The organism is Mesorhizobium sp. WSM3879, from assembly GCF_002294915.1.
Lineage (GTDB): Bacteria > Pseudomonadota > Alphaproteobacteria > Rhizobiales > Rhizobiaceae > Mesorhizobium.
In genome coordinates this window covers 345774-458548 of the sequence record NZ_NSFZ01000002.1, presented here as the reverse complement: position 1 = coordinate 458548, position 112775 = coordinate 345774, and the positions used below count along the sequence as shown (strand labels likewise).

General features: G+C 64.4%; 115 protein-coding genes and 1 riboswitch (2 of these 116 cut by a window edge). Of the genes, 41 read left to right on the top strand and 74 right to left on the bottom strand.

Annotated features, from left to right (window positions below; translation table 11 throughout):
- Positions 1-121 carry the final stretch of a GNAT family protein gene (locus tag CK218_RS05610; protein ID WP_066997979.1) on the top strand. The gene continues 476 nt to the left of window position 1, outside the view, so only the last 121 of its 597 coding nucleotides appear in the window; its start codon lies beyond the left edge, outside the window; the stop codon is at positions 119-121.
- A gap of 3 nt (positions 122-124) precedes the next feature.
- The gene (locus tag CK218_RS05605) at positions 125-3013 is read left to right on the top strand and encodes an EAL domain-containing protein (protein WP_067327864.1); all 2889 of its coding nucleotides are present in this window, start codon (positions 125-127) and stop codon (positions 3011-3013) included.
- Positions 3014-3152: 139 nt separating this feature from the next.
- On the opposite strand, the gene CK218_RS05600 is transcribed toward CK218_RS05605, so the two are convergent.
- Positions 3153-3761, bottom strand: coding sequence for a YqgE/AlgH family protein (locus tag CK218_RS05600; protein ID WP_095781700.1), 609 nt, complete (start codon positions 3759-3761; stop codon positions 3153-3155).
- A gap of 128 nt (positions 3762-3889) precedes the next feature.
- Between CK218_RS05600 and CK218_RS05595 the strand changes: the two genes are divergently transcribed.
- The 3 genes from CK218_RS05595 to CK218_RS05585 all read left to right on the top strand — a co-directional run bounded on the left by CK218_RS05595 (position 3890) and on the right by CK218_RS05585 (position 5794).
- A complete protein-coding gene (locus CK218_RS05595) occupies positions 3890-4696 on the top strand; it encodes a protein-disulfide reductase DsbD domain-containing protein (protein ID WP_066997988.1) in 807 nt (268 codons plus the stop codon).
- Positions 4697-4835: 139 nt separating this feature from the next.
- Positions 4836-5318: a peroxiredoxin gene (locus CK218_RS05590; RefSeq protein WP_066998201.1), complete on the top strand. Its 483-nt coding sequence runs from the start codon at positions 4836-4838 to the stop codon at positions 5316-5318.
- Positions 5318-5794, top strand: coding sequence for a DUF2938 domain-containing protein (locus CK218_RS05585; protein ID WP_095777979.1), 477 nt, complete (start codon positions 5318-5320; stop codon positions 5792-5794). The genes CK218_RS05590 and CK218_RS05585 overlap by 1 nt, the downstream gene beginning before the upstream one ends.
- A gap of 15 nt (positions 5795-5809) precedes the next feature.
- Here CK218_RS05585 and rnhA read toward each other — a convergent pair whose 3' ends face one another.
- The 11 genes from rnhA to coxB form a co-directional block, all read right to left on the bottom strand.
- Entirely contained in the window at positions 5810-6343 is a 534-nt protein-coding gene (rnhA, locus tag CK218_RS05580; RefSeq protein ID WP_095827107.1) for a ribonuclease HI, read from the bottom strand.
- Complete coding sequence (locus CK218_RS05575) at positions 6340-7302, bottom strand: homoserine kinase (RefSeq protein ID WP_095827106.1); 963 nt, start codon at positions 7300-7302, stop codon at positions 6340-6342. Before CK218_RS05575 ends, rnhA begins: the two co-directional genes overlap by 4 nt.
- Before the next feature lie 6 nt (positions 7303-7308).
- Complete coding sequence (gene ispH / locus CK218_RS05570; RefSeq protein WP_095827105.1) at positions 7309-8313, bottom strand: 4-hydroxy-3-methylbut-2-enyl diphosphate reductase; 1005 nt, start codon at positions 8311-8313, stop codon at positions 7309-7311.
- 73 nt (positions 8314-8386) lie between these two features.
- Entirely contained in the window at positions 8387-9142 is a 756-nt protein-coding gene (locus CK218_RS05565) for an SURF1 family protein (RefSeq protein ID WP_164748251.1), read from the bottom strand.
- Positions 9139-9525 carry a DUF983 domain-containing protein gene (locus tag CK218_RS05560; protein WP_066998004.1) on the bottom strand — a complete coding sequence of 129 codons (387 nt, stop codon included), beginning with the start codon at positions 9523-9525 and terminating at the stop codon, positions 9139-9141. Before CK218_RS05560 ends, CK218_RS05565 begins: the two co-directional genes overlap by 4 nt.
- An 81-nt stretch (positions 9526-9606) precedes the next feature.
- The gene (locus CK218_RS05555; RefSeq protein ID WP_095827104.1) at positions 9607-10488 is read right to left on the bottom strand and encodes a cytochrome c oxidase subunit 3; all 882 of its coding nucleotides are present in this window, start codon (positions 10486-10488) and stop codon (positions 9607-9609) included.
- A gap of 1 nt (position 10489) precedes the next feature.
- Positions 10490-11116, bottom strand: coding sequence for a cytochrome c oxidase assembly protein (locus tag CK218_RS05550; RefSeq protein ID WP_066998010.1), 627 nt, complete (start codon positions 11114-11116; stop codon positions 10490-10492).
- Positions 11117-11123: 7 nt separating this feature from the next.
- The gene (locus tag CK218_RS05545) at positions 11124-11306 is read right to left on the bottom strand and encodes a hypothetical protein (RefSeq protein ID WP_066998013.1); all 183 of its coding nucleotides are present in this window, start codon (positions 11304-11306) and stop codon (positions 11124-11126) included.
- Positions 11303-12247: a heme o synthase gene (locus tag CK218_RS05540; protein WP_095781706.1), complete on the bottom strand. Its 945-nt coding sequence runs from the start codon at positions 12245-12247 to the stop codon at positions 11303-11305. Before CK218_RS05540 ends, CK218_RS05545 begins: the two co-directional genes overlap by 4 nt.
- 69 nt (positions 12248-12316) lie before the next feature.
- Positions 12317-13966 carry a cytochrome c oxidase subunit I gene (gene ctaD / locus CK218_RS05535; protein ID WP_066998019.1) on the bottom strand — a complete coding sequence of 550 codons (1650 nt, stop codon included), beginning with the start codon at positions 13964-13966 and terminating at the stop codon, positions 12317-12319.
- Between the two features lie 38 nt (positions 13967-14004).
- A complete protein-coding gene (gene coxB, locus CK218_RS05530; RefSeq protein ID WP_245299655.1) occupies positions 14005-14877 on the bottom strand; it encodes a cytochrome c oxidase subunit II in 873 nt (290 codons plus the stop codon).
- 339 nt (positions 14878-15216) lie between these two features.
- Between coxB and CK218_RS05525 the strand changes: the two genes are divergently transcribed.
- The 4 genes from CK218_RS05525 to CK218_RS05510 all read left to right on the top strand — a co-directional run bounded on the left by CK218_RS05525 (position 15217) and on the right by CK218_RS05510 (position 18447).
- The gene (locus CK218_RS05525; protein ID WP_066998026.1) at positions 15217-15750 is read left to right on the top strand and encodes an invasion associated locus B family protein; all 534 of its coding nucleotides are present in this window, start codon (positions 15217-15219) and stop codon (positions 15748-15750) included.
- A gap of 131 nt (positions 15751-15881) precedes the next feature.
- The gene (gene tldD, locus CK218_RS05520; RefSeq protein WP_095827103.1) at positions 15882-17294 is read left to right on the top strand and encodes a metalloprotease TldD; all 1413 of its coding nucleotides are present in this window, start codon (positions 15882-15884) and stop codon (positions 17292-17294) included.
- Between the two features lie 39 nt (positions 17295-17333).
- On the top strand, positions 17334-17597 hold the full coding sequence (locus tag CK218_RS05515; RefSeq protein ID WP_095827102.1) for an AbrB/MazE/SpoVT family DNA-binding domain-containing protein: 264 nt from the start codon (positions 17334-17336) through the stop codon (positions 17595-17597).
- A 256-nt stretch (positions 17598-17853) separates the two neighbouring features.
- Entirely contained in the window at positions 17854-18447 is a 594-nt protein-coding gene (locus CK218_RS05510) for a transglutaminase-like cysteine peptidase (protein ID WP_245434932.1), read from the top strand.
- A 122-nt stretch (positions 18448-18569) separates the two neighbouring features.
- On the opposite strand, the gene CK218_RS05505 is transcribed toward CK218_RS05510, so the two are convergent.
- The 3 genes from CK218_RS05505 to CK218_RS05495 form a co-directional block, all read right to left on the bottom strand.
- A complete protein-coding gene (locus CK218_RS05505; RefSeq protein WP_245434906.1) occupies positions 18570-21272 on the bottom strand; it encodes a caspase domain-containing protein in 2703 nt (900 codons plus the stop codon).
- A 144-nt stretch (positions 21273-21416) separates the two neighbouring features.
- The gene (locus CK218_RS05500) at positions 21417-22658 is read right to left on the bottom strand and encodes a class I SAM-dependent RNA methyltransferase (RefSeq protein ID WP_095827099.1); all 1242 of its coding nucleotides are present in this window, start codon (positions 22656-22658) and stop codon (positions 21417-21419) included.
- Positions 22655-23428: a TlyA family RNA methyltransferase gene (locus tag CK218_RS05495; RefSeq protein ID WP_095827098.1), complete on the bottom strand. Its 774-nt coding sequence runs from the start codon at positions 23426-23428 to the stop codon at positions 22655-22657. The genes CK218_RS05500 and CK218_RS05495 overlap by 4 nt, the downstream gene beginning before the upstream one ends.
- A gap of 114 nt (positions 23429-23542) precedes the next feature.
- On the opposite strand from CK218_RS05495, the gene CK218_RS05490 reads away from it, so the two are divergent.
- Positions 23543-23944, top strand: a complete 402-nt coding sequence (locus CK218_RS05490; protein ID WP_095827226.1) for a GFA family protein — start codon at positions 23543-23545, stop codon at positions 23942-23944.
- On the opposite strand, the gene CK218_RS05485 is transcribed toward CK218_RS05490, so the two are convergent.
- From CK218_RS05485 to CK218_RS05460, 6 genes are all read right to left on the bottom strand, one after another.
- The gene (locus CK218_RS05485; protein ID WP_095827097.1) at positions 23941-24225 is read right to left on the bottom strand and encodes a hypothetical protein; all 285 of its coding nucleotides are present in this window, start codon (positions 24223-24225) and stop codon (positions 23941-23943) included. The genes CK218_RS05490 and CK218_RS05485 overlap by 4 nt on opposite strands.
- 150 nt (positions 24226-24375) lie before the next feature.
- The gene (dxs, locus tag CK218_RS05480; RefSeq protein ID WP_095827096.1) at positions 24376-26289 is read right to left on the bottom strand and encodes a 1-deoxy-D-xylulose-5-phosphate synthase; all 1914 of its coding nucleotides are present in this window, start codon (positions 26287-26289) and stop codon (positions 24376-24378) included.
- 132 nt (positions 26290-26421) lie between these two features.
- Positions 26422-27342, bottom strand: coding sequence for a pirin family protein (locus tag CK218_RS05475; RefSeq protein ID WP_095777992.1), 921 nt, complete (start codon positions 27340-27342; stop codon positions 26422-26424).
- Positions 27343-27350: 8 nt separating this feature from the next.
- On the bottom strand, positions 27351-27617 hold the full coding sequence (locus CK218_RS05470) for a DUF2277 domain-containing protein (RefSeq protein ID WP_095827095.1): 267 nt from the start codon (positions 27615-27617) through the stop codon (positions 27351-27353).
- 191 nt (positions 27618-27808) lie between these two features.
- On the bottom strand, positions 27809-28060 hold the full coding sequence (locus tag CK218_RS05465) for an exodeoxyribonuclease VII small subunit (protein WP_095778033.1): 252 nt from the start codon (positions 28058-28060) through the stop codon (positions 27809-27811).
- Between the two features lie 3 nt (positions 28061-28063).
- Positions 28064-28990, bottom strand: a complete 927-nt coding sequence (locus CK218_RS05460) for a histone deacetylase family protein (RefSeq protein WP_095827094.1) — start codon at positions 28988-28990, stop codon at positions 28064-28066.
- Between the two features lie 114 nt (positions 28991-29104).
- A riboswitch (cobalamin riboswitch) is annotated at positions 29105-29283 on the top strand.
- Between the two features lie 42 nt (positions 29284-29325).
- On the opposite strand from CK218_RS05460, the gene bluB reads away from it, so the two are divergent.
- Positions 29326-30063, top strand: a complete 738-nt coding sequence (gene bluB, locus CK218_RS05455; protein WP_095777994.1) for a 5,6-dimethylbenzimidazole synthase — start codon at positions 29326-29328, stop codon at positions 30061-30063.
- 30 nt (positions 30064-30093) lie between these two features.
- On the opposite strand, the gene CK218_RS05450 is transcribed toward bluB, so the two are convergent.
- Together CK218_RS05450 and CK218_RS05445 are read right to left on the bottom strand one after the other, a co-directional pair.
- Positions 30094-31074, bottom strand: coding sequence for a hypothetical protein (locus tag CK218_RS05450; RefSeq protein WP_095827093.1), 981 nt, complete (start codon positions 31072-31074; stop codon positions 30094-30096).
- Positions 31075-31218: 144 nt separating this feature from the next.
- Positions 31219-31809 carry a TetR/AcrR family transcriptional regulator gene (locus tag CK218_RS05445; RefSeq protein WP_066998060.1) on the bottom strand — a complete coding sequence of 197 codons (591 nt, stop codon included), beginning with the start codon at positions 31807-31809 and terminating at the stop codon, positions 31219-31221.
- 121 nt (positions 31810-31930) lie between these two features.
- On the opposite strand from CK218_RS05445, the gene CK218_RS05440 reads away from it, so the two are divergent.
- Positions 31931-33154, top strand: a complete 1224-nt coding sequence (locus CK218_RS05440) for an MFS transporter (protein WP_095827092.1) — start codon at positions 31931-31933, stop codon at positions 33152-33154.
- A 25-nt stretch (positions 33155-33179) separates the two neighbouring features.
- Here CK218_RS05440 and CK218_RS05435 read toward each other — a convergent pair whose 3' ends face one another.
- From CK218_RS05435 to aroC, 3 genes are all read right to left on the bottom strand, one after another.
- A complete protein-coding gene (locus tag CK218_RS05435; protein ID WP_095781717.1) occupies positions 33180-33716 on the bottom strand; it encodes a GNAT family N-acetyltransferase in 537 nt (178 codons plus the stop codon).
- A 31-nt stretch (positions 33717-33747) separates the two neighbouring features.
- Complete coding sequence (gene ribB / locus CK218_RS05430) at positions 33748-34848, bottom strand: 3,4-dihydroxy-2-butanone-4-phosphate synthase (protein WP_095777998.1); 1101 nt, start codon at positions 34846-34848, stop codon at positions 33748-33750.
- A gap of 101 nt (positions 34849-34949) precedes the next feature.
- Complete coding sequence (gene aroC, locus CK218_RS05425; RefSeq protein ID WP_066998072.1) at positions 34950-36050, bottom strand: chorismate synthase; 1101 nt, start codon at positions 36048-36050, stop codon at positions 34950-34952.
- Between the two features lie 212 nt (positions 36051-36262).
- Between aroC and CK218_RS05420 the strand changes: the two genes are divergently transcribed.
- A complete protein-coding gene (locus CK218_RS05420; protein ID WP_066998075.1) occupies positions 36263-36520 on the top strand; it encodes a DUF1344 domain-containing protein in 258 nt (85 codons plus the stop codon).
- 207 nt (positions 36521-36727) lie between these two features.
- Here CK218_RS05420 and CK218_RS05415 read toward each other — a convergent pair whose 3' ends face one another.
- The 4 genes from CK218_RS05415 to CK218_RS05400 form a co-directional block, all read right to left on the bottom strand.
- Positions 36728-37315, bottom strand: a complete 588-nt coding sequence (locus CK218_RS05415) for a histidine phosphatase family protein (RefSeq protein ID WP_095800309.1) — start codon at positions 37313-37315, stop codon at positions 36728-36730.
- Between the two features lie 52 nt (positions 37316-37367).
- The gene (gene fabI / locus CK218_RS05410; RefSeq protein ID WP_059186698.1) at positions 37368-38186 is read right to left on the bottom strand and encodes an enoyl-ACP reductase FabI; all 819 of its coding nucleotides are present in this window, start codon (positions 38184-38186) and stop codon (positions 37368-37370) included.
- Between the two features lie 107 nt (positions 38187-38293).
- Positions 38294-39220 (bottom strand): DnaJ C-terminal domain-containing protein, encoded by a 927-nt coding sequence (locus CK218_RS05405; protein ID WP_066998086.1) that lies wholly within the window; start codon positions 39218-39220, stop codon positions 38294-38296.
- A 99-nt stretch (positions 39221-39319) separates the two neighbouring features.
- The gene (locus CK218_RS05400; protein WP_067327836.1) at positions 39320-39784 is read right to left on the bottom strand and encodes an RT0821/Lpp0805 family surface protein; all 465 of its coding nucleotides are present in this window, start codon (positions 39782-39784) and stop codon (positions 39320-39322) included.
- 40 nt (positions 39785-39824) lie between these two features.
- Between CK218_RS05400 and pdxH the strand changes: the two genes are divergently transcribed.
- Entirely contained in the window at positions 39825-40442 is a 618-nt protein-coding gene (gene pdxH / locus CK218_RS05395; protein ID WP_067327835.1) for a pyridoxamine 5'-phosphate oxidase, read from the top strand.
- Between the two features lie 18 nt (positions 40443-40460).
- On the opposite strand, the gene CK218_RS05390 is transcribed toward pdxH, so the two are convergent.
- On the bottom strand, positions 40461-41213 hold the full coding sequence (locus CK218_RS05390) for a crotonase/enoyl-CoA hydratase family protein (protein ID WP_095827091.1): 753 nt from the start codon (positions 41211-41213) through the stop codon (positions 40461-40463).
- Positions 41214-41240: 27 nt separating this feature from the next.
- Positions 41241-43007, bottom strand: a complete 1767-nt coding sequence (locus CK218_RS05385) for an acyl-CoA dehydrogenase family protein (RefSeq protein WP_095827090.1) — start codon at positions 43005-43007, stop codon at positions 41241-41243.
- Between the two features lie 250 nt (positions 43008-43257).
- On the opposite strand from CK218_RS05385, the gene CK218_RS05380 reads away from it, so the two are divergent.
- Positions 43258-44418, top strand: a complete 1161-nt coding sequence (locus CK218_RS05380; protein ID WP_066998101.1) for a glycoside hydrolase family 25 protein — start codon at positions 43258-43260, stop codon at positions 44416-44418.
- 12 nt (positions 44419-44430) lie between these two features.
- Here CK218_RS05380 and CK218_RS05375 read toward each other — a convergent pair whose 3' ends face one another.
- Entirely contained in the window at positions 44431-45273 is an 843-nt protein-coding gene (locus CK218_RS05375; RefSeq protein WP_095827225.1) for an AraC family transcriptional regulator, read from the bottom strand.
- A 251-nt stretch (positions 45274-45524) separates the two neighbouring features.
- Here CK218_RS05375 and CK218_RS05370 point away from each other — a divergent pair, with 251 nt between their 5' ends.
- From CK218_RS05370 to CK218_RS05345, 6 genes are all read left to right on the top strand, one after another.
- Entirely contained in the window at positions 45525-46991 is a 1467-nt protein-coding gene (locus CK218_RS05370) for an alpha-glucosidase/alpha-galactosidase (RefSeq protein WP_095827089.1), read from the top strand.
- A 107-nt stretch (positions 46992-47098) separates the two neighbouring features.
- Positions 47099-49183, top strand: a complete 2085-nt coding sequence (locus tag CK218_RS05365; RefSeq protein WP_095827088.1) for an ABC transporter substrate-binding protein — start codon at positions 47099-47101, stop codon at positions 49181-49183.
- A gap of 112 nt (positions 49184-49295) precedes the next feature.
- Positions 49296-50303, top strand: coding sequence for an ABC transporter permease (locus tag CK218_RS05360; RefSeq protein ID WP_066998120.1), 1008 nt, complete (start codon positions 49296-49298; stop codon positions 50301-50303).
- Complete coding sequence (locus CK218_RS05355; RefSeq protein ID WP_095827087.1) at positions 50304-51437, top strand: ABC transporter permease; 1134 nt, start codon at positions 50304-50306, stop codon at positions 51435-51437.
- A gap of 10 nt (positions 51438-51447) precedes the next feature.
- A complete protein-coding gene (locus tag CK218_RS05350; protein WP_095827086.1) occupies positions 51448-53118 on the top strand; it encodes an ABC transporter ATP-binding protein in 1671 nt (556 codons plus the stop codon).
- A gap of 20 nt (positions 53119-53138) precedes the next feature.
- Entirely contained in the window at positions 53139-54506 is a 1368-nt protein-coding gene (locus tag CK218_RS05345) for an alpha-glucosidase/alpha-galactosidase (RefSeq protein WP_095827085.1), read from the top strand.
- Between the two features lie 101 nt (positions 54507-54607).
- Here CK218_RS05345 and purD read toward each other — a convergent pair whose 3' ends face one another.
- Complete coding sequence (purD, locus tag CK218_RS05340; RefSeq protein WP_095827084.1) at positions 54608-55888, bottom strand: phosphoribosylamine--glycine ligase; 1281 nt, start codon at positions 55886-55888, stop codon at positions 54608-54610.
- Between the two features lie 403 nt (positions 55889-56291).
- On the opposite strand from purD, the gene ubiA reads away from it, so the two are divergent.
- Positions 56292-57275, top strand: coding sequence for a 4-hydroxybenzoate octaprenyltransferase (gene ubiA, locus CK218_RS05330; RefSeq protein WP_095781731.1), 984 nt, complete (start codon positions 56292-56294; stop codon positions 57273-57275).
- A 163-nt stretch (positions 57276-57438) separates the two neighbouring features.
- On the opposite strand, the gene CK218_RS05325 is transcribed toward ubiA, so the two are convergent.
- The 3 genes from CK218_RS05325 to CK218_RS05315 form a co-directional block, all read right to left on the bottom strand.
- Positions 57439-58005, bottom strand: coding sequence for a DUF6101 family protein (locus CK218_RS05325; protein ID WP_095781732.1), 567 nt, complete (start codon positions 58003-58005; stop codon positions 57439-57441).
- Between the two features lie 184 nt (positions 58006-58189).
- Positions 58190-59620: an FAD-binding oxidoreductase gene (locus CK218_RS05320; protein WP_095827083.1), complete on the bottom strand. Its 1431-nt coding sequence runs from the start codon at positions 59618-59620 to the stop codon at positions 58190-58192.
- Positions 59621-59699: 79 nt separating this feature from the next.
- On the bottom strand, positions 59700-60662 hold the full coding sequence (locus CK218_RS05315) for an L-threonylcarbamoyladenylate synthase (RefSeq protein ID WP_179294429.1): 963 nt from the start codon (positions 60660-60662) through the stop codon (positions 59700-59702).
- A 276-nt stretch (positions 60663-60938) separates the two neighbouring features.
- Between CK218_RS05315 and CK218_RS05310 the strand changes: the two genes are divergently transcribed.
- The gene (locus tag CK218_RS05310) at positions 60939-61421 is read left to right on the top strand and encodes a hypothetical protein (protein WP_095776212.1); all 483 of its coding nucleotides are present in this window, start codon (positions 60939-60941) and stop codon (positions 61419-61421) included.
- Positions 61422-61478: 57 nt separating this feature from the next.
- On the opposite strand, the gene glyS is transcribed toward CK218_RS05310, so the two are convergent.
- Complete coding sequence (gene glyS, locus CK218_RS05305) at positions 61479-63791, bottom strand: glycine--tRNA ligase subunit beta (RefSeq protein WP_095827081.1); 2313 nt, start codon at positions 63789-63791, stop codon at positions 61479-61481.
- Positions 63792-64009: 218 nt separating this feature from the next.
- Between glyS and CK218_RS05300 the strand changes: the two genes are divergently transcribed.
- The gene (locus CK218_RS05300; RefSeq protein WP_095827080.1) at positions 64010-64192 is read left to right on the top strand and encodes a hypothetical protein; all 183 of its coding nucleotides are present in this window, start codon (positions 64010-64012) and stop codon (positions 64190-64192) included.
- Here CK218_RS05300 and CK218_RS05295 read toward each other — a convergent pair.
- Positions 64189-65133 carry a glycine--tRNA ligase subunit alpha gene (locus CK218_RS05295; protein ID WP_095827079.1) on the bottom strand — a complete coding sequence of 315 codons (945 nt, stop codon included), beginning with the start codon at positions 65131-65133 and terminating at the stop codon, positions 64189-64191. The two genes, CK218_RS05300 and CK218_RS05295, sit on opposite strands and share 4 nt — an antisense overlap.
- Positions 65134-65305: 172 nt before the next feature.
- Here CK218_RS05295 and CK218_RS05290 point away from each other — a divergent pair, with 172 nt between their 5' ends.
- Positions 65306-65767, top strand: coding sequence for a GNAT family N-acetyltransferase (locus CK218_RS05290; protein ID WP_095827078.1), 462 nt, complete (start codon positions 65306-65308; stop codon positions 65765-65767).
- A 49-nt stretch (positions 65768-65816) separates the two neighbouring features.
- On the opposite strand, the gene CK218_RS05285 is transcribed toward CK218_RS05290, so the two are convergent.
- From CK218_RS05285 to CK218_RS05265, 5 genes are all read right to left on the bottom strand, one after another.
- Positions 65817-67592, bottom strand: a complete 1776-nt coding sequence (locus CK218_RS05285; RefSeq protein ID WP_095781738.1) for a tetratricopeptide repeat protein — start codon at positions 67590-67592, stop codon at positions 65817-65819.
- A 187-nt stretch (positions 67593-67779) separates the two neighbouring features.
- Positions 67780-68196 carry a DUF1284 domain-containing protein gene (locus CK218_RS05280; protein WP_095827077.1) on the bottom strand — a complete coding sequence of 139 codons (417 nt, stop codon included), beginning with the start codon at positions 68194-68196 and terminating at the stop codon, positions 67780-67782.
- Positions 68193-68801: a biotin transporter BioY gene (locus tag CK218_RS05275; RefSeq protein ID WP_095776217.1), complete on the bottom strand. Its 609-nt coding sequence runs from the start codon at positions 68799-68801 to the stop codon at positions 68193-68195. Before CK218_RS05275 ends, CK218_RS05280 begins: the two co-directional genes overlap by 4 nt.
- Before the next feature lie 198 nt (positions 68802-68999).
- Positions 69000-69665 (bottom strand): GntR family transcriptional regulator, encoded by a 666-nt coding sequence (locus CK218_RS05270; protein WP_066999005.1) that lies wholly within the window; start codon positions 69663-69665, stop codon positions 69000-69002.
- A gap of 98 nt (positions 69666-69763) precedes the next feature.
- The gene (locus tag CK218_RS05265) at positions 69764-70777 is read right to left on the bottom strand and encodes a polyprenyl synthetase family protein (protein ID WP_095827224.1); all 1014 of its coding nucleotides are present in this window, start codon (positions 70775-70777) and stop codon (positions 69764-69766) included.
- A 162-nt stretch (positions 70778-70939) separates the two neighbouring features.
- Here CK218_RS05265 and CK218_RS05260 point away from each other — a divergent pair, with 162 nt between their 5' ends.
- From CK218_RS05260 to moaB, 6 genes are all read left to right on the top strand, one after another.
- Positions 70940-71164: a DUF2007 domain-containing protein gene (locus CK218_RS05260; protein ID WP_066999078.1), complete on the top strand. Its 225-nt coding sequence runs from the start codon at positions 70940-70942 to the stop codon at positions 71162-71164.
- A complete protein-coding gene (locus tag CK218_RS05255; protein WP_179294428.1) occupies positions 71164-71958 on the top strand; it encodes a methyltransferase in 795 nt (264 codons plus the stop codon). Before CK218_RS05260 ends, CK218_RS05255 begins: the two co-directional genes overlap by 1 nt.
- Positions 71959-72066: 108 nt before the next feature.
- A complete protein-coding gene (locus CK218_RS05250; protein WP_066999014.1) occupies positions 72067-72924 on the top strand; it encodes a S49 family peptidase in 858 nt (285 codons plus the stop codon).
- An 83-nt stretch (positions 72925-73007) separates the two neighbouring features.
- Positions 73008-73193, top strand: coding sequence for a hypothetical protein (locus CK218_RS05245; protein ID WP_066999017.1), 186 nt, complete (start codon positions 73008-73010; stop codon positions 73191-73193).
- A 26-nt stretch (positions 73194-73219) separates the two neighbouring features.
- Positions 73220-74101, top strand: a complete 882-nt coding sequence (locus tag CK218_RS05240; RefSeq protein ID WP_095827076.1) for a 4-(cytidine 5'-diphospho)-2-C-methyl-D-erythritol kinase — start codon at positions 73220-73222, stop codon at positions 74099-74101.
- Positions 74101-74649: a molybdenum cofactor biosynthesis protein B gene (moaB, locus tag CK218_RS05235; RefSeq protein ID WP_095827075.1), complete on the top strand. Its 549-nt coding sequence runs from the start codon at positions 74101-74103 to the stop codon at positions 74647-74649. Before CK218_RS05240 ends, moaB begins: the two co-directional genes overlap by 1 nt.
- 14 nt (positions 74650-74663) lie before the next feature.
- Here the strand turns inward: moaB and CK218_RS05230 are convergent, their stop codons facing one another.
- Together CK218_RS05230 and CK218_RS05225 are read right to left on the bottom strand one after the other, a co-directional pair.
- Positions 74664-75638, bottom strand: coding sequence for a hypothetical protein (locus tag CK218_RS05230; protein WP_095827223.1), 975 nt, complete (start codon positions 75636-75638; stop codon positions 74664-74666).
- Between the two features lie 195 nt (positions 75639-75833).
- Positions 75834-76337, bottom strand: a complete 504-nt coding sequence (locus CK218_RS05225) for a glycosyltransferase (RefSeq protein ID WP_095827074.1) — start codon at positions 76335-76337, stop codon at positions 75834-75836.
- A 148-nt stretch (positions 76338-76485) separates the two neighbouring features.
- Between CK218_RS05225 and CK218_RS05220 the strand changes: the two genes are divergently transcribed.
- Together CK218_RS05220 and CK218_RS05215 are read left to right on the top strand one after the other, a co-directional pair.
- Positions 76486-77640: a PA0069 family radical SAM protein gene (locus CK218_RS05220; RefSeq protein ID WP_141245458.1), complete on the top strand. Its 1155-nt coding sequence runs from the start codon at positions 76486-76488 to the stop codon at positions 77638-77640.
- A 253-nt stretch (positions 77641-77893) separates the two neighbouring features.
- Positions 77894-78592 carry a ribonuclease HII gene (locus tag CK218_RS05215; protein ID WP_095776222.1) on the top strand — a complete coding sequence of 233 codons (699 nt, stop codon included), beginning with the start codon at positions 77894-77896 and terminating at the stop codon, positions 78590-78592.
- Between the two features lie 211 nt (positions 78593-78803).
- On the opposite strand, the gene CK218_RS05210 is transcribed toward CK218_RS05215, so the two are convergent.
- From CK218_RS05210 to CK218_RS05180, 7 genes are all read right to left on the bottom strand, one after another.
- The gene (locus tag CK218_RS05210; protein ID WP_066999035.1) at positions 78804-79295 is read right to left on the bottom strand and encodes a F0F1 ATP synthase subunit B; all 492 of its coding nucleotides are present in this window, start codon (positions 79293-79295) and stop codon (positions 78804-78806) included.
- 10 nt (positions 79296-79305) lie between these two features.
- Positions 79306-79887: a F0F1 ATP synthase subunit B gene (locus CK218_RS05205; RefSeq protein WP_095827072.1), complete on the bottom strand. Its 582-nt coding sequence runs from the start codon at positions 79885-79887 to the stop codon at positions 79306-79308.
- A 62-nt stretch (positions 79888-79949) separates the two neighbouring features.
- Positions 79950-80174: a F0F1 ATP synthase subunit C gene (locus CK218_RS05200; protein WP_066999040.1), complete on the bottom strand. Its 225-nt coding sequence runs from the start codon at positions 80172-80174 to the stop codon at positions 79950-79952.
- 79 nt (positions 80175-80253) lie between these two features.
- Entirely contained in the window at positions 80254-81015 is a 762-nt protein-coding gene (locus tag CK218_RS05195) for a F0F1 ATP synthase subunit A (protein WP_066999043.1), read from the bottom strand.
- Between the two features lie 65 nt (positions 81016-81080).
- On the bottom strand, positions 81081-81473 hold the full coding sequence (locus CK218_RS05190) for an AtpZ/AtpI family protein (RefSeq protein ID WP_066999046.1): 393 nt from the start codon (positions 81471-81473) through the stop codon (positions 81081-81083).
- A 290-nt stretch (positions 81474-81763) separates the two neighbouring features.
- A complete protein-coding gene (locus tag CK218_RS05185; protein WP_095827071.1) occupies positions 81764-82945 on the bottom strand; it encodes a cell wall hydrolase in 1182 nt (393 codons plus the stop codon).
- 140 nt (positions 82946-83085) lie between these two features.
- Positions 83086-84441, bottom strand: coding sequence for an MFS transporter (locus CK218_RS05180; protein ID WP_245434904.1), 1356 nt, complete (start codon positions 84439-84441; stop codon positions 83086-83088).
- A gap of 37 nt (positions 84442-84478) precedes the next feature.
- On the opposite strand from CK218_RS05180, the gene CK218_RS05175 reads away from it, so the two are divergent.
- Positions 84479-85396 (top strand): LysR substrate-binding domain-containing protein, encoded by a 918-nt coding sequence (locus tag CK218_RS05175; protein WP_095827070.1) that lies wholly within the window; start codon positions 84479-84481, stop codon positions 85394-85396.
- A 109-nt stretch (positions 85397-85505) separates the two neighbouring features.
- On the opposite strand, the gene der is transcribed toward CK218_RS05175, so the two are convergent.
- Together der and CK218_RS05165 are read right to left on the bottom strand one after the other, a co-directional pair.
- The gene (gene der, locus CK218_RS05170) at positions 85506-86936 is read right to left on the bottom strand and encodes a ribosome biogenesis GTPase Der (protein ID WP_067327802.1); all 1431 of its coding nucleotides are present in this window, start codon (positions 86934-86936) and stop codon (positions 85506-85508) included.
- Positions 86937-86942: 6 nt separating this feature from the next.
- Positions 86943-87608, bottom strand: a complete 666-nt coding sequence (locus CK218_RS05165; RefSeq protein WP_066999055.1) for a tetratricopeptide repeat protein — start codon at positions 87606-87608, stop codon at positions 86943-86945.
- A gap of 202 nt (positions 87609-87810) precedes the next feature.
- Here CK218_RS05165 and CK218_RS05160 point away from each other — a divergent pair, with 202 nt between their 5' ends.
- Positions 87811-88815, top strand: coding sequence for a polysaccharide deacetylase family protein (locus CK218_RS05160; RefSeq protein WP_095827069.1), 1005 nt, complete (start codon positions 87811-87813; stop codon positions 88813-88815).
- A gap of 69 nt (positions 88816-88884) precedes the next feature.
- On the opposite strand, the gene sbmA is transcribed toward CK218_RS05160, so the two are convergent.
- The 3 genes from sbmA to CK218_RS05145 all read right to left on the bottom strand — a co-directional run bounded on the left by sbmA (position 88885) and on the right by CK218_RS05145 (position 91696).
- Positions 88885-90144, bottom strand: a complete 1260-nt coding sequence (gene sbmA, locus CK218_RS05155; protein ID WP_066999060.1) for a peptide antibiotic transporter SbmA — start codon at positions 90142-90144, stop codon at positions 88885-88887.
- 122 nt (positions 90145-90266) lie between these two features.
- Positions 90267-91427: a YbfB/YjiJ family MFS transporter gene (locus CK218_RS05150; protein ID WP_095827068.1), complete on the bottom strand. Its 1161-nt coding sequence runs from the start codon at positions 91425-91427 to the stop codon at positions 90267-90269.
- Positions 91428-91498: 71 nt separating this feature from the next.
- Entirely contained in the window at positions 91499-91696 is a 198-nt protein-coding gene (locus CK218_RS05145) for a hypothetical protein (RefSeq protein WP_066999065.1), read from the bottom strand.
- A 95-nt stretch (positions 91697-91791) separates the two neighbouring features.
- Between CK218_RS05145 and CK218_RS05140 the strand changes: the two genes are divergently transcribed.
- From CK218_RS05140 to CK218_RS05130, 3 genes are all read left to right on the top strand, one after another.
- Positions 91792-92706, top strand: coding sequence for a LysR substrate-binding domain-containing protein (locus tag CK218_RS05140; RefSeq protein WP_095827067.1), 915 nt, complete (start codon positions 91792-91794; stop codon positions 92704-92706).
- Positions 92707-92846: 140 nt separating this feature from the next.
- Positions 92847-94103 carry an aminopeptidase gene (locus CK218_RS05135; protein WP_066999089.1) on the top strand — a complete coding sequence of 419 codons (1257 nt, stop codon included), beginning with the start codon at positions 92847-92849 and terminating at the stop codon, positions 94101-94103.
- 22 nt (positions 94104-94125) lie between these two features.
- On the top strand, positions 94126-94473 hold the full coding sequence (locus CK218_RS05130; RefSeq protein ID WP_066999070.1) for a DUF488 domain-containing protein: 348 nt from the start codon (positions 94126-94128) through the stop codon (positions 94471-94473).
- A 196-nt stretch (positions 94474-94669) separates the two neighbouring features.
- Here CK218_RS05130 and CK218_RS05125 read toward each other — a convergent pair whose 3' ends face one another.
- From CK218_RS05125 to CK218_RS05085, 10 genes are all read right to left on the bottom strand, one after another.
- Complete coding sequence (locus CK218_RS05125; protein ID WP_095827066.1) at positions 94670-95017, bottom strand: ArsC family reductase; 348 nt, start codon at positions 95015-95017, stop codon at positions 94670-94672.
- Positions 95018-95201: 184 nt separating this feature from the next.
- A complete protein-coding gene (locus CK218_RS05120; protein ID WP_245434902.1) occupies positions 95202-95435 on the bottom strand; it encodes a nuclear transport factor 2 family protein in 234 nt (77 codons plus the stop codon).
- Positions 95405-95554: a hypothetical protein gene (locus CK218_RS31050; RefSeq protein ID WP_245434900.1), complete on the bottom strand. Its 150-nt coding sequence runs from the start codon at positions 95552-95554 to the stop codon at positions 95405-95407. Before CK218_RS31050 ends, CK218_RS05120 begins: the two co-directional genes overlap by 31 nt.
- A 107-nt stretch (positions 95555-95661) precedes the next feature.
- Positions 95662-96639: a 2-dehydropantoate 2-reductase gene (locus CK218_RS05115; protein ID WP_095827065.1), complete on the bottom strand. Its 978-nt coding sequence runs from the start codon at positions 96637-96639 to the stop codon at positions 95662-95664.
- Positions 96639-98168 carry an acyl--CoA ligase gene (locus CK218_RS05110; RefSeq protein ID WP_095827064.1) on the bottom strand — a complete coding sequence of 510 codons (1530 nt, stop codon included), beginning with the start codon at positions 98166-98168 and terminating at the stop codon, positions 96639-96641. Before CK218_RS05110 ends, CK218_RS05115 begins: the two co-directional genes overlap by 1 nt.
- 50 nt (positions 98169-98218) lie before the next feature.
- Positions 98219-99805 (bottom strand): gamma-glutamyltransferase, encoded by a 1587-nt coding sequence (ggt, locus tag CK218_RS05105; RefSeq protein WP_095827063.1) that lies wholly within the window; start codon positions 99803-99805, stop codon positions 98219-98221.
- Positions 99806-99829: 24 nt separating this feature from the next.
- Positions 99830-100630 carry an ABC transporter permease gene (locus CK218_RS05100; protein ID WP_095827062.1) on the bottom strand — a complete coding sequence of 267 codons (801 nt, stop codon included), beginning with the start codon at positions 100628-100630 and terminating at the stop codon, positions 99830-99832.
- On the bottom strand, positions 100627-101550 hold the full coding sequence (locus CK218_RS05095) for an ABC transporter permease (protein WP_095776231.1): 924 nt from the start codon (positions 101548-101550) through the stop codon (positions 100627-100629). Before CK218_RS05095 ends, CK218_RS05100 begins: the two co-directional genes overlap by 4 nt.
- A complete protein-coding gene (locus tag CK218_RS05090; protein ID WP_095827221.1) occupies positions 101547-102629 on the bottom strand; it encodes an ABC transporter ATP-binding protein in 1083 nt (360 codons plus the stop codon). The genes CK218_RS05095 and CK218_RS05090 overlap by 4 nt, the downstream gene beginning before the upstream one ends.
- A gap of 76 nt (positions 102630-102705) precedes the next feature.
- Positions 102706-103746: an ABC transporter substrate-binding protein gene (locus CK218_RS05085; protein WP_067327790.1), complete on the bottom strand. Its 1041-nt coding sequence runs from the start codon at positions 103744-103746 to the stop codon at positions 102706-102708.
- Positions 103747-103972: 226 nt separating this feature from the next.
- On the opposite strand from CK218_RS05085, the gene CK218_RS05080 reads away from it, so the two are divergent.
- Complete coding sequence (locus CK218_RS05080; RefSeq protein WP_179294427.1) at positions 103973-104674, top strand: GntR family transcriptional regulator; 702 nt, start codon at positions 103973-103975, stop codon at positions 104672-104674.
- Between the two features lie 9 nt (positions 104675-104683).
- Here CK218_RS05080 and CK218_RS05075 read toward each other — a convergent pair whose 3' ends face one another.
- The 6 genes from CK218_RS05075 to CK218_RS05050 form a co-directional block, all read right to left on the bottom strand.
- Positions 104684-105769 (bottom strand): ABC transporter ATP-binding protein, encoded by a 1086-nt coding sequence (locus tag CK218_RS05075; protein ID WP_095827060.1) that lies wholly within the window; start codon positions 105767-105769, stop codon positions 104684-104686.
- Positions 105759-106361, bottom strand: a complete 603-nt coding sequence (locus CK218_RS05070) for a cupin domain-containing protein (protein WP_066988889.1) — start codon at positions 106359-106361, stop codon at positions 105759-105761. The genes CK218_RS05075 and CK218_RS05070 overlap by 11 nt, the downstream gene beginning before the upstream one ends.
- Positions 106362-106566: 205 nt before the next feature.
- Positions 106567-107637, bottom strand: a complete 1071-nt coding sequence (locus tag CK218_RS05065) for an ABC transporter substrate-binding protein (RefSeq protein ID WP_066988891.1) — start codon at positions 107635-107637, stop codon at positions 106567-106569.
- 27 nt (positions 107638-107664) lie between these two features.
- Positions 107665-108486: an ABC transporter permease gene (locus CK218_RS05060; RefSeq protein ID WP_067327787.1), complete on the bottom strand. Its 822-nt coding sequence runs from the start codon at positions 108484-108486 to the stop codon at positions 107665-107667.
- Entirely contained in the window at positions 108483-109370 is an 888-nt protein-coding gene (locus CK218_RS05055) for an ABC transporter permease (RefSeq protein WP_095827059.1), read from the bottom strand. The genes CK218_RS05060 and CK218_RS05055 overlap by 4 nt, the downstream gene beginning before the upstream one ends.
- Before the next feature lie 94 nt (positions 109371-109464).
- Positions 109465-110745 (bottom strand): FAD-dependent oxidoreductase, encoded by a 1281-nt coding sequence (locus CK218_RS05050; protein ID WP_245434898.1) that lies wholly within the window; start codon positions 110743-110745, stop codon positions 109465-109467.
- A gap of 195 nt (positions 110746-110940) precedes the next feature.
- On the opposite strand from CK218_RS05050, the gene CK218_RS05045 reads away from it, so the two are divergent.
- Positions 110941-112098: a fumarylacetoacetate hydrolase family protein gene (locus CK218_RS05045; protein ID WP_095827057.1), complete on the top strand. Its 1158-nt coding sequence runs from the start codon at positions 110941-110943 to the stop codon at positions 112096-112098.
- A gap of 271 nt (positions 112099-112369) precedes the next feature.
- Positions 112370-112775 carry the 5' portion of a substrate-binding domain-containing protein gene (locus CK218_RS05040; RefSeq protein ID WP_066988900.1) on the top strand. The gene runs 527 nt beyond the window's last position, so only the first 406 of its 933 coding nucleotides appear in the window; it begins with the start codon at positions 112370-112372; its stop codon lies off the right edge, out of view.

The following is a 112775-nucleotide window of genomic DNA, read 5'->3' as shown; positions in this document are numbered from 1 at the left end:
AGCCGGATTCCGGCGCGAAGGACTTCTCAGATCCTATCTCCGGATCAACGGCATCTGGCAGGATCACTACCTCTACGCCCGGATCGCGGACGATCCGCCGGGTGATGGAACGAAGGGCTGATATGTGACGACTTTTTCGCGAATCGCGTCGCTGTTCGCCCTCATCCTGGCGCTCTTCGTCACGCTTTCAGCGGTTGCGCCGGCATTGGCCGTCGAGCCGATCAAGATTGCCCGCGACGACAAGGCGCTCGACCTTTCGGGCGCAGTCGAGATCTACCGGAACCAGGGCGAGAATTTCCAGGTCTCGACCGCGCCCGGCCCCGACGGCATCGTGCGGCGCATCGAGGTCGAGGCCAATGACGCGCGCTCGACCGGCGACTGGGCGGTGTTCGCGCTGGCCAACACCACCGACCAGCAGCTCGACAGGCTGATCGTCGCGCCGCATTTCCGCCTGGTGAATTCCGGTATCTTCTGGCCCGATCTCGGCTCGACGCGCATCGCGGCGATCACGCCCAGCGAAGGCTTCGCGCTCGACCGCCAGACCAGCCCCGACGCCGATGTGTTCCGAGTGACGCTCAACCCCGGAACGGTCGTCACCTTCATCGCCGAGCTCGCCTCGCCCAAGCTGCCGCAGGTCTATCTGTGGGACCCGGAATCCTACAAGGACTCGGTCAATTCCTACACGCTGTTCCGCGGCATCGTCATCGGCATCGCCGGCCTCTTGGCGCTGTTCCTGACCATCCTGTTCGTCGTCAAGGGAACCTCGATGTTCCCGGCCACCGCCGCCCTTGCCTGGGCGGTGCTTGCCTATATCTGCGTCGATTTCGGCTTCCTCAACAAGGTCATCGAAATCTCGCCCGGCAACGAGCAGATGTGGCGGGCCGGCACCGAGGTGGCGCTGGCGGGTACCTTCGTGGTGTTCCTGTTCGCCTATCTCAACCTCAACCGATGGCACGGCCATTTCAGCTATGGCGCGCTGGTCTGGATCCTCGGGCTGCTGCTGATTGCCGGCGTGGCCATCGTCGATCCCGCGGTCGCCGCCGGCATCGCCCGCATCTCGTTTGCCGCGACGGCGCTCACCGGCCTCGGCCTCATCATCTTCCTCGGAATTCGCGGCTATGACCGCGCGATCATGCTGGTGCCGAGCTGGGTGATGGTGCTGCTCTGGCTATGCGGCTCGTGGATGGCGATCACCGGCATGCTGGACAACGACATCGCCCAGCCGGCGCTCGGCGGCGGCCTGATCCTGATCATCCTGTTGATCGGCTTCACCGTGATGCAGCACGCTTTTGCCGGCGGCGCGCTGCACCAGGGCCTGTTTTCCGACCTCGAGCGCCAGGCGCTTGCAGTCGCCGGCTCGGGCGACATCGTGTGGGACTGGGACGTACTGCGCGACCGCGTGGTGACCAAGCCCGACATCAGCCTGCAGCTCGGCCTTGCCCCCAACAGCCTTTCGGGCGCGGCCCGCAACTGGCTGCCGGTGCTGCATGCCGACGACCGCGACACCTTCCGCACCACGCTGGACGTGGTGCTGGAGCACCGCCGCGGCCGCGTGGCCCAGAATTTCCGCCTGCGCGGCGCCGACGGGCATTATCATTGGTTCTCGCTGCGCGCCCGTCCCGTGATCGGGTCGGATGGCGAGGTGATCCGCTGCGTCGGCACCATGGTCGACGTGACCGAGCAGAAGAAGTCCGAGGAAAGGCTGCTGCACGACGCCGTGCACGACAACCTGACCGGCCTGCCTAACCGCGAGCTGTTCATGAACCGGCTGGAGGCGATCATCTCGATCGCCCGCACCGAGGACAAGGTGCGCCCGACCGTCTTCGTCATCGACATCGACCGTTTCAAACAGGTCAATGACGGGCTCGGCATTTCGGCCGGCGACACCATCCTGCTGACCATCGCGCGCCGGCTGCACCGGCTTTTGAAGCCCAAGGATTCGCTGTCGCGCTTTGCCGGCGACCAGTTCGCGCTGATGCTGCTGTCGGAACAGGATCCGGCCCGCATCGCCGCCATGGCCGATGCCATCAAGCATGCGATCAACAATCCGATCACCTTTGCCAAGCGCGAGATCGTGCTCACCGCCTCGATCGGCCTGATCACCTGGACGACGGCGCAAACCTCGTCGGAGGACATGGTCAAGGACGCCGAGCTTGCCATGCATCAGGCCAAGCGTTTCGGCGGAGACAGGATCGAGCCGTTCCGGCCGGCCTTCCGCACCGTCGGCACCGACCGGCTGCAGTTCGAATCGGACCTTCGCCGCGCCATCGAGCGGCGCGAATTCACGCTTGCCTACCAGCCGATCGTGCGGCTGGAGGATGGCAGCGTCGCCGGCTTCGAGGCGCTGCTCAGATGGGATCATCCGCGGCGCGGCATGATCCCGCCGGGAGACTTCATCCCGGTGGCTGAGAATTGCGGCCTGATCGTGCAGCTCGGCCTGTTCGCCATGCAGCAGGCGGCCGAGGATCTGGCGGCCTGGCAGAAGCAGATCGGCGACGCGCCGCTGTCGGTTTCGGTCAACCTCTCCAGCCGGCAGCTCATCCGCCGCGACCTGGTCAGCGACGTGCGCTCCGTCATTGCGCGGGCCAACTTGAAGCCGCGCTGCTTCCGGCTCGAACTCACCGAATCGCTGGTGATGGACAATCCCGAGCAGACCGCGCATGTGCTGACCAAGCTTAAGCAACTCGGCATCGGACTGTCGCTCGACGATTTCGGCACCGGCTATTCATCGCTCTCCTACCTGACGCGCTTCCCCTTCGACACGATCAAGATCGACAAGAGCTTCGTCGACGACGCAACGCCGAAACGTGCGGTGCTGCTCAAGTCCATGGTCAACATGGCCCATGAGCTTGGCCTGTCGGTCGTCGCCGAAGGCATCTCCGACGAGAGCGACGCGCTGGAGCTGCGCCAGATGGGCTGCGAATATGTCCAGAGCTTCATGTTCGGCGCGCCGATGCCCGGCGAACTGGTGCTGAAGACGCTGAGGGAGCAATACCCGCTCACGCAGGCTTAGAGGGCTTTGCTTCGGCGCTTACGAACTGCGGTGACCTTCCAACTCGTCATCACCCTAATCGCTCAGAGCGTCGCCATTCCTCAGAGCTGATGATGAAGCCAAGGCGGGTTCGACCAGTCCCGCAGGTCGGCAAAGGTGTTTAGGCGTGCCCCGCGGCGGCGCTCAAATGGGCGAGATCGATGCCGATCGAGGCAAGGATGCGATCGTATTTGCGCTCGATGTCGGCGTCGAACAGCAGCTCAGGCGTCGCCGGGCAGGTCAGCCAGCCATTCTCGGCGATCTCGCTTTCGAGCTGGCCTGCGCCCCAGCCGGAATAGCCGAGCGCCATCAGCGCATGACGCGGCCCGCGACCCGTCGAGATGGCGCGCAGGATGTCGACCGTAGCGGTCAGGCAGATGTCGTCGGAGACGTTGAGCGAGGATTCCACGCGATAGTCGCCGGAATGCAGCACGAAGCCGCGGCTGCGGTCGACAGGCCCGCCATTGCGCACGACGAAATCGCGGGCATGCGCCGGCAAGCGGATGGCTTCCTGCTCGTTCACGATGCCAAGCTGCACCAGAAGGTCCGGGAACAGCATCTGCTGCGTCTGATTGATGATCAGGCCCATGGCGCCCTCGTCGCTGTGGGCGCAGATATAGATGACGGAGCGCGTGAAGCGGTCGTCCTTCATGCCGGGCATGGCAATCAGGAACTGGTCGTCAAGAAAGCCGCGTCCGGCCATCTTCTTTTTGTGACGCAACAAGTCCATGGATCTGAGGGTAACCCGTTTCCGCGGCGCCGAAAAGATGGTCAGGCTGCCCGATGTCACGCAAATATGATACGGGCGGGAACATGAAATCATTGCGCGGCCAAGAACGGGCGATCCAAATCACCGTCATGCGATACCTGAAAATTGTGGCGCTCGGCGCCGTCGTCGGCCTGGCAGCGGGCCAGCCGGCCGAGGCATCATCCTCGGCCTGGTACAACAGCGAAGGCGGCAAGGTGCGGCTGGTGACCAGCGGCAAGCCGGACGAGGCGGGCAAGATCCACGGCGTGCTCGACATCGCGCTTAAGCCAGGCTGGAAAACCTATTGGCGCGATCCCGGCGACGCCGGTGTGCCGCCGCAGATCGACATCTCGGCCAGCACCAACATCGCCGATGCAAAGCTGTCGTTTCCGCCGCCGCAGCGCCACGACGACGGTTACGGCAAATGGGCCGGCTACGACCGTCCCGTATCGCTGCCGGTGACCTTCACGCTGTCGGCGCCCGACCAGCCGGCGACGATCGATGCCAACGTCTTTCTCGGCATTTGCGAGACGATCTGCATTCCGGTGCAGACGAGGCTCAGCCTCGATCCTGCTTCCGATCCGGACAACGCCACCGACGCGGCGCTGGTGAAGACGGCGCTTGCAACGCTCCCTGGCCCGGCGCGACCTGATTTCGGCATCCGCGTGCTGCCCGGCGACCACGAGACCCTCATCGTCGAGGCGCATTCGCCCGGCGATGCCGATTCCGTCGACTTTTTCATCGCGGGGGAGCGCGACTATATGTTCGGCGCGCCGGTGCGCAGCGAGAAGGACGGCAAGCTTGTTTTCACCGTGCCGATCCTCGACCGGCCGTCGGCGACGCCCACGGACGGCGGGCTCTACTACACGCTGACAAGCGCCGAAGGTGCGGTGGACGGGATGCTGCCTTTCCCTTGAGCCAATTCGGCGTGGAGCCGCAATTCCGAATGGAAAACCGCTGGGCACTTTTCCTGGCATTGCTCTGAACGGTTGCGGAATGCGCCCCGGTTCGATATCGCAGGCACAGATCCTTCCCAATCTCCCGAACGAGGAAACCATGACCATTTCGGTTGGCGAAAAACTGCCCGAGGCGACTTTCAAGGTGATGACCGCCGATGGCGCCAAGCCGATGACCAGCGCCGAGATTTTCGCCGGCAAGAAGGTGGTGCTGTTCGGCGTTCCCGGCGCCTTCACGCCGACCTGCAGCAACAACCATCTGCCGGGCTATCTCGAGAACCACGACGCCATCGTGGCGCGCGGCGTCGACACTATCGCGGTCGTCTCGGTCAACGACGTCCATGTCATGGGCGCCTGGGCACGCTTCACCGGTGGCGAAGGCAAGATCCTCTATCTCGCCGACGGCAGCGGAGACTTCGCCAAGTCGGTCGGACTCGACAACGACCTTTCCGCGAACGGCATGGGGCTGCGCTCGAAGCGCTTTTCGATGATCGTCGATGACAGCAAGGTCGTGGCGCTCAATGTCGAAGCCAAGCCGGGTGTCGACGAGAGTGGGGCGGCCAAGATCCTCGAGCAGCTCTGATGCTCGACATCGTCTGGCGCGCCATCGCGATCGGCATCGGCGCCACGGTCTTCATGGACGTCTGGGCGATTATCCTCAACAAGGCGTTCGGGCTGCCGCGGCCGAATTGGGGCATGGTCGGCCGCTGGGTTCGGCATCTGCCCGAGAAGGTCTTCCATGACGATATCAGTCAGGCCGCCCTCTACACGCATGAAAAGGCGCTGGGCTGGGCGTTCCACTATCTCGTCGGAATTCTCTACGGCGTGATCCTGATCGTGCTGGCGGGAACGGGCTGGCTGGCGGCGCCGACCTTCCTGCCGGCCTTCATCCTCGGCATCGTCACCGTCGGCGCCGGCTGGTTCCTGCTGGCGCCCGGCATGGGCGCCGGCTGGGCAGCGTCGAGGACGCCCAACCCGATGCTGGTGCGCGCGCTCAACCTCGTCTCGCACACGGTCTTCGCCCTCGGCCTGTTCTCCACGGCGCTGGCGATCCGGTAGAGAACGTCAGGCGCGTTAATAGCTCTGCGTCGAACGCCTGGCCGCCGGCTTACGGGTCGGAGCACCAGCCTTCTGCGGCGCAGCCGCAACCGGTGCCGGCCGCGCCTGCTTCGGCTTGAACGGCGCCATGCCTTGCCTTGCCAGTTCGTCGGCGCGCTCGTTCTCCGGGTGGCCGGCATGGCCCTTCACCCAGTGCCAGATAACCTTGTGGCGCCTGTTGGCCTCGTCGAGCGCCTGCCAGAGCTCACCGTTCTTGACCGGCTTCCTCTCGCCGGTCTTCCAGCCGTTCTTCTTCCAGCCATGGATCCATTTGGAAATGCCGTCCATGACGTATTTGCTGTCCGTATAGAGATCGACCGTGCAGGGCTCCTTCAGCGCATCGAGCGCGCTGATGGCGGCAAGCAGCTCCATGCGGTTGTTGGTGGTCTCGCCCTCGCCGCCCGACAGCTCCTTGGTGACGCCGTTATAGCGCAGCACCGCGCCCCAACCGCCCGGCCCGGGATTGCCCGAGCAGGCGCCGTCGGTGAAGATCTCGATTTGCTTGTTCATGTCAGTCCGTATTCGGATGGAGACTTGATCGCCCGGTGGAAGCGCATGCGGCGGATATATTCGGTCGGATCGCGCTTCATCACCAGCCCGCCGTTGGGAATGGTCAGCCAATCATAGAGCCTGGTCAGCATGAAGCGAAGCGCCGAGCCGCGCGCCAGCATCGGCAGCGCCGTTTTTTCCTCCCCCTCAAGCGGCCTCACCGACTGGTAGCCGGCAAGCAGCGCGGCCCCTTTGGTGAGGTTGAAGGAAAAGTCCTTCTCGAAGCACCAAGCGTTGAGGCACGTGGCGACATCATAGGCATAGAGGTCGTCGCAGGCGAAATAGAAATCGATCAGCCCCGACAGCTTCTCGCCAAGGAAGAAGACATTGTCCGGGAAGAGATCCGCGTGGATGATGCCTTGTGGCAGGCGGGTCGGCCAGTTGCGCCCAAAATCCAGGAAGTCCGCGTCGACTTCGGCCGCGAGCCCCGGCTCGACCTCGTCGGCGCGATCGCGCGACGCCGCCCAGAGCTTGCGCCAGCCGTCGATGGCAAGCGCGTTCGGCCGCTTCATCGGGAAATCCCGCCCGGCGAGATGGAGCGCGGCCAACGCCTTGCCGACCTCGCCGCAATGCGCTGCCGTCGGGCGCCTCAGCGACAGGCCCTCGAGAAAGGTGATGATGACGGCCGGCCGGCCGGCGAGCGTGCCGATGACGGTTCCGTCATGCGCGGTGACCGGAAGCGGGCAGGAAATGCCTTTTCGCGCGAGATGGCCCATCAGGCCGAGGAAAAAGGGCAGATCGGCCTTGTCGACGCGCTTCTCGTAGAGCGTCAATATGTAGGAACCGGTGGAAGCATGGACGAGAAAATTCGAGTTCTCGGTCCCTTCGGCGATGCCCTTGTAGGACAGGAGCTCGCCCACCGGATAGGCTTTCAGAAACGCGCTGAGCTCGTTTTCGTTGACGTCGGTGTAGACGGCCATCTGGGCTTACGCGGCTCCGTTGACGAAGGCCATGTCGGCCGCCGTCAGTTCGACATCGCGCAATACCCGCATCACCGGAAAATCCTCCGTTTCCGTGGCCGTGATGGCCAGATCGATGGTGACGTCGAAGCGTTGCCGGAACGCGTCGATGATCTCGTCGACGATGATTTCCGGCGCCGACGCGCCGGCTGACAGGCCGAGCGTCGAAATCCTGCCGATCTCATTCCACGGAATTTCGGACGCCCGCTGCACGAGAAGCGACATCGCGGCGCCCGCGCGCTCCGCCACTTCGACAAGACGCCGCGAGTTGGACGAGTTCGGCGCGCCGACGACGAGGAAAAGGTCGGCGCCGGCGGCCGTCTCCTTCACCGCCTCCTGGCGGTTGGTGGTGGCGTAGCAGATCGATTCGGCGGCCGGGGCGTGAAGCTCGGGGAAACGCTCTTGCAGCGCCCGGATGATGCCGGCGGTGTCCTCGACCGACAGCGTCGTCTGGGTGACGAAGCCAAGCGCAGCCGGGTCTGCCGACACGAAGCTTGCCGCATCCGCCTCGGTCTCGATAAGGGTCACGGCTCCTTCCGGCAACTGGCCCATCGTGCCGATCACTTCCGGATGGCCGGCATGGCCGATCAGGAGCACATGGCGGCCGAGCCGCTGGTGCCGCATCGCCTGCTTGTGCACCTTCGACACCAGCGGACAGGTGGCATCGAGGTAGAACAGGTTGCGCGCCTCGGCGTCGGCCGGCACCGATTTCGGCACCCCATGCGCGGAAAAGACGACCGGCGACTGACGATGCTCGGGCGGGATCTCGGACAATTCCTCGATGAACACCGCGCCCAGGCTCTGCAGCCCCTCGACGACATAGCGGTTGTGCACGATCTCATGGCGAACATAGACCGGCGCGCCGTATTTCTTCAGCGCCAGCACGACGATCTGGATGGCGCGGTCGACGCCGGCGCAGAAGCCGCGCGGCTGGCAAAGCCTGATCGTCAGCGGTGGCTTTTTTTCAATCATCAAAACGGGCCGGTTCAGTCGGAAAGCTGAAGGCGAAATGAGGCGTGCACCCCTGCCCTGTCAAGAGCGGCGCTCACTCCTCCTTCGCCGGGCGGCGAAGCCTGAGGATCAGCACCGCGGCAAGGGCGGCGGCAAGGCCATACCAGGTGACGGCATATTGCAGGTGGTTGTTCGGCAGATCGATGATGGTGACGCCGCCGACCGGCAGACCGCCGGGGTTAGGGGTCTTGTCGGCATCGATGAAGAAGGGCACCAGCACGGCTCCCGCTGGCAGACCGGCGCTCGAGGCCATGACGTCGCGGTCCTTCCAGTAGAAGATGTTCTTGGCGACGTCGTTGTCGGGCAGCATCATCGAGGGTTTTTCGGGCAGCGGATTGCGGGCAAGCCCGGTCACCGTCACCGTGCCGGCGACCTCGCCCTGCTTCCGCTTGGCAGGATCCTTGAGATCGTAAGGCACGAAGCCGCGGTTGACGAGTACGAAGCGGCCGTCGTCGAGCCGCAGGGGCGTGTAGACATTGAAGCCCGTGTCGCCTTCCCAAGTGGCAAAGAAATGCCGTTCGCCCTGGTGCAGGAAAGTGCCGGTCACCGTCACCGGCGTGTAGTCGACATCGTGTGTGGCGGCGAATTCTTTCTCGACATCGGTCAGTGGCAAAGGTGCCGCATGGGTGCGCTTGTCGATGGTATCGATCAGCCCTTCCTTCCAGTGCAAGCGCTGGACCTGCCACGTGCCGAGGCCGAGGAGAATGGCGAACAGGACAAGGCCGATCCCAAGCAGCAGCGCCGAGCGCGGCCGCGAAGCGCCGGCAGTCGAGGAGGTCGCATCGCTCATTGGCCGCTGTCCAGCCTGCCTTCCGCGGCCTTCTTGGAATATTGCAGGGTGATCAGCACGCCCTTGATCAGGCGCAGCGCCGCCAGGCTCAGCACCAGCGCCAGCGGTATCCACAAAATGAAATGCAGCCAGAGCGGCGGGCTCAGCGACACTTCCATCCACAGCGCCAGGCCAACGACGATGAAGCCGATGATCAGGATGACGAAGACCGCCGGACCGTCGCCGGCATCGGCAAAGGAATAGTCGAGGCCGCAATTGTAGCAGCGCTTGCCGACGGTGAGGAAGCCGGAGAACAGCTTGCCCTCGCCGCAGCGCGGGCAATGGCCGCGCAGCCCGGCCGAGATCGGGTCGACGGGTGGCCAGATCGCCTTGTCTTCGCTCATGTCCGCACCGTAGACCCGTTCGGTCAAAAAGATAAGGCGGCCACGTCGCCGCAGCCGCCTCGTGAACTCAATCCATCGGTCTCAGTGGGCTTCGATTACCGCGCCGCTCGAGGCCCAGACATAGATCGCGGTGAACAGGAACAGCCAGACCACGTCGACGAAGTGCCAGTACCAGGCGGCCGCCTCGAAGCCGAAATGCTGCTTCGGGGTGAAATCGCCCCGCATCGCCCGGATCAGGCAGACGAGCAGGAAGATGGTGCCGATGATGACGTGGAAGCCGTGGAAGCCGGTCGCCATGAAGAAGGTGGCGCCGTAGATCGAGTCCTTGAAGCCGAACGGAGCGTGCATGTACTCGTAGGCCTGCACCATGGTGAACAGCATGCCGAGGCCGACGGTCAGGATCAGGCCGTTGATCAGGCCCTTGCGGTCGCCGTGCAGCAGCGAGTGGTGCGCCCAGGTCACCGTCGTGCCCGACAAAAGCAGGATGATGGTGTTGTAGAGCGGCAGGTGGAAGGGATCGAGAACCTCCAGACCTTTTGGCGGCCAAACGCCGCCCGTGAAGGTGGTGCGGGCATATTGCGCGGCCTCGCCCGGGAATAGGCTGGCGTCGAAGAAGGCCCAGAACCAGGCGACGAAGAACATCACCTCGGAGGCGATGAACATGATCATGCCGTAGCGCAGGTGCAGCGAAACGACGCGCGTGTGGTGGCCCTCATGCGCTTCCTTGATGGTGTCCGACCACCAGGCGAACATCGTGTAGAGCACGATGATCAGGCCGATGAAAAACAGCCACGGATTGGCGATGTTGTGGCCGAATATTGGGAAGCTGCCGGCCTTCAGATACTGCATAAGGCAAACGCCGCCGACGGCCGTGACCAATGCGCCGACCGAGCCCAGGAAAGGCCAAGGGCTGGGATTGACGAGATGGTAGTCGTGGTTCGGTTTTGCGTGCGCGTCTGCCATATCAACCCCCGAGGCTAGCTTCGGAATCTGGAACTTTGTTGCTGCTGCGAGCGGCCGGCGCGGACGACGCGATTGGCTGCTTCTTTTCGACCGGGAACATGGTGTAGGACAGGGTGATGGTCTTCAAGTCCTTCAGTTCCGGCACGTTGACGATGTCTGGATCGACATAGAACACGACCGGCATGTCCAGCGTCTCACCGGGCTTGAGCGTCGTGTCGGTGAAGCAGAAGCACTCCACCTTGTTGAAATAGGCGCCGGCCATTTCCGGCTGCACATTGAAGGAGGCGCGCCCGGTGATGGGGCGATCGAACTTGTTGGTGGCGCTGTAATGCGCCTGCGTGGTCTCGCCGATCTTGATCGTCACCGAGCGCGCGACGGGCTCGAACTGCCACGGAATGCCATTGGTGTTGGCGTCGAAGCGGATGGTGATGTCGCGGTCGAGCACGCGACCGGCATATTGCTTCTCGGCGCGCTGCGTCGTGCCGCCATAGCCGGTGACCTGGCAGAACATCTTGTAGAGCGGGACCGCCGCATAGGCCATGCCAACCATGCCAGTGAAGAAAGCAAGGCAGACCGCCACGACGATGCGGTTGCTGTTCTTCCCGATGGGTCCGGTCTCGCCGCTCATCGCCGCCTCACATCAAATTCGTCGGTATCAGGCCGGAGGCATGGTGGCCGAAGCGCACGATGGTGGCGATGTAGAAGATGATGACGAGCGCGGCCAGCGCGACGCCGATGGCAACGGAGCGGCTGCGCCGCGCCTTCCGCTGGCGTTCGGTCAAGGTGACCAGTTCGAGGTTCTTGTCGGCCACGATCATGCTCCCCCCATGACGAGGGCACGCCCGACCACGCTGTCGACGAGATAGGCGGCAAAGATTGCGAAGAGATAGAGCAGCGAAAAGCCGAACAGCGCCTTGGCCGGCTTCATCGCGCGGTCGGCATCGCTCATGCCCAGCACCTTCCAGGCATACCAGACGAAGCCCAGGCCGAGCAGAACGGAGACCGCGCCATAGGCGGCGGTGGTGTAGCCGAGCAGCCATGGCAAGACGCCGACCGGCGCCAGGATCAGCGCGTAGGCAAAGATCTGGCGGCGGGTCGAGGCGTGTCCGGCGACGTTCGGCATCATCGGAATGCCGGCGCGGGCGTAGTCGTCCGACTTGAACAGCGCCAGCGCCCAGAAATGCGGCGGAGTCCAAAGGAAAATGATCAGGAAAAGAATCAGGCTTTCGAGGCTGACCGATCCGGTCACCGCCGCCCAGCCGATCACCGGCGGGATGGCGCCGGCGGCGCCGCCGATGACGATGTTCTGCGGCGTCCAGCGCTTCAGCCACATCGTGTAGATGACGGCGTAGAAGAAGATGGTGAAGGCAAGAAGCGCCGCCGACAGCCAGTTGATGAGCACGCCCAGCGTCATCACCGACAGCGCGGAGAGCACGAGGCCGAAGCTCAGCGCCTCACCCGGCGTGACGCGCCCGGCCGGCACCGGACGGCTCGCTGTCCTGGTCATCACCGCGTCGATATCGGCGTCGTACCACATGTTGAGAGCGCCCGAGGCGCCGGCGCCGATGGCAATCGCCAGGATCGCGATCACCGCCAGCAGCGGATTGATGGCGACCGGCGCCGCGACCATGCCGACAAAGGCCGTGAAGACGACCAGCGACATCACGCGCGGCTTGAGGAGGGCGAAGAAATCGCCCGCGGTGGCTTCCGACATGCGAAAGCCAACTTCCTCCATCAATTTGTGGTCGGCAAGGGCCATGCGTACTTAAAGTCCATCATTCCGTTGGCCAGGACCGCCGGGCGAGCCGGCGGTCCTGTATCTGCGGCCTTACTTGATCTTCGGCAGCTGTTCCCACTGGTGGAACGGCGGCGGCGACGGCAGCTGCCATTCGAGCGTGGTGGCACCCTCGCCCCACGGATTGGCGCCCGCGACGCGCTTCTTCTGGAAGGCCTCGAACACGCCATAGAGGAAGATCGCAACGCCGACGGCGGCGATGTAGGAGCCGTAGGACGAGATCATGTTCCAGCCGGCAAACGCATCCGGATAGTCGACAGTGCGGCGCGGCATGCCAGCAAGGCCGAGGAAGTGCTGCGGGAAGAAGATCAGGTTGACGCCGACGAAGGTGACCCAGAAGTGGGTGTTGGCGATCACCGGCGAGTACATGTAGCCGGTCATCTTCGGGAACCAGTAGTACCAGCCGGCGAAGATGGCGAACACGGCGCCCAGCGACAGCACGTAGTGGAAGTGGGCGATCACGAAATAGGTGTCATGCAGCGAGCGGTCGAGGCCGGCATTTGCCAGCTGAACGCCGGTGACGCCACCGATCGTGAACAGGAAGATGAAGCCCAGCGCCCACAGCATCGGCGGCTTGAAGGAGATCGAGCCGCCCCACATCGTGGCGATCCAGGAGAAGATCTTCACGCCCGTCGGAACCGCGATGACCATGGTTGCGAACACGAAATAGCGCTGCGTGTCGAGCGACAGGCCGGTCGTGTACATGTGGTGCGCCCAGACGATGAAGCCGACGGCGCCGATCGCGACCATGGCGTAGGCCATGCCGAGATAGCCGAAGACCGGCTTCTTCGAGAAGGTCGAGACGATGTGGCTAACGATGCCGAAGCCCGGCAGGATCAGGATGTACACCTCGGGATGGCCGAAGAACCAGAACAGGTGCTGGAAGAGCAGCGGGTCGCCGCCCTGGTCCGGCACGAAGAAGGCGGTGCCGAAGTTGCGATCGGTGAGCAGCATGGTGATGGCGCCCGCCAGAACCGGCAGCGACAAGAGCAGCAGGAAGGCCGTGATCAGCACCGCCCAGGCGAACAGCGGCATCTTGTGCATGGTCATGCCAGGCGCGCGCATGTTGAAGATGGTGGTGATGAAATTGATCGCACCGAGAATCGACGAGGCGCCGGCGATGTGGAGCGACAGAATCGCAAGGTCCATTGCGGGGCCCGGCTGGCCGGATGTCGAGAGCGGCGGATAGATCGTCCAGCCGCCGCCGACGCCGAAGGCGCCGGGCGCGCTCGGTACGAACATCGAGCCGAGCAGCAGGAGGAAGGCCGGCGGCAGCAGCCAGAAGGAGATGTTGTTCATGCGCGGGAAGGCCATGTCCGGCGCGCCGATCATGATGGGCACCATCCAGTTGGCGAAGCCGCCGATGAGCGCCGGCATCACCATGAAGAAGATCATGATCAGGCCGTGCGCCGCGCCGAAGGCATTGTACATGCTCTTGCCGCCGTCGATGGCGGCATCACCCTGCATGCCGTAGACCATCTGCGCCAGACCGCTGAAGATCTGGATGCCAGGCTCCTGCAGCTCCATGCGGATGGCGACCGAAAGCGCGCCGCCGATAATCCCGGCCATGATCGCGAAGATCAGGTAGAGCGTGCCGATGTCCTTGTGGTTGGTCGAGTAGACCCAGCGGACCCAGCCATGCGGCCTGTGGTCGTGGTGGTCGTGAGCTGCAGCCTCTGCCATATTCCGCTCCGTTCCCTAATTCTTGCTAACCCGCGGCGTCAGTTGCCGGCGGCCGCTACCTTGTTGGTACCATCGATCTCGGCCATCAGCGCCTTGTTGGCGGCGGGCACGTCGGTCTTGGCCGTCTCCAGCCAGGTCTTGAACTGCGCGTCGGAGACGACGCGAACCGCGATTGGCATAAAGGCGTGATCCTTGCCGCAGAGCTGCGAGCACTGGCCGTAATAGAGGCCTTCCTTCTCCGCCTTGAACCAGGTCTCGTTGGTGCGGCCGGGCACGGCATCCATCTTGATGCCGAAGGACGGCACGGCGAAGGAGTGGATGACGTCGGTGGCGGTGATCAGCACGCGGGTCATGGTGTTGACCGGCACCACCAGCTCATTGTCGACGGCGAGCAGGCGCGGATAGAGATTGCGGTCTTCCTTGCCGGCCTTGGCGCGGTCACCGTCCTGAAGGATCGCCGAGTTGAAGGAGAAGCTCTTGTCGACCTGGTATTCGTAGTCCCAATTCCATTGGTTGCCGGTCGCCTTGACGGTCAGCTTGGCTTCTTCCGGCGGGGTATACTGCGCGGTGAGCAGTTGGAACGAGGGGATGGCGATGAGCAGCAGCACGATGACCGGGCCGACGGTCCAGATCACCTCGATCAGCGTGTTGTGGCTGGTCCGGGAAGGAACCGGGTTGGCGCTCGCGCGGAACCGCAGGATGACATAGGCGAGCAGGACCAGCACCAGCAGGGTGATGACCACGATGAATACGAAGGTGTAGTTTCCGAACCATTCGATTTGCCGCATCATGTCGGTCGCAGGCGCCTGGAAGGCGGTTTCCCATGGCCGCGGCTGATCCGCATAGGCGGATGCGCTGGAGAGGAGCGTGCCCGCGGCCGCAGCACCTGCCAGAAGTCTGGCGCTTGCCATGAATTTTCTCATCGCCCTCTCGTCTCCCACTTCCTGCAATCGGATCGCACCAATAACGAACGACGCCGGGATGGGGAATCCCGGTCTGTCCCTAAGGTGGTTCAAACCATACTCTATTTCCCTCCGCAAGGAAGGAGCGGGCGAAACCGTGCGGCATTTTTGCGCGCAGCCCGAAGGGCATCCCCGACCATCGCCGCCCCCGCGCCGGGTGGTCGCAATTCGGGCGAATTTGCTCTGGAAAAGCGCGTAATTGCCGGTATCTGGGCGGGCTGGCGACGGTCTCGTCCTTTACTTGGCCTTGGCGCAGCTTAAAGTGCCGTGATTCGCAATGGAGCCGTTATGACTTCCTGGCTTTCGAGACCCTTGGCGAAGGTTATCTTCCTTGCCGCCTCGCTTAGCGCCAGCGTGGCGAATGCCGCGCCGCCGCAGACCGCGGCGCCGCCCAGCGGCACGGTCAAGTCGACGCATGGCGCGTGGTCGATCATCTGCGACACGCCGGCCGGCGCAACCTCCGAGCAATGCGTGATGATGCAGAACGTCGTCGCCGAGGACCGTCCGGAGATGGGGCTTTCCGTCGTGGTGCTGCGCACCGCCGACAACAAGGCGGAGATCCTGCGGGTGCTGGCACCGCTCGGCGTGCTCCTGCCCAACGGGCTCGGCCTCAATGTCGACGGCAAGGACATCGGCCGCGCCTATTTCGTGCGCTGCTTCCAGGACGGCTGCTACGCGGAAGTGATCCTCGAGAAGCCACTGCTCGACACGCTGAAGAACGGCACGTCGGCCACCTTCATCGTCTTCCAGACGCCAGAGGAAGGCATCGGCATTCCTGTCGATCTGAAGGGATTCGCCGAAGGCTTCTCGGCCCTGCCCTAAGTCCAGCGGCGGCAACGCGGCCGCCAGTCGGCGCGCGGCGATGACGATCGCGTGTGAAGGCCGGCGATTGTCTTGACCTCACTTCGCCCCTACATCGGGGGAATGCGAAACCGCCAGCGGACAGCCCTGCCATGAACAGCCTGATCGGCCAATTCGACATTTCCGACGACCGCGTCAAAGAGATCGTCGCCGATACCATCAAGGGCGCCGACGACGGCGAGTTGTTCCTCGAATACAGCGAGAACGAAGCGCTGATGTTCGACAACGGCCGGCTGAAGACGGCGAACTTCAACACCGACCAGGGTTTCGGGCTGCGCGCCGTCGCCGGCGAGGCGAGCGGCTATGCCCATTCGAGCGACCTGTCGGAAGCCTCGCTGCTGCGCGCCGCCGATGCCGTCTCCGCGGTCAAGGGCGGCTATTCCGGAATGCTTGCCGCAGCGCCCGCGCGCACCAATCGCCAGCTTTACGGCGACGAGAATCCCATCCCCTCGCCCAGTTTCGAGGCCAAGGCGAAGCTGTTGCAGGAGATCGACGCCTGGCTGCGCGCCGCCGATCCGCGCGTGCGCCAGGTGACGGCTTCGCTCGCCGCCTCGTGGCAGCATGTCGAGATCGTGCGCGGCGACGGCCAGGTGGTGCGCGATATCCGCCCGCTGGTCAGGATGAACGTCTCGGTGGTGGTCGGCGATGGCGACCGCCAGGAGAGCGGCTCCTACGGAATGGGCGGCCGCAAGAGCTTTGGCGAGTTCCTCACCGAGGAGAGTTGGAAGCACGCCGCGCGCGAGGCGCTGCGACAGGCGCTGGTCAATCTCGAGGCCGTTCCGGCGCCGGCAGGCACATTCGACATCGTGCTTTCCAGCGGCTGGCCGGGCGTGATGCTGCACGAGGCTGTCGGCCATGGCCTCGAGGGCGACTTCAACCGCAAGAAAACATCCGCCTTCGCCGGCCTGATGGGCAGCCAAGTAGCGGCAAAGGGCGTCACCGTCGTCGATGACGGCACCATCACCGAGCGGCGCGGCTCGCTTACCGTGGACGACGAAGGCACGCCTTCGGCGCGCAATGTGCTGATCGAGGACGGCAAGCTGGTCGGCTACATGCAGGACCGCCAGAATGCGCGGCTGATGGGCATGAAGGCGACCGGCAACGGCCGGCGCGAAGGCTATGCCCACCAGCCGATGCCGCGCATGACCAACACCTACATGACCTCGGGCGATACCGCGCCGGAAGAGATCATCGCCTCGGTCAAGAACGGCATCTATGCCGTCTCTTTCGGCGGCGGCCAGGTCGACATCACCTCAGGCAAGTTCGTGTTCGGCTGCACCGAGGCCTACATGATCGAGGACGGCAAGGTGACGCAGCCGATCAAGGGCGCAATGCTGATCGGCAACGGGCCCGACGCCATGCACCGCGTCACCATGGTCGGCAACGACATGAAACTCGACAACGGCATCGGCATGTGCGGCAAGGCCGGACAGGGCGTGCCGGTCGGGGTCGGCCAGCCGCATCTGAGGATGAACCAGATGACGGTGGGCGGCACCAGGGTTTGAGCACGCTCAATCCGGCAGGTTTGAATAGCACTCCGCCGCTTGAGTATCTTACCCACCGTCTCGACCAAGGGACAAGTGATCCTCCCCAGCGCCATCCGGAAACGGAGGGACTGGGGTGCCGGCACACGTCTGCAGGTCGAAGACACACCAGACGGTGTTCTTCTGAAGCAAGCGCCGGCCTTCACCCCGACGCGACCGGAAGACGTGGTTGGCCTGCTGCCGCACCGCGGCAAGCAGAAGACGCTTGAAGAGATGAACGCGAGTGTCCTTGCCGAAGCGCGGCGGCGCCATGCTCGCAATTGATCCCAACCTTGTCGTCAGATACCTGACGAACGACCATCCTGAACGGTCACCTCGATCCGGCCGGAAAGCTCACACCTAGCTACCCGCCGGAGCGCGAACACAATCGTGTTAGCAGATTATTAATTGTTCAATTGCTTTGGCCGACGCTTCCGACTTAACTATCAGCAGTCTTCTCGTTGCGGTGGTGTTGGCAGTGCTGCGTTCCCCTGGCGTCCTGACCTCTTCATTCCTCCTTGGCCTTTGCTCATTGATCGGTGTGACGTCGCTTTGCGTCGACACGGCGGCGGCGCAGTCGACATGGTTCAAGCGGCCATCGAGTCCGGTCGACCTGCGCTCCGCCACAGTGGGAGGACGTACCAGCGTCCCTTATGGCTGGATCGATTTCTGCCACCGCCGGCCGAAAGAGTGCAAAGTGCCTGCCCTGCAGCCGGCGAACGTCAAGCTGACCGCGCAGAACATGCGAACCCTCAAGCGCATAAACCAGAAGGCGAACCGCGCCATCAAGCCCGTCAGCAACTATGATCACTGGGGCACGATGATGGACCACTGGGACTATCCGGTGGACGGTAAGGGCGACTGCAAGATCTACGCGCTCTACAAGCGCAAGCTTCTCATGGAAGCGGGATTTCCCCGCCAGGCGCTGCTGATGACGGTGGTGCGCGACCTGAACAACGAAGGCCACACCATCCTGACCGTGAAGACCGACAAGGGCGATCTCGTGCTCGACAATCTGGTCGACGAAGTCCGGCCCTGGAACGCGACCGCCTATTATTTCCTGAAGCGTCAGTCGCAGCAGAACCCGAATATTTGGGTGTCGATCAATCAGCGCGGCGGCACGCCGAAAACCTGACGGATGCCGCCAGGCTCAACCGAGCGGCCTCGACAGCCGATACGCGCAGACCGGCGCCTCTGCCTTGCACGTTCATGGCCGAAAAATCGGCTCGCAAAGGTAAGGCGCAGGCTCGCGCCGGCCTACTGGTTGCAGGCCGGCTCGCCCTGCTGTCCGCAAGAGAGCTTCTTCTTGGGCTGCGGCTTCTCCCGGGGGAGACGCCGCTCTTGCATCTGCGGCCTCGGCTGCGAACGCAATTCCGGGCGTGGCTCCGACCTCTGCCGCCGCAGCACCTGCTCGTTAGGCCTTTCCTGCCTGAACTGGCGCTGCGCGTTCTGGTTCGGCCTGTTGACCTTGAAGTCGCGCTGGACGGTGACCTCCCGGCCGGCGGAACCTTCTTCGTTTTGCAGCCGGCGCAACGTCCTGCGCCTGTCGTTCCCGCTGGCCGAGCCCTGTTTCTCGTCGGAGAACACGGTCGGATTGTTCCTCCTGAACCGCTTCTGCACGGCCGGTCCATTGTCGGGTGGCCCACCACTAACGCTCGGCAGTCTGCGGAACTTCTTGCTCTTCGTATTAGCCGAGCCCTGGTTTTCATCAGAGAACACGTCGGGATTGTTCTTTCTGAGCCGCTCGCGCACGCTCGGCCGGTTCTCAGCCGGCATCCGGTCGACGGTAGGCAGCTTGCGGACCTTCCTGCCCTTGTTGCTCGCGGCGGCCGAACCTTGATCGTTCGGTTCGACCACGGACTGGCCTGCGGACAAATCCTTGCGCGTCAGCTTCCTCGGCTTGCCACTGCTCCGTTCGGATAAAGCCTTGGGACTGTTCTGCCTGAACTTCTCCCGCGCGCTCTGCCCGTTGTCGGCCGGCATGCCGTTGATGGCGGGCAGGTTGCGGAGCTTTTTGCCCCTCTTCCGATCCGTGTCCTGCTTCCCGGTCCTGTCGGGACCGGCAGTTCCCGTCGCCTCTTGGTTGCCGCCCGAGACGCCTTGCCTGCCGGGTTGCCTCTTCAACTTGTTGCCGGGCAAGTTCTGGCCGTCGAGCGCCGGCTTGCCGTTGACCAGCGGCAGCCTCTTGCCATCGGCTCCGGGCAAGGCGTGATCGGTTGAGAGCTTGCCGGTTCTGGACGAGGTCTCCAGCGAGGTGTCAGGCTGCTGGCGCTGGATAACACGCTGACCAGGCTTCGGCGGCGAGGCGCCCTGTTGCTGATTGGCCTGACGGAACTTGGCCGCCCTCTTCTGCAGGAGCGGCGGCAGGGGGACCTTGGCCGCGAGCGCATCGGCGCGGCCACCAACGGCGCCTTCCGTCGTCTTCTGGGCTGTGCGGCGGTCAAGCCGAACACCGGCGCTCGGCTGCGCGGCCCGATTGATGGTCTCATTGTTGATCGTCGTGTTGATGGCGTTGATGACCGTCGTGTTGTGGATGTTGTTGAAGATGATGGCGTTCGGCGGAGGCACGATGTGGCGCGGCGGGTTGATGAATACGGGGATCGGCACGAATACGGGCGTCGGCAGGACGAACACGTCGATCGGCGGTGGAGGTGGCGGAAGCACGATGAAATCCGGCGGCGGCGGCGGCAGGAAGATCACCGTGATCGACGGCGGCGGTTCGAAGTCGAAATCGGGATCGTCGAAATAGAGCACCGGACGGTCGATATAGATGATTTCCTCCTCCGGCGGCGGCGGCAAATCATACTCATAGACGGTGAACTCCTCCGGCGGCTCCAGGGCAGCGTCGAAATGTTCGAGCCGCCGTCGTGCGTCCCAGGCATGCGGACCACGCGGATAGCGCCGCAGATAAGACCAGCAGGCTTCCGGCGTGTCTTGCAGCCAGGTCTCGCGCCAGGTGATCGCCTCGCGCCGCGCAGCGACAATGGCGCGCACGCGCTCAGCCATCGGATCATGTGGATAGGCGACGAGGAAATCCTCGTAGCCGCGCATCGTATCGCGGTCGAGAGCCGCGATATAAGCGTCACGAGCGTTGAAATCCCGGATCGCCCTGGTCCGATTGGAGCGGGATTCGGCCTCCGAAACCGTGGGCGCGGGCGCGTCCGCGGCACGGTCGAAGAAGACGAAAGGCGCGGTGATCTTCGAGGCATGCCACGGCACTTCCGCGCCTTGCGTCATCTCGTTGACGCGCAGCCGCGTGCGGTCGAACACCTCGTCAAGCGACAACCCGCCCTCGCGTATCATTTCGGCGAGCGCCTGAGCATAGGCGCCGTAAGGGCCCTTGCCTTCCGGCGCGACCGTTCCCGGAGCCGCGTTGAACGCAATCAGCATGTTCGGGTCGGGATCGACAAGCGCGAGACCACCGGCCAGGGGCTGGCTCATCTTGGGCAAGGCATCAGGCCGCGCCGCGTCGAGCACGACGATGTTTACCTTCGTCGGCAATCCGGCCAACGACCGGGTGACATCGGAGAGCCGCATTGCCTGAAGCGGCACGTCGGCTGGACTGGCGATCTGGGCATCGACCGGAAGAAAGTAGTTCTCCCCCTCGAACTGCACGCCGTGGCCGGCAAGATAGACAAAGACAACCGCGTCGGGACCGGCGGCGGAAACCTTGCCGAGAAAATCGCGCAGCGCGCCGCGCAGCGAGTCCTGATCGACATCGCGCGCGCCGACGACGTCGAACCCTGCCGCCTGCAGGGTCTGCGCGATCAGGCCGGCGTCATTGGCGGCAGTCGCGAGCTCGCCGGACTGATAGGCGCCGTTGCCGATGACGAAGGCGAGACGTTTTTGCTCTTGCGCGAGCGCACCGGTCGCGGACGCGGCGCCAAAAGCGATGAGAACGATGAGGCTGAGGAATTTTAGAAGCGTCTGCATGGCAATGCGCTGTCCGTTATCCGCCATCCGCCATCCGCTTATTTCAGTAACGCCGAAAGAGCAGGAATGTTTCCCTAACAGCGCAAAACTAAGACCTCCAAGAAGGCGGCTTTAGGGCGCAAATTTCGGAAAAGAGAGGCTTCAAGTTTCTTGCGAACCGGCTCTCGCGGACTACCGGCGCCGCTTCGGCTTCTCCAGCAGCGCGACGGCCTCGACATGCGGCGACCACAGGAACTGGTCGATCGGCGTCACGCTCTTCAGTTGATAGCCGCCGTCGATGAGGATGCGCAGATCCCGCGCCAGCGTCGTCGGATTGCAGGAGACGGCCGCGACCAGCGGCACGTCTGAGCGGGCGATCTGCTTGGACTGATCCTCCGCGCCGGCGCGCGGTGGATCGAAGACGAGGCCGTCGAAGCCGCTCAACTCCTTGAAGGTCAGCGGCCTGCGGAAGAGGTCGCGACGCTCGCTGGTCACGCGCTTCAAGCCGCTGGCGAAGCGGGAGGCACGGTCGAGCGCGGCAAGCGCCGGGGCGTCTCCCTCCACGGCGTGGACCTCCGACTTCGCCGCCAGCCGGAGCGCGAAGCTGCCGCAGCCGGCGAACAGGTCGGCGACCTTCTTGGCACGCGACAGGTGCTGGCAGACGAGACCGGCCATCGTCTGCTCGGCGGCCTCCGTCGCCTGAAGAAAGGCGCCGGGCGGCAGGGCGACGGCGACCGAGCCGAACTGCACCACCGGCTTCTTCGGCTCCACGATCACCTCGCCGTCTATCGAAAGCCTCGCCAAGCCCGCGGCCATCACGAAATTGGAAGCGATGCGGCGCTGGTTTTCGCCGAGCTTGCCCGCGTCATGGACGGCGACATCGAGGCCGGACGCCGTCGCGGTGACGGTCATGTGGAAGGCTTTCGGCGTCGCGCAGACCAGTCCTGCCAGCCTTCGCAGAGGATCGAGCGCATCAACGATTGCCGGCAACGAGATCGGGCATTCCTCGATAGGAATGATCTCGGAGGAGAGCGCGCGCACGAAGCCGAGCAGCATGCCGGCCTCGGTGCGCCGAGCGCTGAAGACGACGCGGCGGCGCGTGTGCGGCGCGCAAGGCACCAGCGCGTCGATCTGACGAGCGATGCCCTTGATCTTGAGCGCCTGCACCACCCGTTCGCGCTTCCACTGCCGGTAGCCGTCGGCCTCGAAATGCTGCAACGCGCAGCCGCCGCATTCGGTGAAGTGTCGGCAGGGCGGATCAACCCGGAGCGGTGAAGTCTCAACAACCGACATCAGCGTCGCGCGGTCCTTCTGGCGCGCGGCGGTGACCGTCTCGCCAGGCAGCGTGAACGGGATGAAGACCTCACCGCGATCGGCACCGGCGATGCCGTCGCCCTGCGAACCGAGCCTTGTGATGGTGAAGCGCGCGCTCATGGCGATACCGCGCCCTTGATCGCGGCGAGAAGGAACTCGCGGTTGCCGTCGCCGCCCTCGATCGGCGATGGATGCAGCCCAAGCACGCGCCAGCTCGGCATGCCGGCAAGCCAGTCACGCAAACCGGCGGCGATGCGCTCGGCATCGCTCGGGTCCTTGAGCAGTCCGCCCTTGCCGATCGCCTCGCGCCCCGCCTCGAATTGCGGCTTGACGAGAAGCAGCGCCCTGGCGCCCTCGCCCGCCATGGCCAGCGCCGGCGGCAGCGCCAGCTTCAGCGAGATGAAGCTGACATCGCAGACCAGGAAATCCGGAACGCGGTCGCCAAGATCGGCGGCGGTCAGGTCCCGCGCATTCAGCCCTTCAATGACCGTGACCCGCCGATCGGTGGCAATTTCCGGATGCATTTGGCCGTGACCGACATCGATCGCCGTGACATGGGTAGCGCCACGCTCGAGCAGCACCTGGGTGAAGCCGCCGGTCGAGGCGCCGATATCGAGCGCCTCATGCCCAGAGGGATCGAGGCCGAAATGGTCTAGGCCGGCAATCAGCTTCAGCGCCGCGCGCGACACATAGGCCTGCGCCGGATCGTCGACGGCAACGACGCAGTGTGGCGCCACGGGCTGGCCCGGCTTGCGGGCGACTGCGCCGTCGACGGTGACGGTGCCGCGTTCGATCGCGTCGCGGGCGCGGGAACGGCTGGCGAACAGGCCACGTGCGACGAGCAGTTCGTCGAGACGCGGACGCGCGCTGGCGGGCAGAGAGGAACTCATCGGCCTTCATTGGCGAAAGCCGGCGGCGAAGGCAATGGCAGCCCTGTTGAATATGGCGCGAGGCACGGCAGAATGCCGGTGCCGAAAGTCCGCTCACCCGGCCGAGGAGGAGCCATGCTGAACGGAACCTGCCATTGCGGCGCCGCGCACTGGACGCTGGAAGGCGATCCGGGATCGATCACCGCCTGCAACTGCACGCTTTGCCGCCGTTACGGCACGCTCTGGGCCTATGACTATGTCGACGAGCGCATCCGCATCGCAGGTCCGATGAGCTCCTACAGGAGGGTCGAGGTGGCCGAGCCCGCGCTTGAAATCCTGTTCTGTCCGAAATGCGCCTGCGTGCTCGCCTGGCGCGGGTTGCGCCCCGGCTCGAGCGGCCGCACGCGCATCGCCGTCAATGTCAGGCTGGCCCCGCCGGAGGCGGTTGCCGACCTGCCGATCGAGCATTTCGACGGCCTCGAAACGTTCGACGACCTGCCGCGCGACGGCCGCTGCGTGCGCGATATGTGGTTTTAGAAAATAATCCGCGAGACCGGGCGCTCGACCGCCGGCATCAGACCGTCATTGTTGGAGGCCTGCTCGCGCGGCTCAGCAGGAGCCGGCGCCGTCGGCGCGGCTTCCGGCAGCACCACCAGTTGGGGAGCCTGCTTGTAGGAGAAGCCGCCGCGGATGTTGCCCACCTTGCCGGCGACGATGTCCATCACCGCCTTTTCGAGGTTGCGGTCGTAACGCGTTTCGGCTGCCACCGGCGCGGCCATGGCACCCAGCAAGGCCATGCCGCAAAGGAACGATTTCATTGTTCTTATCCCCTGCCTACGACCAGGGTCTTAGCAGGGCGCCCGTTGAAAATCGGCCAAAAGACAAGGTAACCGAACGGCCAAATGAAAACCTAAACAAACAGTTGCAGCCGCAGCCGGCAAACTCAATCGGAGAGCTGAGTTTTCGATTCAGGCGCGCTGCGCCTGCATTCCATGGCCGAGTGCGGCGAAGACCGTACGCACGATGCCGGTCGTGTCGAGGCCCGCGTCGGCATACATCTTCTCAGGCTTGGCATGATCGGTGAACTCGTCCGGCAAGACCAGCGGGCGCACCTTGAGGCCGTTTTCCAACAGGCCTTCATGGGCAAGGAAATGCAGCACTTGGCTGGCGAAGCCGCCGACCGCGCCCTCCTCGACCGTGACGAGAACCTCATGCGAGCGCGCCAGGCGGCGGATGAGATCCTCGTCCAGCGGCTTGGCGAAGCGAGCGTCGGCAACGGTGGTCGAAAGGCCCGCGGCGCCGAGTTCCTCGGCGGCCAGCAGGCAATCCTGCAGCCGCGTGCCGAACGAGAGCAGCGCCACCTTGGTGCCTTCCTTGAGAATGCGGCCTTTGCCGATCTCGAGCACTGAGCCGCGCTCCGGCATGTCGACGCCGACGCCGTTGCCGCGCGGATAGCGGAAGGCGATCGGGCCGCCGTCGTAGTCGGCTGCCGTGCGCACCATATGGCGAAGCTCCGCCTCATCGGCGGCGGCCATGACGACGAAGCCGGGCAGCGAGGCAAGGAAGGTCGTGTCGAAGGCGCCGCAGTGCGTGGCGCCGTCGGCGCCGACGAAGCCGGCGCGGTCGATCGGGAAGCGCACCGGCAGTTTCTGGATCGCCACGTCGTGCACCACCTGGTCGTAGGCGCGCTGCAGGAAGGTCGAATAGATGGCGGCGAAAGGCTTGTAGCCTTCGGTGGCGAGGCCAGCGGCGAAAGTCACCGCATGCTGCTCGGCAATGCCGACATCGAAGGTTCGGGCCGGGAACACCTCGCCGAAGAGGTCGAGGCCGGTGCCACTCGGCATGGCGGCGGTGATCGCCACGATTCGTTCGTCCTCGCGCGCCTCCTGGATCAGGCTCTCGGCGAAGACCTTGGTGTAGCTCGGCGCGTTGGCCGGCGCTTTCGCCTGCGCCCCGGTGATGACGTCGAACTTGTTGACGCCGTGATACTTGTCGGCGGCGGCCTCCGCCGGCCCGTAGCCTTTGCCCTTCTGGGTGACGACATGGATCAGAATGGGCCCGTCGCCATTATCGCGGACGTTCTTCAGCACCGGGATCAGGTGCTCCAAATTGTGTCCATCGATCGGGCCGATGTGGAAGAATCCCATCTCCTCGAACAGCGTGCCGCCGGTGACGTAACCGCGCGCGTGCTCGACGGCGCGGGTGATGGCGCTGTCGGCGCGCTTGCCGAGATAGGAGGTCAGCTTCTTGCCGAAATCGCGCAGGCCGAGATAAGTCTTGCCGGAGGCAAGCCTCGCCAGATAGGCGCTCATCGCGCCGGTCGGCGGGGCGATCGACATGTCGTTGTCGTTGAGGATGACGATCAGGCGGGCATTGAGCGCGCCGGCGTTGTTCATCGCCTCATAGGCCATCCCGGCGGACATGGCGCCGTCGCCGATGACGGCGATGACATTGTTGCGGCCGCCCGAAAGGTCGCGGCCCATCGCCATGCCGAGGCCGGCCGAAATCGAAGTCGAGGAATGCGCTGCGCCGAAGGGGTCGTATTCGCTCTCTGCGCGCCGGGTGAAGCCGGAGAGACCGCCTTCCTGGCGAAGCGTGCGGATGCGGTCGCGGCGGCCGGTCAGGATCTTGTGCGGATAGGCCTGGTGGCCAACGTCCCAGATCAGCCGGTCTTCCGGCGTGTTGAAGACATAGTGCAGCGCAACCGTAAGCTCGACGACGCCGAGACCGGCGCCAAGATGGCCGCCGGTGTGCGACACCGCGTCGATCAGCTCCGCGCGCAGTTCGGTCGCCAGCTGCGGCAGCTCGCGTTCATCAAGCGCCCGCAAATCCGCGGGAATGCGGACTTTGTCGAGGAGCGGCGTGTCAGGCTTCGGGTTCACTCGGGGACGGCCTGTCAACTTAACCTTGGGTTAACCTTCAAATATGCGCTTTGCTATGCGCGAGATAGGCTGACGGCGCGCCAATGTAAATGCGTGTCAGTGACGCGCCCGGCGCAGAATGTCCATTCTGCGCTAACCTTCCGGCAGCGGAATGAATTCTTCCTCATCGCCAGGAACGATATCGAAGCGGCCCGTCTTCCATTCTTCCTTGGCCTGCTCGATGCGTTCTTTCGAGGACGAAACGAAATTCCACCAGATATAACGCTTGGAGCCCAGCGACGCTCCGCCGAACAGCATGAAATGCGCGCCGCGCTCGGACGACACGACGATTTCCTCGCCCGGTTTGAACACCAAAAGCCGCTCGGCCGGGAAACGGTCGCCGGCAATCGAAACCTCGCCCTCCAGCGTGTAGATGGCGCGTTCCTCGGCGTCGCCGGGGATTTTGACGCTGGCGCCCGCCGCCAGCCGCAGATCGGCATAGAGCGTTTCCGAGGCGGTCGCGACGGGCGAGCGCAGCCCGGAAAATTCGCCGATGACGACGCGGCCGCTAACGCCCTCGGCATCGATTTCGGGCAGTTGGACGACCGACGTGTTCGCGAACACCGGGGCGATTTCTTCCTTGCTGTCCGGCAGCGCCAGCCAGGTTTGCAGGCCGGAAATCGACATCGGCGCGCCGCGCAATTCCTCGGGCGTGCGCTCGGAATGAACGATGCCGCGGCCGGCGGTCATCAAATTCACGTCGCCCGGCGCGATCACCATTTCGGTGCCGAGCGAGTCGCGATGCCTGATCTTGCCGTCGAACAGATAGGTGACGGTGGACAGCCCGATATGCGGATGCGGGCGCACGTCGATCGCGTGGCCGGCACGCAGGATGGCCGGGCCCATGCGGTCGAAGAAGATGAACGGACCGACCAGCCTGCGTTTCGCCGTCGGCAAGGCGCGGCGAACCTCGAAGCCGCCAATGTCCTTGGCGTTGGGAATGACCATCAACTCGATCTGGTCGCAGGCGAAGGCGTCGCCGGCCTCAGGATCGTTGCCCGGAAAGAAGCTCATGACCGGCGTCAGGCGAAGCGGAGCGCGGATCGGGCCTTCGCCTTGGCAGCCTCTTCCTCGCGGTTGCGCGGATGCTGGGTGGTTTCGAGGCTGTCAAGCAGTTCGCGCGCGGCGGCGGCGATCGCCTCGACGGCGTGGTTGAATGCATGCTCGTTGCGCTTGGACGGCTTGGACGCGCCGCTCAGCTTGCGCACGAACTGCAGCGCCGCGTCATGGACCTCGTCGTCGGTCGCCGGCGGATCGAAGTTGAACAGGGTCTTGATGTTTCGGCACATGCTTGAACTCCTTACCTGCTTTCTGCCCGAACCGATCTGACATTGTGCACCGAGGTGTGTTGAGATTCAGGTCAGACCGAGCCGAAAATGCTGGGTTCCGAGAACCGGACCGGAGCGTACTTGAAGGACGTGAGCACCGGAACCGCAGAAAGCCGCGTTTGCAGGCGGCCTCACCTGAATATCAATACACCTCACTCGGCGTCGAGCGGCTCCGTTCCAACCGGCTTGCCGTCGCGCGAGAGCCTGATCTTCTCGACCTTGTCCTCGGCGGCCTTGAGCAAGCGGTCGCAATGAGCCTTCAGCGCCTCGCCGCGCTCGTAGATCTTGATCGACTGGTCGAGCGGAACGTCGCCGCGCTCCAGATCATCGACGATCTTCTCCAGCGCGTCGAGCGCCTGTTCGAAGCTCATCGCCTTGACGTCTTGGTTAGCTTCATCAGCCATCATTCATCCCTTCATCAGCCGCCCGACATGGGCGGCGACCGAAAATGCCAGTCCTTGCAGATCGTAACCGCCCTCCAGCAGGCTGACGAGCCGGTTGCCGCTGTGGCGCCCGGCGCGCTCCATCAGTTGGCCGGTCGCCCAGTCGAAATCATCCTCGGTCAGGTTGATCGCGGCCAGCGGATCGCGATGGTGCGCATCGAAACCGGCGGAAATGATGATCAGATCCGGCTGGAAGGCGTCGATCGACGGCAGCACGCGCGACAGGAAGGCGTCGCGGAACGTGTCGCTGCCGGTGCTCGGCGCAAGCGGCGCGTTGACGATGTTGCCGGCGCCGGTCTCGCTCTTGGCACCGGTGCCCGGATAGAGCGGCATCTGGTGGGTCGAGCAATAGAGCACCGACGGATCGTCCCAGAAAATGTCCTGCGTGCCGTTGCCGTGATGCACATCCCAATCGACGATGGCGACGCGCTCGGCCTGGTGCTTCTCCTGCGCATAACGGGCGGCGATCGCCGCGGTGTTGAACAGGCAAAAGCCCATCGCGGTCGCTTTTTCGGCGTGATGGCCGGGCGGACGCGCGGCAACGAAGACATTGGCGGCACGGCCCTCAAACACATCGTCGACTGCGGCGTTGGCCGCGCCGATCGCCGTCACCGCCGCCTGCCAGCTTTTCGGGCTGGCGCTGGTGTCGGCATCGATCGAGACGATCCCCGTCTCGGGAATCGCAGCGCGGACACGGCCGACGAAATCCTCCGGATGCGCGTAAAGGATCGTCGCCTCGTCGCCTTCCGGCGCCTCGACGCGGTCGAGGGCCGAAAAAGCCTCGTCGTCGAGCACGCGCTCGATGGCGCGCAAACGGTCGGGCCGCTCGGGGTGGCCGGGCGGCGTGAGGTGTTCCAGGAATACCGGATGAGTGTAAAGACGAGTGGTCATGGCGCCTAATCTAGGCACCTGTCGCACGGATAGCCATGTTTCAGCGCCGAATGATTGGGGAAATCGCGCCCAATCGTGTCGCTGGCGGCATTGGCCCGGCTTCGGCTTCGCGATAAGGTCGCGTCGCTGCCTGGTGCCCGCAACGCGGGAGAATCGGGAACACGGTTGAAATCCGTGGCGTGCCCAACGCTGTGAGGGGGACCGCGCCGGCAAACGCCACTGTCCCAGACGGGAAGGCGCCGGATGCGGGTCGATCCCGAGCCAGAAGACCGGCCCGGCAGACATGGTCATCCGCATGGTCAGGCGGAGGACTGCTTATCGCAAGGGGACAAGCGATGCAGGCACGAACAGCCGCCGCCGGCGGCGATGACTTTGACCAATTGGCGCGCGACGCCGTCTACCGAGCCATGTTCACCCGGCGCGACGTGCGCAGCCATTTCCTTGCCGACGATCTCGACGACAGCGTTTTGGCGCGGCTGCTCACCGCGGCACACCACGCGCCGTCGGTCGGCTACATGCAGCCCTGGAACTTCATCATCATCCGGGACGCCACAAGGCGGCGGCAGGTGCGCGACCTGTTTTTGGCCGCGCGCGAACAGGAACTGCCGGCGATCGAGGTGGAGCGGCGGGCGCTCTACCGCAAGCTGAAGCTCGAGGGCATCTGCGAAAGCGCGCTCAACCTGTGCATCACCTGCGACCGCCAGCGCTCGAAGAACTCGCCGCTCGGGCGCTGGCACAATCCGGAGATGGACCTCTACAGCACCGTCTGCGCGGTGCAGAATTTCTGGCTCGCGGCGCGGGCGGAAGGCGTCGGGGTCGGCTGGGTGAGCATCATCGAGCCCGAAGCGCTGAAGCGACTGCTGTCGATCCCCGAGCACGTCACGCCGATCGCCTATCTCTGCGTCGGCCGCGTCTCGGAATTCGCGCCGAGGCCCGACCTCGAAGCGCATGGCTGGGGCAAGCGCCTGCCGCTGCCCGAGCTGGTGATGAGCGAGACCTTTTGCGGCGCCGGCGAGGCGCCGCTCAAATCGGCGATCGCTCGCCTTGGTTCCCGTGAAGGGGCGAAGCCGTGATCAGGCGGCCTTCGTGGCCGGGGCTGCTGCTCAAGCGGTCCTTGGCGAATCCCAGCGCGAGCCGCCGAAGGGGCTGAGCGCCTTGTCGCGCAATTCCCTGAACTTGGACGAGGCTTCGGCCAGGCGCCGGTCCCATTCCGGATTGGGGACCTGGCCCTCGATGGTGGCGAAGTAGACCTGCATCAGCGAAGCGACGGCGAAGGGCTCGATGAAAGCCGCCTTGAAGGCCCAGGCGAAGACGATGGCCAACACGAAGGCCCAGCCGGCAAGCTGGCCCGGCATGGCCCAGAGAATCGCGGCGGCGGGCGGCAGCATCAAAAGGAAGATGACGAAGGAAACACCCCACATGATCACCGCCAGCCAGACGGCGTTCTTGACCATCAACTTGCCGTTCTGCGCATAGAGCACGACGCCTTGCCTGGCGGTCTCGAAAGGCGAGTTGGAATGGGTGCGGATGTTGTAGCCGAGGATGATCTCGTCGACATAAGTCAGCGACAGGCGGATGACGGTGTTGATGAAGCTCACCAGACCGCTCAAGCCTGGAATTGGTAGGAACGCAGCAATGCCGCCGATCAGCCCTGTGATGGCGCGGATGGCGCCTTTCACCAGCTGGTCGACGACGAAAAGGATGTTGGCCTCGGCGAAGCGCTTCGTCACCACTTCGCGCGCATAGGCGATCTGGCCCTGGCCGTCGGGAACGTCCTGCCCGTCGATCAGATGGACCATGACGGCGATATGGCCTGCCTTGAGCACATAGAGAATGTATTCGCGGATCCAGTAGACGGCGATCGAGACCACGCCGAAGCCGACCACCCCACCCCACAAGGCAAAGGACATCGGCCCGTCCGGATCGGTCGAGATGTGGCCGACGCCGTAACCGACGCTGGCGCCGGTGCCGGTCGCTGTTATGTAGGCCACCGTGATGCCGAAATAGACGATGATGCGAAAGACGATGAACGGCCACGTCCGCATCATGATGGACACCGACCGCCCGATGCTGAAGTCCCACATGGCCCCGACCCTCCGCCTCAGAGAATTGGCGGGAGAGGATGCGCTCGCTCCTGCCAAAGTCAATGTCGGAGGGATTTTGAGCGGGGGACAATTGTCTGAGGCAGCGCGGACCCGAGTGATTGCCCGGAACGCCGCGACCGGATGCTATTTGGTTTTCAGGCCTTCCAGCAGCTGCTTGAACGCCGCCACAACCTTCTTCGACGTCGCTTCCGGATCCTTGGCATTGGCGATGCGCTGCGAGGCCTGGCTACTGGCGCCGTTGATGAGCCGCGCTGCGGTCTCGGGATCGAGATCGGGAACGACGACGCCCTCCTCCTGCAGCTTTGACAGGTGATCGGTCATTGAAGCCGTGCAGGCGCTGGCGTTGGGCCACTGAGCCGGATCGCCGAGCACGGCCGGGCCGTCCCTGAACATGATGCGCTGGATTTCCGGCTCAAGCGCCATCTCGATATAGGTGGTGCATTCGTCGACGAAATGCTGCCAGCGAGTAGGCGCCCGCGAGGCCACCTCGTTCACCCGCGCCGCCATCTCGGCGTCAATCTCGGCGATCACCGCCTGCAGCAGCCCCTTCTTGTCGCCGAAATGATGATAGAGCGCGCCGCGCGTCAGACCCGCCGAAGCGGTGAAATCGTCCATCGAGGCCTCGGCATAGCCGATCGTGCCGAAGGCATGGCGCGCAGCCGCGATCAGCTTGGCGCGCGTCTCGGCGATCATCTCCTTGCGGGGTTTGTGCATGGCTCCTGGCCTTATTCACATACGCGTCGTATGCTAATTGACATACGCGACGTATGAACTATCTGACATTCATACGCTGCGTATGTAACTGCGGCGCCTTCCCTTGTCGAGGAACGGGACCATGCGAAACCCATATTCGGAAATCTTTCGGGCTCCTGGCACGAAGAGCTTCGCCGCGGCAGCCTTCATCGCCCGGCTGCCGATCGCCATGGCGCCGATCGGTATTGTGGCGATGCTGTCGCAAACGCATGGCGAATACTGGCTGGCCGGCGCCGTCTCGGCCACATACGCTTTGGTCAACGCCTTCCTGTCGCCGCAGGTCTCGCGGCTGGTCGACCGCCTCGGCCAGAGCCGGATTGCCGTGCCGACGACACTTGTCTCGGCGCTTGCCTTCGCAACCTTGATCGTCTCGGCCAACCAGCACTGGCCGGTGTGGACCTTGTTCCTATCCGCGCTGCTTGCCGCGTTAATGCCCAGCATCCCGGCGCTGGTCAGGGCGCGCTGGACCGAGATTTTTCGCGACCGCCCCGAGCTCAATACGGCCTTCGCCTTCGAATCGGCCGCGGACGAGCTGGTCTATGTCGCTGGGGCTTCGCTGTCGGTGGGCTTGAGCGCCGCGCTGTTCCCGGAAGCCGGGATGGTGGTGAGCACCTTGCTGCTCGCCTTCGGCTCGGCGGCATTCCTGCTGCAGCGTTCGACGGAACCGCCCATTCGCCCGGCCGAGGATGGCGCGGCCGGCTCGGCGATCCGCCTGCGGCCGGTGCAGATCATCACCTTCGCGCTGATCTTTGTCGGCGCGACCTTCGCAACCACGGAAGTCACCACCGTTGCCATTACCGAAGAGCTCGGCCAGCCCGAAGCAGCCAGCCTCGTCATCGGCGTCTATGCACTGGGATCCTTCGTGCTCGGCATCATCGTCGGCGCGCTCAGCCTGCGCACGCCGCTGCAACGCCAACTCGCGATAGCGGTCGCCGTCATCGCGCTTACCACTCTGCCACTGCTTTTTGCCGACACGGTGCCGACGCTGGCGCTTGCCGTGTTCGTCAGCGGCGTTGCCATCTCGCCGACCTTCATCACCGCCTTTGGACTGATCGAACGCCACGTGCCGCCGGCAATGCTCACGGAAGGCGTGACCTGGGTGACCACCGGGATCGGCATCGGCATGGCGCTGGGCTCCTTCGCCGCCGGCTGGATGGTCGACACTTTTGGACCGCAGAACGGGTTCTGGGTGTCGGTGGCGGCAGGCTCAGTCGCTTTGGTCACCGTGCTCGCCGGCCAGTGTCGGCTGGCGACGCCGGACTGCGCTCCGGATGAATGCGAAGCGGCGATTGTTCCGGCTGGATGATACCGATGCATCCGGCTCTGGCTGGCTATATGTCCTGCTTTGGAACGAACTTCGCCGCCGGGACTGCGTAAAGCCCCGTCGGCGCGCCATGGAGCATGATCTCTCGCTCGAAGACGAAGCCGCATTTCTCCAGCACGCGCCGCGATGCGGGATTGGCGGGACGCGCCAGTGCGATCACCCGATCGGCGCGCAAGGGGCCGAAAGCCGCGTGCAAGCTCCCCCGGACCAGTTCCGTCGCGTAGCCATGCCCCCAGGTCTCGGGGTGAAGATGATAGGACAGGTTCAGCCCATCGAAATCGCTCGATAAGGTGACACCGCCGAAGCCGATCAGCCTCTCGTTGGCTTCGACCGCCCAGCGACCAAATCCGTGCCTGTCCCAATGATCGATGTCGCGAGCGAGCCTTGCGGCACTCTGCTGCGGCGTGTCCGGCGTCGGGTCGGGGCGATGCGCCACCAGTTCGGGGCGCGAGAAAAGATCGGCCAGAAACTCCAGATCCGCCTGTTTGGGCCGGCGTAGCAGCAGTCGTTCGGTCTGCTGGCTGAGAGGCAATGGCGCGGCCATCGTTTTTCTCCGCCGCCTGTCGGCCGAAACGTCAGAGAATTTCCGTCTTGGCGATGTGAATGCCGAATCCTTCGAGCCCGACATAGTGGCGCTCGCGCGAGGCGATCAGGTTGATCGAGGAAATGCCGAGATCCTTGAGGATCTGCGCTCCGAGCCCGATCTCGCGCCACTCGTTCTCGCGCCGGCGCGCCTCTTCGTGATCCTCGCGGTCGCCGCTCTGGGGCCGTTTGCGCTCCTGATGGGCGACGCCGACCGAGCCTTCGCGCAGGTAGACGATGACGCCACGCTTGCGCTCGCCCATCGCCTCCATGATGTGGTCCAAGCGGTGGCTGGTGCCGAAGACGTCGGTGACGACGTCTTCCGAATGCAGCCGCACCGGCACCTCCTCGCCGTCGCGGATGTCGCCAAAGACGACCGCGACATGGTGCATGGAATCCCAGGGCAGCGTGTAGGTGAAGACCTGCGCCTTGCCGCCGGGCGTCTCGATGTCGGAGCAGGCGACGCGCTCGACCAGCGTTTCTTTGCGCTGGCGATAGGCGATGAGATCGGCGACCGAAACCTGCTTCAGCCCGTGCTGCGCGGCGAAAGCCTGCACCTCAGGTCCACGCTTGACGGTGCCGTCGTCGTTGACCAGTTCGGAGATGACGCCGATCGGCGGCAGCCCGGCGAGCTTGCACAGGTCGACAGCGGCTTCCGTATGGCCCGAGCGCATCAAGACACCGCCTTCGCGCGCGATCAGGGGGAAGATGTGGCCGGGCCGCACGAAGTCGGAGGCACCAACATTGCCATTGGCGAGGTTACGCACGGTGAGCGTGCGGTCGTCCGCCGAAATACCCGTCGTGGTGCCGTGCTTGAAGTCGACGCTGACGGTAAAAGCCGTGGTGTGGGCGGAATCATTGTCGGCCACCATGGGCGCAAGGTTCAGCCGCCTTGCGTCCTCGCGCAGCATCGGCGTGCAGACGATGCCGGAGGTGTTGCGGACGATGAAGGCCATCTTTTCCGGCGTGCAGTGCACGGCGGCAACGATCAGGTCGCCCTCGTTCTCGCGCCCGTCATCGTCCATGACGACGACGATCTCGCCGCGCTCGAAAGCGCGGATCGCTTCGACGATCTTCTTCTGGTCGTATGGCATGGACGCTCGCTAGCTCGCTTGGGGAATAGGGCAGTAAGGGAGTAGGGAAAAGGAAAAAGTTTGGCGTCGCCGAATGCGACGTAACATACTCACCTACTGCCTTACTGCCTTCCCGTCTGTCCTCTATGCCGCAGATAATGATCCGCAATCGCGCAGGCAACCATGGCTTCGCCGATCGGCACGGCGCGGATGCCGACGCAAGGATCGTGGCGGCCCTTGGTCATGACCTCGACATCCTTGCCGTCCTTGTCGATCGATTTCCGCGGTGTCAGGATCGAGGAGGTCGGCTTGACGGCGAAGCGGGCCACGATCGCCTGGCCGGTCGAGATGCCGCCGAGGATGCCGCCGGCATTGTTGGACAAAAACACCGGCTTGCCGTCATTGCCGATCCGCATCTCGTCGGCATTCTCTTCGCCGGTGATGCGGGCGGCTTCGAAGCCGTTGCCGATCTCGACGCCCTTGACGGCGTTGATCGACATCAGGCCGGAGGCGATGTCCTGGTCGAGCTTGGCATAGATCGGCGCGCCGAGGCCCGCCGGCACACCTTCGGCGACGATCTCGATCACCGCGCCGACCGACGAGCCGGCCTTGCGAATGCCGTCGAGATAGGCGGCAAAGACCGGAACCGAGGCCGGGTCAGGGGTGAAAAACGGGTTTTCCGCATCGCCGATGAAATTCCAGTTCCAATTGGCGCGATCGATCGACTTTTCACCCATCGAGACCAGGGCGCCGCGCACCACCATGCCCGGCACCACCTTGCGTGCCAGCGCGCCGGCCGCCACTCTGGCTGCCGTCTCGCGCGCCGAGGAGCGGCCGCCGCCGCGATGGTCGCGCAACCCGTATTTGATCTCATAGGTGTAATCGGCATGGCCCGGCCGGTACTGGCGCGCGATCTCGCCGTAGTCCTTGGAGCGCTGATCGACATTCTCGATCAGCATCGAGATCGGCGTGCCGGTGGTGATCATCGTCTCGCCGTCCTCGTCGAGGATGAAGCCGGAGAGGATCTTGACCTCGTCCGGCTCGCGGCGCTGGGTGACGAAGCGCGACTGGCCCGGGCGGCGCCGGTCGAGCTCGGCCTGGATGTCCTCGCGCTTGAAGCGGATCCCGGGCGGGCAGCCGTCGACAACGCAGCCAAGAGCGGCGCCATGGCTTTCACCCCAGGTGGTGACGCGGAAAAGATGGCCGAAGGTGTTGTGAGACATGGAAAAAACGCCCTGCCCGGCGCGGACCCGGTTCGCCGGTTCAAGCGTGCCTTCTATTGGCGTTTTCCACAGCGGTCAAACGGTGATCGGATGCATCAATCTGTGATCTGGAGGATTTAGTTTTGACACATTCGGTTGGTTTCTGCTCTCTTCCATCCGCCGTTGAGGATCCGCCGTTGCTCATGCCGGCGCAATGACCAAAGAGGACGACGATGCGTACCCTGATTGGCGCCGCCTGCGCCATGTTGCTCATTTCCACCGCTGCCGCGTTCGCCGGCCAGACCGAAGGCTTGATCAAGAAGGTCGACAAGGACACGCTGACGCTGACGCTGGACGACGGAAAGTCCTACAAGCTCAACGCCGAAACCGATCTCGACGCGCTGAAGCCCGGCATGGATATCGTCCTCGCCTACGACGTGACCAATGGCGAGAATGTCGTGACCGATATGCAGCTGCCGGACAGCGACTAGGATCATCTGCGCCGCGAGGTCTTGGCGGACGGCGCAGTACGTTGGTAGCAGTACGTTGGTAGAGGACACCTTTGCCAATAGTCCGAGCGCCCAACGCTTCGTCATCCTGGAGCGAAGTAAGGGGCGCAGCGACGCAAACGCAGATTCCGGGATGGCGACGTTCGAGGCCTTCGGCCGACCTCCAACACACGGCCTGAAACGCAGGCCCTACAGCCACTCCAGGGTGCGGCCCTCGAGCCGTAGCAGGCGGTCCTGCGGTACGTCGAGGCTGGCGGCTTCCTGCTTGGAAATGCCGGTGACGAAGCGGAAGAAGCAGCGCATGATCCCGCCATGGGTGACGCAGACGGTCGGCTGGCGAAGCGCGTCGAACCAGGGTTTTATCCGCTCGAGCAGCATCTCGTAGCTTTCGGCGCCCTCGCCGGGCGGCTGGAAATCCCACTTCGCAGCGCGGCGGCTTTTGGTCGAACCCGGGACACGCTTTTCGAGTTCGGCAAAGGTGAAACCCTGCCAGTCGCCGAAGCTTAGCTCCACCAAGCGCGGATCGGTGCGATAGGCGAGCGGGTCGAGACCCATCGCCGCGCGCATCAGCTCCATCGTCTCGCGCGTGCGCCGCATCGGGCTGGCGACAAAGTCGAAATCCGCAGCGTTTCCGATAAGGTCCGCCAACCGTCGGCCGTTTTGCGTCGCCTGCTCGCGGCCAAGTTCGTTGATATCGGTATCCGCCTGGCCTTGCAGCCGACCCTCGGCGTTCCACTGCGTCTGGCCGTGGCGCGCGATGTAGACGAGCGGATACATCAGGTCTCCGGAGGTCGGGCCAGGGCCTGGACGAATAGACAGGCGGAGAGAACTAGTCCTTGACGGTCGAGATGTCGGGCGCGTCGACCGCCTTCATGCCGACGACATGGTAGCCGGAATCGACGTGATGGACCTCGCCGGTCACGCCGCGCGACAGGTCCGACAGGAAGTAGACGCCGGAATCGCCGACCTCTTCTTGCGTCACCGTCTGCTTAAGCGGCGCGTTGTACTCGTTCCATTTGAGGATGTAGCGGAAGTCGCCGATGCCGGAGGCGGCAAGGGTCTTGATCGGGCCGGCCGAGATGGCGTTGACGCGGATCTTCTTGGCGCCGAGGTCGACGGCGAGATAGCGCACGCTGGCCTCGAGCGCCGCCTTGGCGACGCCCATGACGTTGTAGTGAGGCATAACCTTCTCGGCGCCGTAATAGGTCAGCGTCAGCAGCGAGCCGCCTTCGCTCATCAGCGGCTCGGCGCGCTTGGCGATGGTGGTGAAGGAAAACACCGAAATATCCATGGTGCGCAGGAAATTATCGCGCGTCGTCTCGACATAACGGCCGGTCAGCTCGTCCTTGTCCGAGAAGGCGATGGCATGGACGAGGAAGTCGAGCTTGCCCCAGTGCTTGGCGATGTCGGCAAAGACTGCGTCCAGGCTTTCCGGATCGGTCACGTCGCAATGGCCGGCGACATGCGCGTTGAGTTCCGCCGCCAGCGGCTCGACGCGCTTCTTGAACGCCTCGCCCTGATAGGTCAGCGCGATTTCGGCGCCGTGATCGACGCAAGCCTTGGCGATGCCGAAAGCGATCGACCGATTGTTTGCGACGCCAAGGATGAGGCCTCGCTTACCGGCCATCAGGCCCTGTCCACCCGCCATGTGCGCAATTCTCCGCAAGAATGTCTGCTTTGTGGAGCCCTATCGCACAGGCACAGGGCCCCTTCAAGCGTCGAAAACAGACTGGCTTGAGGAGAAAACTGCTTCGATCAGCCTTTCCGCTTACGCATCAGGGCTTCGAGATCGGCGTCTCCACCCTCCGGCAGCATCAGCCGCACATGGGCGTAGAGATCGCCGTGGCCACCTACTTTTTCCGGCAGGCCCCTGCCCTTCAGGCGCAACACCTTGTCCGAGCTCGACCATGCGGGAACGTTGACCGCGAGCTTGCCGGTCGGCGTCTCGACGGCCACCTTGGCGCCGAGCACCGCGTCGGCGAGTTCGATAGGCAGGTCGACATGCAGGTCGCGGCCCTCGATGCGATAGCGCGGATGGCGGCGAATGTGGATCTTGACCAGCGCGTCGCCCGGCTGGCCGGGCCCCTGCTCGCCCTGACCCTTCAGGCGGATGGTCTGGCCCTCCTCGACATAGGTGGGAAGCTTGACCGCCATCTTGCGGCCGTCAGGGAACATCGCCGTCACCTTCTCCGCGGTGGCCGCCTCTTCGACGGTGATGTCCAGCGTGACATTTAGGTCAGGCGCCTGGACCGGCTGGCGACGGTCGCCACGGCCTGGACCGCGCCCACCCGAAAAGGCCTCGCCGAAGATCTGGCTGAAGATGTCGCTGTTGCCGTCGAAAGGATCGCCGCCCGGACGACCGGTGCGGAATTCGAAATGCGCCCCGCCGGGGCCCTGCTGACGGCGGAATCCGGCAAACGGATCGCCACCGGCCGCGCCCTCGAAGCCCTGGAATCTCGGCTTGCCGTCGGCGTCGATCTCGCCGCGATCGTAAGCTGCGCGGCGCTTCTCGTCGCCGACGATCTCATAGGCCTGGTTGGCGGCCGCAAAACGCTCTTTCGCCTTCGGATCATTCGGATTCTGGTCCGGATGATGCTGCTTGGCGAGCTTGCGGTACGCCGATTTTATTTCCTTGGCCGAGGCGTTCTTGGCAACGCCCAGCACCTCATAGGGGTCGCGCATGCTTCCTGCCTGAAAGAGAGATTGGGTCCACAGTTGCCCTCTATATGCGCTCGCATAGGAAGAAATTCCAGTGGTGCAAGATGCCAATGGAGACTGAAATTAGAGCGCCTTGAACTCCTGCATGCGCCAGCCTCCGGCGTCGGCAATGCACAGCTCGCCCTGATACATGGCGACGCCGTCGAAACTTTCCCGCGTCGCGTTGAAGCGGCGGCAGGTCAAGCCGCCATCCTTGAGTTCCACCAGCTCGGTGATCGAGCCGCGGGAGCCGGTGCCGGCATTGGCCCATGGCACCGCCTGGCCGCCGAGCTCCTGGATGTCGGCGGAAGACACCGCATTGCCGATCGTGGTCTGGTCCGAGTCGTTGTCGCTGCTTGCCGGCACGGCGGGCGCGGACGGCGCGCTGGAGGTGATGATCGAGCGGTCAACCTCCGCCTTCTCGAGGCTGAAGCCGCCGGCGCCACAGGCCGCGAGCGGAAGCGCCAATGTCAGCAACGCAGCCTTGGCGCTGGCCGAAGCAATAACGCTCCATTGCCCGCTGTCAAAAGCTTGCGCGATACGCGACAATCGGCGAACTCCTCCCGCAACGTTAAAAATTTGGAAAACTATGAACGAAAGTGAGTTAACAAGCGGTGACTTCGCCGAGGCTTTGGAGCCGTTCCGGCTGTTTGCCGAGTGGCTGGACGACGCCGTCAAGAGCGAGATCAACGACCCCAACGGCGTTGCGTTGGCAACCGTCGACGCCGACGGCATGCCGGATGTGCGGATGGTGCTGCTCAAGGGGTTCGACGAAAGGGGATTTGTCTTCTACACGAATTTCGAGAGCGCCAAGGGCCGCGAGATTCTTGGCAGCATGAAGGCGGCGATGTGCTTCCACTGGAAATCGCTGCGCCGCCAGGTGCGCGTGCGCGGGCCGGTGGAGATCGTCAGCGACGCCGAGGCCGACGCCTATTATGCGACGCGGCCGCGCGGCAGCCGCATCGGCGCCTGGGCCTCGAAACAGTCGCGGCCGCTGGAAAGCCGCTTCGCGCTGGAAAAGGCGGTGGCCGAATACACGGCGCGCTATGCGATCGGCGAAATCCCGCGGCCGAAACACTGGTCGGGCTTCCGCATCCTGCCGCAGACGATCGAGTTCTGGCACGACCGCCCGTTCCGGCTGCATGACCGCATCGTGTTCTCGAGAAACGACGCCGGCGGCTGGGACAAGACGCGGCTTTACCCCTGATCGCCGAGAGCGAAGAGTTCAGCCTTTCTTGCGGGTCATGAAGGCGGTCAACGCCGCGCGCGCCTCGTCGGACTTCAGCCGCTCGCGGAAATGCTCGCTCTCGACCTTGATGCGGGCGACGATTTCCTTGCGCGGCTCACGCATCAGATCGCGGGCAATCTTAAGCGCCTGCGGCGGCTTGGCGGCGATCTCGGCCGCCGCAGCCAGCACCGCGCCTTCCAGCTCGTCTTCCGCGACCACATCGTAGATCAGGCCGGCGGCCTTGGCGCGCTCAGCCGAAAAACCTTCGCCGAGACCGAGCAGCGCGAAGGCGCCCTGGCGGCCGAGGACCTGCGGCGCGAGCAAGCTGGAGCCGGCCTCGGGCACGAGGCCGAGGTCGACGAAGGGCGTGCGGAAGAGCGTTCGCGGCGTGGCGAAGGTCAGGTCGCAATGCAGATTGAGCGTGGTGCCGATGCCTACCGCTATGCCATCGACACCCGAGACCATCGGCTTCTCCGCCTTGGCCAGCGCCATCAGGAAATCCCACACCTCGTTGCCGCCCTCGCCGCCGGTGGCGATCACCAGGAAATCCGCAAGATCGTTGCCGGCGGAAAAGGCACCGGGCACGCCGAGAAAGACATGGACGCGAACCGCCGGGTCGGCATCGCCTTCAGAAAGGGCGGCTGACATTTTCGCGTACATGGCACGGGTCAGCGCGTTCTTCTTCTCAGGCCGGTTCATACGGATGATCTGCACGGCGCCCCGGCGCTCGATGAGGATATGGTCGGTCACGATCGGTTCCTTCGGCTGACTGGCTGTTCAGGCGATCAGGGCCTTGCCGGCGGCGGCGAGGCTTTCGGCGCCGTCGATGACGCGCTCCTTGAGCGCGCGCGTCTCGCCTAGGAGGTTTTCGGCAAAGAAGCGGCAAAGCGCGACTCGGCCGCGGTCGGCGAGGCCGCCCTGCGCCAGATAAGCGCCGCCCGCGGCGAGCGACATCAGGCGCAGATAGGGCGTGGCGCCAGCCATCGCGGCATCGGCCTTGCCGTCGGCCATCAGCCTTTGCAAGAAGCGGGTCGCCTCGTCGAGATCGGCAAGCGCGCGATCGAGATTGTCGGCGGTGCGGCCGAAACCCTCGATGTTGGAGGTGCGCACCGCATCGGCCATCGCTTTCAATTCGCCGATATAGCGATGCACGTGCTCGCCGCCGCCGAGCGGCAATTTTCGCGAGACGAGGTCGATGGCCTGGATGCCGTTGGTGCCTTCATAGATCGGCGCGATGCGGGCGTCGCGATAGAGCGCCGCCGCGCCCGTCTCCTCGATGAAGCCCATGCCGCCATGCACCTGGATCCCCAGCGAAGCGACCTCGACGCCGACATCGGTCGAAAAGGCTTTTGCCAGCGGCGTCAAGAGATTGGCGCGGTCGCGCCAGTTGGCGGCGGCCTCGCCCTCGGCGACACGGGCACGGTCGATGGCGTGCGCACAGGTATAGGCGATAGCACGCGCGATCTGCGTCAGCGCCTGCATAGTGAGAAGATTGCGCTGCACGTCCGGGTGATGGACGATCGGCGCCATGCCGGACCCTGAATAATCAGATGCCTTGCCCTGCCGGCGCTCATTGGCATAGGCGATCGCCTTCTGCGTGGCGGTTTCGGCCACTGCAACGCCCTGCATGCCCACCGCGAGACGAGCGTTGTTCATCATCGTGAACATGCAGGCCAACCCCTTGTTCTCCTCGCCGATCAGCCAGCCGATGGCGCCGGGCGTCATGCCCGCAAAACCGTCGCCATAGATCATGGTGCAGGTCGGCGAAGCGTGGATGCCGAGCTTGTGCTCGAGGCCGGAACAGAAGACGTCGTTGCGGGCGCCGAGCGAGCCATCGTCATCGACCAGGAACTTCGGCACCAGGAAGAGCGAGATGCCGCGCGTGCCGGCGGGCGCGTCGGGCAGCCTAGCCAGCACCAGATGCACGATGTTGTCGGTGAAATCGTGCTCGCCATAGGTGATGAATATCTTCTGGCCGAAGATGCGGTAGGTGCCGTCGCCGGCAGGCTCGGCACGGGTGCGCAAAGCGGCGAGGTCCGAGCCCGCCTGCGGCTCGGTCAGGTTCATCGTGCCCATCCACTCGCCCGAGACGAGCTTCGCCAGGTATTTGGCCTTGAGCGCCTCGGAGGCGTGCTTGTCGAGCGCCTCGACCGCGCCCATGGTGAGCGTCGGGCCGATGCCGAAGGCCATGGCGGCGGAGTTCCACATTTCGAGCGCGGCGACGGCTAGCATGGTCGGCAAGCCCTGGCCGCCATATTCGGCCGGCCCGGACAGCGCGTTCCAGCCGCCTTCGATCCAGCGCCGGTAAAGCTCCTTCCAGCCGGGCGGTGTGGTGACAGAAGCGCCCTTCAACACCGCGCCATGCTCGTCGCCGATCTTGTAGAGCGGCGCAACCTCCTCGCTGGCGAAGCGCCCGGCCTCGGCCAGGATCGCGTCGACAAGGTCCTCGCCCAGATCGCCGAAGGTGCCGGCATCCAGCGCCGGCTTCAGGCCGGCTACCTGCTTCAGCGTGAAGGCGATGTCCTCGACCGGTGCGCGATACATTGTGCCTGCTTCTCCTCCAGTGCGGCCCACCGTAGTCGCGTAGCCGAAGCGAGGCCATCCATACTTGGGGTTGGCCTGCGTCCTTCTTTTTACGTAAACGTCAAACACGCGGATTTTGCAAGCGTAGACTTCGTCGTCCACGGCCGGAGAGGTTCAGTCGCTGTTCCGGCGCTGAACAGCTCGCGGGTTGACAGCACTTCCTTAACCATAGCGGTTCAGGATCGTCCTCTGGTCAGTGGGGACACCCTGATTGAAAAAGCCGGCGCGCCCTCTTCGCCGCCTGGCGCTTCTCGCGGCTGCGGTTGCGCTGGGCACGGCGGCAAAGGCCTCGGATTTCTCCGAGCCGTGGAAGAATCTCGACCGCGCGCTGGTGATCGACGCCTACGAATATAACTCCATCGACTGGGCTGAGCTCGCCACCGACAAACGCATCGTCGGCTTCATCAACAAGGCGTCCGACGGGCTGCCGCCGCCCTATTTCTGCTTCGGCGACGAAACTGAGGTGAAGCTCTGCAAGGCGCTGTGGAAGCGCCATGCGGTGACGCGCGAGCTTTTCCAGACACGCAGGGTGGTGGCGAAGGCGCTCGGCCTGAAATGGGGCGCCTATCACCTCGCCCGCCCCGGCAATCCGGTCGAGCAGGCCAACAATTTCATCGATTTCGCCGAGCCGGCGCCGGACGATCTCATTGCCCTCGACATCGAGGGCATCGATCCCGCGCAATGGATGTCGCTCGAGGACGCGGAAGAATTCGTGCGCCAGGTGCATCGCCGCCTCGGTCGCTTCCCGGTGCTCTACTCGAACGGCAAGACCGCCCAGTACATCGCCGACAACCGTTACACCTACCGGCTGTTGTCGCGGCTGCCGCTCTGGTATGCGCGCTACAAGCCGGACATCGACGTGCATTTCCCGATGGGCAACTGGCAGGGTTACGCGCTCTGGCAGTTCGCGGCAAAGGCGAATTGCGGCCGCTTCAGCTGCCCCTATCGCGTGCCGGGCACGCCCAACGACATCGACGTCAGCGTCGCGCCGATGAAAGCCGATGCGTTGCGCCAGCAATGGGCCTTTGGCGGCTTGATCGACGTGCCGGCGGATTACCTCGCCTCGATCCCGGTGCCGATCCCGCGCGAAGCGGGCCTCGCCGGCAAGGTCACCATCACCTATGCCGATGTGGCGACGCCGCCGACCATCGAGGAAATGGTCGCGGTGCTCGGCGCGCGCTGGGAGAAATTCCGCGACGGATTCCGAATGCCGGTGGTCAAGACCGTGCCGCAGCGCCCGAACTTCGGCATCGTGCAATATGTCGCCTGGAAACGAGCCGGACAGCGCACGCCCGAACAGCTCGACGCCGCCTTCGCGGCCGCCGATCCGGTCAGCACTGCATCGACGACGCTCGACCACCGCAGGCAATAGTCAACGGCAGCGTCAACGATGATTGCCCAGGCTGGCATACATGCCGGTGGTGCGGAACTGTGTGGGCGTGATGCCGTAGCAGCGGCGAAACACCTTGGAAAAATAGTTGGGGTCGTCGAAACCGCACAGAACAGCGACTTCCTTGACCGGCAGGAAATCGGCCTTGGTCAGCAACTTGGCGGCGCGCTGCAGCCGCTGCTGCAGGACGAATTCGGCCGGCGGCAATCCTTCGCTCTCGGCGAAGCAGCGCGAGAAATGGGCGCGGCTGAGGCCGCTGATTTCGACCAGCTCCGCCACCGGCAGCGGCTTGTCGAGATTGGAGTTGATGTGATCGATGACCGGCTGCATGGCGCTCTGCTTCTCGGCGAAGGCGTGCGAGCCGAAGACATCGTCGTAAAGCGCCATCGCCGCCTCATAGGCGATTGCCGAGGCCGCGCCCGGCGAGGCGGCGCCCTTGATGAGGCGCAGGCTGCAATCGGCAAGGTGATCGATGGTCGCTGGCTGCAGCCGGAACACGGGACCTGAGACGCTGAGGATCGACTTGTGGACGCGCAGCGCCTCCTCGCCGTTCATCGATATCCAGAAATATTCCCAGCGGTCGCCCTTGGCCAGCCAGTAGCGATGGTTGTGCGGCACCAGCACCAGCAGCGTATCGTTCGCCTGCAGGCGGTAATTGCGGCTTTCATAGCGCAATTGCCCAGTGCCGCTGATCGTATGCTGGAGCACGGTAAACGGGGTCTGGCCGCGCTTTCGCCCGTCCCAGTCGTAAGTCTCGTCCTCACGCACCTCGTAGCCGGTGCTGGTCGGCATGGCATGCAGGCGCTGGCGCCCGCGCGGCAGCGAAATCGTGCGCATCAGCTTTCCATTGGCAACCAGATCCTGCAGCACAAAATTACCCTCGAAAGCATAATCCTTCTCTGGCCGCGCCAGCGAATAAGCGCATAATCCGGCTCACTCAAGAACGGGAAAGACCCGCGGTCGAGGAGCGGGCGGGAGGAGAAAGAGCCGGATTTCGGGCTCCACATGGCGAGCGCGCCTGCCGGCGCGCGGCCATATCCTCCCTTGCTGCTCCTTGCCTAACATTCGATTGGATCGAGGTGAAGGTGATGAGCTTCAAAATCGCTATTATTGGCGCCGGCAGCGTCGGCTTCACCAAGAAGCTGTTCACCGACATTCTCTGCGTGCCCGAATTCAAGGACATCGAATTCGCGCTGACCGACATCAGCGAGCACAATCTCGGGATGATCCAGGCGATTCTCGATCGGATCGTGGAAGCAAACGGGCTGCCCACCAAAGTGACGGCGACGACCGACCGCCGCAAGGCGCTTGAAGGCGCGCGCTACATCATCAGCTGCGTGCGCGTCGGCGGCCTCGAAGCCTATGCCGACGACATCCGCATCCCGCTGAAATACGGCATCGACCAATGCGTCGGCGACACGATCTGCGCCGGCGGCATCCTCTACGGCCAGCGCAACATCCCGGTGATCCTCGACTTTTGCAAGGACATCCGCGAGGTCGCCGAGACCGACGCCAAGTTCCTGAACTACGCCAACCCGATGGCGATGAACACCTGGGCCGCGATCGAATACGGCAAGGTCGACACGGTCGGGCTCTGCCACGGCGTGCAGCACGGCGCCGAACAGATCGCCGAGGTGCTCGGCGCGAAGTCGCCCAGGGAGCTCGACTATGTCTGCTCCGGCATCAACCACCAGACCTGGTTCATCGAGCTCAGGCTGAACGGCCGCGCGATCGGCAAGGACGAGCTGGTCGCCGCCTTCGAAGCGCATCCGGTCTATTCGAAGCAGGAGAAGCTGCGCATCGACGTGCTGAAGCGCTTCGGCGTCTATTCGACCGAAAGCAACGGGCATCTGTCCGAATACCTGCCCTGGTACCGCAAGCGCCCCGACGAGATCACACGCTGGATCGACATGTCGGACTGGATCCATGGCGAGACCGGCGGTTATCTCCGCTACTCGACCGAGACCCGCAATTGGTTCGAGACCGAGTATCCACAGTTCCTCGAAGCGGCTTCGAAGCCGATCGACCCGGCGAGGCGCTCCAACGAGCATGCCAGCCACATCCTCGAGGCGCTGGAAACCAACCGCGTCTATCGCGGCCATTTCAACGTCAAGAACAACGGCGTGATCACCAACCTGCCGCAGGACGCCATCATCGAGTCGCCCGGCTTCGTCGATCGGTTCGGCATCAACATGGCCGCCGGCATCACGCTGCCCGAGCCATGCGCCGCCACCTGCATGTCATCGATCAACGTCCAGCGCATGTCGGTGCATGCCGCGATCGCCGGCGACATCGATCTCTTGAAGCTCGCCATGCTGCACGATCCGCTGGTCGGCGCGGTGTCGACGCCGGAGGAGGTCTGGCAGATGGTGGACGAGATGGTCGTCGCCCAGGCCGCCTGGCTGCCGCAATATGCCGACGCCGTGCCGGCGGCAAAGGAGCGGCTTGCGAAGTCGAAGGTCAAGACCCGCGAATGGGCGGGCGCGGCGCGGCGCAACGTCCGCTCGATCGATGAACTGCGCGCCGAAAAGGCGGCACTGAAACAGGCCGGCTGAGATTTCGGGCAGGCGGACCTGCAGGAGGCAGACCGCCGAAACGGCCCTCAAAATAAAGATCGAGCGGCGGGCAAGCAGCAGACGTTCAAAACATCTGGGAGGAGACAATGAGGAACTTACACAGAATTGGCATTGCCGCCGGACTGGTGCTCGGCGTTTCTATTCCGGCGCTCACCGCTTTCGCTTCGGAACCGACGATCCCGCCGGAGCCGGCGACATTCCCGGCCGAAGGCAAGATCCATTCTGTGGCGCGCGACTCCATCCTGGAGTTCAAGGCGCTGCCCGAATACCACGAGCCGGACTGGGTGACGGAGAAATACGTCAAGACCGGCAAGCTGCCGCCGCTCAAGGACAGGCTGCCCAAGGAACCGCTGGTCTTCAAGACCGCCAACATGCCGGACGGCATCGGCGTCTATGGTGACACGATGCGCCATGTCATCGGCGGCAGGCCGGAAGGCTGGAACTACGGTGCCGGCCAGACGCAAGGCTGGGGCGGCATCGACATCGCGCTTTCCGAATGTCTGACACGCACCGCGCCGCTGTTCCAGGTCGACGCAAAGGACACCGAGCCGCTGCCGAACCTCGCCAAGAGCTGGGAATGGTCGAAAGACGGCCACAAGCTGACCATGCATCTCGTCGAAGGCGCCAAATGGTCGGACGGCGTGCCCTTCAACGCCGACGACGTCATGTTCTACTGGGACGACGAGGTCGTCGACCCCAACGTGTCGCCGCTCAACGGGGCGACGCCCGAAACCTTCGGCGTCGGCACGACGCTCAAGAAGATCGACGACTACACCGTCGAATGGACGTTCAAGGAAGCGTTTCCGAGGCAATATCTCTATGCGATGGCCTACGGCACCTTCTGCCCCGGCCCGGCGCACATTTTGAAGCCGCAGCATCCGAAATATTCGAAGAACACCTACGACCAGTTCAAGAACGCCTTCCCGCCGGAATACATGAACATGCCGGTGATGGGCGCCTGGGTGCCGGTCGAATACCGCCCGGACGACATCATCGTCATGCGGCGCAATCCTTACTACTGGAAGGTCGACGAGAAGGGGAACCAACTGCCTTATCTCAACGAGCTGCAATACAAGCTCTCGACCTGGGCAGATCGCGACGTCCAGGCCGTCGCAGGCTCGGGCGACTTCTCCAATCTCGAGCAGCCCGAGAACTTCGTCGCCTCGCTGAAGCGCGCGGCTGACAAGAACGCGCCGGCACGGCTTGCCTTCGGTCCGCGGCTCATCGGCTACAATCTGCGTATGAATTTTTCCGCCAATGGCTGGGGCAACCCGGACGAGCGAGGCCAAGCGATCCGCGAATTGAACCGCAACGAGGATTTCCGCAAGGCCGTAACCATGGCGATCGACCGCAAGGCGCTCGGCGACTCGCTGGTCAAGGGACCGTTCACCGCCATCTATCCCGGCGGCTTCTCCTCCGGCACCAGCTTCTATGACCGCAAGTCGACGGTTTATTACCCGTTCGATCTCCAAGGGGCCAAGGCCGAGCTCGCCAAGGCCGGTCTCAAGGATACCGACGGCGACGGCTTCGTGAACTTCCCGGCGGGCACCGCCGGCGGCAAGAACGTCGAGATCGTGATGCTGGTCAACAATGACTACACCACCGACAAGAGCCTTGCCGAGGGCGTCGTGGCGCAGATGGAGAAGCTTGGGCTGAGGGTCGTGCTCAACGGGGTCAACGGCACGCAGCGCGACGCGATCCAGTATTCCGGCCGCTTCGACTGGCTGATCCGGCGCAATGACCAGGAGCTCACCTCCGTTGTGCAGAACACGGAGCAACTCGCTCCGGTCGGTCCCAAGACCAGTTGGAACCATCGCGCGCCTGAAAGCGGCGAAGTCGATCTGATGCCGTTCGAGAAGGACCTCGTCGACATCGTGAACAAGTTCGTCACGACGCAGGACAACGACCAGCGCGCCGACCTGATGAAGAAGTTCCAGAAGATCTCGACCGAGCACGTCTACAATGTCGGGCTGACGGAATATCCCGGCGCGCTGATCGTCAACAAGCGCTTCTCCAACATCCCGCAGGGAACGCCGATCTTCATGTTCAACTGGGCCGAGGATTCGATCATCCGCGAACGCGTCTTCGTCGCAGCCGACAAACAGGCGAAATATGAGCTCTTCCCCGACGAGCTTCCCGGCAAGCCCGGAGACAAGGGGCCGATGAACTAGTTAACCTCCCTGACGAAGAGAACTCCGGTCGCGCCAGCTGGCGCGGCCGGACAAAGCCAAATCTCCGGTAGCGCCCAGGGAGCGACCGGCCAGCAAAGGAAGCCGACCATCCATGTTGCGATTCCTGCTCATGCGCATAGCGTCGGCGCTTCCCGTGCTCGCCATCTTGAGCCTGGTCACCTTCGCCATCATCCAGGCGCCGCCGGGCGACTATGCCGACTATATCAAATCGCAGCTCATCAACCAGGGCGGCGCCTCCTATGCCGAGGCGGATGCACAGGCCCAGGCCTACCGGAAAGAACACGGCCTCGATAAGCCGCTGCCCGTTCAGTATCTCAACTGGATCGGCGGCATCGTCACGCGCGGCGATTTCGGCTACAGCCTCTACTACAACAGGCCGGTGGCGGACGTGGTCGGCGAGCGCCTGCCGCGCACGCTGCTCCTGGCGCTGGTCTGCCACCTGCTCGCCTCGGTGCTGGGCATAAGCTTCGGCATTTGGGCGGCGACCCGCCAGTATTCCTGGATCGACTCGACGCTCTCGGCCATCTCCTTCCTCGGCATGACGGTGCCGCGCTTCCTGATGGCGCTGATCATCGTCTACCTGCTGGTCTTCCAGTTCAACGTGTCGGAGATCGGCAGCTTCTTCTCGCCGCGATATGGCGGCGCGCCATGGTCGTGGGCAAAATTCCTCGACCTGGTCAAGCATGTCTGGCCGGTGGTGGCGATCGCGACCTTCGGCGGGCTCGCCTACAATATGCGCGTCATGCGCGGCAACCTGCTCGACACGCTCAACGCGCAATATGTCGAGACGGCCAAAGCCAAGGGCCTGACTGGCGGCGCCGTCGTGATGCGCCATGCCGTGCCCAATGCGCTGCATCCATTGGTCATGTATCAAGGCGTGGTGCTGCCCTACATGCTGACCGGCGAGATCGAGACGGCGATCATCTTCGCGCTGCCGACCGTCGGGCCGGCGATCGTGGGCTCGATGGCGGTGGGCGATGTCTATGTGACCGCAACCTTCATGATGGTTCTGTCGGCGACGCTGATCGTCGGCAACATCATCGCCGACATGCTGCTGGTCCTGCTCGACCCCCGCGTGCGCCAGTTCGGGGAGCACTAGATGCTGGCCCGCGATCCCTCACCCCCGCCACCCGCCGAAGGAGCCGCGATTCCGGCCGCGCATGGCAACGAGAGCTACATCGCGCTTGTCTGGCGCCGGCTGAAGCGCTCCTGGACCGGCATGGCCGGGCTATGCCTGGTCGTGCTGCTGCTTCTCATGACCCTGTTCGCGGAATTCCTCGCGCCTCTTGACCCGAAAGCGACCGATATCGCCTTCGCGCCGCCGCAGATGGCTAGCTTTCACGACAAGGACGGCAACTTCGTCGCGCGGCCAAGAATTTACGCGCTGGCCGAATCGACCGACCTCGACCCGGTGACCTTCCAGCCGATCGTCGGCCCCGATTACGATCATCCACGACTGCTCGGCTTCTTCGTCGAGGGCGCGCCCTACAAACTCTTCGGCCTCATCCCGGCGAACCGGCATTTCTTCGGCTCGATGGACGGCCAGCCGGTGCATTTCCTCGGCACCGACAAGTTCGGCCGTGATGTGCTGTCGCGCGCCATCCATGGTTCGCGCGTCTCGCTGATGATCGCGCTGACGGTGGTCTTCATAATCACCGTGATCGGAACCAGTGTCGGCATGGTGTCCGGCTATTTCGGCGGCCGGTTCGATGTCTGGATGCAGCGCTTCGTCGAACTGGTGCTCGCCTTCCCGCAACTGCCGCTTTACCTGGCGCTGACGACGCTGATCCCGGTCACCGCGCCGACCAATGTCTTTCTCGCCTTCGTCATCATCGTCATGTCGGCGCTTGGCTGGGCGCAGATGTCGCGCGAAGTACGCGGCAAGACGCTGGCGCTGGCGCGCATCGACTATGTGCGCGCCGCCATGGCGGTGGGCGCCACCGATCGGCGCATCATCATCCAGCACATCTTTCCCAATGTGATGAGCCACGTGATCGTCGCCGTGACGCTGGCGATCCCAACGGTGGTGCTTCTGGAATCCTTCCTCGGCTTCCTCGGCTTCGCGGTGAAGCCACCGCTGATCTCCTGGGGACTGATGCTGCAGGACACCGCGACCTATTCGGTCATCGGCACCTATCCCTGGATCCTGTCGCCGGTCGGCTTCGTGCTGGTCACCGTCTTTGCCTTCAACGCGCTGGGCGACGGCCTGCGCGATGCCGTCGATCCCTATTGAGGTGGCAGGAATGACGACGATCGCGCTTGCCCAACCCTTCGCACCCGCCGTCCGGCTCGACCATGACGGACGCCACGACCAGCCGGTCATCGACGCCCGCAACATCGAAGTCGCCTTCAAGGTCGAGCACGGCATCGTCGAGGCGGTTAAGGACGTCTCGTTCCAACTCTATCGCGGCGAGACGATCGCGATCGTCGGCGAATCCGGTTCCGGCAAATCGGTGACCGCGCGCACCGTCATGGGGCTCTTGTCGCGGCGGGCAACGGTATCGCCGAGGTCAAGCGTCGACTATCTCGGACAGAACATTCTGAAATTCGCCGAGAGCGCCCGGCGCAAGCTGCGCGGCAACCGTATCTCGATGATCTTCCAGGAGCCGATGAGCTCGCTCAACCCGATCTATTCGGTCGGCAGCCAGATCGTCGAAGCGATCAGGGTGCACCGCAAGGTGAGCCGCAAAGAGGCCTGGGCGCGAGCGCTCGAGCTTTTGCGGCATGTCCAGATTCCCGAACCCGAAGCACGCCTCAAGCAGTATCCGCACCAGCTCTCCGGCGGCCAACGGCAGCGCGTCATGATCGCCATGGCTTTGGCCAACGAGCCCGATGTGCTGATCGCCGACGAGCCGACCACCGCGCTCGACGTCACCGTCCAGGCGCAGATCCTCAACCTGATCCGCAATCTGCAGAAAGAAATGCGGATGGCGGTGGTTCTAATCACGCACGATCTTACCGTCGTGCGCAAATTCTCCGACTATGTCTATGTCATGCAGCATGGCGAGATGCGCGAGCATAACGTCACCGAGCGGCTCTTCACCGATCCGCAGCATCCCTACACAAAGCGGCTGCTCGCATCCGAACCACACGGCCGGCCGAAGCCGCTGCCCGAAAAGTCCAGCACGATCCTCGAGGCGAACGGCGTGCGCGTCTGTTTCACGCTGCGGCACGGCACGTTCCTGAAGCCGGACTGGCGCGAGCTGGTCGCGGTCGACGATCTCGACCTCAAACTTTGCCGTCACGAGACGCTGGGCCTGGTCGGCGAATCCGGTTCCGGCAAGACCACTTTCGGCCAGGCGCTGCTTCGGCTGCTCGACGCGAGGCGCGGCGAGATCCGTTTCGATGGCCAGCCGATCCAGTATCTCACGCGCGCCGAGATGCGGCCGCTGCGCTCGCGCATGCAGATCGTCTTCCAGGATCCGTTCTCCTCGCTCAACCCGCGCATGACGATTGGCCAGATCATCGAGGAAGGGCTGGTCGTCAACAGGATCGGGGCCACACGACGCGAGCGGATCGAGCGGGTGCGCGAGGCGCTGGTCAGCGCCGGCATGCCCGGCGATATCCTGTCGCGGTTTCCGCACGAATTTTCGGGCGGCCAGCGGCAGCGCATCGCGATCGCGCGGGCCATCGCACTGGAGCCGGAATTCATCCTGCTCGACGAGCCGACATCGGCGCTCGATCTTTCCGTCCAGGCGCAGATCATCGACCTGCTGCGCAAGCTGCAGGACGAGCGCGGCTTGAGCTATCTCTTCATCTCGCACGACCTCAAGGTGGTGCGGGCGCTCTGCCACCGCGTGATCGTCATGCAGCACGGCAAGATCGTCGAACAGGGGCCCGTAGACGAGGTCCTCACCAACCCCAAGACCGCCTACACCGAACGGCTCGTCCGGGCCGCCTTCGACGTGGCGTGACCATATTCCGGAGGCTCACAGTGGCAAGAAATCCCAGGATCACCTTCCTCGGCGCCGGCTCGACGGTGTTCATGAAGAACATTGTCGGCGACGTGCTGCAGCGCCCGGCGCTGTCGGGCGCGACGATCGCTTTGATGGACATCAACCCGCAGCGGCTGGAAGAGAGCGCCGTCGTCGTCAACAAGCTGATCGCGACCCTCGGCGTGAAGGCGAAGGCCGAGACCTATTCCGACCAACGCCAGGCGCTGTCCGGCGCCGATTTCGTCGTCGTCGCCTTCCAGATCGGCGGTTACGAGCCCTGCACCGTCACCGACTTCGAGGTGCCGAAGAAATATGGCCTGCGCCAGACGATCGCCGACACGCTCGGCGTCGGCGGCATCATGCGGGGCCTGAGGACGGTGCCGCATCTGTGGAGGATCTGCGAGGACATGCTCGCCGTCTGCCCCGACGCGATCATGCTGCAATACGTCAACCCAATGGCGATCAACACCTGGGCGATCGCCGCGAAATTCCCCCAGATCAAACAGGTTGGGCTCTGCCATTCGGTGCAGGGCACGGCGATGGAGCTGGCGCACGACCTCGACCTTCCCTATGAGGAGATCCGCTACCGCGCAGCTGGCATCAACCACATGGCCTTTTACCTCAAGTTCGAGCATCGCCAGCCGGACGGCTCCTACCGCGACCTCTATCCCGACCTTGTCCGCGCCTATCGCGAGGGCCGCGCGCCGAAGCCCGGCTGGAACCCGCGCTGCCCCAACAAGGTGCGCTACGAGATGCTGACCCGGCTCGGCTATTTCGTCACCGAAAGCTCGGAGCATTTCGCCGAATACACGCCCTATTTCATCAAGGAAGGCCGCCCCGATCTGATCGAGAAATACGGCATCCCGCTTGACGAATATCCGAAGCGGTGCATCGAGCAGATCGAGCGCTGGAAGGGCCAGGCGGAGGCCTACCGCTCGGCCGACCGGATCGAGGTGACGCAGTCGAAGGAATACGCCTCCTCGATCATGAACTCGGTGTGGACCGGCGAGCCGTCGGTGATCTACGGCAATGTCCGCAACAATGGCTGCATCACCTCGCTGCCTTTCGATTGCGCGGCGGAAGTGCCGTGCCTGGTCGATGCTTCCGGCATCCAGCCGACCTATATCGGCGAGCTGCCGCCGCAGCTGACGGCGCTGATCCGCACCAACATCAACGTTCAGGAACTGACGGTGCGGGCGCTGATGAGCGAGAGCCGCGAGCACATCTACCACGCGGCGATGATGGACCCGCACACGGCGGCCGAGCTCGATCTCGATCAGATCTGGTCGCTGGTCGACGACCTGCTTGCAGCGCATGGCGACTGGTTGCCGGCCTGGGCGCGACCGGGCAAAAGCAAGGCTGCCTGATTAGAGCAATTTCAGAAAAAGTGTGAAGCGGTTTTCGTCGGAAACTGCGTCAAAACAAATAGACGGGAGATTTCGCCGTTTCCGTGAAACGGTGAGATGTCCTATTTGCCGGTCTGCTCGCGGTCGACGGCGCGCCAGCCGATGTCGTGGCGGCAGAAACCCTGCGGCCAGTCGATACGGTCGATCGCCGCGTAGGCCTTTTTTTGTGCCTCCCCGACGGTGGTGCCGGTTGCCGTGACGTTGAGCACGCGGCCGCCATTGGCGACGAGCGCGCCGCCGTTGATGGCGGTGCCGGCATGGAAGATTTCGGCGCCGTCGCTGGCGGCCTCGTCGAGACCGCGGATCACCGAGCCCTTTTCCGGCGTGCCGGGATAACCCCTCGCCGCCATCACCACGGTCAGTGCCGCGTCGTCGCTCCAGCGGGCAGACATATGCGCGAGCTGGCCGTCGACAGCAGCGTTGAGCAGGACGAGCAGGTCGTCCTTCAGCCGCATCATCAGCACCTGGCATTCGGGATCGCCGAAGCGGGTGTTGTACTCGATCAGCTTGGGGCCTTGGTCGGTGATCATCAAACCGGCGAAGAGGATGCCGGCGAAAGGCGCGCCGAGATTGGCCATGCCGCGCATCGTCGGCTCGACGATCTCGCGCATGGTGCGCTCGGTCATGTCGGGCGTCATCACCGGCGCCGGCGAATAGGCGCCCATGCCGCCGGTGTTCGGACCGGTATCGCCGTCGCCGACGCGCTTATGGTCCTGCGCGGTGCCGAAGGGCAGCGCGGTAGCGCCGTCGCAGAGGCAGAAGAAGCTCGCCTCCTCGCCGGTCAGATATTCCTCGACGACGACCTCGGCGCCGGCGGCGCCAAAAGCGCCGTCGAAACAGGCGTCGAGCGCGGCAAGCGCCTCCTCCAGCGTCATGGCGATGGTGACGCCCTTGCCGGCGGCAAGCCCGTCAGCCTTGATGACGATCGGCGCGCCCGTCTTTTCGACATAGGCTTTGGCCGCCGCGAGATCGGCGAAGCGGCCATAGGCTGCGGTCGGGATGTTGAACTTGGCGCAAAGATCCTTGGTAAAGCCCTTCGAGCCTTCGAGCCGCGCCGCCGCCCTGGAGGGGCCGAAGACGCGGATGCCCCAGGCGCGCAAATCATCGGCAATGCCAGCCACCAGCGGCCCTTCCGGACCGACGACGACGAGGTCGATCTTCTTCTCCTGGCAGAAGGCGGCCACAGTGGAGTGGTCGGCGATGTCCAGCTTGACCAGTTCGGCGAAACGGCCGATGCCGGGATTGCCGGGTGAAGCATAGAGCTTCGTCAGCAGCGGCGACGCGGCGATCTTCCAGGCAAGCGCATGTTCGCGGCCGCCCGAGCCGAGAAGAAGAACGTTCATGGCCACCTCTTGCTGATCGTGTCCCCGAACCCGCTATTGGTCCAAGGGCGACGGGTCAAGGCGTCTTGGCGTTTCGGAGGGCGATTGCACACGGGAAGATTGCCCACATCAAGACGCAATGAGGCAATTTGCCGGTGGGGAACCGACCCCGCCCGGCCCAATCCGAAGTCGACTCAGCTCCGGAAAACGATGGGGAACCAGCCCTCGCGCAACCTCTGGCCGGGCTTGATGTGCTTCCCATGCAGCGCTTGTCCTCGCCCACAACGCGCGCCTGCGCCTATCGAAGGCGGCACTCGCCTTCATCGAGACAGCGAAAGCATGGTTCGCCAGTCACGATGTTTTCACTGGCTGAGCGACAACACGGCTGCTTGACGGCGCCCATCGCTGCTGCCACTCCAGCACGATGAAAACGATCCAGTCGAAAGCAGCCCAGGGCCGCGTCGCGGACGCGCCGAGCGGCCATTGGGTTTACCGAGTGCTGCCGCGCTGGCTGTGGCCCTATGCGCAGCTTGCGCGCTGGGACCGGCCGATCGGCTGGCAGCTGCTCTTGTGGCCCTGCTGGTGGTCGGCGGCTCTTGCGGCCAGCGCCTATCCGCGGCCGACGGATCCGCTGCTGACGCTGTTGCCCGCGCCCTGGTACCTGTTCCTGTTTTTCATCGGCGCCGTCGCCATGCGCGGCGCCGGCTGCACCTACAACGACATCGTCGACGAAGACATCGACAACCAGGTCGAGCGCACCCGCTCGCGGCCGCTGCCGGCCGGCCAGGTGACGCGCCGCCAGGCCTGGGCGTTTCTGATCATCCAGGCGCTGGTCGGGCTCGCGGTGCTTTTGCAGTTCAACAGCTTCGCCATTCCGCTCGGCATCGCCTCGCTGGCCATTGTCGCGATCTACCCGTTCATGAAGCGCATCACCAATTGGCCGCAATTCGTGCTCGGGCTCGCCTTCTCCTGGGGCGCGCTGATGGGCTGGGCGGTCGAGTTCGGCGATCTCGATGGCCCCGCCATCATGCTCTATATCGGCTCGATCCTGTGGGTGATCGGCTACGACACGATCTACGCGCATCAGGACAAAGAAGACGACGCCATCGTCGGCGTGCGCTCGACGGCACGCCTGTTCGGCGACAACACCAAGACCTGGCTCACCGGGCTCTATGGCGGCACGCTTGCCTGCTTCGCCATCGCCTTTGCCTCGGCTCAAGTGCCGATGCCGGCGCTGGCCGGGCTGATTGCCGCCGGCGCGCATATGGCGCGCCAGATCATCCGGCTCGACATCAACGATCCCGATCAGTGCCTGAAGCTGTTCAAGTCGAACAACCAGGTCGGCTGGCTGATTTTTCTGGGGCTGATCGGCGGGGCGTTTTGGGTGGTGCTGAAGCCGCTGGTGTAGCGCCTCTCCTTCTCCCCTTGTCGTGGGAGGGTGGATCGGCGCGCAGTGCCGAGACGGTTGAGGGTGTTTCAGCGGAGTGAGAGCTCGGCGTTTCCTGGAGAACCCCTCATCCGTCGCCTTCGGCGACACCTTCTCCCACAGGGGGAGAAGGGAAGGGTCGCTGCTATTCGCGCGCGATAATCTCCTCACCGCCGACGACGAGACGCAGGCCGAGATTGCCGGTCCTGCGGCGGGCGAGGAAGCGCGGGCGGCGCATGTTGGAGACACGGCCCTGGCGGCGTTCCTGCGGCGGCAGCGCTTTGATTGCGGCGCCCAGCGATTCCTCCAGCGTGCGGGCGACGCCGTCGGCCTCGATCAGAAGCATCGGCAGGCGATAGGCGTCGGCCCAGGCGCGCCAGTCGGCGGCGACGTCGTCGAGATCGTCGGCGACCAAAAGCGGCACCGACAGCATCGGATCATTGTGCAGAAGTTCCAGCGTCACGGTGACATTGCCGTCCGGATCCTCCATGGCGCGGGCGGCGACACCACGGAAGGCATTGGCGGGCAGCGCGATGATCGCCGGCACGCCGCTCATCTCCAGCGTGCGGCGGATGACGGCGCCGCGCTGGTCGATGGTGAAGGTTACATCGCCATAGTCGTCGCGCGTGGCATAGCTTACCATCTGCGGCAGGCGAAACGGGTCGAGACGCATGTTGCGCCCCGCCCAGACTGGCTTCAGTCCAGTGTTCATCGAATGCCTTCCTGTTTCTCCTGAGGGCCGTTTTCCGGTTCTCTCCGGGCCGGTTCTTCCGGCCTCGTTATGCGGGAAACATTAGCGCTCGCTTCTTACCGCCGCGCTTAAGAAAGTCAGTTAAATTTTGCTGATCGGAGCCGATGGTTATCGGAATGCGACCAGCCACAAGATGTTGGAAGAATTAGATAACCTTACCGGGATTCATGATGCCGGCCGGGTCGAAGGCCGCCTTCACCCGGCGCATCAGATCGATCGCCATTGGCGGGGCCGTGGCGATCAGCTCGTCGCGCTTCAATTGGCCGATGCCGTGCTCGGCCGAGATCGAGCCGTGGAAGGAACGCACGACATCGTGCACGGCCTTGTTCATCGGGTGGTAGAGCTCAAGGAACGGCTCGTCCTGCCAATCCAGCGGGCGAGAGATGTTGTAGTGAAGATTGCCGTCGCCCATGTGGCCGAAGCAGACGACGCGGGCGCCGGGACAGACAGTCTGGACCACGCCGGCCGCCTTTTCGATGAACTCCGGGATCGAGGCGATCGGCACCGAGATGTCGTGCTTGATCGAGGCGCCCTCCGGCTTCTGGCATTCGGGCAGCGTCTCGCGGAAATTCCAGAAGGCGTCGCCCTGGGCAAGACTTGCCGACACCACCGCATCGCCGACGATGCCCTGCTCGAGGCCGGCCGAAAGAATCTCCTCGATCAGCGCCTTGCCATCTTCTTCCGAGCGACCTGAAGAGACCTGCATCAGGGCATACCACTGCCAGTCATCCGCCAGCGGTCGGGTGATCCCTTGCCCATGCTTAAGCGTGAAGTCGTAAGGCCTTTTGGCGATCAGCTCGAAAGCCGTGAGCGAAGCACCGGCGCGATCCATCGCCAAGCTGAACAGCGAGAGCGCTGCCTGGGGCGACGACAGGCCGGCGAAGGCAACCTCCCTGCCCTTCGGCTTCGGAAAGAGCTTCAGCACCGCGGCGGTGATGACGCCGAGGGTGCCCTCGGCGCCGACGAAGAGGTTTTTCAGATCGTAGCCGGTGTTGTCCTTCTTCAGCTTGCGCAGATCGTCGAACACTTCGCCGGTCGGCAGCACCACTTCGACGCCGAGGCAAAGCTCGCGCGCATTGCCATAGGCAAGCACGCCGGTGCCCCCGGCATTGGAAGAGAGATTGCCGCCGATCTGGCAGGAGCCTTGGGCTGCAAGCGACAGCGGGAACAGCCGGTCGGCAGCGTCGGCCGCTTCCTGGAGCGTCTGCAGGATGACGCCGGCCTCGGCGGTGATGGTGTTCGACAGGACATCGATTTCGCGGATGCGGTTCAGCCGCGACAGCGAGAGCACGATGTTGCGGCCGGACTTGTCCGGCACTTGGGCGCCGACCAGCCCGGTGTTGCCGCTCTGCGGCACGACCGGCGTGCCGGTCTCGGTCGCGAGCCGCATGATGCGGCTCACTTCCTCGACGCTGCCTGGCCTCAGCACCAGGGGTGTCCGGCCATGCCAGAGGCCGCGCCGTTCGGTGATGTATGGCGCGATGTCAGCCTGATCGCGCAGCGCGTATCTGTCGCCGACGATGGCAGCGAAGCGGTCGATGAGGGCAGGATCGAGGTCGAAGGGCTGGTCGTTCATGCGCCCAAACCTAGAGCAATTCCAGGAAAAGTGTGAAGCGGTTTTCCGTCCGGAATTGCGTCAAAACAAAGAGATAGGCTCAGTCGATCTTGTCACGCGGGGCGGCGGCGCGCGCGAGCCGGTCGTTGATCGCCTCGCCCAAGCCGTCGGCCGGGATCGGCTCGACGGCGATAGTGGGCGCGCCGCTGCGGTCGAGCGCCTGCATATAGGCGAACAGATTGGCGGCGGCCTCCCGCAGATCCCCCGCCTCGGAAAGATTGCGCAGCGCCACGGCATCCTGCCAGCCTTCAGCGCGAGCGCGGCCGAAGGCGAGCAGCGCCTCGCCGCTCGTGAGCTTGCCGACGTTGAGCCGCATCGATGCGCGCGGCGCGTAATGCGAGGCGAGCATGCCGGGCGCCTGGATTCCGGTAGCGCCGCGGATCACCTCAATTCCGACGACCGCTTCAATGTCCCGGGCAGCGATGCCGCCGGGTCGTAGCAGACGCAGCTTGCCGTCCTCGATCTTGACGATCGTCGATTCCAGGCCGACGGGCGTCGCGCCGCCGTCGACCACCAGCTTGATCTTCCCGCCGAGATCGGCCGACACGGCCTCGGCCGTCGTGGCGCTGATCCTGCCGGAGGAATTGGCGCTGGGCGCCGCGAGCGGCCGGCCCAATCTCGCGATCAGCTCGCCGCCGAAGCCTCTCGGCATGCGCAGCGCGATCGTGTCAAGCCCGGCTGTGACGAGCGGATGGATGCCGTTTTCCGCGCGCTGCGGCAACACCAGCGTCAGCGGACCGGGCCAGAAAGCTTCCGCCAGCTTTGTTGACAGTGGATCGAACGCAGCAATGCGGGTCGCCATTGCCAGGTTGGCGACATGGGCGATCAGCGGGTTGAAGCGCGGGCGCCCCTTGGCCTCGAAGATACGCGCCACGGCAGCCCCCTTCGTGGCGTCACCTGCCAGTCCGTAAACGGTCTCGGTCGGGATGGCGACAACATCGCCGCCTTCGAGCAGCGCCAGCGCCCTTTCCATCGCCTCGCCGACGCCAAGTATCTCAGCCAAATTCACCACCGATCCTGAACATGCCGGTCCCGTAATACGGCATGGCAGCAGGGGCAAGGGCGCGCATTGGCGATTTATCAATCCCTAAAATGTTAAGTTTCCGCGCAAGCCGGCATCAATTCGCCGACGCTAGGGTGCGGATTTCCGGTTGGTGGGCGGAGAGTTGTCGTGATGCGTATGTCTTGCTTTGATGCAATTGCGGACGGAAAGCTGTTACGTCCCTTTCCTGGAATTGCTCTAGGAGCGGTCGGTATCGGTCTTCTGGCGACGAGCGGCTTGGCACAGGCTTCGTCCATCGTCGTGCTCGGCGCGGCGACCTCGACGCCATCCATTGTCAGGCTGGCCGCGATCGAGCCCGGCAAGGCTACACCGTCAGTTGTGGCGCTCGGCGAGCCGCTGCCAGCCGTCACCGATGAGAAAGTGGCCGCGATCCCGGAGAAATCCGGACAGAGGCAAGCACAGGCGCCGACGATCATTCGCGGCGGCATCGTCGGCGGCGCTTCGGCGGCGCCCGCGGCGACTGCCCCGGCCAAGGAGGCCGCGACACCGGCAAACGGCACCGCGCCCGCCGGCACGCCTCCCAACGGCACGGCTGCGGCCACGCCCCCCAACGGCACGGCTCAGGCTGCCGCCAACGGCGATACCAAAGCTTCCGAGAACAACCCCGCTACGACGGCAACGGCGTCTGACGGCGAGACCCAACCGGAAGTCCAACCGGAAGCTGCCCCGACGCCGCCGCGCTTCAGCAAGGCGATGTAGGCGCGACGGCCTCCCGCGCCTTACGGAGCATTCAGCTTCCGACCGGCATTCTGGCTGTCAGCCGACGATTTTTGAAAAATCGGCGACCTGGTCGGTGGCGGCGCGGATGCGGGCAAGCAGGGCCAGGCGGTTGGCGCGCACGGCCTGATCCTCATCATTCACGAGAACCCCTTCAAAGAATGAATCAACCGGTTCACGCAAGACGCTAAGCGTCAGCATGGCGGCGGAAAAATCTTCGTTTTGAATCGCTTGGCCGGCTGCCTTCTCGGCCTGATTCACCGCGGCCGACAGCTTCTTTTCCGCATCTTCGCGGAACAGCGCCGGCTCAACTATCTCGGCGACCCGTGTTTTCTTCTTCTCCTCGGCAGCCAGGATGTTGGCGGCGCGCTTGGTACCGGCGAGGAGGTTCTTGCCATCCTCCGTGTCGAGGAACTTGCCCAGCGCCTCGACGCGGCGAACGATCTGCAGAAGGTCGTCGGACTGCGGCGTGATGACGGCGTCGATCAGATCGTATCGTGCACCGCTTTCGCGGAGATATACCTTGAGGCGGTCATGGAAGAAGCCGAGGAGATCCGAAATTTGTGCGACATCGCCGGCGAAGCTCGCAAAGGCCTTGGCGAAGACCGATGTCAGTCCGAGGCGAATGCGGTTCTCGATCAGGATCCGGACCACGCCGAGTGCAGCTCTTCTGAGCGCGAACGGATCCTTGCTGCCTGTCGGCTTTTCATCAATCGCCCAGAAGCCGGTCAGCGTATCGAGCTTGTCGGCCAGCGCGACAGCAACCGACACCGGGTCGGTCGGCACCCGGTCGGACGGGCCTTGCGGCTTGTAGTGCTCCTCGGCGGCCGCGGCCACCGACGGATGCTCACCCTGGAGCAGCGCATATTTGCGGCCCATGGCGCCCTGCAATTCCGGGAACTCGCCTACCACCTCGGTCTGCAGGTCGGCCTTGGCGAGCACCGCGGCGCGGGCGACGAGCGCGGTAATCTCCCCCCTCGAGGGGGAGATGTCGCCAGAGGCGACAGAGGGGGTCGTCTCGCGTGGAGTGCCAACCTCTTCCCTCTTCGAAAGGCCAGAATGCGTCGCACCAGCCGAAGCAACCCCCTCTGCCCTGCCGGCCATCTCCCCCTCAAGGGGGGAGATCGACTTCGCCACCGTCGGCGCCAATTCTTCGGCCAAGCGCTTGATGCGCTCGACCCGGGCGCCCTGCGTGCCAAGCTTGGCATGGAAGGTCACATTGAGATGGTCAAGGCGCGCCATGCGCTGGTCGAGCGGCTTCTTTAGATCCAGCTCGAACTTCGCCGCCGACTCTTGCAGCGTGCCGAGGTCGGGCAGATCGCCCTGGTCGGTCTTCCAGAAATAGAGGGCGTCTGAGAGACGCGCCCGCACCACCTTGCCATTGCCGTAGGCGATCTCTTTGCCGCCGTCCTTCGCCTCGATATTGGCAACCAGGATGAAGCGGTTCGACAGATCTTCGCCCGCGCCCTGCGGCCGGGTGACGAAGCATTTCTGATTGGCGCGAATGGTTAGGCGAATGACCTCGGCCGGGATGGTGAGAAAATCCTGCTCGAACTCGCCCATCAGCACGACCGGCCATTCGACTAGGCCGGAGACCTCTTCCAGCAGGCCCTCGTCCTCGACGAGGTCGAGGCCGTTGGCGAAGGCGACATTGCGGGCATCGGCCAGGATGATCTCCTTGCGCCGGTCGGCATCAAGCACGACCTTGGCCGCTTCGAGCTTCGCCGCATAGTCGTCGAAGCGGCGCACGGTGATCGGGCCCGGTGCGTGGAAGCGGTGGCCGTAGGTGACGTTGCCGGAGCGGATGCCGTCGATCTCGAAGTCGACCACCACCGGCTCCTCGGTCTCCGGGCCGAAGGTGCAGACGATCGATTGCAGCGGCCGCACCCAGCGCAGTGAGCCGGGCTTGGCCGAGGCCGCGCCCCAGCGCATCGATTTCGGCCAGGGAAAGTTCTTGATGATGCCCGGCACCAGCTCGGCGATGATCTCTTCCGCCGCCCTGCCCGGCTTGGAGATGTGGGCGACGTAGAAGTCGCCCTTCTTGGGATCCGAATGGACATGCGCCTCGGCGATCGATGAAAGGCCGGCCTTGCGCAGAAAACCCTGCACCGCCTGCTCGGGCGCCGTGGTCGAGGGGCCCTTGATCTCCTCGAGAATGTCCTTAGAGCGCGCCGTCAGCCCGCGCACGTCCAGCGCCAGGCGTCGCGGCGTCCAGTATTCGCGCGCCGCCTCATAGGTCAGGCCCGCCTCGACCAAGCCGTCGGTCAGCATCTTGCGAAGATCGCCAGCCGCCTTGCGCTGCATGCGCGCGGGGATTTCTTCCGAGCGGAGTTCTAGGAGTAGGTCAGGCATAGGGTCAGCTCATGCTGGCGAAGGGTCCGGCGCGGCATAGCAACTCGGCTCGCGCCTGTCACCCTGCCTGCCGGTCGGCAGTTCGAGCTATTTCAGGAAATTTTCAGTTCTTTGTCGGGACGACACGAGCCCACCCGTCATAAGAACAGACACCCCATGAACCAAACACAGTGCTGAAGCGACCAACGCTCAGACGGAGAACTATTGGCTGAACAACCATGAAGACGGCATCGAGAATCCTGCAGATCCTGGCACTGAGCGCCTGCTTCGCCGCCCAGATGCATGGCACATTCTCGATGCCGGGTGTGCGACAGGCACTGCGCACGATCGATGCCGCGACAGTCCAGATCACGTTGCCGACGGCAGCCGCCGCCGAGATCGCCAGCGTGACTTTGGGCTAAGTCGCCAAGCCGCCCGCGCGCGTTTGCAGGAACGCCTCTCCGCAAGCCTTGGCAAGGTTGCGCACGCGCAGAATGTAGCTCTGGCGCTCGGTCACGGAAATCACGCCGCGGGCGTCAAGCAGATTGAAGACGTGGCTTGCCTTGATGCACTGGTCATAGGCGGGGAAAACCAGACTGTGCATCGACAAATTGTCGTTCGACGCCGGCGCGCCGGCAGCGAGCAGCGCTTTGCACTCGGCTTCGGCGTCCTCGAAATGCCGAAGCAGCATCGCGGTGTTGGCGAATTCGAAATTGTGGCGCGAATATTCCTGCTCGGCCTGCAGGAAGACGTCGCCATAGGTGACCTTCTCAGGCCCTTCGCGGCCGTTGAAGTTCAAGTCGTAGACATTGTCGACGCCCTGCACATACATGGCGAGACGCTCGAGCCCATAGGTGAGCTCGCCGGCCACCGGCGCGCATTCGATGCCGCAGACCTGCTGGAAATAGGTGAACTGCGACACTTCCATGCCGTCGCACCAGCACTCCCAGCCGAGGCCCCAGGCACCCAGCGTCGGGCTTTCCCAATCGTCCTCGACGAAGCGGATGTCATGCAGCAGCGGATCGACGCCGATGGCTTCCAGCGAGCCGAGATAGAGTTCCTGCAGGTTCGGCGGGTTCGGCTTCAGGATCACCTGATATTGATAGTAATGCTGCAGCCGGTTCGGGTTCTCGCCGTAGCGGCCGTCCTTCGGCCGGCGCGACGGCTGCACGTAAGCCGCGTTCCAGCGCAACGGGCCGAGCGCGCGCAAGGTGGTGGCGGGGTGGAAGGTGCCGGCGCCGACTTCCATGTCGTAGGGCTGCAGGATGACGCAGCCGTAAGCTGCCCAGTAGTTGTGCAAGGTCAGGATCAGCCCCTGGAAGGAGCGGCTGGGATGCATGTGGGCAGGGATCTCGACGGTCACGGCGGCCTCGGAAAGCGCTGGGAGTGGGCTTTCCCTAGTTGCCGGGCCGGCAAGCGTCAAGGCACGGCGCCGCATCGAGGAGAGGTTGAACGCTTTGCCGGCGGCTGGCCCATTGAAGGCCGCTCACGCGGGCCGTTTGCTTCGGTGAGCCGCAACGACAAAGGTTCCCGCCATGCCTGGTCAACTCACCGTCCGCCCTGTCACCCAGCAGGACTACGAGCAGTGGCTGCCGCTCTGGGACGGCTACAACGAATTCTACGGCCGCTCGGGCGAGACCGCGCTTGCCGGCGAGATCACCCAGATGACCTGGTCGCGCTTCTTCGACGCCTACGAGCCGGTGCATGCTCTGGTGGCCGAGCGCGACGGCAGGCTTCTCGGCCTCGTCCACTATCTCTACCACCGCTCGACCACGGCGATCGCGCCGAACTGCTATCTGCAGGATCTCTTCACCTCGCAAGCCGCGCGCGGCCAAGGCGTCGGCCGGGCACTGGTCGAAGGCGTTTACGAGCGCGCCAAAGCCGCGGGCTCGGGTCGCGTCTACTGGCTGACGCACGAGACCAACCACACCGCCATGCAGCTCTATGACAGGATCGGCGAGCGCTCGGGGTTCGTCGTCTACCGCAAGATGTTTTGAAACGTTGCGGGGCCCCCAAGGGCCCCGCCAAACTGCAGAAATGTGCGCCTCAGCCCTTCGGCGCCGCGGGCGGGACCGGTTTCACCTTCGGCGTTTCCTGCGCCGTGTTGGACTCGATCGGCGGCAGGCCCTTCAGCAGCTTCTGCTGCAAGGTGGCGAGCACATCCGGGTCCGGCTTCAGGTCGCGTGCCTGGGTCCACTGGAAGGTCGCTTCCAGCTTGCGGCCGACGCGCCAATAGGCGTCGCCCAGATGGTCGTTGAGAACCGGATCCTCGGGCTTCAGCGACACGGCGCGCTCCATTTCGCGCACGGCGTCGTCGAAGCGGCCGAGGCGGTAATAGGCCCAGCCAAGCGAGTCGACGATGTAGCCGTCGCTTGGCCTGAGATCCACGGCCTTCTGGATCATCGCCAGGCCTTCCTTGAGGTTCATGTTCATGTCGACCCAGGAATAGCCGAGATAGTTCAGGACCTGCGGCTGGTCGGGCTGCAGCTCCAGAGCCTTGCGGAAATTGGGCTCGGCCTTCGGCCATTCCTTCAGCCGCTCATAGGCGATGCCGCGCTGGTAGAAGATGTTCCAGTTGGCGGCGGTCGGCGTCTTCAGCTGTTCGACCGCCTTGTCGTAGAGATTGGCAGCCGAACGGTAGTCCTCCTTCGAGGAGTAGACGCCGCCAAGCGCCAGGTAGCCGCGCATGTCGGTCGGGTGCGCATCGACATAACCCTTGAGATGCGCGATGGCTTCGTCGTGACGGTCGATGTCGGCAAGGTTCAGGCCAAGCTGCAGCTCAGAAAGCTCCTTCAATGGCGAGGAGGCCGGAATGCGCCGATAGAGCGCGATCGCGCCTTCGCCGTCCTTCAGCTGCTCGGCGACGGCGGCGAGCTGCACGAGGGCGGCGTCGCTGTCCGGCTTCAGCGCCAGCGCATATTGCAGATAGAGCCTCACGAAAGGCTCGCCGCCGCCACGGTTGAGCGCGGTGGCGAGGTCGAGCAGGATTTCCGAGGCCCCGTCGGCCGGGGTAGCGACCAGGGGCTCGATCTTGTCGCCCTTGCTGATCCTGTCGCGCAGCGTGGTGATTTCGAGCTTGCCAGGCGCGAAGGCTTCGGCCTGGTTCAGCACCGCCATCGCCTTAGTCTTGTCGCCCTTGCGGGCGAGGAACGAGGCATAGGCCTGGGCATTGCGCATCCACGTCTCGGGCGCGGAGCCGCCGGCGGCGGTATCGGCCAGGGTGGCGGCGTAGATCTCATCGGCCTTGGGGGAAAGGCCGGCGGCGTCGGCGATGAGGGCGCGATGGAAGGACTTGAACAGGCCGAACCAGTCCGGCCCCTTCAGCTTATCGATCGAAGCCATCGCCTCGGAGGCATCGCCCGCGCCTTCCTTGGCCCAACCGTCCATGACGCCGGAGAGCAGCCGGTCGAGATCGGATTCGAGCGACAGCTTCAGCCAGTACTGAGCCTTGGCGTAGTCCTTCTTGTGGAAGGAATCGACCGCAAGCGCCAGACGCGAGAAGCGCTCGACATCGGGAACTTCCTTGAGCTTGTCGGCATAGACCAGCGATTCCTCGAAGCGGCCCTGGGCGACCAGCGCCAGCATGAGGCTCTGCTGCAGCTCGGTGTCATTGGGGGCAAAGGCCAGCGCCTGCTTGTAATAGGCGATGGCATTGTCGAGATCGTTGTCGCTTTCGGCAATATGGGCGGCAAGATAGGCGCCCGAAAAGGACGTGATCTGGACCGGTTGGGAGTTTTCCTTGGCATGGGCAGGCAGCACCGACAGCGCCACACCCGTTAAAAATGCCAGCCTCGTCAGCCAGCGCGCACGTCCTTGCCGCATTGTATCCCTTTCAGCCAGACGCGATCCCCCCTTGGCGGACCGCCCACAGAGTCGATGTTTTCCCGACAAAGCATGGCCTTTTTGGGGTCAGGCTTCAATCCGCAGCGAATCACAATGCAATCATCGGGCTTAAAAAATACGGCGTGCGTCCAAAAAGTCCGGCGCGGGAAGCCGCAGACGGCGCCGCCTAAAGACGCGTATCTTGGAATCCGCTGAGGGCAACCGCGCTGCACAGGTCGGACCATTCGCAGCCCGTGCACGCCTGACGCGTCAGGCCGGAGGAAAACGCCTTGCGCATCGGCGCCAGGCTAGAGGCATCCAACACGAGCCGGTCGCCGGCCTGGACGGACCGGCCGAGGAGAGCGCCGACGTCGCGCGCCGCGAGCCCGTCGCGCTCGGCGGCGCCTTCGCCCAGGCAGTGCGGCTCGGGCTCGACCAGCATCGGGGTGCAGATGTCGTCCGGCCCCGACACGATCAGGACCGCCTCGCCGTCGCCCAGCCGCTTCACCACCTTGTCGTAATTGGCGGTGAAAGCGGGCGAGTAGCCTTTGCCGACATAGGTCAGCAGGCAGAGCAGATGATGGGCGCGCAGCCTGACGGTCATTGCGTCTTTGACGAGCGGTCGCGCGGTTCGGCCCGATAGGTGGAAAAGAGCTTCAGCGTTGCGGCGCCCAGCGCCGACTTCAGGAGGCCGCCGACAATGAAGGGCAGGAAGCCGAAGGTGATGGCCTTCTCGGCGCCGATCATGGCGGCAAGCCAGGCCGTGCCGAGAACCAGGCACAGAAGATTGCCGATGAGCATGGCGGCGAAGGCAAGCATCACCCGATTGCCGTTCCAGCCGCGCTCGGCCAGCCAGCCGACGATCGCACCGACGATCGGGAAGGAGAAGAGATAGCCGCCGGTCGGGCCCATAAAATGCTGCACGCCGGCCGCACCGCCGGCCAGAACCGGGAAGCCGGCGGCACCCTCGACAAGCCAGGCCGTGATGGTCAGCGCGCCGAAGCGCCAGCCATAGAGCGCACCGACCAGCGTCACCGCGAAGGTCTGCATGGTCACCGGAACCGGCACCATCGGCACCTCGATGTAGGACGACAGCGCCAGGAACAGCGAGCCGAGGACGACGGCGCCGAACTGCCAGGCAACGGAGCGGCTGTGCAGTTGGAGCGGGCTGAAGGAAGACTGGCGGGTCGAAACGGCGATGTTTGTCACGGTGAGGTCCCTGGTTGAGTTGAAATTATAGATAATTCCTGCAATCGATCTATTATCGAATCCATATTTTTGCGGAGATGGCAAGCGCTGCCTTGCGGAGGGCAATGAGGCTGAGCCATTCATGGGCAATCGGGGCGCCCAAAACCGACATTTGACTGCCATTGAGCGCAGAAAGGCAGCTGTGTCTGGGTTCTCGCGTTAGCCGACAATGGCGAAGGCGTCGCGAGTCCTGCCGGAAGCGGTCTTGACCGGTTTTTGGCCGATCCATTGCACATGCCGGCCGAGCGTGGCGGCAGCCGATTCCGTGTTGCCTTGCCTCAGCGCGCTCAGGATCGCCCGGTGATCCTGATCGGTGCGGGTCTCCCATTCGGAGCGCCAGGCGGCGAACAGGAAACGCGCGCTTGCGGCATGCAGGTCGTCGATGGTGGAAAGCAGGCGCGGCATGTTGCAGGGCGTCAAGATCAAGCGGTGGAAGGTGCGATTGGCCTCCTCCCAGGAGCGGACATCGCGGGATTTGTCGCCCGCCTTGGTCGCCTCCTCGGCGCGGTCGAGGATCGCCGGCGTCAGATGCGGCGCAGCGTGGCGCAGCGCCAGCACTTCGAGCGCGGCGCGCATCTCGGCCACTTCCCTGACCTCGCCGAGGTCGAAAGCGGCCACACGCACGCCGCGGCGCGGCTCGCTGATCGCCAGACCTTGCGCCTCGAGGCGGCGAAAAGCCTCGCGCACTGGCACGTGGCTGGTGCCGAATTCCTCGGCGACATGGTCCTGGCGCAGCCGCGATCCGGGCTCGATAACGCCCGAAATGATGCGGTCCGCCAGTTCCTTGCTGATGCGGACGGCGATCGTGTCCTCTGTGGTGGCCATGTTTTATAGATAATTTGCTGAGCTGCCGTTTGTCGAGACGGCCAGAGCGGGAATCAGAGATGCCCGCCCGGCGGACGCCGAAGAGAACCGACAGGCGCTCAGTTGACGCGGCTGATGCAGAAATCGATGACGTCGATCAGCGCCGATTTCTGCGGCGTCGCCTCCAGCGGCGCGAGCGCGTCGCGGGCGATCTCGCCGAAGTGACGGGCGCGACCGATCGTATCGGCGATGGCGCCATGGCGGGTCATCAGACCGATCGCCTTTTCGAGCCCGGCATCGTCGGCGGCATTTTCCTCGATGGCGCGCTTCCAGAAGGTGCGCTCCGCCTTGGTGCCCCGCCGATAAGCGAGGATCACCGGCAGCGTCACCTTGCCCTCGCGGAAATCGTCGCCGACATTCTTGCCGAGATCCTTGCTGGAGCCGCCATAGTCCAGCGCGTCGTCTATGAGCTGGAAGGCAAGGCCGAGATTCATGCCATAGGAGCGCAGCGCCGCCCGGTCGGTGCGGGAAGCGAGCGCGATCACCGGACCGACCTCGGCGGCGGCCGAGAACAGGGCGGCGGTCTTGGCCTTGATGACGGCGAAGTGCTCGTCCTCGGTGGTCTCCAGATTCTTGGCAGCCGCAAGCTGCATCACCTCGCCCTCGGCGATGATGGAGGCGGCGCTCGACAGGATGTCGAGAGCCTCCAGCGAGCCGACTTCGACCATCATGCGAAAAGCCTGGCCGAGCAGGAAATCGCCGACCAGCACGCTCGCCTCGTTGCCCCAGATCATGCGCGCCGTCTTCTTGCCGCGGCGAAGCGCGCTCTCGTCGACGACGTCATCGTGGAGCAGCGTCGCGGTGTGCATAAATTCGACTGCGGTGGCGAGCTTGACGTGCCCCTCGCCCGCATAGCCGAACATCTGGGCGGCGGCGAGCGTCAGCATCGGCCGCAGCCGCTTGCCGCCGGACGAGATCAGGTGGTTGGCGACCTCCGGGATCATCTCGACGTCGGAGCCGGCCTTCGACAGGATCAGTTCGTTGACGCGTCCCATGTCGGCTGCCGTCAGGTCGATGAGATCCTGGATGGAAGCAGGTTCCCGCTTGCCTTCGATATTCAGAACGACACCCACCACGATCACTCCCGTCTCATTGACGCGCCCGACAACACCCTGGTCCCGGTGGGACTCTAGGTCGGCACAACCGCGCACGGCAAGAGGCGAATTGGCGCGGTTTGGCTGGCGCTGGGCGGCCCCGGCGTTTACATGAGCGCCGCAACCTGCGATTTTCATTCCATGATCGAGCTTGTCCGCACCAACGACGCCGTCCTCATCTCCTTCGTCGAATCGCTCATGCGCGACGCCGGCATCGCCTGCTTCGTCGCCGACCAGAACATGAGCGTGCTCGACGGATCGATCGGCATCCTGCCCAGGCGCGTCATGGTCGATGCCGAGAAAGCCGATGCCGCACGGCGCATCCTGAAGGATGCCGGCATCGAGAACGAGATCCGCCGGCAATAATGGCAGCATCAACCGCCCTCGCCCCGGACACGCCGGCCCACACGGTCGACGCCTTCCATCGCGGGCGCTTCTGGCTGGTGCAGCCGCGACAAGGCCACCGTGCCGGCATGGACGCCATGATGCTGGCGGCTGCCGTCCCATCCGGCTTTTCCGGCCGGCTCGCCGATTTCGGCGCGGGCGCCGGTGCGGCGACGCTCGCCGTGCTGTCGCGCTGCCCTTTGGCACACGCGGTTCTGGTCGAGCGTTCCGCGGAGATGGCGGCCTTTGCCGCGGCCACGCTTGCCCACCCCGGGAACGCGCATCTCGGCGACCGCGCCTCGGTGCTTAAGGCCGACGTCACGCTTGCGGGACGGGCACGGCACGGAGCCGGACTTGCCGACAATTCGTTCGACTTCGTCGTCATGAACCCGCCCTTCAACGCGGCGCAAGACCGCGCCACGCCGGACGCGCTGCGCAGAGAAGCGCATGTCACGGAAGACGGCCTGTTCGAGCGCTGGATCAGAAGTGCGGCCGCCGTCGTCAAGCCGCGCGGCGGACTGGCCGCGATTGCGCGGCCGGAGCAGCTTGTCGCCATCCTGGATGCGATGGAAGGCCGCTTCGGCGATGCCGAGATGCTCTGCGTGCACCCGCGCCCAGACGCGGCGGCGATCCGCATCGTCGTCAGGGCGGTGCTCGGCGCGCGCGGAAAACTGTCGATCCGGCCTCCGCTCACCTTGCACGGCGCATCCGGCAACGAGCCGACGGAGCGGACCGAAATGATCAACAACGGGCTGGCGTCGCTGTTCGGCGATTGATCAGAGGCCGGCGATGCGGCATTGCCGTTGCGCGGCGAATTCCTACATGCCCGGGAGCAAGGATGAGGTCTGACCTTGCTCTAGCATCTCTTGTGGAGACAAGCTTTCGTGAAACGCTTCTTCAACCGCCTGCTGCCGAAATCCTGGCGCTCGACAGTCGTCACCATTCCGGTCATCAGGCTGCATGGCACGATCATGCCCGGCGGCGGCCAGTTTCGGCCAAGCCTGTCGCTCGCCTCGACGGCCGGGCTCATCGAGAAAGCGTTCGGCTTCGACGCGCCGGCGGTTGCGATTTCGATCAACTCGCCGGGCGGCTCGCCGGTGCAGTCGCGGCTGATCTTCAAGCGCATCCGCGACCTGGCGGCAGAGAAGGATAGACGAGTGCTCGTCTTCGTCGAGGATGTGGCGGCCTCCGGCGGCTACATGATCGCAATCGCCGGTGACGAGATATTCGCCGACCCTTCCTCGATCGTTGGCTCGATCGGCGTCGTCTCCGCCTCCTTCGGCTTCCCGGAGCTGATGAAGAAGATCGGCATCGAGCGGCGCGTCCACACCGCGGGCCAGAACAAGGCCGTACTCGACCCCTTCAAGCCGGAAAAGAGGGAAGACGTCGAGCGGCTGAAAGCCTTGCAGCTCGAAGTGCACGAGACCTTCATCGATCTCGTCAAGGAACGGCGCGGCACCAAGCTCAAGGACGACCCGGATCTGTTCACCGGACTGTTCTGGACCGCCAAAAAGGGTCTCGAGCTCGGCCTCGTCGATGCGCTGGGCGACATGCGCAGCGTGCTCAAGACCCGTTTCGGCGAAAAGACGCAGCTCAGGCTGATCACCGCGCCGCGCGGGCTTTTCGGCCGTTTCGGCTTGTTCGGATCGCGTTTTTCGGCGCCGGACATCGCCGCGGCCGCGGCCAGCGGCGTCATCGATGCGGCGGAAGAGCGCGCGCTGTGGGCGCGCTTCGGGCTTTGAAAAAGCCATGATTGCGTCTAGCATGGCCGCTTGACCGACCCATCCGGCCGGCCTTGCCGCGAGAACGCGGGAGGAGTTGTGAGATGCCGCAGATCATTTTCTTCGTTGTCGTCGGCGCCGCCGCCTATTTCGGTTATCGCGCTTTCGTACGCGAGGCCGAGCGCGTGACGGCCAAGATCCGGCGCACCGAGAAGCAGGCGGCCAACGGCACGATGGGAACGCTGGTCAAGGATCCGAAGACCGGCGAGTACCGTCTGGCCAAGGACTGAACACCATCTCGCCAGCAGCCGACATTCTGGAGGCAGAGGCCAAGTCCCAGACATGGCTTGCGCCTGCCAAGATCAACCTCGCGCTGCACGTCACCGGACGGCGCGCCGACGGTTACCACCTGCTCGATAGCCTTGCCGTGTTCACGCGCTTCGGCGACCGGCTCGAGATCGAGCTGGCGCAAGACGATGCGTTTTCGGTGTCTGGCCCCTTCGCCGCCGGCGTGCCAATCGATGGCGACAATCTGGTACTCAAAGCGCGCGACGCGCTGCGGCGGGAAGCCGGCGCGCAACAGACGCCACCAGTCGCCATCCGGCTGGAAAAGAACCTGCCGGTCGCTTCCGGCGTCGGCGGCGGCTCGAGCGACGCGGCGGCGGCGCTCAACGGCCTTTCGCGCCTCTGGAAGCTCGACATCGGGGAGGCGGGGCTGGCGCGGATCGGGCTGACGCTCGGCGCCGATCTCCCGATGTGCCTCAAGGCAAGGCCGCTCCTTGCGCGCGGCATTGGCGATGCACTTTCGCCGCTGACGGAGTTTCCGGCGCTGGCGCTGGTCCTCGTCAACCCGGGCGTGGCCGTTTCGACACCCGAAGTGTTCAAAGCGCTTTCCAAATCTGACAATGAGGCATTGCCGCCGCTGCCCGGCCGCCTCGATTTTCACGGCATACGCAATTGGCTGGACACGACGCGGAACGATCTCGAACCTGCCGCTCGCGCCATCCAACCGGCGATCGGCGATGCGCTCAAGGCGCTGAAGAAAGCGGGAGCCGCCTTTGCCCGCATGTCGGGCTCCGGTGCTACCTGCTTCGGCCTGTTCGAGACTGGCAATGTCGCCAAGCGCGCGGCGATCGACATCCGCCGCCGCCATCCCGGTTGGTTCGTGGCCGCGACGCGCAGCATGGAGACCGACTGATGGCCAACGAAAGCCGCCCCTTCATCCCGGTGCGCATCGCGGTGCTGACCGTTTCCGACACGCGCAGCCTAGCCGAGGACAAATCGGGGCAGATATTGGCCGACCGCATCGCAAAGGCTGGTCATGTATTGGCCACTCGCGACATCGTGACCGACGACCGCGAGAAGATCCGCGAAAAAGTGCTCGCCTGGTCGAAGGATGAAACGGTGGACGTCGTCATCACCACGGGCGGCACCGGCTTCACGGGGCGAGACGTCACGCCGGACGCGCTGGAGCCGATTTTCGAAAAGCGCATGGACGGCTTTTCGGAAGTCTTCCACCGGATTTCCTATGACAAGATCGGCACATCGACGATCCAGAGCCGGGCGACCGGCGGCGTCGTCAACGCCACCTTTATCTTCGTGCTGCCGGGCTCGCCCGGCGCGTGCAAGGATGCTTGGGACGGCATCATCAAGGCGCAGCTCGACTACCGGCACATGCCCTGCAACTTCGTCGAGATCATGCCGCGGCTGGACGAGCACCTCAGGCGCGGCGGCAAGCTGGAGTAGCGGCCCCGTCCGGCTCAGCGGATGACCGGCTCGCCGTGGAAGCGGCGGCGCGACGGCCGCGAGACGCCGAAGCCGATTTCCATCATCAGCCGCGGCGTATGCGTCGGCACCGTTCCCATATGGAAGCCGAACGGATCCTCGACGAAGCCGAGGCCCGCCTCGCCCGTCAGCGTCACAGGGCTTTCCGGACCGTAGACGTCCAGCACGTCTTCCGCGGGGTGGCCGACCAGAAGCGTGAGCTGGTGCTTGAGCGCGCGGCGCCTGTGGCTGCCGCGGACATAGACATGCGGGCCGGTGCCGGCGTCGACCGGCACCAGATAGAAGAAGAATTTCAGCATCCGCCAATCGTCGAGATCGAAATGGTATTTGCCGAGCGAGGCGAGATTCTTGTCGGCATCCGAGGCCTTGCCGGTCGGAAAGCTCCACCACACGCGCGTCGTGATCAGTTTCGCCTGGCCGCCGAGATAGTGCTGCGCGACCTCGAGGAGCAGCGGATCCCGCTGGATGGCAAGCGCCGCCGGGCAATCGAGGATGCGTTCGAAATAATGCCCGCTGAGCTGCGAGCGGCCGAAACGCTTCTCCGCCTCGGCATGGTCGCCCGGCATGAATTCGAGACGGCGGTCGAAATTGCCGAAACAGGGCGTGCGTTGCGCAAAAACGGCGATCTCCTCATGGATCGCCGGCGGCAGCGTGAACCCCGAAAACAGTCCATCGGAGCGAAGCGCCGCGACCACCGCCTCGCGATCGACTCCGGCAAACATCGTCTCTCCCGCATTGTCGAGCGGGCGGACGCGTCTGGCGCCTAGCCAGTGCATGCGGCGCCCCGGCATGGTGCGCGCCAGCACGAACATCGGCAGCCAGGCCGGATTTTCGCGTAGATCTTTCAGATAGGTCGGGATGCGCACGGCGATGCGCCTGAACAGGCTGCCATTGCGGGCGATCGCCTCGAGGTTGGCCGCGCCTGAATTATCTGGAGTACCAAGGTTCATCGGGTTCCTCGTATGCATGGCGTCCATCGAAGCGCCAGCCGTCTGCCGCTTCATCGTCACCCAATCCCGATTGTCCCGCTTCAAGCAGATGCTAATTCACCGCAGTTTTTTGTGCAATGCACAATAGAATGGGCCGGCAAAAGTTTGGCGACCTCTTCTATCTTCTCGCCTTCTGGAGAGAAGGAGGGCATGCGCTCACTTCGGCGGCGCCACCCAGATTTCGGCATTCAGCCTTCTGGTGGCGAGGCCGCGCGCCAGAGCTTCGGCGCTGCGGGCGCTTTTCGCCAGCACCGTGGCCTGGCGCTTGCTGATGACAAGCCCTTCCTCCAGAGCCCGGTTGCCCGAAAAAACCCGGACCAGAAACGGCATGCGATTGCCGCGGGCGCGTGAAAAACGCGCCGGCATCGTCTGCCTCGCCGCGTGAGCGACGACGTCGTCGATCCAGCCTTCGGCGAGCCGGGCGCCGGGTTCCAGAAGCAGCAGCCAGTCGCCCTTGGCCTGGCCGATGCCCGTTGCGATGCCGCCGGCCACGAGGTGGCAGCCGGCATGCTCGGCGACGCGATGCGTCTGGTCGGTCGAGCCGGTGTCGCAGACGATGACGTCGCGCACGACGCCCTCGACCGCGCCGCCGATCAACGAGGCCAGCGTGCGGGCAAGGCCTTCTTCGTCGTTCCTGGTTTCGATGAGGACGCTGAGCATTTTAGCCGAATAGCGGAAAGCGCGGCGCTGCGCCAGTTGCGCTTTCTGAACGAGAAAGTTCTTGCTTTGTTCTCATTGGTAAAATAGGAATAGTTTCATGAACAGAGCGATTCGACAGCCTGCCGACAGTCCCTGGGAGAGGGCGAAAATGGAACAGATCGTGCGCGCCGACATTGCCGCTTTCGGAGCAGGCAGAGCCGAGATGGCAAATGCAATGATAGAACAGAGCGGCATGCGCGTGCGGCCGGACCGCAATCGCGGACGCTCCGCGGGCATCAATCCGTCCGGCCGCTTCGAGCCGGTCAGCCGGCATGTGTTCGACGATGGCTGGAACTCGCTGGAGGAACTGCCGCCGTTCAAGACGGAGGTGCAGGTCGAGAAGCCGCGCACCATCATCACGCGCAACGAGTCGCCGGACATTTCCTTCGATCGTTCGATCAATCCCTATCGCGGCTGCGAGCATGGCTGCGTCTACTGCTTTGCCAGGCCAACGCATTCCTTCATGGGCCTGTCGCCGGGGCTCGATTTCGAATCCAAGCTCTTTGCCAAGCCCGATGCGGCGCGTATGCTGGACAGGGAATTGTCGAAGCCCGGCTACCAGCCGCGCACCATCGCCATCGGCACCAACACCGATCCCTACCAGCCGATCGAAAAGCAATACCGGATCATGCGCGAGATCCTGGAGGTGCTGGAGGCGCGTGGCCATCCGGTCGGCATCGTCACCAAGTCGGCACTGGTGACGCGCGATATCGACATCCTGTCGCGCATGGCCGAACGCGGCCTCGCCAAGGTGGCGCTGTCGGTGACGACGCTCGACCGCATGCTGGCGAGAACCATGGAGCCGCGCGCCTCGACGCCGACAAAGCGGCTGGAAGCGATAAGGCAGCTTTCGGATGCCGGCGTCCCCGCCTCGGTGATGGTGGCGCCGATCATTCCCGGCCTCACCGATCCGGAGATGGAGCGCATCCTCGATTCGGCGCGCGCCGCCGGCGCCAGGGAGGCAGGCTATGTCGTGCTGCGTCTGCCGCTCGAGGTGGCGCCGATCTTCAAGGACTGGCTCTTGCGCCATTATCCGGATCGCTACCGGCATGTGATTTCGCTGATCCGCTCGATGCGCGACGGCAAGGACTACGATTCGGAATGGGGCAAGCGCATGAAGGGCGCCGGACCCTATGCCTGGCAGATCGGCCGGCGCTTCGAGATCGCCGCCAAGCGGCTCGGCCTCAATGCCGAGCGGCGGCAGCTTCGGACCGACCAATTCGTCGCAGGCTCCGGCGTCGGCGAGCAGTTGATGCTGCTGTGAAGACGATGCCGCCGCGAAGGCCGGCGCCAAGGCAACTCCGGAGGCAGACTTTTGCGCCCGGATTGCGATCCGCTAACCCTCTGTTTTGATGTAACTTCGTACGGAAGGCCCGCTACGCACTCTTCCTGGAATTGCTCAAGAATCCCGTCCGGCCCAGTCCCCCGGCCGTGAGACGGTGCCCTCCCGGTCCGACGCCCCATCCGACCCGGAGGGACTTGCGGAGAATCGGAGCCGATGCGAACCTCGCCGCACCATGGCTCGCGCGCGTTCCGATTCTCCGCTTCTCTTCGAAATGGTCGAGAAGCCCGACTTCTCGATTGAAACGAAAGCGATGGCCGAGGGGCTGTGGCCGGTAGCGGGGATGGACGAGGCGGGCCGCGGGCCGCTTGCCGGTCCGGTGGTGGCCGCGGCCGTGGTGCTCAACCCGGCCAACATTCCCGAAGGGCTCGACGATTCCAAGCGCCTCACCCATCTGCAGCGCGAGGCGCTGTTCCTCAAAATCCTGGGCTCGGCGCTCAGCGTCTCGATGGCCTCGATCAGCGCCGAAGGCATCGACAACAGCAACATTCTGAAAGCCAGCCTGGAAGCGATGCGCCGCGCCGCCGCTGGCCTGTCGCTGCCGCCCAAACTGGCGCTGGCGGACGGTCGCGACGTGCCGCCAGGGCTCACCTGCGAGGGCCGCGCGCTGATCAAGGGCGACCAGCGCTCGCAGTCTATCGCCGCCGCCTCGATCATCGCCAAGGTGATGCGCGACCGCATGATGTGCGGCTGCGGCGGCCATCATGAGCATTACGGCTTCGAAATGCATATGGGCTACGCGACGGTCCGCCACCGGACCGCGATCGAGGCGCATGGCCCGGTGGCGCGACTGCACAGGGCGTCGTTCGCGCCGTTCCGGTTGGGCGGCGTCGAGGTGGCGGAAGCGGAAGAGAGCTTCGAGGGAATAGATTAATCTCAGGAGAGATGGCCGGCAGGCTGAGGGGTCGTCGCGCGTGACGCGCCGATGTCGTCTTTGGTCGTACAAGGGGTTGAGCTCTACGCGCAACGACCCCCTCTGTCGCCTTCGGCGACATCTCCCCCTCAAGGGGGAAGATTATTCGCGCCCAAAACAAAAAAGCCGCCGGGTTGCCCAGGCGGCTTCATGTCAGCAACGGCAGAGCCGCTCAGTTCAGCTTGGCCTTCACGTCCTGCAGCGCCGACTTGAACAAATCGGCGCCGGCCTTGGCGTCGACCTTGGCGGCGAGCAGCGCACGGGCGGCCTCGACGGCGATGTCGACGGCGCTGGCACGCACCTCGCCGATCGCTTCGCGTTCGGCCTGGCTGATCTTCTGCTCGGCAAGCGCCGTGCGCCGGGCGACGTAGTCCTCGGTCTTCTTATGCGCCTCGGAAGCAAGGAGCTCGGCCTCGCGCTTGGCGGCGGCGACGATGTCGGCGGCCTCCTTCTCGGCTTCCTTGCGCTTCTGCTGGTATTGGCCGAGCAGCTGCTGGGCCTCTTCGCGCAGGCGGCGCGCTTCCTCGAGTTCGCTGCTGATCTTGGCCGCGCGGGAATCGAGCGACTTTGCGAGCATGCCCGGCACCTTCAGATAGATGACGGCGCCGAGGAAGATGATCAGGGCAATGGTGGCCCAGAGCGTGGCAAGTGATGTGGCGTCCATGATGGCCTCCTCACCGGGTCGCGGATTTGACCGCGGCCGAAATCTCGGCCTTGTCGGTCTTGCCGCCGACCAGCGCCTCGACGATGGCCGACGTGGTGTCCTCGGCTATCGTGCCGACTTCCTTCATCGCCTTGGCCTTGATCGAGGCGATGCTCGCCTCGGCTTCGCCGAGCTTCTTCTCGAGTTCCGCCTCGAGCTTCTTGCGCGTGCTTTCGGCTTCGCTCTTGGCGGCGTCGCTCGCCTGCTGGCCGATCTTGTTGGCGTTGGCCTTAGCTTCCGCCAATTCCTGCTCATAGGCGGCAACGGCAGCGTCCGCCTCGCCCTTCAGCCTGGCGGCGTGGTCGAGATCCTGGGTGATGCGATTGTTGCGGACATCGATGATACCGCCGATGCGCGGCATCACAACCCGCTTCAGGAACAAATAGAAGAGCCCGAAGGTGATGACGAGCCACAGGATCTGCGACGGGAAGGTCTCGGCATTGAACGGCGGGAACGTGCCATGCTCCTCGGCAGGCACGGCGGTGCCCGCATGCGTGTCGCCCTCGGCCGTGGCCGGCGCGGATTCTTGCGCAAAGGCAGATGTCACGAACATCTCATTCCCCTGTCCATACGGCGGGGCCGCACCATGCGGCCCCTTTCGTCAGCGCGTGGTTCTTACCTGAAGACCAGCAGCAGCGCGATGAGGAGCGAGAAGATGCCCAGCGCTTCGGTCACGGCGAAGCCGAAGATCAGGCGGCCGAACTGGCCGTCAGCGGCCGACGGGTTGCGGAGCGCACCCGAGAGATAGCTGCCGAAGATGTTGCCGAGGCCGATGCCGGCGCCGCCCATGCCGATGCAGGCGATACCAGCGCCGATAGCAGCTGCTGCAGTTGCGTCCATTTCAAAACTCCTGTGGTTTTCGTAATCGTTGCGGTTGGTACGTTGGGTATGCTGGCGCCGGGGCGCCGGTGAAAATCGATCAGTGGCTCGGGTGCAGAGCGTCGTTCAAATACATGCAGGTCAGCACGGCGAAGACGTAGGCCTGCAGGAAGGCGACCAGCAGTTCCAGCGCCGTCAGGGCAACCGCCATGGCGAGCGGCAGGACCGAGCCGGCGATGCCGACCGCACCCAGCGCGCTGAGGCTGACGACGAAGCCCGAAAACACTTTCAGCGTGATGTGGCCGGCCAGCATGTTGGCGAAAAGACGAACCGAGAGGCTGACGGGACGCGAGACAAAGGAAATGACTTCGATCGCCACCACCAGCGGCATCAGATAGCCAGGCACGCCATGCGGCACGAACAGCTTGAGGAAGCCGAGGCCGTGCTTGGCGAAGCCGTAGACGATGACGGTGCCAATGACCAGGATCGCCAGCGTGAAGGTGACGATGATGTGGCTGGTGACGGTGAAGAAATAGGGGAACAGGCCGATCAGGTTGGCGACCAGCACGAACATGAACAGCGAGAACACCAGCGGGAAGAATTGCATGCCCTGCTTGCCCGCCGCATCGCGCAGCATGTTGCCGACAAACTCATAGGCCATTTCCGAGACCGACTGCAGGCGGCCAGGAATGAGGGCGCGGCTGGCGGTGCTCATGTAGAGGAAAGCGGAAGCGACGGCGATCGTCACGACCATGAACAGAGCGGAGTTGGTGAAAGAAATGTCGTAGCCGCCGATATGAAGCGGGATGATCGGATGGATCTGGAACTGGTGGATCGGATCGACCTGGTCAGCAGCAGCCACTTTAAATCCCCGTCAAAGCCACAACCGGCTTCTTAAGTTTCTTTCGCGCCTTGCGGCGCCTTACTTCAGTCCTTCGGTTCGGGCGGCTTGCCGCCCTGGCCGAATTCCGATGCAAGTCCCGACGAACGCAGGACATTGAGTATACCGGCGCCAAAACCCAGCAGCAGGCCGACGATCAGACCCCAGGGCGCGATTCCCGCCAAGCGGTCGATGATCCAGCCCAGGCCGACACCAACCACCACTCCGGCGATGAACTCGCTGGACAGTTTCAGGGCCTGACCGTAACCGGTCGCAGCTTTCGCTTCGTCTTTCCCCTCGAGCCGGTCCGTGCGTCTTGATGCAAGCGATGCTTCAAGCTCGCGCCGGCGGCGCTCAAGTTCGTCGTCGCGGATGGTGGCTTCTGGCTGCCTGCCGCGGCCGGTTTCTCCGGTTCCGTCTGGCCCGTTTTTGTCGGCCATCGCAACCCCCCTGCCCGGGCAGACGATCACCGTCCGTCCGCTTCTAAAGTCGCCGGCAACATAGTTAGCGGGTCCGCGCCCGTCAAGCCACGGGCCGAACTTCAAAGCGATGTATTTTCCCGTTTCAAATCAACGACTTATCCGGGTGCGACATCGTGCCCGTCACGCCTGTGCGAGGACTCGGCGCGAATCCGGGAGGCAAGCCGCTCCGATCGATGCGCGCAGCAAGCGAGAAAGAGCGTCGCCGCAGGGTGCCGATCAAGCGGCTCAGTTCGAGCCGCCTAAACGGCTCAGCTCCAGCCGCCGCCATAGGTGCGATAGAAGATATGCAGGCCGATCCTGGTCATGCGCTGCATGGCGCGCGCCCAGCCCGGATGGACGTAGTTGGCGTAGTAATGCGTCGAGGATCCGACCTCGGGGATGAAGATCTTGCCGGCGGTCACCGCCATGGCGACATCCTGGGCGGTCTTGTACGCGACCGCGTCGTTGATGCGCTTCTTCCTGCCGTCGCAGGCGAAGGAGAACTGGCAGCGGTTGAACCAGTTGTCGTTCTGGTAGACGACGCCGCAGATCGTCTTCGGATAGGCAGGGTTGCGGACGCGGTTGAGGATCACCTGCGCCACCGCGGCCTGGCCGCGCACCGGTTCGCTGCGCGCCTCAAAATAAATGCCCTTGGCGAGGCATTCCTGTTCCGGCTTGGAGAAGACGGCCGCCGGCAGCGGATTCTGCATCCAGGCGTGATCCCCCTTGCCCATTGGCGGGATGAAGCGGCCGTCATTCGCATCGTCCTGCAGCAGAGCCTCAAAGGGCGAGGCCTTGGCATAGTCGGGCGCCGACTGGGCATAGGCGGTGGCGAGGATATCCGGCTTGTCGTTGTTGACGAGAGCGATGAGAGCCGCCGGCAAATCCGGATCGGGCTTCTTGTCCTCGCGGATGTGGAAGGCCTGGGCGATCTGGATTTCCTTGCCCTTGATGCCGGGCTTGGCGAAAGTCAGCTTCAGGCCGCTGTCCATCGCCGGACGGAGCAGCGAGGAGGTACGCTCGAAGATGGAGCCGGCGCTGAAATTCTTCGGCGGCGCAACCGGCGACACCTGGACGAGGCGGCCCTTCTTGTCGGCGCGCACGACTCGGTCCTCATCGGGCGTAGCGCCGGCGACATTGCCCTTGCCGCGGAGCGCCACCGTGCCAACGCCAGGCAGGTCCACGCCGGAGCCGGAGATCGAGCCCGTGGCGGCCGAATCGACGAACGGCATCTCGGCGGCGTGCACCGAGCCGGCGACGGATTTTTCGACATAGGCATTCCAGCGATGGCTGGGCGACTCCAGCCCGGACACGAGGCTTGCCATATCCTGGTAAGCGACGACGGACGGAAAGCCGACCCAGAAGCCGAGCCCCAGAACCAAAGGAGGAAGGAAGGAACGTTTATTCGCAACGGCGGCGGCGACGAGCCGCGTAAGAACGCGTCGATGCACGGAACTCTCCAGAAACGCTACTGACCCCGGAGAGCCAAAATGAAGCATTAACCTTGATGGGGGGTTAACGGCACCGATCGTGTTTTTTTCATGTTGCAGATAAGCCGGCCTCCGCCAGCTGTAGAAAACCGGCGAAAACGTCAGGCCGTGCGCAGAAAGATCGGCCATGCGATCGCCGCACAGATCGCCGCCGCCAGCCACACGTCCGGCCATGCGAAGAGAAGCAGAAGCCAGGGAATGGCGATCGGCACAAGGCAGAAGCCGACAAAGACCAGAGTGTTGGCGAGGCTGAGCGCGGTGCCGACATGGCCGGCACCGGCAAGTGTCGCAAGCTCGGTATAGGCAACGCCATGCCAGGCCGAGACGCAGATGCCGGCTACGATCACCATAAGGGGCAGGAGCAACAGCAGCGACGGCTGCCTGGCCGCAGCGATGGCCAGAATCCATAGCACCAGGAAGGCCAGCGCGCTCAGCGCGCTGCAGAACCTCAGGAACGGCCTTCGGTTGCGGTGGCGGTCGGTGAAGCGACCGCTCCAGACGCGCATCGCCATGGCGCCCGTCTGCACGGCGGCGAGGGTGGCGCTGGTTACCCATGTGCCCGTGCCGGCAAAGTCGTGCAGGAAGACGGAGGCAAAGGTGAGCACCGCCACCTGCGGGAAGCAGAGCAGGCCGATAGCTGCCGAGATGCGCCAGACCTCGATGTTGCGCAGCGGCGCCGGGCCGCTCGTGACGGCGGCGGCATGCGCGTCGCCTTGCGTCGGCGGTTCGTGCAGCCAGCGCCAGGCAAAGAAAGCCGAGAGCGCGGAGAGAGCCGCCAGCAGGCCGAAGACGGCGGCGAAGCCGAAGCCCAAGGCTAGCGACGGCAGGACGAGCGCGCCGAGCCCACCGCCAAGCGGCACCGCCGTCTGCCTGATGCTCATGGCGAAGCCGCGCTCGCCTTCGCCGAACCAGCCCATGATGGCGCGGCCGCTGGAGCCGTTGACGCTGCCGCCGAGCAGGCCGGCAACGAGCAGGCTGGCCGAAAGCAGCACGACACTGGGAGCGGCTATTTTCGTAGGCACGACGAGGATTGCCATGGCAAAAAGCCACATGGCGGTCGCGCCGAGCCCGGTCAGCAGCACGCGGCGGTCGCCCCAGCGGTCGGTAAGCACGCCCCAGGGCAGTTCGCTGAGCGCCACGCCGAGGCCGAGCAGACCGAGCGCAGCGCCGAGCGAGGCATTGTCGAGATGGTAACCCTGGCGCATCACCACAGCCGTCGCCGGGATGCCGGAGAAGGTAGCGGAGAAGCCGGCATTGGCGGCGACGCCGATGCCGAGCACTTTCCATCGATGGGTGGGCCCGAAGGCGCGGCCAGCCGAAGCGGCGGCGCCTGCCGCGGGCCGCCGGCAATCGTTGCGAGTTACGATGGCGGACATGATCTCGTATTCCCTCTGCGCCGGTCCATCGGTCTTGACCGATCGGATGTAGCGCCATAGCTTCATCCAGAAAATCAGCAAGTTTTTGATCGATAATCCTGAAAATAAGGACAATCTCATGCGACGCGTCACATTCGACCTCGACGTGCTCAGGACCTTCGTCACCGGCATGGAGCTTGGCAGTTTCGCCAAGGCGGCCGAGCGGCTCGGCCGCTCGACCTCTGCCGTCAGCGCGCAGCTGAAGAAGCTGGAAGAACAGGCGGCGACGTCGATGTTCCGCAAGGCGGGGCGCGGCCTGGCGCTTACCGAAGCCGGCGAGACGATGCTCGGCTATGCGCGGCGTCTCATCGAGCTCAATGACGAGGCGGCCTCAGCGATCCGCGACGTCGAGCTGGAAGGCTGGGTGCGGCTCGGCCTGCAGGAAGACTTCGGCGAGGCCGTGCTGCCGGAGGTGCTCGGCCGTTTTGCCTGTGCGCATCCCAAGGTCCGGATCGAAGCGCGGATCGGACGCAGCCATGAGCTCGCCGAGCGCGTCGTCTCAGGCAGCCTCGACATCGCGCTGGCCTGGCACGACGGCACGATCCTGCCCTACAGCCGGCATGTCGCCGAGGTGCAGGCGCGCTGGATCGGCCCGGCGAAACCGATGCAAGCCGGCCACAATGGTGAAGCGCTGCCCCTGGTGTTGTTCGAGGCGCCATGCCTGCTGCGCACCGTGGCGACCGAGACGCTCGACCGCGCCGGCCTCGCCTGGCGCATGGCGTTCTCGAGTCCCAGCCTCGGCGGCATCTGGGCGGCGGTCGCCGCGGGTCTCGGGCTGACGATCCGCACCGATATCGGCCTGCCGGCCACTGTCAGGGCGGTCGCGCCGGGCGTGCTCGGGCTGCCGCCCCTGCCGACGATGGCGCTGCATCTGCATCAGAAGGATGCCGAGCTCGATCCGGTGGCGGCACGGCTGGCAGAGATATTGCTGGAGGCGGCGCTGGATACGCTGCCGGAGGGAGCGCGTTTCGGCGAGGGGTTGCGAGCGGTCGCGTAGGATTCCACGCCATTCTTCATCCTCGAGCGGAGCAAGGAGCGAAGCGACACGGCGCAGACCCGAGGATGACGACGGGAGGGGGCGCTGCCGACCCTTTCCCACAAAGGGCTCAGCGCTTCTTCGCCCGACCCGCGAAAGGATTCTCCGAGGTGCGCAACGCCATGCGGATCGGCACGCCGGGCATGTCGAAAGCCTCGCGCAGGCTGTTCGAGAGGTAGCGGACATAGGATTGCGGCATCGCGTCCGGGCGCGAGCAGGAGACGACGAAACCCGGCGGCCGGGTTTTTGCCTGCGTGACATATTTGATCTTCAGCCGGCGGCCGGCGACGGCGGGCGGCGGATGATGCGCCAGAATGCCTTCCAGCCAGCGGTTGAGCTTGCCGGTCGAGACGCGGCTGTTCCAGACCTTGTGCGTCTTGATGACGGCGTCCATCAGCCGATCGAGGCCGCGCCCGGTCTCGGCAGAGACCGTCACCGCCTGAATGCCGCGCACTTGGGGAAGCAACCGCTCGGTCTTTTCGCGCAGCTCGGCCAGAAGCTCCTGCGGGTTGTCGATCAGGTCCCATTTGTTGAAGGCGATCACCGGCGCGCGGCCCTCGCGAATGATCAGGTCGGCGATTTGCAGGTCCTGCTTCTCGAAGGGTATGGTGGCGTCGAGCACGATGATGACGATCTCGGCGAAGCGGATGGCGCGCAGGCCATCCTGCACCGAAAGCTTCTCGAGCTTTTCCTGGACTTTGGACTTGCGCCGCATGCCGGCGGTGTCGAACAGCTTTATCCGGCGGCCACGCCAGTCCCAGTCGACCGAGATGGAATCGCGGGTGATGCCGGCCTCGGGTCCGGTCAGCAGCCGCTCCTCGCCGATCAGCGCATTGATCAGCGTCGACTTGCCGGCATTGGGGCGGCCGACCACGGCTATGCGCAGCGGCTTGGTCTCGTCATAGGCCGGCTCGGCGTCGGGGTCGGCGATATCCTCGCCGATAAGCACCTCGCTCACGGCGATCTCATCGCCCGGCTGTTGCGCGTCCTCGCCGAAGGCGCGTTCCTCGCCGAGTGCCGCGATCACCGCATCGCGCAGATCGGGCATGCCCTGGCCATGCTCGGCCGAGACGGGGATCGGCTCGCCGAGGCCGAGTTCCCAGGCTTCCAGCATGCCGCCTTGCGCGCCTCGCGCTTCCGCCTTGTTGGCCACCAGAACCACCGGCTTGCCGGATTTGCGGACCACGTCGGCGAAGGTGCGGTCGTCGGGCATCAGGCCCGACTTGGCATCGACAGTGAAGAAGATCAGGTCGGCCTCGCGGATGGCGATCTCGGTCTGCTGGCGCATGCGGCCGGGCAGCGTCGAGGCCGCCGCATCCTCGAAGCCGGCGGTGTCGATGACGTCGAAGTGAAGATCGTAAAGCTTGGCGGCATGGACGCGACGATCGCGCGTCACGCCCGGCGTGTCGTCGACAAGCGCCAGCTTCTTTCCCACCAGCCGATTGAAAAGAGTCGATTTGCCGACGTTAGGCCGGCCGATGATGGCGACTTTGAACGTCATCCGGGGTCACGAAGCGTTGCCCGACCCGCGGATCAGCTCGGACATCAACTGCGCCCGCTGGCGCGCATTGCGCGGGGCGCCGTCATCCGAAGCGATCTGGTCGAACAGTTTCAGCGCATCCGCCGACTTGCCTTCCTTCCAGGCGGCAAGGCCGAGCGCCTCGCGCGCCGAGCTGCGCAGCGGATTGGTGTCGGCGGTGAGCGCCTCGACACGGCTGGAGACATCGGCAAACGAGCCGTGGTCGACCAGCAGCAGCGCCGCTCTCAGCCTCGCCATGTCGCGGATGCCTGCGGGAATTGCGCTGTCGGCCGCGACCGCATCGAAATCCTTGACGGCGGCGTCGACGTCTCCCTTGTCGGCCTTGACGGTCGCCGCCCGCATGCGGGCGAGCAGCGGATAGGCGCCATAGCCATCCTTTTCCAGCTGATCGAGAGCGGCGATCGCCTCGTCGTTCTTGCCGTCATTGGCGAGCTTGAGCGCCTGCGAGAAGGCATCGCCCGACCGGTTGGCGCGGGTCTCGTCCCAGTAGCGGTAGCCGACGAAGGCGGCAGTCGCCACCACGATCAGGATCGCGGCACCGAGCAGGGCCGGACCAAAGCGGTCCCACAGCGCCTGCGCCTGCTCGCGACGAATCTCTTCGTTGACTTCGCGGATAAAACTGTCGTCCGACATCAATCAAAAACCATTGCGGCCCCGGAACGGAGCGCTTCTTGAGCCCCGCGTTTTAGCGAAATTTCGTCGGCATGGAAGGGGGATCGCCGGAAAATCGGCGGAGGCTCCCAGTGCCCCACAGGCCTTGCCGGAACGCATCGATGCTACATTTGGGCGATAGACGGCTTTCCTACAGCCCCAAAGGTTGCCCAAAAGGTTGCCAGTGCCACGTTCGTTCCGCGCCCTTGCGTTCAGCCTCGCCTGGCTTGGCTCCGTTGGCACGGGGCTTGCCGATCCGCCGAAACCGATGGCGGCGAAACCAAAGCAGATCGTGCTTATCTCCTTCGACAGCGCACGCGAGATCTCGCAATGGGAGCGCAGCCGCGCGCTGGCAAAGCGCACCGGCGCGCATTTCACGTATTTTCTGTCCTGCGTCTTCCTGCTCTCGCCGAAAACGCGCGCCGAGTACGTCGCGCCCGGCAAGGGTGCCGGCAAATCGAATATCGGCTTCGCCGCCTCGGAGCAGGATGTCGCGGACCGGCTGCAACAGATCCGGCTCGCGGCCGCCGAAGGTCACGACATCGGCAGTCATGCCTGCGGACATTTCGACGGCAAGGGCTGGAGCAAGGCCAACTGGCTAGCAGAGTTCTCGGCGTTCCGCCGCGTCCTCGAAAATGCCTATGCTATCAACGGCATTTCGCCCGAGCCCTCTGGCTGGCGTGAATTCGCCCGCCATGCCGTGATCGGTTTTCGCGCGCCGTACCTCTCGACCGGCAAGGCGCTTTACGAAGCGCTGCCCGAGGCCGGCTTCCAATATGACGCAAGCGGTGTCTCGAACGGCCCTGCCCTGCCGCGCGCAAAGAACGGCACCACCCGCTTTGCATTGCCGCAGATTCCGGAAGGGCCGAAGTCGAAGCCGGTGGTAGCGATGGACTACAACCTCTATGTCCGCCATTCGGGCGGCTTCGAGAAGCCGTCGATGGCGGGCGAGTTCGCCGACCGCGCCTATCGGGCGTTCCGCGCAGCCTTCGATGCGCAATACAACGGCAAACGACTTCCGCTGGAGCTCGGCTTCCACTTCACGCAGATGAATGCCGGCGCCTACTGGAACGCGCTGGAGCGCTTTGCGGGTGAAGTCTGCGTCATGGAGCAGGTCGAATGCATCAGCTTCCGCGACTATATCGAGCGGCAGCGCGGCGGCGATGCACGGGTTGCCGTGGGCGGCTGAGCCGCCCACTTCCAATCTCTTGCCTGGGCGCAATTCCGGACGGAAAGGCGCTCTGCAATTGTTCCGAGTTCAGGCCGGATCCTCCGCGCTCTGCCGCGCGAGATAACGCTGGTCGATGTCCGGCAGCGGCTCGCCTTCCAGCGTCGCCTCGAAGGCGCGCAGGCGCTTGTGCACCGACTGCAGCTCGACGATGGTCGACCAGGAATTCAACAGGAACTGCAGCGAATTCGTCACCTTGCCGAAGGCGTTCGAAATCTGGTTCAGCGCACCGAAGGTGATCTTGTGCGCAACCAGCGAGGGCCCGAGGATCAGCAGCGAGAAGATGTTGTCGGCCTGCAGATAGGTGTACCGAACGACGTTGAAATAGATGTAGTGGAAATAGAGCCTGAAGTAGTTGCGGCGCACATTGTCGAACAGTTCCGTCGTCGTCGCCGGCTGCGCCCGGTCGGGATGGTCTTCGCCGTAGACGAGTTCCTTGCGATAGGCGGCCTCGACGCGCTGGTTGCGGAACTGGAGGCCCGGCAGCTTGATGCCGGCGAGCATCACCGAGGCCGTGCCGAATATGCACCACCCCAGCGCGGCAACGACCAGGGGCTGCGGCACCGCGCCCAGGATCGGCAACTCGGTGATGTGCGCTTGCAGCTGGATCATCACCGGCAGGAAGGCGATGAGGGTCATGATCGACTGGACGAAGCTCGAGCCCAGGTCCTCCATGATCTGCGAGAAGCGCATCGTATCTTCCTGGATGCGCTGCGAAGCGCCCTCGATGTGGCGCAGCCGGCCCCAGTTCGCCATGAAGTAGTCGTTCATCGCCGTGCGCCAGCGGAAGATCCAGTGGCTGACGATAAAGGCGTTGACCACCTGCACGTTCATGCCGACCAGCGCCAGCCAGGAGAAGTCGGCCAACCCCCTGTAGAACTCGATGTCAGTCGATGGCGTCGTTCCCGACATCAGCCCCTGGACATAATCGAAGAAAGGTCCGTACCAGTTGTTGACGGCGACGCTGACCTGCACGTTGAAATAGATGAAGAAGAGAATGACGGCGGTCATCAGGATCGACCAGTTCTGCCACGGATGCGGAGCATACCAGCTCCAGAACGCGTAGAAGATCGCCACACAGGCCACGAAGTACATGTAGAACCACAAGAACGGCTTCGACCATAGAACCGCGATGCCGATGATGGGCGGCGCACCCGCAGCCGCCGGCGGCATGCCGAGGATGGCGCCCAGCTGTTCGCCGCCGAAGAACCAGAACAGGATCGCCGCAAGGCTCCAGAGGGCGGCCGAGGTGAAGAAAAGCTTCGGCTGCGGGAAGAAGGATACGAACACTGTGGCGGGTTTCCTCGGTCTGACCGCAAATCAGCGGCGTTGCTGTTCGGCGGGCATAAGGTCACACATTACTGGGAAAGAAAATGCCCGGCCCGGCGCCCGGCACCGAACAAGACCACAAATCATGGCGATTTTGGTGCAGCCGACCAGGCAACGACGCCGGAGACCAGCAGAGCGGCAGCCGCCATCGTCGAGGCGAGCACATAATTGCCCGAGGCCTGGGCGAGCAAGCCGGCGGCAATCGGACCGATGATCTGGCCGAGGCCGAAGGCGGCGGTCATCACCGCGAAGGTGCGGCGCGGCGCCTGCGGCGCAAGCTGCCTTGCCGCCTGCAGGCCGAACGCGGTGATGGCGATGAACGTGCCGCCGAGCAATATAGCAGCCAAAAGCGGCCCGCTGAAACCTTTGATGACGACGCTGGCGATGACGCCGACCACTTCGACCATGCAGCTCACGGCATAGGCCGTATAAAGCCCGATCCTGCCGGCGAGCTTTTGCCAGAACCAGGTCGAGGGGAAGCCGGCAAGACCGGCGATCATCCAGACCGAGGCCTCGAAGACACGTCCGCCGCCGTCCTGGCGAACGATGGCGACCAGAAAAGTGGCCGTCACCACATAGCCCAAGCCGAACAGCCCATAGGCAAGGATTATCTTCGTCAGCGATCTATCCTTCGGCAACGCCGGTTCAGGCCCATCGACGCCATTGGCGGGCGTGGCGGAGCCCGCGAGGATCGCGACGAGGAGCAGGCCGACAGCGGAAATTGCTCCCGACCATAGCCAGCCCGCGGGCCAGCCGGCATGGGCCGTGACGAGGGTGGCCAGCAGCGCCGAGGACGCCGCAATGCCCAGGCCGACACCGCCGAAATGCAGCGCTTGCAAGTCGCCACGGCCTGCCTTTGCAAGATGGCTGAAGACGATTGACGACATGAAAACCATGACGAAGGCGCTGGCTAGGCCGGCGAGAAAACGAATGGCGAGGAAAGCGGCCATCGTCTCGTTCAGTCCCATCAGAGCCGCGAGCACGGCGCTCGCGGCAAGGCTTGCGAACATCAGCAGACGCTCGCGGCCATGCGCCCAGCCGCCGGCCGCGGCGAGCGCGCCAATGAGATAGCCGAGATAGTTGGCGGAAGCGATCCAGCCGGCGTCTGCCGGCGTCAGGTGCAACTCTTCCATCATGCCGGGCAGGATCGGCGTGTAGACGAAGCGGCCGATGCCCATGGCGACGGCGAGAGCCGTCATGCCGGCGAGGGCAAGGCGCAAGGGAGATGGCGAAGCGGCTTTCATTGCAGCGCAGCATAAATGTGTGCACGTGCGAAACAATGCGATTGCGTTGGGCCAGGCCGGCTTGGCCGCCTTCAGCGGCAAGCCGTCTCGTACACCGTGCGGCCGGCCGTGAGCCGGAACGGCATATCGCCGAGCTCGCGCTCCGACATGGCGTCCAGCACCGGATGCGACAGAGGATCGACCGTCCAGCGGGCGATCTCGCCGTCCTCCTGCCAAGCCTGTCTTGGCTCAGCGCCGGAAAGCCCCTTCAGCAAAGAGAAAATCTTCATCGACCTGCTCCAAAGCCCGGTTTGCCTCGCTAGAATCCGCTTTTCTTTGGCACGTTTCAATTGAGATTTGAGACCAGCAAGTTTAGAAAAACTGGATGACGATCCTGAACCGTGTCCACCTCAATGGCTTGCGTGCCGTCGAAACCGTTGCCCGCGTTGGATCGCTTGGCGCGGCGGCTGCCGAACTCAATGTCTCGGTCAGCGCCGTCAGCCAGCAGATCAAGCGCACGGAAAAACAGCTGGGGCAGGCGCTGTTCGAGCGGACGTCCGGCGGACTCGTGACGACGGAATTCGGGGTCGTTTTCACGGCCCGGCTGAGCGCCGGCTTCCGCGAGCTTGCGCAAGCGGTGGCGTTGGCCGACGAGACAACGGAATGCACCCTGGTGGTGTCGGTGGCGCCCGCCTTCGCCTCGAAATGGCTGTTGCCCAGGCTGTCGCGGCATTTTGCCCGCCATCCCAACGTGCTCTTGCGCATAGACGCTTCAGGCAGGCTCGCCGATCTCGACCATTCCGATATCGACATTGCGATTCGGATGGGCGACGGCGCTTGGCCGGGAGTAAACGCGGAACTGCTTTTGGCGCAGGAAGTTTTTCCGGTCTGCGCACCAGCGATCGCGGCCAAGCTGAAGTCGACCGAGGACCTGGCGCAGACCTGCGCCATCACCGACGAGCGGGCAATGATCAGCTGGGATAGCTGGTTCAAGGCGGCCGGCGTCGAGCCGGTCACTTTCCAAAAAGGCGCGCGCTTCACCGATCCGATGCTCTGCCTGGAATCTGCAATCGCCGGCCATGGCGTGATGCTCGCCTGGCAATTGCTGACCGCCGATGCGCTGGCCGATGGCCGGCTGGTCGCCCCCTTCGGGGTGCGAGCTGAAAGCGGGATCGGCTACTGGATGGTGACCTCGGCCACCAAAAGCGAAAGCCGAAAGGTGCGCGACTTCAAGGCTTGGGTCCGCGAGGAGATCGAAGCGACCATGGCGCAGATCCGGGCGCTCGACAGCGCCGCCTGAGCTCGTTTGAGCATGATCTTGTCCGAACACCGCCATGCACTTTTCGCGATCATGCTTGGAGGCCCAGTCGATCGCGGTGGAAAGGCCAGGCGCAGCGGTCTATGTAAGGACCAGACCCCAAAAACATGGCAGGCAGGATCATGACCACACATTCGCGCGGCGTCTCGGCAACCATCGACCCGGTGAAGCTCGACAGGCTGGCCGAAGTCGCCGTCAAGGTCGGGCTGCAGTTGCAGCCGGGACAGGACCTGGTGCTGACGTCCTCGATCGCAGCGCTGCCGCTGACCCGGCGCATCGTCGAGCATGCCTATAAGGCCGGCGCCGGGCTGGTGACGCCGATCTTCAACGACGACGAGATCACGCTGGCGCGTTTCCGCTATGGCGCCGACGCCGGCTTCGACCGCGCCGCCGGCTGGCTTTACGAAGGCATGGCGAAAGCCTTCGCCAACAATGCGGCGCGGCTTGCGGTGCGCGGCGAGGATCCGTCTCTGCTGTCGGCGCAGGACCCGGCCAGGGTGGCGCGCGCCAACAAGGCGAATTCGATGGCGTACCAGCCGGCGCTCGAAAAAATCACCGGTTTCGACATCAACTGGAACATCGTCGCATATCCGGATGTTGCCTGGGCTCGCCAAGTGTTCCCGGGCGAGCCCGACGATGTTGCGGTGGTGAGGCTCGCCGACGCGATCTTCTCGGCCTCGCGCGTCGATGTCGAGGATCCGATCGGCAACTGGAAGGCGCACAACGCGGCCTTGGCCGAGCGCACGAAATGGCTGAACGAGCACAATTTCGACGCACTGCATTTCACCGGACCGGGCACCGACCTCACCGTCGGCCTGGCGGAAGGTCATGAGTGGATGGGCGGCGCTTCGACGGCGAAGAACGGCATCACCTGCAATCCGAACATCCCGACCGAGGAAGTCTTCACCACGCCGCATGCGAGGCGCGTCGAAGGCCATGTTTCCTCGACCAAGCCGCTCTCCTACCAGGGCACGCTGATCGACGAGATCTCGGTGCGCTTCGAGGTCGGTCGGATCGTCGAGGCCAAGGCCTCGAAGGGCGAGGACGTTCTGAAAAAGGTGCTGGACACCGACGAGGGCGCGCGCCGGCTCGGCGAAGTGGCGCTGGTGCCGCATTCCTCGCCGATCTCGAAGAGCGGGCTGCTGTTCTTCAACACGCTGTTCGACGAGAACGCCGCCTGCCACATCGCGCTGGGACAGTGCTATTCGAAGTGCTTCGTCAACGGCGCCTCGCTCAGCCAGGACGAGATTGCCGAGCGCGGCGGCAACAAGAGTTTCATCCACATCGACTGGATGATCGGCTCGGACAAGATCGACATCGACGGCGTCGGCAAGGACGGCAGCCGCGTGCCGGTGATGCGCAAGGGCGAGTGGGCCTGAGAGACCCGACGCGGAGACAGCCTTGGACGTAGCGGTAAAGCGCGTCTACGACGCGTCGGAGAGGAGCGACGGCCAGCGGGTGCTTGTCGACCGCGTCTGGCCGCGCGGCGTCTCCAAGAAGGACGCCGCGCTGGACCTTTGGCTGAAGGAGATCGCGCCGAGCACCGAACTGCGCAAATGGTTCGGGCATGATCTCGAACGATGGCCGGAGTTCCAGAAGCGGTACTGCGCCGAGCTGGACGGCAACGAGGAGGCTGTGGCGCAGCTGCGAGAACTGCTGCGCCACGGCAAGGTGACGCTGCTCTTCGGCGCGCATGACGAGGCGCATAACAATGCGGTGGCGTTGATGGGGTATTTGCGGAGGGAGTAACCTCTCTCTCGTCGTCATCCTCGGGCTTGACCCGAGGATCCATGCCGTGACTGTCACCGAAGGACGCAACGGAGCAGAACTCTTAACCGCACAACGCTCTAGCGTCGCGGCATGGATCCTAGGGTCTGCGCGCGCCGCTTCGCTCCTTGCTCCGCCCTAGGATGACGAGGGGATAGTGTGCCGCGCCTGCCGAATCCTACTTCACCGCCTCTTCATAAACATCCGGCTTGAAGCCAACCAGGATGCGGCCACCCACCTCCAGCACGGGGCGCTTGATCATGGTCGGCTTGGCCAGCATCAGCGCCTTGGCCTTCTTCTCGTCGAGCGCTTCCTTGTCCTTCTCCGGCAGTTCGCGAAAAGTCGTGCTGCCCTTGTTGAGCAGTCTCTCCCAGCCGACCTTATCGACCCAGCCATTCAGCCTTTCCGCCTCGATCCCTTCGGCGCGATAGTCATGGAAGCGGTAGGGAAGGTCGCGGCTCTCCAGCCAGACGCGCGCCTTCTTGATCGTGTCGCAGGTGGTGATGCCGTACATGGTGATCGTCAATTCGGACCTCGGGCCGATGGATTGCGAATCTGGCCGAATCCTGGGCTTGCCTTGCCCGCTTTGCCAGCGTGACTACGTGAAGACGATTTGGCGCTCTCCATGGCGGCCGGAATATCATCTTGGCCGCCGTGTCTGATTTTCAGATCCTGCAACGAAGATTCGGAATGCCAGACGCCGATCGCCTTCAATAGTAGAAGCGCTCTTCGCTGATCTTGCCGTTCTTGACCGTATAGAGGCCAACCTCATCCATTTTGACGCGTTCGCCGGTAGATTTGGGCGTCACGTCAAAGGTGAAGCGCAAGGCGAACTGGTCGCCATTGACGTAGGGGCCCTCGATCGAGCCGCCGTGAACCTCATGGTTCGCTTCCCACCATTCGCCCTTCTGCTTTACGGCGTCCCTGCCGCTGCAAACGGCCATGGCCCTTCCATCGCCTCGTAGCTGACGATGTTGTCGGCATTGTATTTCGCGGCAGCGCCGCGGTTGTCGCCCTGCTTGAGGAGTTCGGTGAAATGCTTGGCGACGTCGGCAGTGGTCATGATTTCCTCCCGGTTTGGACAGACCCCAGATAGGGAGCTCCCTCGTGACCTGCCATCGCCGAAGCGTCGGTAGCTGACAAATCGTGTCAGGATCGAATGCCGGTCTGCTAATAACACCCGCGCTCGATCGCCAGCCGGCGCACCAGCGCCAGCACGGTGTCGATGGCCGGCGTCGGCTGGCCGGTCAGGCGGCCAAGCTCCTGCACTGCCGTGACCAGCGCGTCGACCTCCATCGGGCGGCCGCGTTCGAGGTCCTGCAACATCGAGGTCTTGTGCCCGCCGACATCGCCGGCGCCCTTGATGCGCCGGTCGACGGGGATCAGGAAGCGCACGTCGAGGCGCTCGCCAATCGCCTGCGCCTCCAGCATCATGGCGCGGGCGACGGCCCGCGTGCCTTCATCGGCGACGATCGCCGCAAGCGTGCTGCCGGTCAGCGCCGAGATCGGGTTGAACGAGAGATTGCCCCAAAGCTTCACCCAGATTTCCGAACGTATGTCCTCGCGGACCGGCGCCTGCAGCCCGGCCTTGACCATCTCGCGCGCCAGCACACTCACCCGCTCGCTTTTTTCGCCCGAAGGCTCGCCGAGCGAAAAGCGCGTGCCCTCGACATGGCGGATCCGCCCGGGCGCATCGACCTCGACGGCCGGATAGACGACCGAGCCGATGACGCGCCCGGGCCCGATGGTCTCCCAGATCCTTCCGCCGGAATCGACCGCATCAAGCCGCGTGCCTTCGAGCGCGCCGCCGGACTTGTAGAAGTACCACCAGGGCACGCCGTTCTGCATGGTGACCACGGCTGTCCCCTCGCCCAGCAGCGGTGCAATCTCGCCCAGCGCCGGCGCCAGAGAATGCGCTTTCAGCGCCAGCACCACGTAATCCTGAATGCCGAGTTCTTCGGCCGTGGCCGCTGCTCTCACCCGGGCGATCGTCTCCTTGCCGTCCTCAACCAGGCGTAGGCCATCGGCCTGGATCGCTTCGAGATGCGCGCCGCGCGCGACGATCGACAGATCGACGCGGCCGGCAATCGCCAGCTTGGCGGCGAGATAGCCGCCGATGGCGCCGGCGCCGAAGACTGTAATGCGCATCAGCTCAAACCGAGTTTTGCCGCGAGGCCTATGCGCTGCAATTTGCCGGTGGCGCCCTTCGGGATCTCGTCCAGGATCACCACCTTGCGCGGCACCTTGAAATCGGCGAGCCGAGTCGCGGCAAAGCCGCGAATGTCGGCCTCGCTGGCGCTCTGGCCTTCCCGCAGCACGACAGCGGCAGCCACTTCCTCGCCGAGCTTGTCATGCGGCATGGCGAAGGTGACGACCTGCGCCACCGCCGGATGATCCATCAGCACGCCATCGACCTCGAGCGGAGAGATCTTTTCGCCGCCGCGATTGATGATCTCCTTCAAACGGCCGGTAACGCGCAGATAATTGTCCTCGTCCAGCACGCCCTGGTCGCCGGTGTGGAACCAGCCATGCGCGAAGGCGCTGGCGTTGGCGTCCGGATTCTTCTCGTAGCCGGCGGTGACGTTCGGGCCGCGAATGACGATCTCGCCGATCTCGCCGGGCTCGAGCAGCCTTCCATCCGGCGCCATGACGGCCACTTCCGGTCCGGCCGAGGCGCCGACGCTGCCCGGCTTGCGCAGTCCGGGTGGCAGCCGGTTGGACGCCATCTGGTGCGCGGCCTCGGTCATGCCGTAGGCCTCGATCACCGGGCAGCCGAAAGTCGCCTCCAGCTCTGCCATGACCTGCGCCGGGAGTGAGGCCGACGACGAGCGGATGAAACGCAGCTTCGCTTCGGCCAGTTGCTCGGGATTGCGCGCGGCGCGCGGCAGGATCGCCTGGTGCATCGTCGGCACCGCCGTATACCAGGTTGGCTTCGCTTCGGAGAGCCATTGGAAAAAGCGCAGCGCGTTGAAGCCCGGCGTGCAGAAGACGCTGGCGCCGGCGGCGAGCGAGGACAGCACCGCCGCGATCAGCCCGTGGATGTGAAACAGCGGCATGATGTTGAGGCAGCGGTCGGCCGAGCCCAGGCCCAGCGTGGCGCCGATATGCGCGGCCGAGGCGGCGAGGTTGGCGTGGCTGAGCGGCACCAGCTTCGGCCGCGATGTAGTGCCGGAGGTATGCAGAAGGAGAGCGGTGTCGCTGTCTTCGGCCAAGCCGGAGGCAACCGACGGCCCGACCGGGCCGCCCTCGATGGTGAAGATGCCGGCCGGCGCGCCTTCAGGCACCGCCAGCCGCAGCACCGCAATGCCGAGGCGTTCGGCAACTTCGACCGAGGGTCCTTGCTCGTCCTTGCCGACAAGGATCGCCTTGACGCCGATGTCGCTGAGATAGAAATCGAGCTCGTCGGCCCGGTAGGCTGGATTGAGCGGCGCGGTGGACGCGGCGGCGGCGACCGCGATGAAGGCCGTTGCCATCTCCGGGCCGTTCGGCAGCACGATGGCAACGCGGTCGCCACGGCCGATGCCGAGCGTGTTGAGCCGGGTCACGGTCTCTTGGATCAGACGGCGCAGCCCCCCATGCGAGAGGACTGTCCGGTCGGGCGCGGCGATGGCTGGCGCGTCTTCGGCGCCGGGCGCGAGGCGATGAGCAAGATCAAAGGGATTTTCGCTTGTTGTCATGGTTCCAGACTATGTTTCGAACGATCGGCCTATGTCCAGCAAAGGGCTGCTCAATATCCGAGCGCCAAGCCGTCCTTGCGCGGATCGGAGGCGCCGGTCAGCGTGCCTTTTTCCCAATCGATGAGCACCGCCTGCCCGCCGCCGAGCGGATGGTCTGGCTCGACAACACGATGGCCGCGGCGGCGCAGGCCTTCGATCGTATCGGGACGCACGCTTCGCTCGGCTTCCACGACGTCGTGATTGTAAAAGACGCGCGGCGCATCCAAGGCCTGCTGCGGATCCATGCCGAAGTCTATCATGTTGGTCAAAAGATGGACATGGCCGAAGGGCTGATAGCCGCCGCCCATGACGCCGAAGGGCATCACGGCACGGCCGTCCCTCACCATCATGCCCGGCATGATCGTGTGCATCGGCCGCTTGCGCGGCGCTATTGCGTTCGGATGCTTCGGATCGAGCCGGAACGAAGTGCCGCGGTTCTGCAGCACGACGCCGGTCTTCGGACCGACGACGCCGCTGCCGAAGGAATAATAGGTCGAGTTGATGAAGCTCACCGCGTTCCGGTCGCGGTCGACGACGGTGATGTAGACCGTGTCGCTGCCCGGCAAAACGACGCGCGGCAAATGCGTCATGGCGCGTTCCCGCTCGATGGCGGCGCGCAGCCGGTCGGCATAGGCGATGGAGAGGAGTTCCTTCACCGGCACCGCAACGTGATCCTGATCCGCGAGCAGATTGTCGCGGTCGCGATAGGCCAGCCGGCCGGCCTCGATCTCCAGATGCAGGCGCTCGGCGCCATTCGGGTCAAGCGCGGCGAGATCGAAGCCGGCGAGCACGTTCAGCATCAATAGCGCGGTCAGGCCCTGATTGTTCGGCGGCATCTGGTGGATGTCATGACCGCGATAGGAGGTGCTGACCGGCGTCTTGTAGTCGCCCTTCGTCGCGGCGAAATCGTCCAGCGTATGAAGGCCGCCGAGTTGGCGAAGCCGGCCGACAATGTCTTCCGCAACGGCGCCTTCGTAGAAACCGGTGCGGCCGCGCTTCGCGATGGTGCGCAGCGTTTGCGCCAGTTCCGGCTGGCGATGCACATCGCCGGCCCGGGGTGGCTTGCCGCCAGGCAGGAAGATGCGCGCCGCCACTTCGTCGGCCGACAGGTCGGTTTCCGGATCCTCCCAGTCGAAGGCGACGCGGTCGTGCACGACGTAGCCTTCTTCGGCATAGCGGATGGCGGGTGCGAGCGCTTCGGCTATGCCCTTTCGGCCGTGATCGTCCAGCAGCCGGCACCAGGCGTCGACGGCGCCGGGAATGGTGACCGCGTGCGCGCCCTGCTTCGGCAGCTCGCTGAAACCTCTCTCCAGATACCAGTCGACCGTAGCGGCCTGGGGCGCGCGGCCTGAGCCGTTGAAGGCGATCACATTGCCTTCTCCCTTCGGGCAGTAGAGCACGAAGCAGTCGCCGCCGATACCGGTCGATTGCGGCTCGACAACCGCCTGCACGGCCGCGGCGCAGACAGCCGCATCCATGGCGTTGCCGCCGGACCGCAACATGTCGATGGCGGCAAGTGTCGCGAGCGGATGCGAGGTCGCGGCCATGGCTTCGGTGGCGCGGACCGGCGAGCGGCCTGGAAACTGGAAATCACGCATTCTGTTCGAGGTATCCCTGTATTCTCAACGTCCGCGGCCGAAAAGCTGGGCGGCGGACAACAAGACGATCGATAGCACGATCAGGCAAGTCGAAATGGCGGCAATCGTCGGATCGATCTGGTCGCGCAATGCATTGAACATGCGGCGCGTCAGCGTCGTGGTCTCACCGCCCGAGATGAAGAGCGACACCACCACCTCGTCGAAGGAGGTGATGAAGGCAAAGAGCGCGCCCGAGACGATCGAGAAGCGCAACTGCGGCATGGTCACCTGGAAGAAGGCCGCGAAGCGGCCGGCGCCAAGGCTGCGCGCCACCATCTCCTGGTTCATATCGTAAGAGCGCAGCCCCGACAGGACGGTGAGCACGACCAGCGGCAAAGCCTGGACGGTGTGGGCGATGACGAGGCCGGTCAGCGTGTTGTTGAGGCCGATGCGGGCATAGAGGAAGAAAGTGCCGATGCCGATCAGGATGACCGGAATGATCAGCGACGCGGTGAGCAGCGCATTGATGGCGCCGGTCAGCCTGAGCGTGCCGGCGTTGATGGCATAGGCAGCTGCGGTGCCGAGCGGCGTCGCCACGATCGCGGTCATCACCGCCACCTTCACCGAGACGATGGTTGCGTCGCGCCATTCGACGGAACCGAAATAGCTCTCATACCAGCGCAGCGACCATTGCTCGGGCGGGAACTGCAGCAGCGTCGAGCCGGAGAAGGACATGATGACGATAATCACCGAGGGCGCGATCAAAAACAGCATGACGAGGCCGCCGAGCAGATAGAGCCAGAGGCGTTGCCAATGCGTTATAGGCAGGCTGCTTTCCGCCCTCATCGCTGGCTCCAAACGCCGGTGGCGCGCGCGCCGAGCAGCCACTGGAACAAGCCGAGCAGCGCCAGCGTGACGGCAAGCAGCACGACGCCGAGCGCAGCACCCGCGCCCCAGTTCGAGTAGAGGCTGGTCGCCTGCTCCATGCGCATCGCCCACATGATGACCTTGCCGCCGCCCATCAGCGCCGGCGTGACGAAAAAGCCGAGGCAAAGCACGAAGACGATGACCACGCCAGAGGCGAGGCCCGGCAGCGATAGCGGGAAAAAGATCTGCCGGAAGGTGGCGGCGGGGCTGGCGCCGAGATTCATGCCGGCGCGCAGGCAGTCGACATCGATGGTCTTCATCGAAGCATAGAGCGGCAGCACCAGGAAGGGCAGCATGATGTGGGTCATGCCGATGACGACGCCGGCGAAATTGTTGGCGAGCGGCAGCGGCTGGCCGATCACGCCGAGATCGATCAGCCAATTGTTGATCAGCCCCTTGCGCTGCAAAATGACCAGCCAGGCATAGGTGCGCACCAGCACCGAGGTCCAGAACGGCAGGATGACGAAGATCAGGCAGATCGAGGCGGCGCGACGCGGCAGCTGTGACAGCATATAGGCCAGCGGGTAGCCGAACAGCACGCAGGCGCCGGTGACAACAAAGGCAACCTTGAAGGTGGTCGCGAAGGTCTTGATGTAGGACGCCTGCTCGAAGAAGCGCGCGTAATTGGCGAGGCTGAGCTGGCCGCTCTCGTCGAACAACGACAGCCAGAACAGCCAGCCGATCGGTACGATGATGACGGCGAATACCAGGAACAGCCCGGGCGACAGCAGCGCCAGAAGCCCCAGCGCCTGGCGCCTGGCATCGGAGCGCAATGCCCTGGCGTTGAGTTCCCCGTCCTGCCGGACGGCGTGACCAAGACTGGCGGACCCGATGCTCATTGATCCGTCACCAGCACGACGTCCTGGGCATCGATGCCGAGCGTGATCGGCTCGCCCGGCGCCGGCAGCTTCGCCAGCACGTCGCTGCGACAATAGTCGCGCAGCGTCACCTGGCGACCGTCGCGAAGCGTCGCGTAGCAGATGAAGCTGTCGCCCTGATAGATGACATCGCCGACCGTTGCCGGCAGCGCGTTGACGGGACGTGCCTGATCCGCGTCGGCGAGCAGCCGCAATTTCTCCGGCCGCACCACCATCAAGTGCCGACCGGCGGACGGCGCCGGGTCATTCATGCGCAGCTTCCGATCCTCATACCAGACGCTGCCGTTGCGGCATTCGACCGGGATGAAATTGGATTCGCCGATGAAGCCGGCGACGAACTTCGTCTTAGGCCGGGCGTAGAGCACCTCGGGCTGGTCGATCTGCTCGATGCGTCCGGCATTCATGACCGCGATGCGATCGGACATGGTGATCGCCTCGCGCTGGTCGTGCGTGACGTAGACCGTCGTCATGCCGAGCCGCCGATGCAGGTTGCGCAGTTCGATCTGCATGTGCTCGCGTAAGCCTTTGTCGAGCGCCGACAGCGGCTCGTCCATCAGCACGATGCGCGGCTCGAAGACGATCGCGCGGGCCAAAGCCACGCGCTGGCGCTGGCCGCCGGAAAGCTGGTCGACGCGGCGCTCGCCGAGACCTTTCAGTTGCACCAGGTCCAGCGCCCGCTCGACACGCTCGGCCGTTTCCGCCGCCGATACGCGCCGCTGCTTCAGCGGAAAGGCAATGTTGTGGAAGACGTTCATGTGGGGAAATAGCGCATAGTTCTGGAACACCATGCCGATGTTGCGCTTGTGTGGCGGCATGGTGATGATCTCCTCGCCGCCGACCTTGATCGAGCCGGCATTGGCTCGCACGAAGCCGGCCAGGATCATCAGCAGCGTGGTCTTTCCGGACCCCGACGGACCGAGCAGCGTCAGGAAATCACCGGCCGCGACATCGAGGCTTAGATCGCTCAGGATGGAGAGCGCGCCGAAGCGCTTCTCGATACCGTGGATGCCGATGGGAAGCGCGGTCGGCGCAAGAGACAAGAGCATCTCCTTCAACTCCGGATCATTGATAGCGCGGCGGAGCAGCGCCTCGTCGCGCCGCTCCGCCGCGCAGTCGTTATTGCTGGATCAGGTTGTTGAACTTCTCCGTCGCCTCGACGAGGTTGTCGCGCCAGAACTCGGGATCCTGAAGCACCTGCTTCTTGACGTTGTCGGGCGCGGAGTTGATGTCCTTGATGCGCTCCTGCGGGATCTTGCCGGTCTCGAAGGCCTTCTCGTTGGCCGGGCCGTTGTCGACATAGAGCGGCAGATTGGCCTGGAGGTCGGGGCTGACGAACTTGGCCAGCGCTTTCATCGCGAGGTCCTTGTTCTTCGAGCCCTTCGGGATGACCATGCAGTCGGCGGTAAGCACACCCTGGTCGAAGGAGAAGCTGACAGGTGCGCCTTCCTTCCTCAGGGTGCCGGCGCGGCCGTTCCAGATGCTCGCCATATCGACCTCACCGTCCTTGACGAGTTGCATGGCCTGCGCGCCCGAGGTCCACCAGGCGTCGATGTGACCCTTGACCTTGTCGACGGATTGCAGCGCGCCGTCGATGTCGACCGGATAGACCTTGTCGATCGGAGTGCCTTTGGCGAGCGCCGCGACGCTCAGTGTCTCCGTCGCCTGGCTGCCGGAGAGCGCCCGCCGGCCCGGGAACTTTTCCACGTCCCAGAAATCGGCCCAGGTCTTCGGTCCCTTGTCGCCGAAAACATCGGTCCGGTAGATCAGCACGACGGACGTGTAGGAGATGCCAACCCAGTCGTCATGGACGAGCTTCGGGTTGATGCCGCTCTTGTCGATGACGTTGTAGTCGAGCTTTTCGAACAGGCCCTCCTTGGAACCGCGCGCGCATTCGTCGGCGCCAAGCTCGGTGATGTCCCATTTCACCGCATTGCCGGTGACCTGCAGGCGCACGTCGTCGAGGCCGTTGGTGGTGTCCTGCTTGATGGTGATGCCGAGTTCCTTGGCCGTCGGATCGAAGAAGGCCTTGGTCTGTGCCTCCTGATAGGTGCCGCCCCATGAGGCGACGGTGATGGTGTCGGCGGCCGAGGCCGGAACGGCGGCCGAGGCCAGCAGGCCGGCTACGGCCAGACCGTGAATGCAAAGTCTCTTCGTCATTTTCGCTTCTCCAACCGGTGTTCCCATTATCGTTGATTTGGTATGCGAATTTGTATACAATTTTGAGTGTAATTCTCCGGAAGCCGATGTCAACATGTGCCGAGCGTTTTTTGGGCGGCGATGAGTTGAGGCTTCGGGGCGGGAGCGTTTGATACGGCCCTGTTTCAAGCAGGAGCCAAAACGCACTAGGCTGCGAATCCGTGACTGACCGTTGGAGGCGGGACGCTTGAGCAAGGAGAGAAAGAACACGCTGCGCGATTCGGTGTTCGAGAAGCTGAAGGCGTTGATCATCACCGGCCAGATCCCGCCAGGCGGCCGCGTGACCGAGAACGAGATCGCCGAGCGCCTGAAGGTGAGCCGCACGCCGGTGCGCGAAGCCTTCAACCGTCTCGAGCGCGACGGCCTGGTGATCGGACGTCCGCGCCAGGGCTATATTGTTGCCGAGTTCAACCTGACCATGTTCCGCGAGGCCTTCGACATTCGCGAGCTGCTCGACGGGCGCGCGACCGAGCTGGCAGCGGCGAACGCGACCGCCGCCGACAAGGCGCGGCTGCGCGACATGCTCGCCGAATGCGAACGGCTGGCGGCAATCCCCGACCGCAGCACACGAGAGAAATTCGAGGAACTGCAGGTCGGCATCGATCTGCACCGTTTGATCGCCGAGATCAGCGGCAACGAGATGCTGCACGGCATGCTTTGCGGCATCCTCGACAAATGCCAGCAATATGTGTGGACCGAGCTTCTGTGGCTGGACGAGTGGAAGCTCACCCGCGAGGAGCATACGGGCATCGTCGACGCGATCTGCGCCGGTGATGTCGCTTTAGCCGGCGAGCGCGCTCGCGCCCATGTGCGCGGCTCGCGCGAGAACATCCTGCGCCTGCTGCAGGCCAAGTCCGATTATCAGGGCTTTTTCGTCAAGGCTTCGTGAGGCCGGCGATCAGTTCGAGAGCACAGGGCAGTTGGCGCCACGCCGCAGGCTGATGTGCGCTACGTCGCCGATGCTGAATCGAAAACCGTCGGCGCGGCGTGGGGCATCGATGACGATTGCAGTCCCCTGCCCCAGTTCGACGTGAAGGCGCAGCGTGCGACCGTGGAAGACGATGCCACTCACCCGCGCCGGCGCGGTGCCTTCGGCGGCCTCGATGGCCGCCACAAGATCCTCCGGACGAACGCCGATGGTTCGTGCGTCGCCGACAGCCGGTGTCTCGCCGGTTTCCAGTATGGCCTCCAGCGGCAGCTCGCCGGCGGTAAAGCGCAGCCGCCCGCCGTCGCGCCCGACAAAGCGTGACTGCAGGAGATTCATGGTGCCGATGAAGGAGGCGACGAACCGCGTCGCCGGACGGTCGTAAAGCGTCGCGGGCGGCGCGATCTGCTCGATGCGGCCCTTGTTCATGACGACGATGCGGTCGGAAATCGACAGCGCCTCGGTCTGGTCGTGCGTGACCATGACGAAGGTGGTGCCGAGCCGGGACTGAAGCCGCTTGAGCTCGACCTGCATCTGCTCGCGCAGATGCGCGTCGAGGGCCGACAGCGGCTCGTCGAGCAAGAGCACACGCGGCTCGCAGACGATGGCGCGGGCAAGCGCGACGCGCTGGCGCTGACCGCCCGACAGTTCGGAGATGCGGGCGCACAGCTTGTCGGCTAGGCCGACCATGTCAAGCGCCTGACCGACGCGCTTGGCCTGCTCGGTACCGGACAGTTTGCGCAGCGAGAGGCCGAAGCCGACGTTCGCCGCGACGTCCATATGCGGGAACAGCGCATAGTCCTGAAAGACGGTGTTGACCGGACGGTCGAAGGGCCTCAGACCGGTGATGTCACCGCCTTCGAGCAGCACTTTGCCGCGGGTCGGGCTCTCGAAGCCGGCGATGACGCGCAGGCTCGTCGTCTTGCCGCAGCCTGAGGGGCCGAGCAGGGTCAGGAACTCGCCCGCCGCAATGTCGAGATCGACCGCATCGAGCCCGACCACGCCGCCCGGGAAGACCTTCGAGACGTTCTCTAGACGAACGAGCGCGTCAGGCGCCATCGCGCACCTCGGAGGGTTTTGTCGTGTTGACCCACAGGATCTGGCAGCGCTCGGCGCCCGGATTGCGGAAGGCATGCAGCAGCGTGCTCTTGAAGCCAAAGCTGTCTCCGGCCTTCAGCACATAGGCCGTGGCGTCAACCACCAGCTCGACCTCGCCCGTCATCACGAAGCCGAATTCGTGGCCGGCATGGGCATAAGCCTCGGCGGTGCCGCCGCCGGCCTCGACCGTCACCAGCATTCCGGTGAGTGTGGCGGCGGGCGGCGACAGCAGCGCCTTGGCGATCCCCTCGGACTTGACCGGGATTGCGCGCCGCTTGTCGGCGCGCACGCAATAGAGGTCGTTGACCGCTTCATCGCCGTCGGCGATCAGGGCCGAGGGCTCGATGTCGAGGGCGGCGGCCAGCGGCCAGATCACCTTGACGCGCAGCGAGGACATGCCGCGCTCGATCTGGCTGAGCGCGCCGATCGATATGCCGGCCTTGGCGGCGAGCTCGGCCAGCGACAGCTTGCGCTCGAGCCTCAGCGCCCGCACGCGCCGGCCGACACGCACGTCGGCATCGTCCTTCGGTTTTGCTTCGTCAACAATGTCCATCAAATAGTCCTTGTTGTCTTTCCACCGGTGCGGCGCAGCGCCGCCAGGCCCCCCTTCCCCCCTTGTGGGGGAAGGTGTCGCCGAAGGCGACGGATGAGGGGTGCTCCAGCGAAGTGAGACGTCGGCGTTCCCTGGATCACCCCTGATCCGTCTCGGCGCTGCGCGCCGATCCACCTTCTCCCACAAGGGGAGAAGGCAAGTGCGCTCAGCCGCCGGCTTTCACCTTCTCGAACATCTTGGCGACGTCGTCGTTCTGCTTCATTGGTCCGGTGAAGATCGTGCTCTTCAGCATCACGTCGGGATCCGCCGGCAGCTGCAGCTTGTCCAGCTCGTCTTTCGACACGCCGGCGAAGGCGGTCGAAAGCGAGCTGCCATAGCCGTAGGACTGGATGAGGTACTTGCCCGAATCGGCGTCGAGCCGGCTGTTGATGAAGTCATAGGCGAGATCGACGTTCTTGGCGTCCTTCAGCATGACGAAGCCGCAGGCCCAGGTGAGCATGCCTTCCTTCGGCTTCATGAACTCGACCGGCACGCCCTGCTTCTTCAGCGACGTGGCCGACGCGTTCCAGGTCATGGCGGCGACCAACTGGCCGCTGGCCAGCGCCTGCTCGACCGAGGTCATGTCGGTGGTGTAGCTCGACAGCAGCGGCCGCTGCTCGCGCAGTTTCGCGGCGACCTTTTCCATCTGCTCCGGCGTCATGTCGAAGGGGTTCACGCCAGCCAGAAGTGCCGCGACGATCGGCGTGTCATGCACGGCGTCGATGGTCGCCATGCGGCCGGCATATTGCTTGTCCCACAAAAGGTTCCAGCTCGCCTCGGGGTTCTTGACCAGATCTGTGCGGTAGAGGATCGAGGTGTTGCCCCAGTCCCACGGCACCATCCAGACCTTGCCGTCGCCGGCCTGCAGGTCGGGCAGGTTCTTGAACACCGGGAAGATCGAATCCCAGTTCTTGATGCGCTTGGTGTCGATCGGCTGCAGCAGGCCTTCCTTGTTCCAGCGCGCCACCTTGTCGTAGCAGGGATGGGCGATGTCGGGCCTGAAGCCGGCCTTGACCTTGGTGAAGGCATCGTCGTCATCGCCGAAGATCGTGGCCTCGACGCCGTCCGGATGCGCGGTGAGGAAGCTCTTGTTGAAGTCGGGCAGCTCGTAGCCCGACCAGGTGAAATATTGCAGCTTGTCGGCAGCCAAAGCGACGGTCGACGACAGCGCCAGGGCGAGTGCGGCTAGGCCCGCGCGGGCTTTATATCCCGTGATCGATTTCAGGTGGACTGTCATTTTCGTTCTCCTCTTTCTTGTTGTGGTTCAGGCTGGATTGCGGCGCGCGGCGCCGAGGCCGCGATGGCGCAGGATCTCGGCGAGGGTGGCGATGACGAAGGACACGGCCAGGATCACCGTTCCGAGCGCCATCACCGTCGGCAGCGAACGCGGGAAGCGCAGTTGGCTCCAGATGTAGAGCGGCAGCGTCGGCTCGGTGCCGGCGAGGAAGAAGACGACGATGAACTCGTCGAAGGAGGTCAGGAAGGCGAGCATGAAGGCCGACAGCACCGCCGGCAGGCTGAGCGGAAGCATGACGCGCCGGAACGTTGTCCAGTCCGACGCCCCAAGGTCGAGCGCCGCCTCGCGAATGGTCTTTGGGATCGCCGCGAATCGGCTGCGCATCACCACCACCGTCGTCGGCAGCGCCACCAGGATATGGCCGAGCACAATTGCGACGCGCGACGGGCCGAGGCCAATGAGATTGACCAGGATCAAGAGCGAGATGCCGACGATGACGCCGGGGATCAGGATCGGCAGCCGGGCTATGGCACTGATCGTAGCCGCGAGCGGCGAGCGGCCGTAGAGGTCCATATAGGAAACGGTGATGCCGCATAGCGTTGCCCCCGAGGCAGCAACGACACCGATGACGAGACTGTTGGCCAAAGCGCCGGAGAGCGCCGGATTGCCGTAGAGGGTCTCGTACCAACCGAGCGTGAAGCCCTGCAGCGGAAACGCCGCCTGGATGGAATCGTTGAAGGAAAACAGCGGGATCAAAAGGATAGGCAGATAGAGGAAGACGAGATAGGCAAGCACATAGAGGCCGAGCCAGCGGCCGCCCGCATTTGCCTCTTTGCGCGCCGCGCTCATGTGCGGCTGCCAAACCGGCGGTCGGCGCCGCGCGCGACCAGGACCACGCACAGGATGACCAGCATGACGCAGACCGACAGGGCCGCGCCGAACGGCCAGTCATTGGCCTTGCCGAATTGCGACTGGATCAGCGTGCCGATCATGGTGCTGGCCGGGCCGCCGACCATAGCCGGCGTGACATAGTCGCCGACGGTCGGCACGAAGACGACGAGAGCCGCCGCCAGCACGCCCGGCATCGAATTGGGCAGCACGACGCGGCGGAACGACGTGAACGGGCGCGCGCCGAGATCGGAGGCGGCTTCGAGCAGCGATTTCGGGATGGTATCCAGCGCCACGTAGATGGGCAGGATGGCGAAAGGCGCGTAGGCGTGCGCAAGCGTCACCACCACCGCGGCCGGCGTGTTGAGGAAGGCGAGCGTCGGCTCCGACCAGAGGCCGCTTTCGATGAAAGCCGAGTTCAGCACGCCGTTATAGGCAAGCACGATCTTCCAGGCAAAGACGCGCAAAAGGTAGCTGGTCCAGAACGGCAGCGTGACCAGGAAGAGCAGCAGGTTGCGCCGGCGGCCGGCATGGAAGGCGAGGTAGTAGGCGACCGGATATGCAGTAGCGACGGTGGCGAGCGTCACCAGGCCGGCGATGACCAGCGAGCGCAGCGTCACCGTCCAGTAGAGCGGATCGGTGGCCACAGTTACGAAGTTTGCCGCCGTCAGGCCGGCGCCGAGCAGCGAGCCGTCATTGCTCCTGAAGGCAAGGAAGAGCACAAGGCCGAGGGCAAAGAGGATGAGGAAGAAGGTGACCACCCCGCCGGGCAACAGCATGGCAAAGCGGAAAACCGGCGAGATGCGGGTTTCCGGCGATGGCCGCGCTGCAACGATGGTGGACATCTGCTAGCTGCCCATCGGATTTTTGAAATCAGCTAATGATTTTTCATATTCCTGAAACTGTCAAGCTAAATCGGTGATGCGCTGCACGCGTCCCTCAGCGCTCGAGGGCATCCAGCATCCGATACCAGGCGATGGTGGCGGCGACGCCGACCTGGCGGAAGGCGTGGAACGGGATCGGCCGGATCGGCGACAGCGGGAAAGGCAATCGACTGACATCGCCGGTCGCGAGGTAACCCGCCATGCGCTTGCCCAGCGCGCTCATCAGTCCGACGCCCCTGCCCTGGCAACCGACCACGGCGAGCAGGCCCTTTTCCGGCTCATGCAGGTGCGGGAGATGATCCGGGGTCATCGCCACGCGGCCGAACCAGCGCTTTTCGACGGCGATGCCGGCAAGCGCCGGATAGAGCCGAAGCAGCGCGCGTTCGCAATGGGCCCAGTCGGCCGCGCTTGAAGGCGGGGCCATGCGGCCGCGTCCACCCAACACCATCCGGCCGTCAGGGCCCTTGCGGTAATAGACCAAGATGCGGCGGGAATCGGAAACGGCTTGCCCGCCGGGCAGGATGCTTGCGGCAAGCTCCGCCGGCAGCGGTGCCGTGGCGATCTGGAAGGAATGCAGCGGCACGATTGTTTGCGCGAGGCCGGGCAGCAGGCCATCCGTATAGGCGTTGGTGGCGAGTACGACCCTCGTCGCGCGCAGTTCGGCGCCGCCTTGCGTGGAGACCCGCCAGACGCCGGCTTCCTTGGTGAGCCTCACCACCCGCTGCTGCTCGGCGATCCCGGCGCCGACGGCAGAGGCGACGCGGGCAAGCTCGAGCGTGTAGGACAGCGGATCGATGACGCCGGCGCGGCGGTCGAGCCAGCCGCCAAGATAGCCCTTGGCGCCGGTCATCGCGGCGATCTCGGCCCGGTCGAGCAGCTTGACGTCGGCGCCACGCGCCCGCCATTGCCGATCCCGGTTCGCCGCCGCCTTCAGCGCGGTCTCGGTGTGCGCGGCCTGGATCCAGCCCTTCCGCGTGAACGGCACCGCAAGCTTCTCGTCACGGATCACATGGAACACCGCGTCGGCCGTCGAGGCGGCGAAGTCGACGAGGGCCTCGCCGCGCTCCTTGCCAAAGTGCTCGATCAGCCATTCGGGATCATATTTGAGGCCGGGAATGACCTGGCCGCCGTTCAAGCCCGACGCGCCCTGCCCGATCGCGCCGGCATCCAGCACCTGGACGGAAAGACCGGCGCTTGCCGCGTGCAAGGCGGTCGACAGACCCATGATGCCGCCGCCGACGATCACCGCATCGAGCGTGCCGTCGCTCGACAGCTCTGACTGGAACGCCGGAGCTGTTGGAGGCTTTTGCCAGATCGGATCGGAAAAGGTGGGCAATTGGTCACCTGAGGCGCTGGAGGCTCGTGAAAGTCCTATTGCTGATTTCATGAATTTGAAAGAGGACCCGATGGGCCAGTCCGCGCTTGGCTATGTGACAGCATGCCATTGGCTCATAACCTCGCCATCGATGGGATAGACGTTTGCATTAAATGCGGGGAAAGTGCCGCGCGACAATCGAGAGGACAGAAGACCATGACCGATTTAACCCGCCTCCCTGGCGACGGCCTTTTCGTCGGCCGCGCCAGGACCAGCGAAGCCTCCCATCCGCTGGTGGTCACCGTGCGCGCAGGCGAGGTCATCGACATCACGTCGAGCGCGGCGCCTACCGTGCGCGACCTCTGCGAGCTGAAGGACCCGGCCGCCTACGTGCGCTCGGCCCGCGGCGAGGCAATCGGCGCGCTGGAAGACATCGCAACCAACAGCTTCGCGTCTCAGCGCGACGCCAAGAAGCCGATCCTGCTCTCCCCCGTCGACCTGCAGGCGGTGAAGGCTTCCGGCGTCACCTTCGTCGTCAGCCTGCTCGAGCGCGTCATCGAGGAGCAGGCGCGCGGCTCCGCGGAAAAGGCCGACGCCATCCGCGCCGACATCGCCGGGCTGATCGGCCATGATCTCTCCAAGCTCAAGCCAGGCTCGCCGGAAGCGATGGAGATCAAGGCCAAGCTGATTTCGCGCGGCGTCTGGTCGCAATATCTGGAAGTTGGCATCGGCCCCGATGCCGAGATCTTCACCAAATGCCAGCCGATGGCCTCCGTCGGCTTCGGCGCCGATGTCGGGCTGCATCCGGTCTCCACCTGGAACAATCCGGAGCCGGAGATCGCGATGATCGCCGACAGCTTAGGCCGCATCGTCGGCGCCACGCTCGGCAACGATGTCAATCTGCGCGATGTCGAAGGACGCTCGGCGCTGCTGCTCGGCAAGGCCAAGGACAACAATGCTTCCGCCTCGCTTGGACCTTTCATCCGGCTCTTCGACGAGACCTTTTCCATCGCCGACGTGAAGCGCGCCACGGTGCGGCTAAGCGTCGAGGGCGAGGACGGTTTTTCGCTGGAGGGCGCAAGCTCGATGGCCGAGATCAGCCGCTCGCCGGAAGAGCTGGTCAGAGCCGCGATGGGACCTCATCACCAGTACCCGGACGGGCTGGCGCTCTATCTCGGCACCATGTTCGTGCCGTCGAAAGATCGCGGCGAAAAGGGCAAGGGCTTCACCCACAAGGTCGGCGACACCGTCACCATCTCGTCGGAAAAGTTGGGCGCGCTGACCAACCGGGTGCGCCTGTCGCCCGACTGCCCGCCCTGGACCTACGGCGCCAGCCACCTGATGCGCGACCTCGCCAGAGCCGGTCTGATCTAGCAGCGGATCACAACGGCATACGCTTGCTCATCACTGGAGGCTGATGAGCGCAGCGGCGTTTGCCGGGAAAATATCACGGTAACTGATGCAATCTGATGGGATTGCTGATGGCGTGCGGAGCTGTGCCAACATCCATTGACGATCGAGGCTTGCCAGCGGCCGAAAAAGGGAATGCTCTAGAGGCGTCCGGTCGGCGCGGGCAGGAAGATGCGACCCTTGAGGACCGCATCGCGCCTGATGTGGAGGTGGTTTTCAACATGGGAGGAAATCGATGCTTTCGAGGCTGAGACTGTTCGTGCTTGGCTTGATCGCGGCAATCGCCATTCCGGCGATGGCCGAGGCCAAGACCTTCTACTGGATTTCGCATGGCGGCCCGGCCGATCCGGTCTGGACCTACTTCCTGGCCGGTGCCAAGCAATGGGCGACCGACACCGGCAACAAGGTGAACACCTCGTTCCACAATGGCGACGTTGCCTCGCAGCAGGAGGCTGTTCGCGCCGCCATCTCGGCCAAGGCCGACGGCATCGTCACCACCAGCCCCGATCCGGGCAGCCTCGTCGAGATCGTCAAGGAGGCCCGTGCAGCCAACATTCCGATCATCAACTTCAACACGCCCGACCCGAAGGCCAACTTCAACGCCTATGTCGGCGGCGACAACGTCACCTTCGGCAAGCACT

Coding starts and splice junctions, on each gene's coding strand:
- ggt (WP_095827063.1), bottom strand. CDS start 99,805: ATGCGTGATTTCCAGTTTCCAGGCCGCTCGCCGGTCCGCGCCACCGAA.
- CK218_RS05470 (WP_095827095.1), bottom strand. CDS start 27,617: ATGTGCCGAAACATCAAGACCCTGTTCAACTTCGATCCGCCGGCGACC.
- CK218_RS05420 (WP_066998075.1), top strand. CDS start 36,263: ATGCGTACCCTGATTGGCGCCGCCTGCGCCATGTTGCTCATTTCCACC.
- CK218_RS05095 (WP_095776231.1), bottom strand. CDS start 101,550: ATGAGCATCGGGTCCGCCAGTCTTGGTCACGCCGTCCGGCAGGACGGG.
- CK218_RS05600 (WP_095781700.1), bottom strand. CDS start 3,761: ATGGACTTGTTGCGTCACAAAAAGAAGATGGCCGGACGCGGCTTTCTT.
- CK218_RS05375 (WP_095827225.1), bottom strand. CDS start 45,273: ATGCGCACGATTTCGCTGCCGCGCGGGCGCCAGCGCCTGCATGCCATG.
- CK218_RS05560 (WP_066998004.1), bottom strand. CDS start 9,525: ATGAGCGAAGACAAGGCGATCTGGCCACCCGTCGACCCGATCTCGGCC.
- CK218_RS05280 (WP_095827077.1), bottom strand. CDS start 68,196: ATGACCGTCAGGCTGCGCGCCCATCATCTGCTCTGCCTGCTGACCTAT.
- CK218_RS05140 (WP_095827067.1), top strand. CDS start 91,792: ATGACGATCCTGAACCGTGTCCACCTCAATGGCTTGCGTGCCGTCGAA.
- CK218_RS05490 (WP_095827226.1), top strand. CDS start 23,543: ATGCTGAACGGAACCTGCCATTGCGGCGCCGCGCACTGGACGCTGGAA.
- CK218_RS05045 (WP_095827057.1), top strand. CDS start 110,941: ATGACCGATTTAACCCGCCTCCCTGGCGACGGCCTTTTCGTCGGCCGC.
- CK218_RS05350 (WP_095827086.1), top strand. CDS start 51,448: ATGACGACGATCGCGCTTGCCCAACCCTTCGCACCCGCCGTCCGGCTC.
- rnhA (WP_095827107.1), bottom strand. CDS start 6,343: ATGAACAAGCAAATCGAGATCTTCACCGACGGCGCCTGCTCGGGCAAT.
- CK218_RS05165 (WP_066999055.1), bottom strand. CDS start 87,608: ATGTCGGACGACAGTTTTATCCGCGAAGTCAACGAAGAGATTCGTCGC.
- CK218_RS05205 (WP_095827072.1), bottom strand. CDS start 79,887: ATGTTCGTGACATCTGCCTTTGCGCAAGAATCCGCGCCGGCCACGGCC.
- CK218_RS05475 (WP_095777992.1), bottom strand. CDS start 27,342: ATGAGCTTCTTTCCGGGCAACGATCCTGAGGCCGGCGACGCCTTCGCC.
- CK218_RS05445 (WP_066998060.1), bottom strand. CDS start 31,809: ATGCACAAACCCCGCAAGGAGATGATCGCCGAGACGCGCGCCAAGCTG.
- aroC (WP_066998072.1), bottom strand. CDS start 36,050: ATGTCTCACAACACCTTCGGCCATCTTTTCCGCGTCACCACCTGGGGT.
- CK218_RS05290 (WP_095827078.1), top strand. CDS start 65,306: ATGCCTGGTCAACTCACCGTCCGCCCTGTCACCCAGCAGGACTACGAG.
- CK218_RS05370 (WP_095827089.1), top strand. CDS start 45,525: ATGAGCTTCAAAATCGCTATTATTGGCGCCGGCAGCGTCGGCTTCACC.
- CK218_RS05260 (WP_066999078.1), top strand. CDS start 70,940: ATGATCGAGCTTGTCCGCACCAACGACGCCGTCCTCATCTCCTTCGTC.
- CK218_RS05120 (WP_245434902.1), bottom strand. CDS start 95,435: ATGGCCGTTTGCAGCGGCAGGGACGCCGTAAAGCAGAAGGGCGAATGG.
- CK218_RS05285 (WP_095781738.1), bottom strand. CDS start 67,592: ATGCGGCAAGGACGTGCGCGCTGGCTGACGAGGCTGGCATTTTTAACG.
- CK218_RS05545 (WP_066998013.1), bottom strand. CDS start 11,306: ATGATCGTGGCCGACAAGAACCTCGAACTGGTCACCTTGACCGAACGC.
- CK218_RS05565 (WP_164748251.1), bottom strand. CDS start 9,142: ATGAGCGATGCGACCTCCTCGACTGCCGGCGCTTCGCGGCCGCGCTCG.
- CK218_RS05085 (WP_067327790.1), bottom strand. CDS start 103,746: ATGACGAAGAGACTTTGCATTCACGGTCTGGCCGTAGCCGGCCTGCTG.
- ispH (WP_095827105.1), bottom strand. CDS start 8,313: ATGATTGAAAAAAAGCCACCGCTGACGATCAGGCTTTGCCAGCCGCGC.
- ubiA (WP_095781731.1), top strand. CDS start 56,292: ATGAAAACGATCCAGTCGAAAGCAGCCCAGGGCCGCGTCGCGGACGCG.
- CK218_RS05440 (WP_095827092.1), top strand. CDS start 31,931: ATGCGAAACCCATATTCGGAAATCTTTCGGGCTCCTGGCACGAAGAGC.
- CK218_RS05230 (WP_095827223.1), bottom strand. CDS start 75,638: ATGAACCTTGGTACTCCAGATAATTCAGGCGCGGCCAACCTCGAGGCG.
- ribB (WP_095777998.1), bottom strand. CDS start 34,848: ATGCCATACGACCAGAAGAAGATCGTCGAAGCGATCCGCGCTTTCGAG.
- CK218_RS05485 (WP_095827097.1), bottom strand. CDS start 24,225: ATGAAATCGTTCCTTTGCGGCATGGCCTTGCTGGGTGCCATGGCCGCG.
- CK218_RS05190 (WP_066999046.1), bottom strand. CDS start 81,473: ATGGCCGACAAAAACGGGCCAGACGGAACCGGAGAAACCGGCCGCGGC.
- ctaD (WP_066998019.1), bottom strand. CDS start 13,966: ATGGCAGAGGCTGCAGCTCACGACCACCACGACCACAGGCCGCATGGC.
- purD (WP_095827084.1), bottom strand. CDS start 55,888: ATGAACGTTCTTCTTCTCGGCTCGGGCGGCCGCGAACATGCGCTTGCC.
- CK218_RS05525 (WP_066998026.1), top strand. CDS start 15,217: ATGACTTCCTGGCTTTCGAGACCCTTGGCGAAGGTTATCTTCCTTGCC.
- CK218_RS05110 (WP_095827064.1), bottom strand. CDS start 98,168: ATGACAACAAGCGAAAATCCCTTTGATCTTGCTCATCGCCTCGCGCCC.
- CK218_RS05325 (WP_095781732.1), bottom strand. CDS start 58,005: ATGAACACTGGACTGAAGCCAGTCTGGGCGGGGCGCAACATGCGTCTC.
- bluB (WP_095777994.1), top strand. CDS start 29,326: ATGCAGGCACGAACAGCCGCCGCCGGCGGCGATGACTTTGACCAATTG.
- CK218_RS05300 (WP_095827080.1), top strand. CDS start 64,010: ATGAAGACGGCATCGAGAATCCTGCAGATCCTGGCACTGAGCGCCTGC.
- CK218_RS05385 (WP_095827090.1), bottom strand. CDS start 43,007: ATGTATCGCGCACCGGTCGAGGACATCGCCTTCACGCTGAAGCAGGTA.
- CK218_RS05435 (WP_095781717.1), bottom strand. CDS start 33,716: ATGGCCGCGCCATTGCCTCTCAGCCAGCAGACCGAACGACTGCTGCTA.
- CK218_RS05210 (WP_066999035.1), bottom strand. CDS start 79,295: ATGGACGCCACATCACTTGCCACGCTCTGGGCCACCATTGCCCTGATC.
- CK218_RS05075 (WP_095827060.1), bottom strand. CDS start 105,769: ATGGCGCCTGACGCGCTCGTTCGTCTAGAGAACGTCTCGAAGGTCTTC.
- CK218_RS05070 (WP_066988889.1), bottom strand. CDS start 106,361: ATGGACATTGTTGACGAAGCAAAACCGAAGGACGATGCCGACGTGCGT.
- glyS (WP_095827081.1), bottom strand. CDS start 63,791: ATGCCTGACCTACTCCTAGAACTCCGCTCGGAAGAAATCCCCGCGCGC.
- CK218_RS05270 (WP_066999005.1), bottom strand. CDS start 69,665: ATGGCCACCACAGAGGACACGATCGCCGTCCGCATCAGCAAGGAACTG.
- CK218_RS05460 (WP_095827094.1), bottom strand. CDS start 28,990: ATGACCACTCGTCTTTACACTCATCCGGTATTCCTGGAACACCTCACG.
- CK218_RS05115 (WP_095827065.1), bottom strand. CDS start 96,639: ATGCGCATTACAGTCTTCGGCGCCGGCGCCATCGGCGGCTATCTCGCC.
- CK218_RS05150 (WP_095827068.1), bottom strand. CDS start 91,427: ATGAAAGCCGCTTCGCCATCTCCCTTGCGCCTTGCCCTCGCCGGCATG.
- CK218_RS05255 (WP_179294428.1), top strand. CDS start 71,164: ATGGCAGCATCAACCGCCCTCGCCCCGGACACGCCGGCCCACACGGTC.
- pdxH (WP_067327835.1), top strand. CDS start 39,825: ATGAACGAAAGTGAGTTAACAAGCGGTGACTTCGCCGAGGCTTTGGAG.
- CK218_RS05550 (WP_066998010.1), bottom strand. CDS start 11,116: ATGAGCGGCGAGACCGGACCCATCGGGAAGAACAGCAACCGCATCGTC.
- tldD (WP_095827103.1), top strand. CDS start 15,882: ATGAACAGCCTGATCGGCCAATTCGACATTTCCGACGACCGCGTCAAA.
- CK218_RS05225 (WP_095827074.1), bottom strand. CDS start 76,337: ATGCTCAGCGTCCTCATCGAAACCAGGAACGACGAAGAAGGCCTTGCC.
- CK218_RS05555 (WP_095827104.1), bottom strand. CDS start 10,488: ATGGCAGACGCGCACGCAAAACCGAACCACGACTACCATCTCGTCAAT.
- CK218_RS05365 (WP_095827088.1), top strand. CDS start 47,099: ATGAGGAACTTACACAGAATTGGCATTGCCGCCGGACTGGTGCTCGGC.
- CK218_RS05415 (WP_095800309.1), bottom strand. CDS start 37,315: ATGTATCCGCTCGTCTACATCGCGCGCCACGGCCAGACGCAGTGGAAC.
- CK218_RS05585 (WP_095777979.1), top strand. CDS start 5,318: ATGCTCGACATCGTCTGGCGCGCCATCGCGATCGGCATCGGCGCCACG.
- CK218_RS05245 (WP_066999017.1), top strand. CDS start 73,008: ATGCCGCAGATCATTTTCTTCGTTGTCGTCGGCGCCGCCGCCTATTTC.
- coxB (WP_245299655.1), bottom strand. CDS start 14,877: ATGGCAAGCGCCAGACTTCTGGCAGGTGCTGCGGCCGCGGGCACGCTC.
- CK218_RS05065 (WP_066988891.1), bottom strand. CDS start 107,637: ATGACAGTCCACCTGAAATCGATCACGGGATATAAAGCCCGCGCGGGC.
- CK218_RS05320 (WP_095827083.1), bottom strand. CDS start 59,620: ATGAACGACCAGCCCTTCGACCTCGATCCTGCCCTCATCGACCGCTTC.
- CK218_RS05575 (WP_095827106.1), bottom strand. CDS start 7,302: ATGGCCGTCTACACCGACGTCAACGAAAACGAGCTCAGCGCGTTTCTG.
- CK218_RS05055 (WP_095827059.1), bottom strand. CDS start 109,370: ATGTCCACCATCGTTGCAGCGCGGCCATCGCCGGAAACCCGCATCTCG.
- fabI (WP_059186698.1), bottom strand. CDS start 38,186: ATGGCGGGTGGACAGGGCCTGATGGCCGGTAAGCGAGGCCTCATCCTT.
- der (WP_067327802.1), bottom strand. CDS start 86,936: ATGACGTTCAAAGTCGCCATCATCGGCCGGCCTAACGTCGGCAAATCG.
- CK218_RS31050 (WP_245434900.1), bottom strand. CDS start 95,554: ATGACCACTGCCGACGTCGCCAAGCATTTCACCGAACTCCTCAAGCAG.
- CK218_RS05135 (WP_066999089.1), top strand. CDS start 92,847: ATGACCACACATTCGCGCGGCGTCTCGGCAACCATCGACCCGGTGAAG.
- CK218_RS05355 (WP_095827087.1), top strand. CDS start 50,304: ATGCTGGCCCGCGATCCCTCACCCCCGCCACCCGCCGAAGGAGCCGCG.
- CK218_RS05465 (WP_095778033.1), bottom strand. CDS start 28,060: ATGGCTGATGAAGCTAACCAAGACGTCAAGGCGATGAGCTTCGAACAG.
- CK218_RS05495 (WP_095827098.1), bottom strand. CDS start 23,428: ATGAGTTCCTCTCTGCCCGCCAGCGCGCGTCCGCGTCTCGACGAACTG.
- CK218_RS05215 (WP_095776222.1), top strand. CDS start 77,894: ATGGCTCGCGCGCGTTCCGATTCTCCGCTTCTCTTCGAAATGGTCGAG.
- CK218_RS05175 (WP_095827070.1), top strand. CDS start 84,479: ATGCGACGCGTCACATTCGACCTCGACGTGCTCAGGACCTTCGTCACC.
- CK218_RS05220 (WP_141245458.1), top strand. CDS start 76,486: ATGGAACAGATCGTGCGCGCCGACATTGCCGCTTTCGGAGCAGGCAGA.
- CK218_RS05595 (WP_066997988.1), top strand. CDS start 3,890: ATGCGATACCTGAAAATTGTGGCGCTCGGCGCCGTCGTCGGCCTGGCA.
- CK218_RS05500 (WP_095827099.1), bottom strand. CDS start 22,658: ATGAGCGCGCGCTTCACCATCACAAGGCTCGGTTCGCAGGGCGACGGC.
- CK218_RS05060 (WP_067327787.1), bottom strand. CDS start 108,486: ATGAGCGCGGCGCGCAAAGAGGCAAATGCGGGCGGCCGCTGGCTCGGC.
- CK218_RS05590 (WP_066998201.1), top strand. CDS start 4,836: ATGACCATTTCGGTTGGCGAAAAACTGCCCGAGGCGACTTTCAAGGTG.
- CK218_RS05200 (WP_066999040.1), bottom strand. CDS start 80,174: ATGGACGCAACTGCAGCAGCTGCTATCGGCGCTGGTATCGCCTGCATC.
- CK218_RS05360 (WP_066998120.1), top strand. CDS start 49,296: ATGTTGCGATTCCTGCTCATGCGCATAGCGTCGGCGCTTCCCGTGCTC.
- CK218_RS05145 (WP_066999065.1), bottom strand. CDS start 91,696: ATGAAGATTTTCTCTTTGCTGAAGGGGCTTTCCGGCGCTGAGCCAAGA.
- CK218_RS05505 (WP_245434906.1), bottom strand. CDS start 21,272: ATGGCGGATAACGGACAGCGCATTGCCATGCAGACGCTTCTAAAATTC.
- CK218_RS05405 (WP_066998086.1), bottom strand. CDS start 39,220: ATGCGCGACCCCTATGAGGTGCTGGGCGTTGCCAAGAACGCCTCGGCC.
- CK218_RS05540 (WP_095781706.1), bottom strand. CDS start 12,247: ATGGCCCTTGCCGACCACAAATTGATGGAGGAAGTTGGCTTTCGCATG.
- moaB (WP_095827075.1), top strand. CDS start 74,101: ATGGCCAACGAAAGCCGCCCCTTCATCCCGGTGCGCATCGCGGTGCTG.
- CK218_RS05100 (WP_095827062.1), bottom strand. CDS start 100,630: ATGAGGGCGGAAAGCAGCCTGCCTATAACGCATTGGCAACGCCTCTGG.
- CK218_RS05450 (WP_095827093.1), bottom strand. CDS start 31,074: ATGTGGGACTTCAGCATCGGGCGGTCGGTGTCCATCATGATGCGGACG.